The organism is Cupriavidus taiwanensis (assembly GCF_900249755.1).
Taxonomy (GTDB): domain Bacteria; phylum Pseudomonadota; class Gammaproteobacteria; order Burkholderiales; family Burkholderiaceae; genus Cupriavidus; species Cupriavidus taiwanensis_D.
Genome location: NZ_LT976854.1, coordinates 820,664 through 936,006, shown reverse-complemented (window position 1 = coordinate 936,006; position 115,343 = coordinate 820,664). Strand labels below are relative to the sequence as shown.

At 65.1% G+C, this 115,343-nt stretch carries 95 protein-coding genes and 3 pseudogenes (1 of these 98 cut by a window edge); 47 read left to right on the top strand and 51 right to left on the bottom strand.

What is annotated here, in order from left to right:
- Nucleotides 1–35 precede the first annotated feature (35 nt).
- The 3 genes from CBM2594_RS20000 to CBM2594_RS19990 are packed head-to-tail and all read right to left on the bottom strand — an operon-like array spanning nt 36 to nt 4,094.
- Nucleotides 36–1,508: an NAD-dependent succinate-semialdehyde dehydrogenase gene (locus CBM2594_RS20000; protein WP_116358531.1), complete on the bottom strand. Its 1,473-nt coding sequence runs from the start codon at nt 1,506–1,508 to the stop codon at nt 36–38.
- Nucleotides 1,509–1,542: 34 nt separating this feature from the next.
- On the bottom strand, nt 1,543–3,066 hold the full coding sequence (locus CBM2594_RS19995; RefSeq protein WP_116358530.1) for a UxaA family hydrolase: 1,524 nt from the start codon (nt 3,064–3,066) through the stop codon (nt 1,543–1,545).
- A gap of 23 nt (nt 3,067–3,089) precedes the next feature.
- The gene (locus CBM2594_RS19990) at nt 3,090–4,094 is read right to left on the bottom strand and encodes a tripartite tricarboxylate transporter substrate binding protein (RefSeq protein ID WP_116358529.1); all 1,005 of its coding nucleotides are present in this window, start codon (nt 4,092–4,094) and stop codon (nt 3,090–3,092) included.
- A gap of 143 nt (nt 4,095–4,237) precedes the next feature.
- Here CBM2594_RS19990 and CBM2594_RS19985 point away from each other — a divergent pair, with 143 nt between their 5' ends.
- On the top strand, nt 4,238–5,173 hold the full coding sequence (locus tag CBM2594_RS19985) for a LysR substrate-binding domain-containing protein (RefSeq protein ID WP_116358528.1): 936 nt from the start codon (nt 4,238–4,240) through the stop codon (nt 5,171–5,173).
- Here the strand turns inward: CBM2594_RS19985 and CBM2594_RS19980 are convergent.
- The gene (locus CBM2594_RS19980; protein WP_116358527.1) at nt 5,170–5,970 is read right to left on the bottom strand and encodes a sulfite exporter TauE/SafE family protein; all 801 of its coding nucleotides are present in this window, start codon (nt 5,968–5,970) and stop codon (nt 5,170–5,172) included. The genes CBM2594_RS19985 and CBM2594_RS19980 overlap by 4 nt on opposite strands.
- A 360-nt stretch (nt 5,971–6,330) precedes the next feature.
- Between CBM2594_RS19980 and CBM2594_RS19975 the strand changes: the two genes are divergently transcribed.
- The 3 genes from CBM2594_RS19975 to CBM2594_RS19965 are packed head-to-tail and all read left to right on the top strand — an operon-like array spanning nt 6,331 to nt 8,931.
- The gene (locus CBM2594_RS19975; protein ID WP_116358526.1) at nt 6,331–7,764 is read left to right on the top strand and encodes a cytochrome ubiquinol oxidase subunit I; all 1,434 of its coding nucleotides are present in this window, start codon (nt 6,331–6,333) and stop codon (nt 7,762–7,764) included.
- Nucleotides 7,765–7,768: 4 nt separating this feature from the next.
- Entirely contained in the window at nt 7,769–8,776 is a 1,008-nt protein-coding gene (cydB, locus tag CBM2594_RS19970) for a cytochrome d ubiquinol oxidase subunit II (RefSeq protein WP_116358525.1), read from the top strand.
- On the top strand, nt 8,776–8,931 hold the full coding sequence (locus tag CBM2594_RS19965; RefSeq protein WP_116358524.1) for a DUF2474 domain-containing protein: 156 nt from the start codon (nt 8,776–8,778) through the stop codon (nt 8,929–8,931). The genes cydB and CBM2594_RS19965 overlap by 1 nt, the downstream gene beginning before the upstream one ends.
- A gap of 19 nt (nt 8,932–8,950) precedes the next feature.
- On the opposite strand, the gene CBM2594_RS19960 is transcribed toward CBM2594_RS19965, so the two are convergent.
- From CBM2594_RS19960 to CBM2594_RS19940, 5 genes are all read right to left on the bottom strand, one after another.
- A complete protein-coding gene (locus CBM2594_RS19960) occupies nt 8,951–9,715 on the bottom strand; it encodes a fumarylacetoacetate hydrolase family protein (RefSeq protein ID WP_116358523.1) in 765 nt (254 codons plus the stop codon).
- Nucleotides 9,716–9,794: 79 nt separating this feature from the next.
- Nucleotides 9,795–11,243 carry an MFS transporter gene (locus CBM2594_RS19955; RefSeq protein ID WP_116358522.1) on the bottom strand — a complete coding sequence of 483 codons (1,449 nt, stop codon included), beginning with the start codon at nt 11,241–11,243 and terminating at the stop codon, nt 9,795–9,797.
- A 108-nt stretch (nt 11,244–11,351) separates the two neighbouring features.
- Nucleotides 11,352–12,878, bottom strand: coding sequence for an amidase family protein (locus tag CBM2594_RS19950; RefSeq protein ID WP_116358521.1), 1,527 nt, complete (start codon nt 12,876–12,878; stop codon nt 11,352–11,354).
- 89 nt (nt 12,879–12,967) lie between these two features.
- A complete protein-coding gene (locus tag CBM2594_RS19945) occupies nt 12,968–14,272 on the bottom strand; it encodes an MFS transporter (protein WP_116358520.1) in 1,305 nt (434 codons plus the stop codon).
- Nucleotides 14,273–14,385: 113 nt separating this feature from the next.
- Nucleotides 14,386–15,606 carry a pyridoxal-phosphate-dependent aminotransferase family protein gene (locus CBM2594_RS19940; protein ID WP_116358519.1) on the bottom strand — a complete coding sequence of 407 codons (1,221 nt, stop codon included), beginning with the start codon at nt 15,604–15,606 and terminating at the stop codon, nt 14,386–14,388.
- Between the two features lie 192 nt (nt 15,607–15,798).
- On the opposite strand from CBM2594_RS19940, the gene CBM2594_RS19935 reads away from it, so the two are divergent.
- The 7 genes from CBM2594_RS19935 (at nt 15,799) to CBM2594_RS19905 (ending at nt 24,127) form a co-directional block, all read left to right on the top strand.
- Nucleotides 15,799–16,524 (top strand): GntR family transcriptional regulator, encoded by a 726-nt coding sequence (locus CBM2594_RS19935; RefSeq protein ID WP_116358518.1) that lies wholly within the window; start codon nt 15,799–15,801, stop codon nt 16,522–16,524.
- Nucleotides 16,525–16,701: 177 nt separating this feature from the next.
- Nucleotides 16,702–18,750 carry a LamG-like jellyroll fold domain-containing protein gene (locus tag CBM2594_RS19930; protein ID WP_116358517.1) on the top strand — a complete coding sequence of 683 codons (2,049 nt, stop codon included), beginning with the start codon at nt 16,702–16,704 and terminating at the stop codon, nt 18,748–18,750.
- Between the two features lie 43 nt (nt 18,751–18,793).
- Entirely contained in the window at nt 18,794–19,036 is a 243-nt protein-coding gene (locus CBM2594_RS19925) for a hypothetical protein (protein ID WP_116358516.1), read from the top strand.
- A 50-nt stretch (nt 19,037–19,086) separates the two neighbouring features.
- Nucleotides 19,087–21,243 (top strand): phosphocholine-specific phospholipase C, encoded by a 2,157-nt coding sequence (locus CBM2594_RS19920; RefSeq protein WP_116358515.1) that lies wholly within the window; start codon nt 19,087–19,089, stop codon nt 21,241–21,243.
- 156 nt (nt 21,244–21,399) lie between these two features.
- The gene (locus CBM2594_RS19915; RefSeq protein WP_116359700.1) at nt 21,400–22,287 is read left to right on the top strand and encodes a LysR substrate-binding domain-containing protein; all 888 of its coding nucleotides are present in this window, start codon (nt 21,400–21,402) and stop codon (nt 22,285–22,287) included.
- Between the two features lie 71 nt (nt 22,288–22,358).
- Nucleotides 22,359–23,378, top strand: coding sequence for a M14 family zinc carboxypeptidase (locus CBM2594_RS19910; RefSeq protein WP_116358514.1), 1,020 nt, complete (start codon nt 22,359–22,361; stop codon nt 23,376–23,378).
- Complete coding sequence (locus tag CBM2594_RS19905; protein WP_116358513.1) at nt 23,375–24,127, top strand: alpha/beta fold hydrolase; 753 nt, start codon at nt 23,375–23,377, stop codon at nt 24,125–24,127. The genes CBM2594_RS19910 and CBM2594_RS19905 overlap by 4 nt, the downstream gene beginning before the upstream one ends.
- On the opposite strand, the gene CBM2594_RS19900 is transcribed toward CBM2594_RS19905, so the two are convergent.
- From CBM2594_RS19900 to CBM2594_RS19885, 4 genes are all read right to left on the bottom strand, one after another.
- Nucleotides 24,113–24,700, bottom strand: a complete 588-nt coding sequence (locus CBM2594_RS19900) for a TetR/AcrR family transcriptional regulator (RefSeq protein WP_116358512.1) — start codon at nt 24,698–24,700, stop codon at nt 24,113–24,115. The two genes, CBM2594_RS19905 and CBM2594_RS19900, sit on opposite strands and share 15 nt — an antisense overlap.
- Before the next feature lie 208 nt (nt 24,701–24,908).
- Nucleotides 24,909–25,379: a hypothetical protein gene (locus CBM2594_RS19895; protein ID WP_116358511.1), complete on the bottom strand. Its 471-nt coding sequence runs from the start codon at nt 25,377–25,379 to the stop codon at nt 24,909–24,911.
- A 380-nt stretch (nt 25,380–25,759) separates the two neighbouring features.
- Nucleotides 25,760–26,341, bottom strand: coding sequence for a TetR/AcrR family transcriptional regulator (locus tag CBM2594_RS19890; protein WP_116358510.1), 582 nt, complete (start codon nt 26,339–26,341; stop codon nt 25,760–25,762).
- Between the two features lie 270 nt (nt 26,342–26,611).
- Nucleotides 26,612–26,998 (bottom strand): hypothetical protein, encoded by a 387-nt coding sequence (locus CBM2594_RS19885; RefSeq protein ID WP_116358509.1) that lies wholly within the window; start codon nt 26,996–26,998, stop codon nt 26,612–26,614.
- Between the two features lie 358 nt (nt 26,999–27,356).
- Here CBM2594_RS19885 and CBM2594_RS19880 point away from each other — a divergent pair, with 358 nt between their 5' ends.
- The 5 genes from CBM2594_RS19880 (at nt 27,357) to CBM2594_RS19860 (ending at nt 30,320) form a co-directional block, all read left to right on the top strand.
- Complete coding sequence (locus CBM2594_RS19880) at nt 27,357–28,283, top strand: alpha/beta hydrolase (protein ID WP_116358508.1); 927 nt, start codon at nt 27,357–27,359, stop codon at nt 28,281–28,283.
- 150 nt (nt 28,284–28,433) lie between these two features.
- Nucleotides 28,434–28,718 carry a hypothetical protein gene (locus CBM2594_RS19875; protein ID WP_116358507.1) on the top strand — a complete coding sequence of 95 codons (285 nt, stop codon included), beginning with the start codon at nt 28,434–28,436 and terminating at the stop codon, nt 28,716–28,718.
- A 120-nt stretch (nt 28,719–28,838) separates the two neighbouring features.
- Nucleotides 28,839–29,531 (top strand): alpha/beta hydrolase, encoded by a 693-nt coding sequence (locus CBM2594_RS19870; RefSeq protein ID WP_116358506.1) that lies wholly within the window; start codon nt 28,839–28,841, stop codon nt 29,529–29,531.
- 64 nt (nt 29,532–29,595) lie between these two features.
- Nucleotides 29,596–29,964 (top strand): hypothetical protein, encoded by a 369-nt coding sequence (locus CBM2594_RS19865; protein ID WP_116358505.1) that lies wholly within the window; start codon nt 29,596–29,598, stop codon nt 29,962–29,964.
- 86 nt (nt 29,965–30,050) lie between these two features.
- Nucleotides 30,051–30,320 carry a hypothetical protein gene (locus tag CBM2594_RS19860; protein WP_232346689.1) on the top strand — a complete coding sequence of 90 codons (270 nt, stop codon included), beginning with the start codon at nt 30,051–30,053 and terminating at the stop codon, nt 30,318–30,320.
- A 152-nt stretch (nt 30,321–30,472) separates the two neighbouring features.
- Here the strand turns inward: CBM2594_RS19860 and CBM2594_RS19855 are convergent, their stop codons facing one another.
- Nucleotides 30,473–31,600, bottom strand: a complete 1,128-nt coding sequence (locus tag CBM2594_RS19855) for an AGE family epimerase/isomerase (RefSeq protein WP_116358504.1) — start codon at nt 31,598–31,600, stop codon at nt 30,473–30,475.
- Nucleotides 31,601–31,735: 135 nt separating this feature from the next.
- On the opposite strand from CBM2594_RS19855, the gene CBM2594_RS19850 reads away from it, so the two are divergent.
- Both CBM2594_RS19850 and CBM2594_RS19845 read left to right on the top strand, forming a co-directional pair.
- Nucleotides 31,736–31,984 carry a hypothetical protein gene (locus CBM2594_RS19850; RefSeq protein ID WP_116358503.1) on the top strand — a complete coding sequence of 83 codons (249 nt, stop codon included), beginning with the start codon at nt 31,736–31,738 and terminating at the stop codon, nt 31,982–31,984.
- Between the two features lie 240 nt (nt 31,985–32,224).
- A complete protein-coding gene (locus CBM2594_RS19845) occupies nt 32,225–32,503 on the top strand; it encodes a hypothetical protein (RefSeq protein WP_116358502.1) in 279 nt (92 codons plus the stop codon).
- Between the two features lie 34 nt (nt 32,504–32,537).
- Here CBM2594_RS19845 and CBM2594_RS19840 read toward each other — a convergent pair whose 3' ends face one another.
- The gene (locus tag CBM2594_RS19840) at nt 32,538–34,172 is read right to left on the bottom strand and encodes an acyl-CoA synthetase (RefSeq protein ID WP_116358501.1); all 1,635 of its coding nucleotides are present in this window, start codon (nt 34,170–34,172) and stop codon (nt 32,538–32,540) included.
- A 209-nt stretch (nt 34,173–34,381) separates the two neighbouring features.
- Here CBM2594_RS19840 and CBM2594_RS19835 point away from each other — a divergent pair, with 209 nt between their 5' ends.
- From CBM2594_RS19835 to CBM2594_RS19815, 5 genes are all read left to right on the top strand, one after another.
- Complete coding sequence (locus CBM2594_RS19835; protein ID WP_116359698.1) at nt 34,382–35,098, top strand: Crp/Fnr family transcriptional regulator; 717 nt, start codon at nt 34,382–34,384, stop codon at nt 35,096–35,098.
- 118 nt (nt 35,099–35,216) lie between these two features.
- Complete coding sequence (locus CBM2594_RS19830) at nt 35,217–35,861, top strand: AraC family transcriptional regulator (protein ID WP_116358500.1); 645 nt, start codon at nt 35,217–35,219, stop codon at nt 35,859–35,861.
- Between the two features lie 206 nt (nt 35,862–36,067).
- Entirely contained in the window at nt 36,068–37,675 is a 1,608-nt protein-coding gene (locus CBM2594_RS19825) for a hypothetical protein (RefSeq protein WP_116358499.1), read from the top strand.
- Between the two features lie 293 nt (nt 37,676–37,968).
- Nucleotides 37,969–38,601 (top strand): response regulator, encoded by a 633-nt coding sequence (locus CBM2594_RS19820; RefSeq protein ID WP_116358498.1) that lies wholly within the window; start codon nt 37,969–37,971, stop codon nt 38,599–38,601.
- A gap of 10 nt (nt 38,602–38,611) precedes the next feature.
- Nucleotides 38,612–40,453, top strand: coding sequence for an ATP-binding response regulator (locus CBM2594_RS19815; protein WP_116358497.1), 1,842 nt, complete (start codon nt 38,612–38,614; stop codon nt 40,451–40,453).
- Between the two features lie 32 nt (nt 40,454–40,485).
- Here the strand turns inward: CBM2594_RS19815 and CBM2594_RS19810 are convergent, their stop codons facing one another.
- From CBM2594_RS19810 to CBM2594_RS19785, 6 genes are all read right to left on the bottom strand, one after another.
- The gene (locus CBM2594_RS19810; protein WP_010812488.1) at nt 40,486–40,653 is read right to left on the bottom strand and encodes a hypothetical protein; all 168 of its coding nucleotides are present in this window, start codon (nt 40,651–40,653) and stop codon (nt 40,486–40,488) included.
- 207 nt (nt 40,654–40,860) lie between these two features.
- A complete protein-coding gene (locus CBM2594_RS19805; protein WP_116358496.1) occupies nt 40,861–41,283 on the bottom strand; it encodes a VOC family protein in 423 nt (140 codons plus the stop codon).
- Between the two features lie 27 nt (nt 41,284–41,310).
- Nucleotides 41,311–42,426: an NADH:flavin oxidoreductase/NADH oxidase gene (locus tag CBM2594_RS19800; protein WP_116358495.1), complete on the bottom strand. Its 1,116-nt coding sequence runs from the start codon at nt 42,424–42,426 to the stop codon at nt 41,311–41,313.
- A gap of 340 nt (nt 42,427–42,766) precedes the next feature.
- Complete coding sequence (locus CBM2594_RS26880) at nt 42,767–43,603, bottom strand: DUF3304 domain-containing protein (RefSeq protein ID WP_232346688.1); 837 nt, start codon at nt 43,601–43,603, stop codon at nt 42,767–42,769.
- An 83-nt stretch (nt 43,604–43,686) separates the two neighbouring features.
- Nucleotides 43,687–44,253, bottom strand: a complete 567-nt coding sequence (locus tag CBM2594_RS19790) for a DUF3304 domain-containing protein (RefSeq protein ID WP_116358494.1) — start codon at nt 44,251–44,253, stop codon at nt 43,687–43,689.
- A 35-nt stretch (nt 44,254–44,288) separates the two neighbouring features.
- Nucleotides 44,289–45,638, bottom strand: coding sequence for a T6SS immunity protein Tli4 family protein (locus tag CBM2594_RS19785; protein WP_232346687.1), 1,350 nt, complete (start codon nt 45,636–45,638; stop codon nt 44,289–44,291).
- Nucleotides 45,639–46,185: 547 nt separating this feature from the next.
- Here CBM2594_RS19785 and CBM2594_RS19780 point away from each other — a divergent pair.
- Nucleotides 46,186–46,368, top strand: a complete 183-nt coding sequence (locus CBM2594_RS19780) for a hypothetical protein (RefSeq protein ID WP_198048176.1) — start codon at nt 46,186–46,188, stop codon at nt 46,366–46,368.
- A 383-nt stretch (nt 46,369–46,751) separates the two neighbouring features.
- On the opposite strand, the gene CBM2594_RS19775 is transcribed toward CBM2594_RS19780, so the two are convergent.
- The 4 genes from CBM2594_RS19775 to CBM2594_RS19760 form a co-directional block, all read right to left on the bottom strand.
- Nucleotides 46,752–47,915: a T6SS immunity protein Tli4 family protein gene (locus CBM2594_RS19775; RefSeq protein WP_232346686.1), complete on the bottom strand. Its 1,164-nt coding sequence runs from the start codon at nt 47,913–47,915 to the stop codon at nt 46,752–46,754.
- Nucleotides 47,916–48,174: 259 nt separating this feature from the next.
- Nucleotides 48,175–51,168, bottom strand: coding sequence for a phospholipase D-like domain-containing protein (locus CBM2594_RS19770; protein WP_116358491.1), 2,994 nt, complete (start codon nt 51,166–51,168; stop codon nt 48,175–48,177).
- Nucleotides 51,169–51,178: 10 nt separating this feature from the next.
- Nucleotides 51,179–54,475, bottom strand: a complete 3,297-nt coding sequence (locus CBM2594_RS19765) for a type VI secretion system Vgr family protein (protein ID WP_116358490.1) — start codon at nt 54,473–54,475, stop codon at nt 51,179–51,181.
- A gap of 153 nt (nt 54,476–54,628) precedes the next feature.
- Nucleotides 54,629–55,468, bottom strand: coding sequence for a hypothetical protein (locus CBM2594_RS19760; protein WP_116358489.1), 840 nt, complete (start codon nt 55,466–55,468; stop codon nt 54,629–54,631).
- 277 nt (nt 55,469–55,745) lie between these two features.
- Here CBM2594_RS19760 and CBM2594_RS19755 point away from each other — a divergent pair, with 277 nt between their 5' ends.
- The 6 genes from CBM2594_RS19755 to CBM2594_RS19730 all read left to right on the top strand — a co-directional run bounded on the left by CBM2594_RS19755 (nt 55,746) and on the right by CBM2594_RS19730 (nt 64,418).
- Complete coding sequence (locus CBM2594_RS19755; protein ID WP_116359696.1) at nt 55,746–56,603, top strand: M15 family metallopeptidase; 858 nt, start codon at nt 55,746–55,748, stop codon at nt 56,601–56,603.
- An 87-nt stretch (nt 56,604–56,690) separates the two neighbouring features.
- Complete coding sequence (locus CBM2594_RS19750) at nt 56,691–56,960, top strand: PAAR domain-containing protein (RefSeq protein WP_116325407.1); 270 nt, start codon at nt 56,691–56,693, stop codon at nt 56,958–56,960.
- Between the two features lie 58 nt (nt 56,961–57,018).
- Nucleotides 57,019–58,512: a hypothetical protein gene (locus tag CBM2594_RS19745; protein ID WP_116358488.1), complete on the top strand. Its 1,494-nt coding sequence runs from the start codon at nt 57,019–57,021 to the stop codon at nt 58,510–58,512.
- Between the two features lie 79 nt (nt 58,513–58,591).
- Nucleotides 58,592–62,551, top strand: a complete 3,960-nt coding sequence (gene tssM / locus CBM2594_RS19740; RefSeq protein ID WP_116358487.1) for a type VI secretion system membrane subunit TssM — start codon at nt 58,592–58,594, stop codon at nt 62,549–62,551.
- Entirely contained in the window at nt 62,548–63,537 is a 990-nt protein-coding gene (gene tagF / locus CBM2594_RS19735) for a type VI secretion system-associated protein TagF (protein WP_116358486.1), read from the top strand. The genes tssM and tagF overlap by 4 nt, the downstream gene beginning before the upstream one ends.
- Entirely contained in the window at nt 63,534–64,418 is an 885-nt protein-coding gene (locus CBM2594_RS19730) for an OmpA family protein (RefSeq protein ID WP_373457601.1), read from the top strand. Before tagF ends, CBM2594_RS19730 begins: the two co-directional genes overlap by 4 nt.
- A 57-nt stretch (nt 64,419–64,475) precedes the next feature.
- Here CBM2594_RS19730 and tssA read toward each other — a convergent pair whose 3' ends face one another.
- Nucleotides 64,476–65,567, bottom strand: a complete 1,092-nt coding sequence (gene tssA, locus CBM2594_RS19725) for a type VI secretion system protein TssA (protein ID WP_116358484.1) — start codon at nt 65,565–65,567, stop codon at nt 64,476–64,478.
- A 299-nt stretch (nt 65,568–65,866) separates the two neighbouring features.
- On the opposite strand from tssA, the gene CBM2594_RS19720 reads away from it, so the two are divergent.
- Nucleotides 65,867–66,223 (top strand): hypothetical protein, encoded by a 357-nt coding sequence (locus CBM2594_RS19720; protein WP_116358483.1) that lies wholly within the window; start codon nt 65,867–65,869, stop codon nt 66,221–66,223.
- Nucleotides 66,224–66,255: 32 nt separating this feature from the next.
- Here the strand turns inward: CBM2594_RS19720 and CBM2594_RS19715 are convergent, their stop codons facing one another.
- The 17 genes and pseudogenes from CBM2594_RS19715 to CBM2594_RS19640 all read right to left on the bottom strand — a co-directional run bounded on the left by CBM2594_RS19715 (nt 66,256) and on the right by CBM2594_RS19640 (nt 87,698).
- Nucleotides 66,256–66,744: a DUF6708 domain-containing protein gene (locus CBM2594_RS19715; protein WP_116358482.1), complete on the bottom strand. Its 489-nt coding sequence runs from the start codon at nt 66,742–66,744 to the stop codon at nt 66,256–66,258.
- A 179-nt stretch (nt 66,745–66,923) separates the two neighbouring features.
- Nucleotides 66,924–67,067: pseudogene (locus tag CBM2594_RS27165) on the bottom strand (hypothetical protein); the annotation flags it as partial.
- A 322-nt stretch (nt 67,068–67,389) separates the two neighbouring features.
- Nucleotides 67,390–68,526 carry a DUF6708 domain-containing protein gene (locus CBM2594_RS19710; protein WP_116358481.1) on the bottom strand — a complete coding sequence of 379 codons (1,137 nt, stop codon included), beginning with the start codon at nt 68,524–68,526 and terminating at the stop codon, nt 67,390–67,392.
- A 237-nt stretch (nt 68,527–68,763) separates the two neighbouring features.
- Nucleotides 68,764–69,801 carry a hypothetical protein gene (locus tag CBM2594_RS19705; protein ID WP_232346685.1) on the bottom strand — a complete coding sequence of 346 codons (1,038 nt, stop codon included), beginning with the start codon at nt 69,799–69,801 and terminating at the stop codon, nt 68,764–68,766.
- Nucleotides 69,802–69,960: 159 nt separating this feature from the next.
- Nucleotides 69,961–70,173 (bottom strand): hypothetical protein, encoded by a 213-nt coding sequence (locus CBM2594_RS19700; RefSeq protein WP_147310435.1) that lies wholly within the window; start codon nt 70,171–70,173, stop codon nt 69,961–69,963.
- A gap of 255 nt (nt 70,174–70,428) precedes the next feature.
- Nucleotides 70,429–71,499 (bottom strand): DUF6708 domain-containing protein, encoded by a 1,071-nt coding sequence (locus CBM2594_RS19695; RefSeq protein ID WP_147310434.1) that lies wholly within the window; start codon nt 71,497–71,499, stop codon nt 70,429–70,431.
- A 13-nt stretch (nt 71,500–71,512) separates the two neighbouring features.
- Nucleotides 71,513–74,257 (bottom strand): T6SS effector BTH_I2691 family protein, encoded by a 2,745-nt coding sequence (locus CBM2594_RS19690; protein ID WP_147310433.1) that lies wholly within the window; start codon nt 74,255–74,257, stop codon nt 71,513–71,515.
- A 7-nt stretch (nt 74,258–74,264) separates the two neighbouring features.
- Complete coding sequence (locus CBM2594_RS19685; protein WP_116358478.1) at nt 74,265–75,203, bottom strand: DUF4123 domain-containing protein; 939 nt, start codon at nt 75,201–75,203, stop codon at nt 74,265–74,267.
- 10 nt (nt 75,204–75,213) lie between these two features.
- On the bottom strand, nt 75,214–78,015 hold the full coding sequence (locus CBM2594_RS19680; protein ID WP_116358477.1) for a type VI secretion system Vgr family protein: 2,802 nt from the start codon (nt 78,013–78,015) through the stop codon (nt 75,214–75,216).
- 40 nt (nt 78,016–78,055) lie between these two features.
- Nucleotides 78,056–80,791, bottom strand: a complete 2,736-nt coding sequence (gene tssH, locus CBM2594_RS19675) for a type VI secretion system ATPase TssH (RefSeq protein WP_116358476.1) — start codon at nt 80,789–80,791, stop codon at nt 78,056–78,058.
- 89 nt (nt 80,792–80,880) lie between these two features.
- The gene (tssG, locus tag CBM2594_RS19670) at nt 80,881–81,972 is read right to left on the bottom strand and encodes a type VI secretion system baseplate subunit TssG (protein WP_116358475.1); all 1,092 of its coding nucleotides are present in this window, start codon (nt 81,970–81,972) and stop codon (nt 80,881–80,883) included.
- Nucleotides 81,936–83,783 carry a type VI secretion system baseplate subunit TssF gene (gene tssF, locus CBM2594_RS19665; RefSeq protein ID WP_116358474.1) on the bottom strand — a complete coding sequence of 616 codons (1,848 nt, stop codon included), beginning with the start codon at nt 83,781–83,783 and terminating at the stop codon, nt 81,936–81,938. Before tssF ends, tssG begins: the two co-directional genes overlap by 37 nt.
- A gap of 103 nt (nt 83,784–83,886) precedes the next feature.
- A complete protein-coding gene (tssE, locus tag CBM2594_RS19660) occupies nt 83,887–84,360 on the bottom strand; it encodes a type VI secretion system baseplate subunit TssE (RefSeq protein ID WP_012355845.1) in 474 nt (157 codons plus the stop codon).
- A gap of 60 nt (nt 84,361–84,420) precedes the next feature.
- Complete coding sequence (locus CBM2594_RS19655; protein WP_012355844.1) at nt 84,421–84,924, bottom strand: Hcp family type VI secretion system effector; 504 nt, start codon at nt 84,922–84,924, stop codon at nt 84,421–84,423.
- 94 nt (nt 84,925–85,018) lie between these two features.
- Nucleotides 85,019–86,509 (bottom strand): type VI secretion system contractile sheath large subunit, encoded by a 1,491-nt coding sequence (gene tssC, locus CBM2594_RS19650; RefSeq protein WP_116358473.1) that lies wholly within the window; start codon nt 86,507–86,509, stop codon nt 85,019–85,021.
- Nucleotides 86,502–87,017, bottom strand: a complete 516-nt coding sequence (tssB, locus tag CBM2594_RS19645) for a type VI secretion system contractile sheath small subunit (protein WP_012355842.1) — start codon at nt 87,015–87,017, stop codon at nt 86,502–86,504. Before tssB ends, tssC begins: the two co-directional genes overlap by 8 nt.
- 36 nt (nt 87,018–87,053) lie before the next feature.
- On the bottom strand, nt 87,054–87,698 hold the full coding sequence (locus CBM2594_RS19640; RefSeq protein WP_373457600.1) for a tetratricopeptide repeat protein: 645 nt from the start codon (nt 87,696–87,698) through the stop codon (nt 87,054–87,056).
- Between the two features lie 255 nt (nt 87,699–87,953).
- Between CBM2594_RS19640 and tssJ the strand changes: the two genes are divergently transcribed.
- The 13 genes and pseudogenes from tssJ (at nt 87,954) to CBM2594_RS19580 (ending at nt 102,031) form a co-directional block, all read left to right on the top strand.
- A complete protein-coding gene (gene tssJ, locus CBM2594_RS19635) occupies nt 87,954–88,646 on the top strand; it encodes a type VI secretion system lipoprotein TssJ (RefSeq protein WP_232346684.1) in 693 nt (230 codons plus the stop codon).
- A 40-nt stretch (nt 88,647–88,686) separates the two neighbouring features.
- Nucleotides 88,687–90,033: a type VI secretion system baseplate subunit TssK gene (gene tssK / locus CBM2594_RS19630; protein ID WP_018007532.1), complete on the top strand. Its 1,347-nt coding sequence runs from the start codon at nt 88,687–88,689 to the stop codon at nt 90,031–90,033.
- Entirely contained in the window at nt 90,030–90,824 is a 795-nt protein-coding gene (gene icmH / locus CBM2594_RS19625; protein WP_116358472.1) for a type IVB secretion system protein IcmH/DotU, read from the top strand. Before tssK ends, icmH begins: the two co-directional genes overlap by 4 nt.
- Before the next feature lie 89 nt (nt 90,825–90,913).
- Nucleotides 90,914–93,634 (top strand): type VI secretion system Vgr family protein, encoded by a 2,721-nt coding sequence (locus tag CBM2594_RS19620; RefSeq protein WP_198048175.1) that lies wholly within the window; start codon nt 90,914–90,916, stop codon nt 93,632–93,634.
- A 170-nt stretch (nt 93,635–93,804) separates the two neighbouring features.
- Nucleotides 93,805–94,329 (top strand): hypothetical protein, encoded by a 525-nt coding sequence (locus CBM2594_RS19615; RefSeq protein ID WP_232346683.1) that lies wholly within the window; start codon nt 93,805–93,807, stop codon nt 94,327–94,329.
- Complete coding sequence (locus tag CBM2594_RS19610; protein WP_116358469.1) at nt 94,326–94,763, top strand: hypothetical protein; 438 nt, start codon at nt 94,326–94,328, stop codon at nt 94,761–94,763. Before CBM2594_RS19615 ends, CBM2594_RS19610 begins: the two co-directional genes overlap by 4 nt.
- 135 nt (nt 94,764–94,898) lie before the next feature.
- A pseudogene (locus CBM2594_RS26875) lies at nt 94,899–95,291 on the top strand (Imm71 family immunity protein); the annotation flags it as partial.
- A gap of 149 nt (nt 95,292–95,440) precedes the next feature.
- Nucleotides 95,441–95,980 carry an Imm72 family immunity protein gene (locus tag CBM2594_RS26870; RefSeq protein ID WP_232346682.1) on the top strand — a complete coding sequence of 180 codons (540 nt, stop codon included), beginning with the start codon at nt 95,441–95,443 and terminating at the stop codon, nt 95,978–95,980.
- A gap of 14 nt (nt 95,981–95,994) precedes the next feature.
- Nucleotides 95,995–97,170: pseudogene (locus CBM2594_RS19600) on the top strand (type VI secretion system Vgr family protein); the annotation flags it as partial.
- 55 nt (nt 97,171–97,225) lie between these two features.
- A complete protein-coding gene (locus CBM2594_RS19595; protein WP_116358468.1) occupies nt 97,226–98,317 on the top strand; it encodes an Imm71 family immunity protein in 1,092 nt (363 codons plus the stop codon).
- Between the two features lie 86 nt (nt 98,318–98,403).
- Nucleotides 98,404–98,568, top strand: a complete 165-nt coding sequence (locus tag CBM2594_RS27160; protein WP_116359693.1) for an Imm71 family immunity protein — start codon at nt 98,404–98,406, stop codon at nt 98,566–98,568.
- Nucleotides 98,569–98,702: 134 nt separating this feature from the next.
- The gene (locus CBM2594_RS19585) at nt 98,703–99,569 is read left to right on the top strand and encodes a hypothetical protein (RefSeq protein ID WP_116358467.1); all 867 of its coding nucleotides are present in this window, start codon (nt 98,703–98,705) and stop codon (nt 99,567–99,569) included.
- Nucleotides 99,570–100,192: 623 nt separating this feature from the next.
- A complete protein-coding gene (locus CBM2594_RS19580) occupies nt 100,193–102,031 on the top strand; it encodes a bifunctional metallophosphatase/5'-nucleotidase (RefSeq protein ID WP_232346681.1) in 1,839 nt (612 codons plus the stop codon).
- A 23-nt stretch (nt 102,032–102,054) separates the two neighbouring features.
- On the opposite strand, the gene CBM2594_RS19575 is transcribed toward CBM2594_RS19580, so the two are convergent.
- Nucleotides 102,055–103,395: an MFS transporter gene (locus tag CBM2594_RS19575; RefSeq protein ID WP_116358466.1), complete on the bottom strand. Its 1,341-nt coding sequence runs from the start codon at nt 103,393–103,395 to the stop codon at nt 102,055–102,057.
- A 277-nt stretch (nt 103,396–103,672) separates the two neighbouring features.
- Between CBM2594_RS19575 and CBM2594_RS27220 the strand changes: the two genes are divergently transcribed.
- Nucleotides 103,673–104,266, top strand: coding sequence for a TetR/AcrR family transcriptional regulator (locus tag CBM2594_RS27220; RefSeq protein ID WP_116358465.1), 594 nt, complete (start codon nt 103,673–103,675; stop codon nt 104,264–104,266).
- A gap of 108 nt (nt 104,267–104,374) precedes the next feature.
- Nucleotides 104,375–105,679: an MFS transporter gene (locus CBM2594_RS19565; RefSeq protein WP_116358464.1), complete on the top strand. Its 1,305-nt coding sequence runs from the start codon at nt 104,375–104,377 to the stop codon at nt 105,677–105,679.
- 80 nt (nt 105,680–105,759) lie between these two features.
- Here CBM2594_RS19565 and CBM2594_RS19560 read toward each other — a convergent pair whose 3' ends face one another.
- Both CBM2594_RS19560 and CBM2594_RS19555 read right to left on the bottom strand, forming a co-directional pair.
- Nucleotides 105,760–106,398, bottom strand: a complete 639-nt coding sequence (locus tag CBM2594_RS19560) for a CDP-alcohol phosphatidyltransferase family protein (protein ID WP_116358463.1) — start codon at nt 106,396–106,398, stop codon at nt 105,760–105,762.
- A gap of 9 nt (nt 106,399–106,407) precedes the next feature.
- The gene (locus tag CBM2594_RS19555) at nt 106,408–106,698 is read right to left on the bottom strand and encodes an antibiotic biosynthesis monooxygenase family protein (RefSeq protein ID WP_116310641.1); all 291 of its coding nucleotides are present in this window, start codon (nt 106,696–106,698) and stop codon (nt 106,408–106,410) included.
- Nucleotides 106,699–106,853: 155 nt separating this feature from the next.
- Between CBM2594_RS19555 and CBM2594_RS19550 the strand changes: the two genes are divergently transcribed.
- Nucleotides 106,854–108,686 (top strand): ExeM/NucH family extracellular endonuclease, encoded by a 1,833-nt coding sequence (locus CBM2594_RS19550; protein WP_116358462.1) that lies wholly within the window; start codon nt 106,854–106,856, stop codon nt 108,684–108,686.
- On the opposite strand, the gene CBM2594_RS19545 is transcribed toward CBM2594_RS19550, so the two are convergent.
- From CBM2594_RS19545 to CBM2594_RS19525, 5 genes are all read right to left on the bottom strand, one after another.
- The gene (locus tag CBM2594_RS19545) at nt 108,638–109,105 is read right to left on the bottom strand and encodes a DUF2127 domain-containing protein (protein ID WP_116358461.1); all 468 of its coding nucleotides are present in this window, start codon (nt 109,103–109,105) and stop codon (nt 108,638–108,640) included. The genes CBM2594_RS19550 and CBM2594_RS19545 overlap by 49 nt on opposite strands.
- 84 nt (nt 109,106–109,189) lie before the next feature.
- Nucleotides 109,190–109,756, bottom strand: coding sequence for an SRPBCC family protein (locus CBM2594_RS19540; RefSeq protein ID WP_116358460.1), 567 nt, complete (start codon nt 109,754–109,756; stop codon nt 109,190–109,192).
- 106 nt (nt 109,757–109,862) lie between these two features.
- Nucleotides 109,863–111,386 carry an efflux transporter outer membrane subunit gene (locus tag CBM2594_RS19535; protein ID WP_116358459.1) on the bottom strand — a complete coding sequence of 508 codons (1,524 nt, stop codon included), beginning with the start codon at nt 111,384–111,386 and terminating at the stop codon, nt 109,863–109,865.
- A 94-nt stretch (nt 111,387–111,480) separates the two neighbouring features.
- On the bottom strand, nt 111,481–114,666 hold the full coding sequence (locus CBM2594_RS19530; protein ID WP_116358458.1) for an efflux RND transporter permease subunit: 3,186 nt from the start codon (nt 114,664–114,666) through the stop codon (nt 111,481–111,483).
- A gap of 322 nt (nt 114,667–114,988) precedes the next feature.
- On the bottom strand, nt 114,989–115,343 hold the final stretch of the coding sequence (locus CBM2594_RS19525) for an efflux RND transporter periplasmic adaptor subunit (RefSeq protein ID WP_116358457.1). Its footprint extends 887 nt past the window's final position; only the last 355 of its 1,242 coding nucleotides appear in the window; its start codon lies beyond the right edge, outside the window; the stop codon is at nt 114,989–114,991.

Here is a 115,343-nt window from a genome sequence, read left to right as displayed (position 1 = left end):
GGAATTCCTGGTCCGAAGAAGAGGCGCCTGGCGCTTCAGCCAAGCTGGCCCTGGCAAAGGTACTTGGTATGCATGTAGTCGTCCAGCCCGTGGCGCGAGCCCTCGCGCCCGTAGCCGGATTCCTTGACGCCGCCGAACGGCGCCGCCTCGGCCGCGATCGCGCCTTCGTTGATGCCGACCATGCCGGTTTCCAGCGCCTGCGCCACGCGCCAGATGCGGCGGACGTCGTTGGAGTAGAAGTACGCGGCCAGGCCGAATGGCGTGTCGTTGGCATCGCGGATCACCTCGGCCTCGTCGCGGAAGCGGAAGATCGGCGCAACCGGGCCGAAGGTCTCTTCGCACGACAGCCCCATCGCAGGGGTGGCGTCGACCAGCACCGTCGGCGCGTAGTAGTGCGGGCCATCTTCCGTGCGCACGCGCTTGCCGCCGGTGACCACGCGCGCGCCGCGGGCGACCGCGTCTTCGACATGGCGCGCGATCTTGTCGACGGCGCGGGCATTGATCATGGGGCCGGTCTGCGCGGCGTCGTCGGTTGCCGGGCCGACATGGAGCGCGCTGACGCGCTGTGCCAGGCGCTCGACGAATGCGTCGTGCACGGCGTCATGCACGTAGACCCGGTTCGGGCACACGCAGGTCTGCCCGCCGTTGCGGAACTTGGAAGCCATCAGGCCATCGACTGCGGCATCCAGGTCGGCGTCTTCAAAGACGATGAATGGCGCGTTGCCGCCCAGTTCCAGCGACAGCTTCTTCAGCGTCGCCGCGGACTCGCGCGCCAGGTGCTTGCCGACCGGTGTCGAACCCGTGAACGTGACCTTGCGCACGCGGCTGTCGGCCAGCCAGGCATCGACCACACCCGGCGTGCGCTCGCGCGAGGCCGTGACAAGGTTGATGACACCCGCTGGCATGCCGGCCTGCTGCGCCAGCCATGCCAGCGCCAGCGCGGTCAGCGGGGTGTCCTCGGCGGGCTTGGCCACCACGGTGCAGCCGGCAGCCAGCGCCGGTGCAATCTTGCGGGCGATCATCGCCAGCGGGAAGTTCCATGGCGTGATCGCCGCGACCACGCCCACCGGTTCCTTCAGTACCAGCAGCTTGCGGCCCGGCACCGCTTCTGCGACGATGTCGCCGCAAATGCGCGTGGCTTCCTCGGCAAACCACTCCACGTACGAGGCGCCGTACTGCACCTCGCCGCGCGCTTCCTTCAATGGCTTGCCCTGTTCGGTCGAGATGATGCGCGCCAGGTCTTCCTGGTGGGTAAGGATCAGCGCATGCCAGCGCTTGAGCAACTGGGCGCGTTCGCGCGCGGGCCGGCGGCTCCATGCCGGAAACGCCGCGGCGGCGGCGTCGACGGCAAGGCGCGCATCGCCGGCATCGCTGTCGGCCACGCTGGCGAAGGCCTCCGCGGTGGCCGGGTCGGTAACGGGAAAGCGCGCAGCCAGGCCGGCATCGCGCCACTGGCCGTCTATCAGGTTCTGGCTGCGCAGCAGCGTTGGCTCGGAAAGCGTCGGCATCGATGTGTGAGGAAAAAGATTGGTGGAGCGCGGCTCAGCTGACGATGCCGAGGTGCCAGGGCACGAACTCGTTGTCGCCCAGGCCGAGCAATTCGCTCTTGGTCGGCTCGCCCGAGGCCGCGCGCAGGATATGTTCGAAAATCCGCTGGCCCATCTGCGGCACGCTCAGTTCGCCGTCGAGCACCAGTCCGCAATTGATGTCCATGTCTTCTTCCAACCGCTGGTACATCGCCGAGTTGGAGGCGAGCTTGATCGTCGGCGCCGGCTTGGAGCCGAACATCGAGCCGCGCCCGGTGGTAAAGCAGATCAGGTTGGCGCCGCTGGCGATCTGGCCGGTAACGGCCACCGGGTCATAGCCGGGCGAATCCATGAACACAAAGCCGGCCTGGTTGATCGGCTCGGCATACTCATACACCGCCTGCAGCGGCGTGGTGCCGCCCTTCATGGCCGAGCCCAGCGACTTCTCGAAGATATTGGCCAGGCCGCCCTGCTGGTTGCCGTGGCCGACCACGCCGTTGAACTGCGCGTTGTGGCCGGCGGTGTAGCGCTCCCACCAGGCGAGGCGATCCAGCAGCTTCTGGCCAACTTCCGGCGTGACCGCGCGGCGGGTCAGCATGAATTCCACGCCGTGGATCTCCGGCGTTTCGGACAGGATCGCGGTGCCGCCATGGCGCACCAGGATATCCATCGCCGCGCCCAGTGCGGGGTTGGCGCTGATCCCGGAAAAACCGTCCGAACCGCCGCACTCCAGCCCGATCTTCAGGTGGCTGGCGGGCACCGGCTGGCGCACCGCGGCGTTGGCCGCCGGCAGCATCGATTCGATCGCGCGAATCCCCGCAGCGATGGTGGCGCGCGTGCCGCCGGTATCCTGCATCACCAGCGTATGCACCGCGGGCCCCGGTTCCAGCCCTTGCGAGTCCACCAGCGCCGCCACCTGGTTACGCTCGCAGCCCAGCCCAACGATCAGCACGCCCGCCAGGTTGGGATGGCGCGCATAGCCGGCCAGCGTGCGGCGCAGCACGTCGAAATGCTCGCTCGGCGACGACATGCCGCAGCCGCTGGTCTGCGCAAACGCGACCACGCCATCGACATTCGGATAGCCGGCCAGCCGCTGCGGCGTGAAATGCGCCGCGATCTGGCGGATCACGGTGGACGAGCAATTGACCGAAGACAGGATGCCGATAAAGTTGCGCGTGCCCACGCGGCCGTCCGCACGCACGAAGCCGTTGAAGGTGGCGCGCTGCGCCTGCGGCACGTATTCCACCGGCCGCACATCCTGGCAGAAGCCCGGGTCGCGGTAGAAGTCGACCAGCGTCAGGTTGTGCGAATGGACGTGGTCGCCCTGCGAGATATCGCGCGCGGCCACGCCGATGACGGTGTCGAACTTGCGCACCGGGGTGCCGGCCGCGATAGCGCACGCCGCGATCTTGTGGCCGGCCGGCACCTGCGCACGCACGCGCACGGCGGGATCGGCCAGTTGCTGGCCCAGCGCGAGGTCGCTGCGGGCGACCAGCACGTTGTCGTTGGGATGCAGCCGGATAACGGGATTGGGATTCACTGGGTCTTGGCCTTCGCGTGCCGTCAGTTTTGCTGCAGCAGTTCTTTCAGCTTCAGGCGCTGGATCAGCTGGGTTTCCTGCTCATAGACGCTGGCGACGTACTTCTTGTACTCGGGCCCGTCCAGGTACATCACGGGCGCGTCCAGGCGCGCCGCCACCTGCCTGAACTCGTTGCTGGCCACCGCGGCGCGGAAGGCGTCGCGCAACTTCCTTTCCACGGCGGCCGGCAGGCCCTTGGGCGCGCCGATGCCGTTGGGGGCTTCGACCACCACGTTGTAGCCCAGATCCTTGAGCGTGGGCGTGTCCTTGAAGCGGGTCGCGCGCTGTTCGCCCCACGTCGCCAGCAGGCGCAACTTGCCGGCTTCGACGTGCGGCGCCCATGAACTGGAATCGGCCAGCAACTCCACCTGCCCGGCCAGCACATCCTGCAGCGCCGCAGCACCGCCCTTGTAGGCAATGGCATTGAACTGGATGCCCGCGGCCAGCGCGAACTGCTCCATGCCGACATGCGTCGCGCCGCCGATGCCGGCGTGCGCATAGGTGATCTTGCCCGGACTGGCCTTGGCGGCGGCCACTACGTCCTGCAGCGTCTTGTAGCGCGAGTTGGCCGGCACCGCGATGCCGAAGGTCTGTCCCGAAGTGCGGGCCAGGTAGGTCAGCTCGGTGCGCGGGTCCAGTTGCAGCATGCCGAGCTGCGCGAAGCGCGTGACCGAGATCGGGATCTGGCCGATGGTGTAGCCGTCGGGATTGGCGCGCGCCAGGGCCTTGGTGCCGATCATGCCCGAGGCGCCGGCGCGGTTCTCCACCACGATCGACTGCTTGAGAATGCCGCCGGCCACCTGGCACAGCGCGCGCATCGACTGGTCCGCGGTGCCGCCGACCGGCCACGGGCAAATAAACGTGATGGGACGCTCGGGATAGTCGGCGGCCAGTGCCCGCGCGGCCGGCAACAGCACGCCGGCGGCACCCGCGGCGGCTCCGATGAGCAGGCGTCGGCGCTTGGCATCGACAGGGAATCGTTGGGTCATTTGCGGGTGTCTCCGATGTTTTGATTATCGGCGGGACCGGCGCTGCCAGCCTCGTCATGCCCGCATTCTGTCGGCGCAATCCATAACAATCCAATCGTAAATTGGCATTGCTTCATAACCTTCAGGTTAGATAGACTGCGGGCATGGTACAGATCGACCGCGCGCTGCGCTCCAATATCAAGCTGCGCCACCTGCAACTGCTGGTGGCGCTCGACGAGTTCCGCCATCTCGGGCGCACCGCGGAATTCCTGTCGGTAAGCCAGCCGGCGGTGTCCAAGGTGCTGACCGAAGTCGAGAAAATGCTGGGGCTGGTACTGTTCACGCGCTCGACCCGCGGCACCGAGCCCACGCCAGCGGGCGAATCGCTGGTGCGCTTTGCGCGCTCGGTGCTGGCGCAGTACGAGCAGACCCGCGACGAGATTGCCGCGGTGCAAAGCGGCGCGTCCGGGCGCATCCGCGTAGGTTCGATGGGCGCGGCGCTGCCGGTATTGCTGGCGCAGGCCGTGACCGCGCTCAAGCAGCGCCACGCGCACGCCACCGTGCTGGTGGAGGAAGGCGACCTGACCCACCTGCTGCCCAAGCTGCGCCTGCGTGAGCTGGACCTGATCGTGGGCAGGCTGGAGCCGGGCTATGCCGCGCCGGACCTGCTGACCGAAGCGCTTTATGCAGAGCCCATGGTGGTCGTGGTGCGGCGCGGCCACAAGCTGGCGCGAAAGACGCGGCCCGGCTGGGCCGACCTCGCCGCGATGCCGTGCGTGCTGCCGCCGCCGTGGGCCTCTCTGCGGGTGAAGATCGAACAGGCCTTCTTCCGCCACGGCCTGCACCCGCCGCAGGACGTGATCGAGACCTCGTCATACCTGGCCCAGGCCACCTTCATCGACCAGCGCGGGGCGGCCGCCTTCATGGCCGAGTCGGTCGCCAGGGCCATGCAGCAGGAAGGCCGGCTGCAAGTGCTGAAGATGGCAGTGCCGGTCGACCTGCCACCGGTGGGCATCATCACGCTGCGCGAACGCGCGCCGTCGATCGGCACCGACCAGCTGGTGGCGTGCCTGCGGCAGGCGGCCGCGGCGAAAGGCTAGCCCGCGCCGCGCGCCACCAGCACCGGCACCGAAGTCGCCAGCAGCGCGACGCCGGACAAGGTCAGCAGCGTCAGCACGATCTTGCGGAAGGTAGCCTCGCTGATGCCCAGGTAAAGCCGCGTGCCCAGCAGCGTCGGCACCAGCATCGCCGGCGCCACCACCAGGAACATCGGCAGCATCTCGCGCGTGACGATGCCCTTGCCGACATAGGCGGCCATGGTCATGGCCAGCGTGGCGAGGTTGAAGTTCTGGATCACGGCGCGCTGCTCGTCCTTGTCGAATCCGCGCAGCGTGCACCACAGCGTGGGAATCACGCCGGTAAAGCCGCCGATGCCGCCCATCACGCCTCCGGCGGCGCCGGCCACGCCGTCAGCCACGCGCCCGCCCACGCCGATATGCGGCAGCCGCCGCGCCATCAGCATCACCGGGCACCATAGCGTCAGGAAGGCGCCGAGTATCGCCTTGAACCATTGCGCATCGAGCAGCGGCAGCACCGCCACGCCCAGCGGGATGCCGGCCACGCCGCCGGCGACGAACGGCCACAGACGCCGCCACGAAAGGCCGCGACGCACCGATGCAGCCGCCAGCAACTGGCCGGTGAGCGCGCCGAACACGGTCATCGCCGCGGCCAGCCGCGGCTCGATGGCCCAGGCCCAGAACGACATCGCCACCATGCCGAAGGCGAAGCCGGACAAGCCCTGGACGAATCCGGCCACGGCGGCGCCGGCGATGACGATCAGCAAGGTGGAATCAAAAGACACAGACGGGGCGCAAGAGGCTGAGGATGCAGGGCGCATAACTATGCACTTTCCTGCAGCTGTTGTCAGCCTTCACGCCTGCTGCAACGCGCCAATCTGATACGGTGTTTTTCCTCGGACTTGATCCTGTTGCGCTGCGTGACGCTCCGCTACGATCTCCTCCATCGGCAATGGCTGTCCGGCGCTACCAGCGCTGCGTACGCTGCAAGGTGCGGCGATTTGTCGCCCGGCCGCCACCGGCTGCGACGCTGCCCTTTGCGGTGCGCGCGGCGTACACTACGCTTACCGCACGCGCCTGCGCCCCCCGCGCCCCCGGCGCGCCCCTGCCCCGCGTGTCATCGCCCAGCGTTTGCAGGGCCGTCCAGGGCATGCGCCAGGCCAGCGCCACGGAGAACACACATGTTTGGTTTGACCGCGCTCGACCTCGCCCGCATCCAGTTTGGCTTCACCATTTCCTTCCACATTGTCTTTCCCGCGATCACCATCGGCCTGGCCGCCTACCTGGCGGTGCTGGAAGCCTGCTGGCTGCGCACGCAACGCCCGCTGTACCGCGACCTCTACCACTTCTGGTCGAAGATCTTCGCCGTCAATTTCGGCATGGGGGTGGTTTCCGGGCTGGTGATGGCCTACCAGTTCGGCACCAACTGGAGCTTTTTCTCCGAGTTTGCGGGCAGCATCACCGGGCCGCTGCTGACCTATGAGGTGCTGACCGCATTCTTCCTGGAAGCGGGCTTCCTGGGCGTGATGCTGTTCGGCTGGAACCGGGTCGGCCCGGGGCTGCATTTCTTTTCCACCGTGATGGTGGCGCTGGGCACGCTGATCTCGGCCACGTGGATCCTGGCGTCGAACAGCTGGATGCAGACGCCGGCGGGTTTCGAGATCATCGATGGCCGCGTGGTGCCCACCGACTGGTTCGCCGTCATCTTCAATCCGTCGTTCCCGTACCGGCTGGTGCATATGAGCGTGGCGGCCTTCCTTGCCACCGCGCTGTTTGTCGGCGCGTCCGCTGCGTGGCACCTGCTGCGCGGGCGCGACAATCCCGCCATCCGCAAGATGCTGTCGATGGCGATGTGGATGCTGCTGATCGTCGCGCCGATCCAGGCGGTGATCGGCGACTTCCACGGCCTGAATACGCTCAAGCACCAGCCCGCCAAGATTGCCGCGCTGGAGGGCCATTGGGAGAACAAGGGCAACGAGGCCTTGCCGCTGCTGCTGTTCGGCTGGCCCGACATGGAGCGCGAGGAAACCCGCTTCGCGGTCGAAGTGCCGCACCTGGGCAGCCTGATCCTGACCCACAGCTGGGACGGGCAGATCCAGGGCCTGAAGGAATTCCCGCCGGAAGACCGGCCCAATGCCACCATCCTGTTCTGGTCGTTCCGCGTGATGGTGGGCCTGGGGCTGCTGATGATCCTGCTGGGCGTGTGGAGCCTGGTGTTGCGGCGCCGCGACCGGATCTACCGCGTCCGTCCGTTCCTGCATATGGCGCTGTGGATGGGACCTTCCGGCGTGATCGCCATCCTGGCAGGCTGGTACACCACCGAGATCGGCCGCCAGCCGTGGGTGGTGTACGGGCTGCAGCGCACCGCGGACGCGGTGTCGCCGCACGGCGTGCCGGAACTGGCGACAACGCTGGCGATCTTCGTGGTCGCGTATTGCTTCGTGTTCGGCGTGGGCATCGCCTACATGATGCGGCTGGTGCGCAAGGGGCCGCTGCTGGAAGAGCCCAAGCCGCATGGCGGCCCGGGCCGCGAGCATACGCCGGCGCGGCCCTTGTCGGCGGTGGACGACGATGAAGTCCTCGCCCCCACCCCCACCGCACGCACCCGGAGCTGACACCATGGGCATCGATCTCTCGCTTCTCTGGATCGTCATCATCTTCTTCGGCGTGATGATGTACGTGGTGATGGACGGCTTCGACCTGGGCATCGGCATGCTGTACCCGTTCGTGCCGGACCGGCATGACCGCGACGTGATGATGAATACCGTCGCGCCGGTGTGGGACGGCAACGAGACCTGGCTGGTGCTGGGCGGCGCCGGGCTGCTGGCGGCTTTCCCGCTGGCGTATTCGGTGGTGCTGAGCGCGCTCTACCTGCCGCTGATGCTGATGCTGCTGGGCCTGATCTTCCGCGGCGTGGCGTTCGAGTTCCGCTTCAAGGCCAATGACCGCGAACGCCCGGTGTGGGACGCCGCCTTCATCCTCGGCTCGGCCACCGCCACCTTCTTCCAGGGCGTGGCGCTGGGCGCGTATATCGACGGCATCAAGCTGGAAGGCCACCGCTTTGCCGGCGGCCCGCTGGACTGGCTGTCGCCGTTCCCGCTGTTCTGCGGCGTGGGGCTGATCGTGGCCTACACCGTGCTGGGAAGCACCTGGCTGATCATGAAGACCGAGGGCGACCTGCAGCAACGCATGATCCGCCTGACCGGCACGCTGGCATGGCTGCTGCTGGCGGTGATCGCCATCATCAGCCTGTGGACGCCGCTGACCCATCCCGAGATTGCCGAGCGCTGGTTCAGCCTGCCCAACCTGTTCTGGTTCTCGCCGGTGCCGATCCTGGTGGCGCTGTGCATGTTCATGCTGATGCGCGCGCTGCGGCGCGAGCCCGATATCTCGCCCTTCCTGTATGCGCTGGGACTGGTGTTCCTGGGCTACAGCGGGCTGGCGATCAGCGTCTGGCCCAATATCATCCCGCCCGGGATCTCGATCTGGGAGGCCGCGGGGCCGCCGCAGAGCCAGGGCTTTGCGCTGGTGGGCGCGCTCTTCATCGTCCCCTTCATCCTGATGTACACGGTGTGGGCCTACTACGTGTTCCGCGGCAAGGTGCGCCACGGCGAGGGCTATCACTGATGGGCGCGCCGCGCACGGAACCCGCCACCCGCACCGGCACGTGGCTGCGCCGCATTGGCTGGCTGGCGCTGATCTGGGCCGCGAGCGTGGCGGCGCTGGGCGTGGCCGCGTGGGTGCTGCGGCTGGTCATGCGGAGCGTGGGCTTCCACAGCTGACGCCCCGCGCCAAACCACCTCACAGCTGTACCGAAGCCTCGCCAATACCGTCGAACGCCACCGTCACCAGGTCGCCCGCCGCCGCATCGAGAATGCCGACCCAGGTGCCGGTGGTGACCACCGTGCCGGCCTCGACGCATGCCCCGTCGCGCGTGGCATGGCGCAGCCAGGCAACCAGTCCATAGGCCGGATCGCCGAGCGCATGGGTGCCGCGCCGCTCGAAGGTCTGCGCGCCGATCTGCGCCACGCAGCGCTGGCTGGCCCAATCGCGTGCGGCATAGTCGCGCCACGCACCCAGTACCAGCGCGCCATGCGCCTGCAGATCCGCCAGCTTCAGCAAGGCGGGTGCCGCCACGTACTGCTGCCAGCGCGAATCGACGATCTCGATGGACACCGCCATCGCCTCGACCAATGCCGCCGCACCCGCGTAGTCGAGGCTGGCGGCTTGCGTTGCGTCCACGCCCTGCCCCAGCCGCAGCGCAATCTCCGCCTCGATGCCGCGCCATGTGAAGGGCCAGCCGCCGGCATGCGCGGGGCTGGTCCAGACGCCGGCCGCCGGCAGCCGCGCATGGGTCAGGGTGGCCTCGCGCGACGGGCCGCCGGATTTCCAGTACGCGGCGCCGGGCTCTTGCCAGCCCAGTGACTGCGCGACGAGGGCTTGCACCGCGTAGGCCTGCCCGGCGTTCTCGAGCGCCGTGGCGAATGGCCCCGCATCGGCGCAGCGGTGCTCTTGCCGCGCGCTGAGCAGCGCCTGGGCGACACGGTCGATATCGGTGGATGTCATGACTTGGATGATTCCTTGTGGGTTCATGGATACTGCCTGGCCAGCCGAGCCCGCACCAGCCGGCGGGCTCGGCCGGGTCTCAGGAAGCGCTGGCGTTTGCCGTCTCGCCGCGGACCTCGCGCTGGCCTTCAGCGTCGTCGTCCGTTTCGCCCATGGCGCGGCCAAAGGTTTCCGGCGCGAACTGCACCGCCACGGCGAAGACGCCATACATTGCCGCCAGCATGCTGAACATGCCGCCGACGCCGTAGGTCTCGAACACGCGGCCGCTCACCAGCGGCGTCAGCGCACCGGCCAGCGTGCCAAGCGCCAGGATCAGCGAGGTGCCGAACGCGCGCACATGGGTAGGATACTGTTCCGGCGCGAAGATCCAGATCGAGGTATTCAGCAACACCACGCAGAACGTGAAGGCCGCGCCGAACAGCAGCACCAGCGCGACGTTATACGTCAGGAAGCCGAAGCACAGCCCCGCCGCGCAGGCCAGGCCCGCGCCGACGGTCAGCACCCGCTTGCGCGGAATGTGATAGCCGCAGTACGACGCCGCCAGCGCGCCGAACAGGCTGCCGCTCTGCATCACCATGGTGAAGAGAAAGCTCTTGGAGATGGTATAGCCCTGCGCCATCAGGATGGTCGGCATCAGCGTCAGCACCGAGATCTGCGCGCCGTAGGTCATCGACACCGCAATGCCCAGCGCGATGGTGCGCCGCCCCAGCCGCCCCTTGAAGATGTCGCTCAGCCGTACTTTGGCGCGCGGCGCTTCATCCTGCATCGCCGCCTTGATATAAGGCGTTGGCTCGCCATCGAGCTTGCCCAGCTTTCCCGATGCCAGCACCGACAGCACGCGGTTGGCTTCGTCCACGCGGCCCTTGGACAGCAGGAAGCGCGGCGTTTCCGGGATAAAGCGCCGGTAGAACACGACGAAGAACGCCGGCAGCACCAGGCAGGCAAAGAGCCAGCGCCAGCTGTCCGGTCCCGGGAACATGGCGAATACCGCCAGGCCGAAGGCCGGCGCCAGCATATTGCCCAGGCCGCCGCTGCCCACGCTGACCAGGCCCACCGCCGTGCCGCGGAAGCGGGTCGAGCACAGTTCCGCCAGCATGGTCACGGCGATCGAGATCTCCCCGCCCAGGCCGATGCCGACGATAAAGCGGCCCGCCGCCAGGACCCAATAGTTCGGCGCGAGCGCGCAGATGATGGCGCCCAGCGTGAACAGCAGCAGGTTGGCGCTCAGCATCGCACGCCGGCCGTAGCGGTCAGCGATATAGCCCGAACCGATGCGCCCCAGCGCGGCGGCGCTGAACGTCAGCGTGTTGAGAAAGCCGATCTCCGCCACCGAAATCCCCCACTGCTCGCGCAACATGGGGCCGATCAGGCCGACGGCGTTCTGCTCGAACACATCGAACATCACGCCCAGCATGATCATGAAGATGATCTTCTTGTGCGAGGCGGTCACCCCGATGCCGTCCATGGCCCGGTCCAGCTCATGCTGCTGGGGGGAATTCGGCGATTGAACTACAGTTTCTGCGCCCATCTTTGTCTCCTCCTCGTCTAGAGGTCGTCGCGGTGTGTCCGCAACCCTGGCGCCGCCGCGAGCGGCGGGCATGGTCGAGCAGCGATAAAACTTCGTTCCGGCGCGCCGCTATTCCAGCGGCGGCGTCGAGTGCGGCGCACGGCGGGCCAGCAACGCTTGCTCGGCCGAGAATGCGAGGCGCAACAGCACGGGTTCGGTGAAAGGCAGGCCGAAGAACTCCAACCCGACCGGGACCCCCTGCGGCGCATTGCGGTCCGGCGCAGAAAACCCGGCCGGAATGACGATGGCGGGGAAGCCGGTGGCCGACGCGAGCACGCCGTTGCGCTCGGCCTGGGTCTCGCCGACGGGAACCACCAGCCGCCGCTGGTGCGGAAACGCCAGCGCGTCAAGCCGATGCCGCGCCATCAGGTCCCGCAGCCATTGGCGCAGGGACTGCTGGCGCTGCATGCGCGCGCGGTATTCGCCTCGCTGGCCGCTCAGCGCGACCGCGCTGGCCAGCGTTCCCTCCACGCTGGGATGCACGCCGCCCGCGGAGATGATGTCCTTCATGGATTTCACCGGTACGCCAGCTGCCAGCCGCGACAGGTAGGCGTCGAGGTCGCGCTCCATCTCGTAGTGGTGCACCAGCGTGGAAGCCAGCAGTTCGTCCGGGCATATCGCATCGTCGATGTCGACCAGCTCGGCGCCCTGTGCGGCGATGATGGCCAGCGCCTGCTGCATTACGGCGTTGACAGGACCGTGCACGTCCTGGCCGCCGAAGAAGTGGCGCAGCACGCCGATGCGCGCGCCCTTGAGTCCGTCGCGGTCCAGGCTGGCGGCATAGCTCGCCGGGATATGGCCGGCACCTTCGTTGGTGACCGGGTCGGCGGGGTCATGGCCGGCGATGACATCGAGCATCAGCGCGGTATCGGCAACGGTGCGGGTGATCGGGCCGACGGTGTCCTGCGTGAGCCCGCACGGGACCAGTCCGGCACGGCTGATCAGCCCCATGGTCGGGCGCAGCCCGACCAGGCTGTTGGCCGACGCAGGAGAGCGGATCGAATTGACCCCGTCGGTGCCGAGGCCAAGCACGCCGAAGCTCACGGCGATGCCGGCGGCGGTGCCCCCGCTGGAGCCGCCGGGCGTGCGCGTCAGGTCATAGGGATTCAGCGTCTGCCCGCCCAGCGTGCTGACGGTCTCGCCGCCGGAGGCAAGCTCGTGCAGGTTGGTCTTGGCCAGGACGATGGCGCCCGCCTCGCGCAGCCGGCGGATGACGAAGGCGTCGTTGGCGCACAGGTTGCCGCGCAGGCATTCGGCGCCCGCGGTGGTGGCCATGCCGGCGCATTCGATGTTGTCCTTGACCAGCACCGGGATGCCTTGCAGCGGTCCCGCCGGCTGCTGGGAATGGCGCGCAGCGATGGCGTCGATACGGTCCGCTTGTTCCAGTGCCTGCGGATGGACCTGCAGGATGCTGCGCAGCGCCGGCCCGCGCTGGTCATAGGCGGCAATGCGGTCCAGGCATCGGCTGGCCAGCTGGCGCGCCGTCAGCGTACCGTCGCGCATCGCGGCATGCGCGCTGGCAACGGTGGCTTCCACCACGCTGAACGGCGCGTGCTGGCCCGGGCCGTGCGGCACCGGTTGGTACGAGATTTTCATGAGGGGTTCCATGCGCCGGCACGGGCGCGCGAAGGGTTGGTGAAGTGCGGCGGGGCCGCGGCCAGGTGGCCGCGCCCCGCCTTGACCGGCTATCGGTTGACCAGCCGGGCAGGAATCGTCCAGATCGCAAAGGCGCCGAGCATCAGCATGCCGGCGATCATGTAGTAGGCGCTGTTGCCGCTCTGGGTCACGTCGCGCAAGTAGCCGATCATGTAGCCGCTGGTGAAGCCGGCCAGGTTGCCGATCGAGTTGCTCATGGCGATGGCCGTGGCCAATGCCGCGCCGCTGAGAAACGCCGTCGGCAGCGACCAGAACAGCGGCGTGCAGGTCAGGATGCCGGCCGCGGCGATCGACAGGAACACCAGCGACAGCGCGGTGTTGTGCATGACCCAGGGCAGCGCCAGGAAGCCGATCGCGCCCATCATGCACGGGATGATCAGGTGCCAGCGGCGCTCGCGGTGCTTGTCGGCGCTACGCCCGAAGCAGTACATCGCGACAATGGCGGCCATGTACGGTATCGCGCTCAGCAGGCCGATATGGAGCGGGTCGCCGACGCCGGTCGACTTGATGAAGGTCGGCAGCCAGAGCGTGATGCCATACTGGCCCGTGACATAGCAGAAGCAGATCAGGCTGATCAGCCAGACGCGCGGATCGGTGAACACCCTGCCGACGCGGGCCTGCGGGTCCGCCGCCTTGGCGTCCTCGGCCTTGGCCTGCTCGAGCACGCGCTTCTCATCGCTGGTGAGCCACTTGGCCTTGGCGATGGAGTTGTCGAGGTAGTAGAAGCAGAAGCAACCCAGCAAGACTGCCGGCACCGCCTCGATGATAAACATCCACTGCCAGCCGCCCCAGCCCGCCACACCCGCCATGCTGCCCATCAGGTAGCCGGACAACGGATTGCCGATGATGCCCGACAGCGGCGAGCCCATGCAGTAGATGGCCATGATCTTGGCGCGCCGGTGCGACGGATACCAGCACGACAGGTAGTACACGATGCCGGGCGTGAAGCCGGCCTCGGCCAGGCCCAGCAGGAAGCGCAGCGTGTAGAACTGGGTTGGCGTCTCCACGAACGCAAAGCACGCGGAGAGTATCCCCCACGTGATCATGATCCGGCCAATCCATACCTTGGCGCCGAACTTGTGCAAGGCCAGGTTGCTCGGCACCTCGAACAGGAAGTAGCCGATAAAGAAAATACCGGCGCCCAGCCCGTAGACGGTCTCGCTGAAGCCCAGTTGCTGCGACATCTGCAGCTTGGCAAAACCTACGTTGACACGATCGAGATAAGCGATCAGGAAGCAGACCATCAGGAATGGCACCAGCCTCCAGCTCACCTTGCGATAGGTCGCTTCCTCGAACGTCCTGATCTTTGTTCCCGCCTGCAGGGTTGTATCCACAGCGTCTCCTCTGTTTTTTGTCAGGTACGGCAGTGCTGCGCTGATCCGTTGCGGTCAGTTTCCGGCCGGGGCGGCGCGTGCGCCCGCCCCGGTGGCGAAGGGAAAGGGCTGCGTCAGGCGGCAGCCTGGAGCGACAGCGGCACGGTATGCGCGGCGAGATAGTCCATGGCGGCAACGGTGCCGCTGGCGGCGACCGGCACGCCCGAGATCTTCAGCCCCATCTCGCAGCCGGCCAGCGTGGCCATCAGCGTGAGGTCGTTGCAGTCGCCCAGATGGCCGATGCGGAACATGCGGCCCTTGACCTTGCCCAGGCCGGCACCCAGCGACATGTTGAAGCGCTCGTAGATATGGCGGCGGACCACGTCCGCGTCGACGCCTTCGGGCATCATCACGCCGGTCAGCACCGGGCTGTAGACCGACGGGTCCGCGCACTGGATCTCCAGGCCCCAGGCCCTGACTGCGCGCCGGCAGGCTTCAGCCAGGCGCTGGTGGCGGGCAAAGACGTTATCCAGCCCTTCCTCCAGGATCATGTCGAGCGCTTCGGCGAGGCCATAGAGCAGGTTGGTGCTGGGGGTATAGGGCCAGTAGCCGGTCCGGTTCATCTCGATGATTTCATTCCACCCCCAAAAACTGCGCGGCAGCCTGGCGCAGCGGGAAGCCTCGATGGCCTTGGGCGAGACCGCGTTGAAGCTGATGCCCGGCGGCAGCATCAGGCCCTTCTGCGAGCCCGACACCGTCACGTCGACACCCCATTCGTCATGGCGGTAGTCGGCAGATGCCAGCCCGGAGATGGTGTCGACCAGCAGCAGCGCCGGGTGTCCGGCCGCATCGATGGCGCGGCGCACCGCGGCGATATCCGAAGTCACGCCGGTCGAGGTCTCGTTGTGCACCACGCACACGGCCTTGATGGCATGCGCGGTATCGGCGCGCAGACGGGCCTCGATCATGTCGGCCTGCACCCCGTGTCGCCAGCCCTCCACGCCCGGCAGGCCGAGGAATTCAGGGCGCACGCCCAAGCTCTCGGCCATCTTCTTCCACAGCGTGGCGAAGTGGCCGGTTTCGAACATCAGCACGGTGTCGCCGGGGCTCAGCGTGTTGGACAACGCCGCCTCCCACGCGCCGGTGCCCGAAGCCGGATAGATCACCACCGGGTGTTCGGTCTTGAAGATCTTCTTGATGCCATCCAGCACCTTCAGGCCCAGCGCGCCGAATTCCGGGCCGCGATGGTCGATGGTCGGATAGCTGATGGCCCGCAGGATGCGATCCGGGACCGGGCTGGGCCCGGGGATTTGCAGGAAGTGGCGGCCGGCGGGGTGAAAGTTGAGATTCAGCATGAAACTCCTCCGTTTGAGTTTTGAATGCAAAATACTCTATCAAACGAGCGGCAAAAAAACAGGGGCTATTTTGGACTTTTTCAGTAGCGTTTACCCGGCAAAGTACTAGCCATATTGCGGGTTTACCAGCGATCTGGCGTTCTTGTTAAGCGGCTGCTAAAATTGAATTCAATCTGTCAACCGACGAATTGAATGCAACTTCAAGCCGATTCCAACCCTGCCCTGCCCCGCGAACTCCCGCCGGTGGAGCGCCAGCGCCTGCACGACACCGTGGTGAACCATCTGCGCACGCTGATCATCGAGGGCGCGCTGGAGCCGGGGCGCAAGCTCAATGAGCGCGAACTGTCCGAGACCCTGGGCATCTCGCGCACGCCGTTGCGCGAAGCGCTGAAGGTACTGGCGGCGGAAGGCCTGATCGAGATCTCGCCGAACCGCGGCGCCAGCGTGGCGCGCCTGTCCGCGACGGAGATCCGCGATACGTTCGAGCTGTTGAGCAACCTGGAAGCGTTCTCCGGCGAACTGGCTTGCGAGCGCATCACCGCCGTCGAGCTGGCCGAACTCAAGGCCCTGCACTACGCCATGCTGGCCTGCCGCGCCCACGAAGACCTGCCCGGCTACTACCGCCTGAACCACCAGATCCATGACCGCATCAACCTGGCGGCTCGCAATGCGGCGCTGCGCCAGACCTACCTGTCGGTGAACCGCCGGCTGCAGGCCCTGCGCTTTCGCTCCAACTACCGCAAGCCGAAATGGGACAGCGCCATCCACGACCATGAAGAAATGCTGGCGGCACTGGAAGCCCGCGACGGCAAGCGCATGGCCGCGATCCTGCGCCAGCACCTGCTGGACAAGCGCGACGCGGTGCTGTTGATGCAGGCGGGCGTGGGCGACGAAGCCGGCGGCACGCCGCAGGTCTAGCCCGCGCCCGACAGGACCGCCACAAGAATCCGAATAGCCCCATCAGCATTCTTTGCCCTGCTGTCACCACGGTGACAACCCCCTTCCTTACTCTGCGAGCGCATTGCGGCACGCGCAATCCGCCGCGCGGCCGTTGCCGCCGGCGCACAACAACGCAGATGAACAGGGGAATGAACCATGGCAGGGAACCTTGCACCGGGCTGGTGGGCGGGGCGCGGGCGTGCGCTGGCCGGCACCGTCGCAGTCATGCTGGCCGCGACGCTGGCAGGCTGCGGCGGCGACGACAGCGCGCCGTCTGGCACGCCCAACGATACCGACACCAGCAAGCCTGCTCCGGAGCCTGACCGCGCCAGCGGCCCGCGCGTGCTGCTGGTCGGCGTCGACGGCGCCACGTATGCGCAGGTGCAAGGCGCGGTATTGCGGCGCGAGCTGCCCAACCTGGCCAGCCTGAACCTGGTGCCGACCGCCACCGGCGGCATGCCCGGCACCATCACCGCCCAGCCCCCGCTCGACGCCCCCAGCTGGGCCACGGTGCTGACCGGCGCGTGGGCCAACCGCCATGGCATCGACGACGACACCGGCGGCACCGCGCTGCGCGCGCCGACCGTGTTCCACTACCTGCGCGCCACCGGCAAACCCGGCGGACAGCAAGGCGCCGCGGTGAGCGCGCCGGTGCTGCCAGCGCTGCTCAAGGCGGATCAGGATGCGGGCGTGCTCGATACGCTGGTCGATTGCGCGGGCGTCGACCGTTGCGTCACGCAGAATGCCGTGCGCCAGGTGCAGTCCGGCTATGGCATGGTGTTCGCGCAGTACAGCGCCCCGGCGCAGGCCGCGCAGGCCAGTGGCTTCGGCAACGGCGCCTATGCCGCCGCGCTCGGCGAGACCGACCGGGCGCTGGGCGAACTGCTGGCCGCGGTGGCCGCGCGCCGCCGGGCGCAACCGGGCGAAGACTGGCTGGTGATGGTCACCACCAGCCACGGCCTGGATGCCACCGGCGCCACCACCACGGTGCCGACCGTGGAGAACCGCACCGCCTTCCTCGCCACCAACAAAGCCCTGAACAGCGCGCTGGCCCGGCCCGGCGCCCCCGCCCCCGACACCCCGGCGGATCTGTCCGCGCTGCCGACCGAGGCCGATATCGTCCCGACCGTGCTGGCCCACGCCGGCATCGCGCTCGACCCCGCCGCGACACGCCTCGACGGCTCCGCGCTGACCACCACAGCCGCCGGCGTGCGCGCCATCGGCGCCAGCATCAGCCAGTACCACGACGCCATCACGCTGACCTGGCAGAACCCGAGCGCCGCATACGGTGTCACGCGCGTGCTGCGCGACGGCGTGCAGATCGCCGCGCTGGGACCGGAGGTGCGGAGCTTCACCGACAACAGCTTCGACATGCCGACGGGCCTGTACCAGTTCAACTACACGCTGGTGCGCAATGACGTGCCGGTGTCGTACCTGGCGCAGATCCACTATGTCAAACCCGTCACGCTGATGCCGTCGCTGCTCGACGGGCTGGCCAGCTACTTCAGCCTCGACAGCAAGCCGTTCGCCGACGCGAAGAACGCAGCCACGCTGGGCCCTTGGGTGGCAAGCCTCGACGGCGGCACGCTCGCTGCCGACAACTTCGGCGGCCAGTCGCTGCAGCTGGACTCGCGCATCGACAGCTACCTGCTGAAGCACAACGCGGCCGATATCGCGCAAAGCCCGCAGTTCACCATCGGCCTGTGGTTACGCACCGACTGCGCCCAGGGCAACGGCACCGGCGAGCCCATCCTGTCGAACAAGAACTACATCTCGGGCGGCAATGCCGGCATTGCCATCGCCCTGTTCGGCAGCTGCGAGATCCGCTTCAACCTGGGCAGCGGCAGCGGCAAGCGCGACGACATCAACGGCATGAAGGTGTCGGCCAACCAGTGGGCCTACCTGGCACTGTCTGTCGACGCGGCGGCGAAGCGTTTCAGCGCCTACGTCATCGACCCGGTGCTCGGGCTGCAGAAGACCGAGAACAAGGCGATCGCCAACACCGACGTGAGCAAACTCGCCGGCCTCGGCGCCGGCTGGGGCGTCAACGACGATGCCACCCACAACTACGTCGGCAACAACCCGGGCGCGCTCAAGGGCGTGATGGGCCTGAACGACCTGGCGATGTGGACGCGCGTGCTGACGCTCGACGAGCTGAAGGCCATCACCGGCGCACGCCAGCCGCTGTCGACGCTGAACCCCTGATCTTCCCTCCCGCCTCCCTATCCCCCTGCAGGAGACTGACACCATGACCTTTCGACCTTCCACCCTGGCCCGTCCCCACTGGCTGGCCGCCGTGCTGCTGAGCGCGGCGCTCGCCGGCTGCGGCGGCGATTCCGGCGATTCCGGCGGGAATGCCGGCGGCGCCCCGACCGCGGCGCCGGCCACGCCCGGCGCTCCCGGCACCGGCGGCAACCCCGGCCAGGGCAACGGCAGCGACCGTCCCGGCGAGACCCCGGCGGTCAAGCCGCAGCTGCGCTGCGCGCCCTGAGCCCGGCCCGGCCTGTCTATCCTTATCGCAACCCTCCGGCACCGAATCCAATGAACCCCCAAAGCAGACGCAACTTCCTCAAGCTCGCCGGCGGCAGCGCCGCTGCCACCGCCGCGCTGGCAGCCTTCCCGCCGTCGATCCGCCGCGCGCTGGCGATCCCGGCCAACAACGCCACCGGCACCATCCGCGATGTCGAGCACGTGGTCATCCTGATGCAGGAGAACCGCTCGTTCGACAATTACTTCGGCACGCTGCGCGGCGTGCGCGGCTTCGGTGACCGCTTCCCGATCCCGCTCGCGGGCGGGCTGAACGTCTGGCAGCAGACCTATACCAACGGCAGCACCACCCGCACCGTGCTGCCCTACCACCTGGACAGCAGCGCCGGCAATGCGCAGCGCGTCAGCGGCACCCCGCACTCGTATCCGGACGCGCAGAACGCCTGGGACCTGGGCCGCATGAACAAGTGGCCGACCTACAAGCAGACCCAGTCGATGGGCTTCTACACCGAGGCCGAGCTGGATTTCCAGGTGGCGCTGGCCAATGCCTTCACGCTGTGCGACGCCTATCACTGCAGCTTCCACGGCGGCACCAACCCCAACCGCCTGTTCCACTGGACCGGCACCAACGATCCCGGCGGCGCCCATGGCGGCCCGGTGATCGACAACAGCGGCGACTCGTTCACCGGCTCGAACACGCCCTACACCTGGAAGACCTATCCGGAGCGCCTGGAAAGCGCCGGCGTGAGCTGGAAGGTCTACCAGAACATGCCGGACAACTTCACCGACAACCCCCTCGCGGGTTTCAAGCAGTACCGCGACGCCAACGCCGCGCGCGGCAACCAGGCCAACGGCAGCCCCTACCCGCCGTACACCAGCGCCGACGACGCGGTCAGCCCGCTGCTCAAGGGCGTGGCCAACACCATGCCCGACGGCGGCTTCCTGCAGGCGCTGCGCGACGACATCGCCGCGGGCAAGCTGCCGCAGGTGTCGTGGATCGTCGCGCCGGCGACGTACTCGGAGCACCCCGGGCCGTCCAGCCCGGTGCAGGGCGCCTGGTACACGCAGCAGGTGCTCGACGCCCTGACCGCCAATCCCGCGGTCTGGAGCAAGACCGTGCTGCTGATCAACTTCGACGAGAACGACGGCTATTTCGACCACCTGCCGCCGCCGTGCGCGCCGGCCTATGACGGCGATACGCTGGCCGGCGCCACCACGCTCGACCCGGAACAGCTCAAGCCGGAATACCACGTCGACAAGCGCCCCTACGGCCCCGGCCCGCGCGTGCCGATGTACGTGGTGTCGCCGTGGAGCCGCGGCGGCTGGGTCAACTCGCAGGTGTTCGACCACACCTCGGTGCTGCGCTTCCTGGAAGCGCGCTTCGGCGTGGCCGAACCCAATATCAGTGGTTTCCGCCGCGCGGTGGCAGGCGACCTGACCTCGGCCTTCAACTTCGTCAGCCCCAACACCAACCCCCTGCCGGAACTGCCCAGCCGCGACAAGGCCAGCGCCGACGCCATCCGCACCGCGCAAGGCGTGCTGCCGCAGGTGCCGCTGCCCCCGGCCGGCAGCCAGCAGATGCCGCAGCAGGACGCCGGCACGCGCCCGTCGCGCGCCCTGCCCTATGAACTGCACGTCAGCGCCCGCGAAGACGCGCGCGACCAGCGCGCGCTGTGGCTGCTGTTCAGCAACACCGGCACGGCGGCAGCGGTGTTCCACGTCTACGACCGGCTGCACCTGGACCGCGTGCCGCGCCGCTATATGGTCGAGCCGGGCAAGGAGCTGCATGGCAGCTGGGACGTTTTTGCCAGCGATGGCGGCAAGTACGACCTGTGGGTGCTGGGCCCGAACGGCTTCCACCGCGCCTTCCGCGGCGACGTGGCGGCGGTGACGGCGGCGGGCGCCAGCGCGCCGGAGATCCGCGTCTGCTATGACATCGCCAACGCCGCGGTGTACGTGGACATGATCAATACCGGCAGCGCCCCCTGCACCTTCACGGTCCAGCCCAACGCCTACCGCGCCGACGGTCCGTGGACCTATGAAGTGCCCGCCGGCATGCAGCTGCAGCAGCACTGGCCGGTGGCGCGCCAGGGCAACTGGTACGACTTCACCGTCACCACCGCGCAGGGCGGCTTTACGCGCCGCTTTGCCGGGCGCATCGAAACCGGCAAGGACGGCGTGTCCGACCCGGCGATGGGCGCGGCCGGCTGACGCAACCGTCGGCCCCGGCGCAACGCCAGTCCCGCCCCTGCCGGTCCCGTGCGGATCCGGCCCGGGCGGGCGTAGCCGTTTTGTCATATTGGGCCGCTAGACTGCGCGGTCGTCCGGGCGGGTCCGGACCCTTCCCCCAACTCCGCGCGGATGACCATGCTAGGCGACCTGCTGATGACCTTTTTCGAAGTGGCGCGCCAGGGCAGCATCACCATGGCGGCCAGGCAGTTGCGCGTCAGCCAGCCCACCGTGACCGGACGCATCCGCCAGCTGGAGGAAAGCTACGGCGTGGAGCTGTTCCACCGTCGCGCCAGCCGCGTCGACCTGAGCGACGTGGGCGTGGCGCTGATGCCGGTGGTCGAGCAACTGATGCAGCAGGAAGGCAATGCCGACTACCTGCTGCGCAACGCCGGCAACCTGCGTTTTGGCAACCTGCGCATCGGCGCCACCGGGCCGTATTACATCCTGCGCGCGGTGGCGGCGTTCCGGCAACGCTACCCGGCGATCGACGTGAGCCTGGATATCGGCAACTCGCAGCAAATGCTCGAAGCGCTGTTCGAATACCGCATCGACGCGGCAGTGTCGTCGCACCCGGAGGACGATGACCGCCTGGCCTGCATCCGGCTGGCGAGCGACCCGATGGTGCTGGTGGTCCATCCCGACCATGCGCTGGCGCGGCTTGCGCAGATCGACCTGCCGCAGTTGCGCGGCTATCACTTGCTGGTGCGCGAGCACGGCTCGATGACGCGCAAGACCACCGAGACCGCGCTGGCCGCATGCGGGCTGGAATTGCCGCCGCACACCGTGATCGGCAGCCGCGAGGCCATCTACGAGGCGATCCGCCAGGGCCTGGGTGCCAGCGTGGTGCCGCTGGGCGAGGTGCCGCGCGATCCGCTGCTGCGCGTGGTGCGGTTTGCGTCGGGCGCACCGGTGTTGCACGAATACCTGTACTGCCTGCAGAGCCGGCGGCAGACGCGGCTGGTCGGTGCCTTCCTGGATTGCGTGGCGCTGGACCAGCCGGCCGCCGCTGCGCAGGCCGCCTGAAGCGCGCATGCCAGTGGAAACGCCCGGGCATGCAGCAATGAAGGCGCCGATGCCGGCATCCGCCTGAGCCCATGCACGCGCGCGCCGGCTTCCCCGAATATGACCAGTTGCTGACCTTGCTGGATGCCGGCGGCCACGTGCTCGATACGCAGGTGGTGTGCGAGACCACCGTGCAGGGCCACCGCTTCGGCGTGCATGTTGCCACGCTCGGCAGCCGCGACCCGGGCGCGCCGGCCATCGGCATCTTCGGCGGCATTCACGGGCTGGAGCGTATCGGCACGCAGCTGGTGCTGGATTACCTGCGCTCGGTGCTGTCCCGGCTGGCCTGGGATGAACTGCTGCACCGCGAGCTGCAGTCGGTGCGGCTGGTGTTCATGCCCATCGTCAATCCCGGCGGCATGTGGGCCGGCACGCGCGCCAACCCCAACGGCGTCGACCTGATGCGCAACGGCCCGCAGGATGCCGACGCGCGCGTGCCCTTTCTGGCCGGCGGTCAGCGTATCGGCGCCTGGCTGCCGTGGTACCGCGGCGCCGCCGACGCACCGATGGAGGCCGAAAGCAGCGCCCTGCTGCGCGTGGTCCGGCAGGAACTGCTGCCGCGCCCGCTCAGCTTTGCGGTGGACTGCCACTCCGGCTATGGCTGGCGCGACAGCATCTGGTTTCCGTACGCGCGCACGCGCCGGCCGATGCCGCACCTGGCCGAGATGTACCTGCTCAAGACCCTGTTCGAGCAGGCCCACCCGCACCATGGCTATACCTTTGAACCGCAGAGCCACCAGTACCTGCTGCACGGCGACCTGTGGGACCATGCCTATGACATGGCCCCGCGCGGCAACCTGTTCCTGCCGATGACGCTGGAGCTGGGCTCGTGGCTGTGGATCAAGAAAAACCCGCGCCAGCTGTTCTCGCGCGAGGGCATCTTCAACCCGATCAAGGCGCACCGCACCGCGCGCGTGCTGCGCCGGCATGTCAGCCTGTTCGACTTTCTGGGCCGCATCGCCTTTGCGTCGGAGCGCTGGCTGCCGCGCGGCGCGCAGCGCGACGAACTGCTGCGACAGGCACGCGCGCACTGGCACACGGAGCCGCCATGAGCCGATGGGTGTTCTTGCGGGGACTGTCGCGCGAATCGCGCCACTGGGGCACGCTGCCGGCGCAATGGGAGGCCGCCGGGCTGGGGCGCCCGCTGTTGCCGGACCTGCCCGGCAATGGCGCACTGTCGGCGCAGCCGGCTCCGTGGAGCGTGCAGGAGATGGTGACGGCGGTGCGGCGCCAGCTGACGGCCGCCGGCGTGACGGGACCGTACCGCGTGCTGGCCATGTCGCTGGGCGCGATGGCCGCGACCGAATGGGCCAGTGCGTATCCGGAAGAAGTTGGCGGCCTGGTGCTGGTCAATACCAGCATGCGGCCCTACTGCACGCCGGCGCAGCGCCTGCGTCCGCGCAACTGGGGCAAGCTGCTGCGCGTGGCGCGGCGCTGGCACGACCGCGCGTACTGCGAGCGGACCATCCACGCCATCACCTGCGCGCGCACCGACACGCTGGCCGGCGACCTTGCGCAATGGCAGGCCATCGCGGCGGACGCACCGGTCAGCCGGCAGGCCGCGCTGGCGCAGTTGCTGGCCGCCGCGCGCTACCGCGCGCCCGCTGAACCACCGCGCTGTCCGGTATTGCTGCTGTGCTCCGCGGCGGACCGCCTGGTGAACCCGGCCTGTTCGGCGCGCATCGCACAGGCCTGGAACGTGCCCTTGCTGACCCACCACTGGGCCGGCCATGACCTGCCGCACGACGACCCGCAGTGGCTGTGCGATGCGGTCGCGCGCGCCGGGTCAGGCTTCGGCTAGCGCTTCCTCCACCGGCATGGCGCTGGCCAGCAGCGCCGCCGCGGCATTGATCCGGTCGCGCGTGCCGAACAGCCGCGCGCTGACCAGGCCGTTCTGCAACGCGCCGAACACCACCTGCGCCAACTGCCGCGGCGGCAGCGGATACGGTGCCGCCCCGCGCGCGGCGGCCTGTTCCAACAGGCGCGCCAGCCACTGTTCATTGAAGCGGGTGAAGTCCTGCATCGCGGCGCGCACGGGCTCCGGCATGGCCAGCACGTCGGCCGACAGCATGCCCACCACGCAGGCCTGGTCGGTGCAGGCGCCCGCGCGCAGCGGCTCCAGGTACTGCCGCGCCTGCTCGGCGCAAGGCAAGCGGGGGTCGATGGCCTGCAGCAGCGCCCGCTTGCGCGCGCTGTATTCGCGCACGGCTTCAAGCACCAGGTCGTCCTTGGACGGGAAGTAGTAATGGATGCTCGAGGTCTTGACGCCGACCAGCTCGGCCAGGTCGCGGTAGCTGAAGCCGTTGAACCCCCTGCGGCGGATCAGCACCAGCGCATGTTCGACCAGTTGCTCGCGTACGGTTGGGGCATTCATGGCATTCACTCCTCGGCTTGCCGCCGGACCAGTCAGGCCGGCAGCGTTTGTGCGATCAGCGTGATGAGGGACCCGCTTGCCAGGCAAAGCCCTACCCATCCGCCCAGGATCAGCGCAGTGTCACGCCAACGCATGGTCAACTCCTGAAGCGGGGCCGCACCGTGGCGGCCCGGTATTGTTCGATGGCCGGCGCCAGGCCGGCCGGCTCTCAGGCGATGGCGCCGTCGGTGTAGGGATCAGCCTTGCCGACGCGCGCGCCATCCGTGTACGGGTCGACGCTGCGGGCCGGCTCGGCCGATACGCCGCTGCGGTCAAGGCCGGCTACGGTGCGGGCGCCGTCGGTGTACGGGTCGGGCTTGCCGACGCGAGCGCCTTCGGTGAACGGGTCGAACTTGCCGCTGCGGTAGTTGTAACCGTAGCTGTCGGCCGGCACCGTGGCGGCGATGGTGCGCGCGCCGTCGGTGTACGGGTCAGCCTTGCCGACGCGCGCGCCTTCGGTGAACGGATCGAACTTGCCGCTGCGGGCCCCGTCGGTAAAGGCATCGGCCTTGCCGACGCGGTAGCTGTAGCCATACTTGTCGCCGGCGTTGTCCTGCACGCTGGCGGCCTGCGCCACACCGCCGGCGAGCGCGGCGGCAAGGGTGGCGGCGGTGATCAGGGTCTTGGCGGTCTTGGTCATGGTGGGCTCCTGGGGTGCGATGATTCGGGATCGCGTCAATTCGGTGTCAGTGGCTGTTGCGGACGTTTTTGATTTCTTATCTATCAGTAGATAGATAGCTGCTCTCAAAAAAATGACCGCTTCCGGTCGTGCAATGGGATCGCCGCATGCCGCCTGGTCTTGCTTGTTGGTGGCGGTGCAGCGCTTCCATGGACTCGATACTATCTACTACTAGGTAGAGAGTCAAGGAAAAACATTTCTATCGGTGCGATAGGTTTCCCCAAAATCGCGCTAAAACCTTGTTTATGAAGCGATTTTTCGGCAATTTGGCGGCCCGCGACGCGGGCATAAAAAAACCGCCATGCGGCTCGCGCCACATGACGGCTTCAGACGCGCCACTGCTATCGCGCGCAAACTTGATCGGATACGGCCGCCATCAGCGTGTCGGCGGCGGCTTCAACGCGGTCCGAGGTGCCGAACAGGCGTGCCGCGATCAGCCCGCTCTGCAGCGAGCCGAACACCACTTGCGCCAGCCGCGCCGGCGGTACCGGGAACGGCGTGCTGCGATGGGGCTGGGCCCGCTTCAGCAGCCCGGCCAGCCATTGCTCGTTCAGCAGGAAGAAGCCTTGCAGCATCTTGTGAACGGATTCGGGCAGGCACAGGGTCTCGGTCGACAGCATGCCGCACAGGCAGATCTGGTCCGAGCCGCAGCTGGCGCGGAACGGCGCCAGGTAGATCGCGGCCTGCTCGGTGACCGGCAGGCTGGTGTCGATGCCATGGATGCGCTCGGCCAGGCGGGCGCTGTATTCCTTTACCGCTTCCTGGACCAGGTCTTCCTTGGTGGGAAAGTAATAGTGGATGCTGGAGGTCTTCACGCCCACCAGCTCCGCCAGGTCGCGGTAGCTGAAGCCGTTGAAGCCGCGCCGGCGGATCAGGATCAGGGTGTGCTCGAGCAATTGCTCGCGTACGGATTGGGGTTTCATGCAAGCAGTTTATCTACGCGAAGATAGACGCTCAAGTTGAAATGCCCCGGGGCTGGGGTAATTCCCTAGCCTCGGGGCACGATGCAATACAGGGCGTTAGCCAGGCAGGACCTGCGCGGCGAAGGTGATCATCGAGCCACTCGTCACGCAAAGTACCAGCCATCCGCCAAGCAACAGGATGCTGTCACGCAAACTCATGATGGACTCCATCGGACGGCGGCCACTGGCCGCCATCGTAAGTGGTGGGCCGCCGGCCAGCGCCGGCAGCAATCAGGCCAGCGCGCCGTCGGTATAGGGGTCAGCCTTGCCGACGCGCGCACCGTCGGTGTACGGATCGAAGCTGCGGGCCGGCTCGGCCGAGACGCCGCTGCGGTCCAGGCCCGCCACGGTGCGGAAGCCGTCGGTGTACGGGTCGGTCTTGCCGACGCGGGCGCCTTCGGTGAACGGATCGAACTTGCCGCTGCGCGCGCCTTCCGTGAACGGATCGAACTTGCCGCTGCGGGCCCCGTCGGTAAAGGCATCGGCCTTGCCGACGCGGTAGCTGTAGCCGTACTTGTCGCCGGCGTTGTCTTGCACGCTGGCGGCCTGCGCCACGCCGCCGGCGAGCGCGGCGGCAAGGGTGGCGGCGGTGAGCAGGGTCTTGGCGGTCTTGGTCATGATGGGCTCCTGGGGTGCGATGCTTCGGATCGCGTCAATTCGGTATCAGTGGCTATTCGGTGGGTCGCTTTCCAGGCTCGCATCTACTAGTAGATAGATTTATCGGCCTGAAAAAATGACCACTCGGGTCATGCCATGGAATCGCCACATTTCCGTACTTTCTTGCTTTCGGTGGCAGTTGCAGCGGTGCCATGGACTGAATGCTATCTACTGGTAGGTAGATAGTCAAGAAAAAAGATTTCTATCGAAGGGATAGCCGCCCGGCGCTCGCCAGGGAAAGGCCAGGCAAATGAACCGTTCTTCACTTGCAGAGCGTGGCCTGCTAGCCTGAAGCAATAGATCTCCGGCGCCCCGCTCCATGAACCCTGATCGTCGCCCTGTTCCCCTGACCGCGCGTCACCGCTGGCTGGCCGCGGCAGCGGGCATGGCCGTGGCCGCTGGCGTTGCGCGGCATCTGCTGTTTCGTGCGCTGGAGCGCAAAGCCTTTGTCACGCCAACGGATGAGACAAGCCAGGCGGACACCCCCGGCAACTCCACCCCTACGGTGCGGAAGGCCACGTTCGCCAGCGGGGACCGCACCCTGCACGCCGCCTTCATGCCGGTGGCAGACCCCGAAGCACCGGCCCTGATGGTGTGCCATGGCGACAACGAATGCCTGCCGGACTGGGAGCCGGTGCAGGCCATGCTGGCCGATGCGGGCATTGCTTCCTACGTGTTCGATTACAGCGGCTATGGGCGCAGCACCGGACGGCCAAGCGTGCGCCGGCTGCGCCAGGATGCACTGGTGGCCTATGGACAGTTCATCGCCGCCACGCCGCAATCGAAACGACGCGTGGTGCTGGGACATTCGCTGGGGTCGGGCATCCTGCTGGACGTCGCGCGGCGTTTCGATCCGCAGCCGGATGGCTATGTGATAGCCGCAGGATTCAGCTCGGCACGGCTGGCGGCGGTGCAGACCGGGCGCATCCCCGCGTGGGCCGCGTGGCTGCTGCCGGATCCGTGGAACAACGCGGCGCGCGCGAGCAAGCTGGAACGGCCGCTGCTGGTGGTGCACAGCCGTGACGACGTGGTCATCGTGCCGCCCCACGCGGAGCGTGTTGCCAGCGCTGCCAGGCATCTGCATGCGCTGGTGATGCACGACGCCATGCCGCACGATGCGGCCATCCTGCCCGAGCATATCGACACGTTCTGGCCGCCGATCCTGCGCTTCATGCACGCGCAGGCAGGCAGTCCGGAAGCACCGTCGCTGCCATCGCGCGATGCCGGCCACGTCATGGCCGATTAATCTAACGTAGAGTCCGGCGAGCGGCAATCATCCTTGTGGGCGAGGCGCCACGGCCAAGTGTCCGAGGGACGCGTTTTCGATTTCTTGTCTATATTGGTCCTCATGGCGAAAGCACGCAAACTCGCTGTTGACAGCACTGGAGGTACTGCCATGCGTTGGCTTGCAAACTTGTTCAGTCCGCCGAGCCCGGAAAAAATTGCCGAAAGGGAACTGCAAGACATGAGGCTGACGCTATTCCAGGCCGAACGGCGCTTGCTCGAGGCACAGATGCAGGTGGCCTACTACCGCGACATGGTGGGGTTCCTGGAGGATGTCGCGGCCAAGGGCGTGGAAGACGTGGTCGACAAGCGCCGCGCCACGCCGCCGGCCATGCCCGAACTGCCGGCGCGCACGCCCGGCCTGACCACGGTGCCGATCGTTCCGTCCGCGGCCTGAAGCGGACCCCATGCCGCGGCGCGTGCCGGGGCATGCGGCAACCCAGGTCCGGACCTGTGCGATACTCGCGCTGCCTGACGCCCGCATGGCGCAGGCAGACTCACCACAGGAACCGGCCCCATGAGCGAACTGCTGCCCGCGATCGAAATTGAAACCGCGCCCAATCCCGGCTGTGCCGTCATCTGGATGCACGGGCTGGGCGCCGACGGCAGTGACTTCGCCCCGGTAGTGCCCGAGTTGCGGCTGCCGGCCGCGCCTGGCGTGCGCTTTATCTTCCCGCATGCCCCGGCGATCCCGGTGACCTGCAATGGCGGCTATGTCATGCCGGCCTGGTATGACATCGTTTCCCTCGACCAGGCTGGCCGCCGCGCCGACGAATCCGGCATCCGTGCTTCCTGCGAGGCCATTCGCGCGCTGATCGCCCGGGAGAATGCGCGCGGCATCCCGACCGCGCGCATCGTGCTGGCAGGCTTCTCGCAAGGCGGCGCCATCGCCTACACCGCCGGACTGACCCACCCCGAGCCGCTGGCCGGCATCGTCGCGCTGTCCACCTACATGCCGGCGCCATCGGCGCTCGCATCCGACGCAGACCCCGCCAACGCCGCCACGCCGGTGTTCGCCGCGCACGGCACGCAGGACGACGTGGTGCCGCTGGCCCTTGGCGTGGCCGCCAGGGACTTCGTGCAGGCGCGGCCGAATCCGGTAACGTGGCACACCTATCCGATGGGCCATGCGGTCTGCCTGGAAGAGATTGCCGATATCGGCGCCTGGCTGGCTTCGCGCTTTGCGCAGGCCGGCACCGCGTCCGCCTGATTCCATTCGACAAGCCGACGGCCGGCCCTGCCGCGCCCGCTTCGTACCGCACCAAGCTGCAAGCATGACCCTCGCCCCACCCCGCCGGATCGATTTCAATACCCGCAAGGCGCTGCTGTTCGCGCTGGCGGCGGAACGCCTGTCGGCCTACTACGAACACCGCGCCTGGATGACCGACGCCCAGGGCGCCACGCTGGCCGGCGAATGGCTGTCGCGCTCGAAGCTGCAGTTGCCGCTGTCCGAACGGCGCCTGCTGTCCGAGCTGAGCGACCAGCTTGCACGGCAACTTGCCGAGACCCTGTCGCGCGAAGCCGGCCTGTATGCCGCGCACGAGATGATGGAAGCGCTGGATCCCAACTACCAGTCCGCGTTCGCCTACGACATGCTCGAGGAATGCGAGCGGCTGCTGCACGAGCACGGCGTCACGGAATAAGGGCGACTGCCGGCAAGCCGCAAGGCGGCAGCGTTTGCAAAGGTTGACAATCGCCCGGCGCACGCGCGCTTAAACTGCGCGCACTGATGACGCCCCACTTGTCCGACACCATGGAACGCAAGCACTGCCTGGCCTGGATTGCGCTGAGCATGATCGCAGCAGCCTTGCTGACGCTGCTGTGCCTGATCCTGAACGACCACGCCGAAACGCAGGCCCAGAAGCGCGTCGAGCAAATGGCTGTCCGCGTCAAGCCGGCAAGCGCTGGCCTGATCCAGGCCAGTACCCCCGCTCCAGTATCGCAACGGGGCCAGCCGGCCCGGCACCCCGAGACGCTGCAGCAGGCCAGCGCCCGCTGAGCCAGGTCAGGCGCGCCCCGGCCCGCAACTTCAGAACGACGACCAGGTAGTTAAGAAGGATTTCGATGCGGGCCGGAGCGCGGGCTTGAGTGTAGACGCGCGCTCTGCCGGCGACTGCAAAGAATTGACAACGGCCAGGTGCGCACGCCGTGTCATGCCGGCTGTGCGGGCCATTGCAGCCCGGCCAGCGCGGCCAGCGCCTGGTATGAAGTGGCCAGGTGATAGGGCGAGGTCGAAGGCATCTCGGCGCGCACCACGTCGCCCGTCGGCGCCAGGCACTCATGCCACCCCTGCTCGGACAGGAAACGGTTGCGGAATTGCCCGGCCCAGTCAGCCAGCGTGGCCAGCGACTGCGCCGAGCCATCCACCGCCAGCGCGCGCGCGAACTCGGTCTGCGCCCAGATGCGCTCGGTGCCGTCGATTCGTGCGCCGGCCGCATCCAGCGCCGCGCAGACACCCAGCGTGCCCGCGGCCACGCCATGCTGCCGCGCGAACGCAAAGGCGCGGCGCAGCGCATCCGCTAGCGGCAAATCGCCAAACAACGCCGGCCTGCCGGCCACCAGCGAGAACCACTCGAACTGGTGCCCGGGCTCGATGCGGTTGTCCGCCCTGCCCTGCGGCAGCTCCGCCACGCAGCCGCTGGCGGGATCGACAAAGCGCTCGTGCACCGCCATCGCGATCTCGCGCAGGCGCTCCGCGTACCACTCGTCGCCGGTGGCATCCAGCGCGGCCAGGTAGGCCTCGGTCAGGTGCATGACCGGGTTCTGCAGCACGCCTGCGCCCCTGGGCCGGAAGTGCTCGGTCAGCGCGGCGTGGTACAAGCCCTGTCCGTCGGCGAAGCGGTCCTCGACGATATCGACGGTTTCATCGAGCACGTCCAGCGCATCCGCGTTGCCGAAGCGCGCGTAATACGCGGCGCAGGCGAAGATCACGAAGGCATGGGTGTAGAGGTCTCGCGTGCTGTCGAGCGGCGCGCCGGCCGGATCGACGCTGTAGATCCACGCGCCCTCGCCGTTGCCGAAGTAGGCCTGCAGCGAGCCGAACAGCGTATCGGCGTGCGCCTGCTCGCCGGCCAGCGAGAACACGTACAACTGGCGCGCACAGGCCATGGCGCGATAGCGCGACGGCGGCAGCGGCGCGGCGCTGCCGCCGTCGAGCGCTTCATATGGCAGCAACAGGTCGGGATTCCAGCCGGAGGCGGTCCACAGCGGCAGCACGACGCCGTCGTAGTGCGCCGTCAGGGCGGCGATCCGTTGGTTCAGCTCGGGCGAAAGAGGCATGGTCTGGCGACAAGATCCGGCGCGGCGACTGCCGCAAAGGCCGTATCTTGCCACGGCGCGCCGGTAAATCCTTCATGGCATTTGCGGCGCACAGTTGCTAGCATCAATGCGCCTACCTGCGAACGGGAGACACCCATGTCGACTCTGCCTCTCACGCTGACCGATGATCACCGCACCCTGGTGCTCCATGTCCTGGAGGACGCACCGGGCCAGTTCACCTGGCGCATCGTCATGGAAGAACGCTGCGGCGCCGCCGACGAAGACTGCACGGTTGCGGCGCCTGGCACCTACCGCTCCTATGCGGAAGCCGAAGCCGCATGCTGGGCCGCCGGCAACGGCATCCTGGACGGCCCGCGCGCCGCAGGCGAACTGCGCATCACCTGAAACCCGCGAAATATCGCGATTGACTTGCACTACGCGCCGCGTGAGCTAGTCTGGAAGCGTGGCAGTGGCAACGCGGGCGATGCTGTTCCCGCGATTTTCCGTTCCGGCCACGTCCCGGGCACGCGATGCTGCCCGGTGCGCTTTTCTGCCACCTGCCTGTCATCTTCCTGGCCTTTACTGACCTGGTCGCCATGCCGCCCCAAGAAATGGGTACGGCGGCCAAGGCCGCAGGAGCATGCAATGGACAAGCCGGTCGTCACGCCCCAGCGCTTCGTTGAACTGATGAACGAACGCCTCACCAAGCACCCGCTGTTCCGCGAGGGCATGCGGGTCTATGCCATTCCGCAGCACAGCGACCATCCGCGCAGCCTGGTCTGCGTGGGCCCGCGCGGCACCGAATGCGTATGCGCCACCATCGAGAGCATCGTGCGCGGCGAATGCGAGGTCTTCCCCGACTTCGGACCGGACTGGCATCAACCGCCCAGAACCGCAACGCCGCCCGAAGTGCGGGCGCGCTGAACGAACGCGGCGCCGGCATGGCGCCGCTTGCATTTCAGACGTCGATCGCCGAATCCGACTTCACCTTGCGGCGCAGCTCGAACTTCTGGATCTTGCCGGTCGAGGTCTTGGGCAAGGGCCCGAAGTAGACCGCCTTGGGCACCTTGAAGCCCGCCAGCAGCGTGCGGCAATGCGCGATCAGTTCTTCCGCGGTGACGCTGGCGCCGTCCTTCAGTTCGACAAAGGCGCACGGCGTCTCGCCCCACTTGGCATCGGGCTGGGCCACCACCGCGGCGGCCAGCACTGCAGGATGGCGGTAGAGCGCGTCTTCGACTTCCACGCTGGAGATGTTCTCGCCGCCGGAAATGATGATGTCCTTGCTGCGGTCCTTGATCTTGATATAGCCGTCCGGCATGCACACGCCCAGGTCGCCGGTATGGAACCAGCCGCCGGCGAAGGCTTCGCGCGTGGCCTTTTCGTTCTTGAGGTAGCCCTTCATGCAGATATTGCCGCGGAACATGATCTCGCCGATGGTCTCGCCATCGGCCGGCACCGGCTGCATGGAATCGGGATCTAGCACCGCTACCTGCGACTGCAGGTGGTAGCGCACGCCCTGGCGCGCCTTCTTGACCGCACGGTCCTGCTCGGACAGCGTGCTCCAGTCGTCCTGCTCGGCGCAGACGGCGGCCGGGCCGTAGACCTCGGTCAGGCCGTAGACATGGGTCAGCTCGAAGCCCATCGCCTCCATCTGCGCCAGCACCGCGGCCGGCGGCGGCGCGCCGGCCACCATGCCGCGCACCGGGCCGCGCACGCCCTCGCGCCATGCAGCGGGGGCGTTGACCAGCGCGGTATGCACGATCGGCGCGGCGCAGTAGTGGGTCACGCCCTCGTCGCGCATCAGGTCGAACACCAGCTTGGGCTCGAACTTGCGCAGGCACACGTTGACGCCCGCGCGCGCCGCCACCGTCCACGGGAAACACCAGCCGTTGCAGTGGAACATCGGCAGCGTCCACAGGTAGACCGGATGCTTGGGCAGGTCCCACTCAAGGATGTTGGACACGGCGTTGATGGCCGCGCCGCGGTGATGGTAGACCACGCCCTTGGGGTCGCCGGTGGTGCCGGAGGTGTAGTTCAGCGCGATCGCGTCCCATTCGTCGGCGGGCATTTTCCAGGCGTACGCCGGGTCGCCGCCGGCGAGGAAGGCTTCGTAATCGGTGTCGCCGAACGGTGCCGCCTGCGGGCCCAGCACGTCGTGCACGGCAATCACCTTCAGCCCCGGCAGTTCCAGCGCCATCTGCCGCGCCAGGTCGGCAAACTCGCTATCGGCCAGCAGCACGCGCGCTTCGCCATGGCGCAGCATGAACAGCAGGTTGGCGGCGTCGAGGCGGATATTCAGCGCATTGAGCACGGCACCGGCCATCGGCACGCCGAAATGCGCTTCGACCATGGCCGGCGTATTGGGCAGCAGCGCGGCCACGGTATCGCCCTTGCCGACGCCGGCGCGTGCCAGCGCGCTGGCCAGGCGCCGCGCGCGCGCATACGTGTCACGCCAGTTCTGGCGCAGCGGGCCATGCACGATGGCCAGGCGCTCGCCATACACCTCGGCGGCGCGGACCAGGAAATCAATGGGAGTAAGCGGCACGAAATTGGCCGCGTTGCGGCCCAGGCCGCTGTCGAAATCGGTTGGCATTGCTAGTGTCTCCGCCTTGTCGGGGTCAACCCGGGTGTTTCGGGCGCTGTCTTTCGGGGCGCCTTGCGGCGCTGTCACTTTTTCCGGCACAAGGCTATCATCGCACACGCCGGCGCACTGTCGTCGAGACGACAAACCTGCCGCAAACCCGCGCCAGGCAAGGCTTACCCGATTCTTACAGGATGCGGCGCGACGCGCCCGTCCCTGCCATGAGCGAACCCGCAGACCCCACTTCCCTCCCCGCCCCGGCCCCCGCCGCGATCCTGGCCGGCCATGCCTGGTTCGGCGAACTCGCCCCCGCGCACCAGGCCCTTGCCGCGCGCGAAACCCTGCTGCAGTCGTTTGCCGCGGGCAGCTTCATCGCCCGGCGCGGCGAGCCATCGCGCCACTGGATCGGCGTGGACAGCGGCCTGATCAAGCTGGCGGTGTACACGCCCGATGGCCGCGGCTGCACCTTCTCCGGCGTGCCGGCCGGCGGCTGGTGCGGCGAAGGCAGCGTGATCAAGCGCGAAGACCGCCGCTATGACGTGATCGCGATCCGCGACTCGCAGGTGCTGCTGGTGCCCGAGCCGGTCTTCAACACACTGCTGGCGCAGAGCCTGCCGTTCGCCAGCTTTGTCGTGCGCCAGCTCAACGAGCGCATGGGCCAGTTCATCGCCACCGTGCAGAACGACCGCCTACTGGGGGCCGATGCGCGCGTGGCGCAAGCGATTGCCCAGCTGTTCCATCCGGACCTGTATCCGCGCACCAGCCCGGTACTGGAGTTGTCGCAGGAAGAAATCGGCCTGCTGACCGGGCTCTCGCGCCAGCGCGTCAACCAGGCGCTGCGCCGGCTGGCCGACGCGGGCATGGTGCATTTGTCGTACCAAAGCATCCGCGTGACCGACCTGCCACGGCTGCGCCACTTCGGGATGTCGGAGCTGTAACGCCTGTCACGCTGCCCCGGCACCGCCTGCCAACGAAAAAGCAGCGGCCTTGCGCCGCCCGCCGAATCCTGCGACAGTTACCCGCCGCACCGCCGCCAGCTTCCGGGTCGTCTTCCGCATGCCGCTTGTCAGCCGTCACCACGTCCGCTTTGCCCGCCTGCGCTTTCCGTTTGCCGTCCATGTGCAAGCGCTGCACGGCACGGCCAGCCTGCGCGACGCCAACGCGCGGCGCGAAGTGCGGCCCGGCGACCCGTTCGTGGTGCACGCCTTCGCCCACTTCGACTGCGACCTGCCCGGTACCTGGCAGCAACCCTGCGCCATCGTCCTGACCGCCGTGCCGGACAGCGACTGCCCGCGCCTGGCCGGCAAGCCCGCCGAGCGCCCGTGGTCGCGCCAGTTCGCCGGCCTGGTCTTTTCCCGCCCCGAGACCGACTGGAACGCCGAGCGCCTGGCAGCGCAATGGCAAGTGCCGGCGCGCCTGGTCCGCGCGCGACTCTTTGCCGAAGGCGAGGCGCTGCATCCGCTGCTGCGCGAACAACGCGCCGCGCATGCGCTGCATGCGCTGGCCAGCGCCGGCGGCGTGGTGCCCGCGCTGGACCAGCTGGCAGCGCATGCGGGCCTGCGTTCGGCCAGCGCACTGGCGCGCGGCTGGCACAATTGGTTCGGCATCGATGCCGCGCAGTTGCTCGACGATTGCCGGGCCGGGGGCCGGACCCTTGCGCCGCCGGCAACGTGGCCGGTGCTGGCGCGGGCGGCTGCCTGATTCCCCTGTCTGCGGCGGCAAACCCCAAGGCACGCAGCACGCGCTTTGTCAATCACCTCAACGCGGGTTGGGCACGCTGAACCATGTCATGCAGAATCGCGCCCGCAGGGCGGGTCAGCCTCCCTGTGGGCGGGGTCCTGCACGAGCCAGTGTTCCACCATGCAGCGCCCTGCCATCACATAAAAACCACAGAAAACAATCCAGGGATGAAAACAAAACATCTGTTTTTGACGGGTCTGGCGGCAGCCGTACTGACGGCGTGCGGAGGCGGCGGCGGAGACTCCACGTCCACGGCACCTGCCGCTACCAAGATCACCGGCACCGCGGCCGTGGGCGCGGCATTGGGCAATGCCACCGTGCAGGCCAAATGCGCAACGGGCACCGGCACTGCCACTACCGCCGCGGACGGCACCTTCACGCTCAGCATCGACGGCGCCACGCGCCCGTGCGTGCTCAGCGTCAAGACGCCTGACGGCACCACGCTGCATTCGGTGGTGGAAGCGGGCACCGGCGCCAGCGCCGTGGCAAATATCACGCCGCTGACCGAGCTGGTGACGGCATCGCTGGCGCAGGGCAGCACCACCGCGTTCTTCGACCAGTTCGACGCCAGCGCACAGGCCAAGCTCACTGCCAGCAGCCTGACCAGCGCCACCGAGGCGGTTCGCCTGGTGCTCACCGGCGTGGTCGACCTGGGCAGCGTCGACCCGCTCAAGGACCCGCTGGTGGCCGCCAACGGCGCCAATGCCGGCAACGCGCAGGACAAGCTGCTGGACCAGTTGGGCGATCGCCTGGAAGCGTCGAAGACGACGCTGGGTGAGCTGTCTTCGGCCGTGGCTTCCAATGCCGGTGCGGCGGCGGTCCAGACCGCGCTGCAGCCGGCAGCGGCCACCTGCGCCGGGCTGAAGACGGGCAAATACCATGTGATCGGACTGGGCTCCGCAGCGGCGGATGCCGGCGACCTCGACGCGGCCGCGCTGAAGCTGCAGGTCGGCAACGAAAGCGTTCCCTTCACCGCCGTCGCCAACGATGCCTGCCGCTTCACCGTGCCCGGCACAAACGGGGCCACCAACACCGTGATGGTCGCCAAGTCCGGCATCGCGCTGGCAGTGCCCCCGGCGGGCCCGATGAGCGATCTGCCCACCCTGCTGGTGCCCGCACAGGCCGTTGCCCTGGCCGACCTGGCTGGCGACTGGAACGGTCTCGGCATGGAACGCGACAACAGCGGAACCCCCTACGCATCGCGCCGCGTGACCTTCAGCATCGATGCTGCAGGCAAGCTGACCAAGGGTGCGGACTGCTCCGGCGTGGACAACTGCGAGGCATGGCTGCCTGACGAACTGCCGACGCTCAGCGCCAATGCCGACGGCAGCTTCAAGATCACCGACAGCCTCGGCTCGCAGCTTGCCTATGCATTCAAGGGCACCGATGGCCAGGTGACGGTCGTGATCACCCACGACGACGGCTTCATGATCGCCGCCAAGCAGGTGGTGCGCCCCCTGCCGGTGGTGGGCACGACCAACTCGTACTGGGACTCGGTCTTGTATAGCGGCCTGGAGCCCAGGCTGGAAGATGCCGGCACGTGGTCGACGGTGGTGACTTCGGTGGATGCGCAGACCGGCATCTATACCCGCAAACGCGTGGAAGACAACCGCCTGGACAGCTGGAAGATGAACAACCCGGCTAATGGCCTGCGCTACCGCACTCCCGCCAGCAATGTCTCCGAGATGATCTCGCTGGTCCCGGGCAATACCGGCCTGAGCCTGGGCATTTCCGTGACCGGATTGTTCTACGATATCTCGGTCAACCGTCCGTAACCGCGGCACAAGACGCCGGTCCGGGTGCTTTGCACCGGACCGGACCAGGCCGGCGCCGCCATGCGGTGCCGGCCTTTTTCTTTCTCGCCGGCAAAAAAATACCCACAGCCGGGTGGTAGTGGGTAGCAAAAGTGGTGCGGGCACGTCGCGGAACTGCCCACGGCTCGCATCTTTGCATCGCCTTTGCACGGCGCCAATAATCTTTCCGGACTAGTTGCGCCCCCACACCGGTTGCATGGACAAGCGCCAGCGATTCTTGTCCAATGGATCGCCCCTCGCACCCGCTCTCTTCAATGCCCCACGCCCGCCTGCTGCTGATCGACGACCATACCCTGTTCCGCACCGGCCTGCGCCTGGTGCTGGCCGACAGCCCGAGCGTGGCCCATATCATCGAGGCCGGCTCGGTCATGCAGGCGGTGCAGGACCACAGCGGCGCGGCGGTCGACATCGTGCTGCTCGACATCCAGATGCCCGGCCTGAACGGCATCGAGGGCGTCAAGGTCTTGCGCCGGCATTTCCCGGCGGCGCGCATCCTGATCGTGTCGGGCACGTCGGGACTGGAAATCATCCCGGCCGAGGTGCGGCGCGAGATTGCCGGCTTCCTGCCGAAGTCTGCGGACGCGCACGAGATCGAGGAAGCCATAGCGTGCTGCCTGGCCGGCGGCACGCATTTTTCCGGCGAGGCCAATGCCGGGGCAGCGCCCCAGGCGTCCTACGCTGCCAGCACGCTCACACCGCGCCAGCTGGAGGTGCTGCATCAACTGACGCTGGGCCGCTCGAACAAGGTCATTGCCTGGCATCTGGGCCTGTCGGAAAACACCGTGCGGGTCCATGTCGCGGCCATCCTCGATCATCTTGGCGTGGTCAGCCGCGTCGAAGCCATCCTGGAAGCGCAGCGGCGCGGGCTGGTGCAGGCGGTGCGATGAAAGCGATGCGATGACGGAGGAGACAACCACCCCGGCCGCCCCTGCTCGCAAGCCGCTGCGCTGGCTGCCCCGCTACGATGCCCCGCGCATCCTGGCGGCGCAGATGAGCCTGATCGACCAGAGCTTCGGCTGCGCAATGGCGGGCTGTTCGCTGGCAGCGATCATCCTGGCAGCGGGCCTGAGCCTGAACGGAGACCGCCCCGGTGCCCTGCCCTGGGCCGGCGCGATGGTCCTGGTTTGCGCCGTCGCGTATTTCGGGCGGCTGCGGCTACCCGCGCGGCTGAGCGAGGCCGGCGCGGCGCGCTATGCGCGTGGCATGACCGCGATGCTCGCGCTGATCGGCGCGCTGTGGGGACTGGTGGCGTGGCTGTACCTGGACGTGCGCATGCCGGCGGTGGTGATCTGCATCCTGTCGCTGATCGCGGGCATGAGTGCGGCCGCGCTCGCGGTGTTCTCGGCATGCCTGCCGGTAGCCATCGGTTTCTTCGTGCCGGCGATCGTGCCGGTCTGGATCGCGTTCATGGCCACCGGCGATATCGAATACCTGCCGATGTTCCTTGCCACGCCGCTGTACCTGGGCGTGCTGCTGGTCTTCGCGCGCAACTATGCGCACGTGGCGCGGCAATCGATCGCGCTGCGCTTCGAGAACGTGGAACTGATCGCGCAGCTGCGCGAACAGACTGCGCGCGCCGAGGCCGCGCAGCATGCGGCGGAAGAAGCCAGCCGCGCCAAATCGGTGTTCCTGGCCTCTGCCAGCCATGACCTGCGCCAGCCGCTGCACGCGATGGGGCTGTTCCTGGTATCGCTGGGCCGCACCTGGCTGGACGATCGCCAGCGCCAGCTGCTGGCGCATATCGAAGCGTCTTCCGGCGCCGCGCGCGAGATGCTGAACTCGCTGCTGGATTTCTCCAAGCTCGAGGCCGGCGTGATCACGCCCCGCGCCCGTGCGTTCCGGCTGCAGCCGCTGCTGCACAAGCTGGAAAACGAGTTCGCGCCGCAGGCCGAGGCGCGCGGGCTGGTGTACCGCACGCGCGATACCACCGTCACCATCCATGGCGATCCCACGCTGGTCGAACTGGTGCTGCGCAACCTGATTGCCAATGCCATCCGCTATACGCAGCGAGGCGGCGTGCTGGTGGCCTGCCGCAGGCGCGGCGCGCGCGCGGCGATCGAAGTCTGGGACACCGGCATCGGCATCCCCGCCGCCCAGCACCGCGACATCTTTCGGGAATTCCACCAGCTGGGCAATCCCGAGCGCGACCAGCGCAAGGGGCTTGGGTTGGGACTGGCCATTGTCGAGGGCCTGGCGCGGACGATGCAGACGCGCGTCACGCTTGCTTCCCGCCCCGGGCGGGGATCGGTGTTTCGCTTCAGCATGCCGCAGACATGCGAGGCCCCGGAAGACCTTGCGCGCCCGCCGTCAGCGCGCGCACTCGATGGGCTGCAGGTGCTGGTAATCGACGATGACGAGGCCATCCGCAGCGCGATGTCCGAACTGCTGTCGGCATGGCGCTGCGAGTGCCGCGCCGTCGAATCCGAAGAACAGGCACTGGCGGCGCTGGCCGCGTTCACGCCGGGGCTGGTGCTGGCGGATTACCGCCTGCGCGGACACCGCACCGGACAGCAGGCGCTGGACGCGATCCGGCAGCGGCTGGGGCGCCATGTGCCGGCCATCATCATCACTGGGGATACCGCTGCGGACCGCCTGCGCACTGCGCACGCGACCGGCACCGCACTGCTGCACAAGCCAGTGGTGCCGCAGGAACTGCAGACGGCCATCGACACCCTGATGCGGGGCTTCCCGCAGCAGGTCGAACGCGCTGAAGACCGCGAGGCGGCGGTAGCGAAGTGAACCACGCCCCGGTCACGCCGGGGCCGCAGCCTTCAACCGCCCGAATGCAGCGGCGACAGCGAATAGGCCAGCACCAGTCCCGCCACGATCGCCGGAGATCCCAGCCGGATCGCCGTGCTGCGGGACAGTACGCCCAGATACACGTACAAACACACCAGCACCATCGCAGTCACATACAGCAGGCTGTCATAGACTTGCATGGACGTCTCCCTTGCCATTGTTCTTATTGCTCTACTTCGGTGGGCTGCCGACGGGGCAAGATGCGTGGGGTATTGCGGAACTGCGTGGGGGCGCTCCGTCGACAGCGTGCTATGGCTGTCTGTTGCAAGGATAGTCCGCACTTCGGCGGCGCGTGGCAATTATGGAAATCCCTTTGCGGCGCCGCACCAGCGGCGGTGCAGGCCGGCTCAATCGGCCGGCACCATCTCGGGATTCCATGCGATTTCCCACAGATGCCCGTCAGGATCATGGAAATAGCCGGCATATCCGCCCCAGAAGGTATCCTGTGCCGGCTTGACCACGCTGGCACCCGCAGCCAGTGCCTGCGCCATCACCGCATCGACTTCGGCCTTGTCCGCGACGTTATGGGCCAGCGAGAAATCGGTCAGCGCGCGCGACGTTACCTGCAGTCCGGCGTCATGCGCCAGGCTGGCGCGCGGCCATAGCGCCAGCTTGAGCCCGGCCTGCAGGTCAAAGAACGCCACCGCGCCGTGCTCGAATTGCTCGCCGACAATACCCGCGGTAGGCAAACCAAGTCCGTCGCGATAGAAGCGCACCGCACGCTGCAGATCATCGACACCCAGCGTGATCAGCGTAATCCTTGGTTTCATGGCTGCCCCTTATGTATTGATCGTCGCCTAGCGCTGCCCAAACGCCGCGCCGGCGAACAGGTCCTTCAGCTCGCGCGGCTGCGAGCGCCAGTATTGCTTCGGCGCCTGCACGCTCGCACCGAGGCGCGCCGCCGCATGCCAGGGCCAGCGGGGGTCATACAGCATGGCACGCGCCAGCGATACCGCGTCGGCCTCCTGATTGGCGATGATGGCTTCGGCCTGTTCCGGCTCGGTGATGAGGCCCACAGCAATCGTCGGCAGGCCCACCTCCGCTTTCACCCGCTGCGCGTAGGGCACCTGGTAGCCGGGCCCGAGCTTGATCGCCTGCTGCGGCGAGACCCCGCCGGTGGTCACGTGGATCGCCGCGCAACCGCGCGCCTTCAGCGCCTTCGACAAGGCGACTGTGCCTTCGATATCCCATCCGCCCGGCACCCAATCCGTCGCCGAGATACGCATCCACACTGGCCGCTCCGACGGGAACGCCTCGCGCACCGCGTCGAAGACTTCAATCGGGAAGCGCATGCGGTTCTCCAGGCTGCCGCCGTATTCGTCGTCCCGATGGTTGGCCAGCGGCGACAGGAACTGGTGCAGCAGATAGCCATGCGCGGCGTGGATCTCGATCCCATCCAGCCCCAGCCGCGCCGCGCGCCTTGCCGCGGCGACAAAGTCATCGCGCACCTTGTCCATGCCGGCACGGTCCAGCGCAACGGGCGCGACTTCCTCGGCGCCGTGCGGCACCGCTGAAGGTGCCACCGTATGCCAGCCACCGGCCGCATCGGGGGCAATCTGCTGACCGCCATCCCACGGCGCCTGGCTCGATGCCTTGCGGCCTGCGTGTCCCAGCTGGATCGCGAGCGCAATCGGCGAATGCGCGCGCATGGCGTGAATCACCCGACCCAGCGCCGCTTCGTTGTCGTCCGAATACAAGCCCAGGTCATGCGGCGTGATCCGCGCTTCCGCCGACACCGCCGTGGCCTCGACGATCAGCATGCCCGCGCCCGACAGCGCCAGCGAGCCCAGGTGGATCATGTGCCAGTCGCCCGCATTGCCGTCGTGCGCGGAGTACTGGCACATTGGCGCGATGGTGATGCGATTGGCAAGGGTCAGGCCGCCGATGGCGAGCGGCTCGAACAGGTGGCTCATGCGTGGTACTCCTTTGGGGGGAATCTGGCTGTCCTGGCTGACAAGAATCCTGATTCTAGGCCGATGCCGGCGTGGCTGCAGGCGATGCTCACCGTGCCCCCAGCCCTAGAGCATTGATCGCTTAGTGGGCAGGTTTTGCATCGTCCGCGTATGGAACGGTATTGAGCAGTCGATACAAAAGGCGAGGGCGTGCGGGGAACGGCCCAACTTACAGGGTCTCAAGAGCCCAATGTTGGAGCCCTGGCCGCTACTTCCTTGCCAAAGAACCTGGAGATCGGAGCGGAGCTCCAACCGTTGCTCTTGAAAAAGGCGCCAACTTCACTCTGATGTGAGACTCTGCTCAGTTCGAAATGCCCTTTGTCTGGCCAAAAGGCCCGGTTGGCTCTCGGCCAGGCGCGAGTTGTACGTCCGGTCCTCTCAAAGGATAGTCCGGGTGCCACAGTGCATACATGGTGACGAACACCTTAACTTCCCCGTTCCTGAGGAAGTGGACGGCAACGTCTCCAATATCGTCATAGCGCGGTACGGGCACAACGCGTTCTTGATAATTTTCGTCGTATTCATCCGTCCAACCCACTGTCGCGGTTAATCCTGGTTTCCATGGCTGGGGGACAGGCACACAGCAGGCGAATTTCCCACCGCCCTCATGGGCTGCAATAAATCCGCCCCCACGGCCGTTCACGCTGAAGTGACCAATATCCCGCGCAGTATGGTTGTATCCCACAACATTGACACCGACCTCATGCGAGCCACAGGCGGCAAGCATTGACATCGTCAGGACCAGGCCTAGGGTGCGCCATTTGAGTATGAACAGATCAGTTGAAAACCTCGCCGCGCGCCATCGGTCCGTGTATGCGTCTTTGGATAGCAGAGCAGCCATCCGAAACCTCTTTGTCAGCATATCTCCCACCACGTAGTTATTGGATGCCATCAAAGAACAGTCCCACCAGTCTGTGGTCGTTGCCGAGGCGAGCCGGCGGAAGCTCGGTGACCAGACCGCGGGCCTGCCGGGCCCATCCAGTCCCGACGAATCGAGCCACAACGGCGTCTGGTGACCGCTGCTCTCGACAGACCACTCAGCCGTCAACGCGGTCGCGGTCTTGGAATATCCACAGCGAACATCACGCGTAGCGGCATTAAAGCTGAGTCCATACCAGCCGGGCTGAAACGCACTCATTGTCGCTCCTTCGGGTACAAGGGCAGTTGTTCTGGCGGAAGTAATGGAGGGTCATCGGGATTTTCCTGGAGCACACGGTGCGCCTAGCGCGAACGAGCACGGGCTTCGGCCTCGCTTGCAGCCCCGCGCCACGGCTCGAAATGGAAGTCCGGGGGCTTAACTGGGTAGTCGGGACCGGGATAGTCGGGATGGCCCGCGCCCTTACTCGAGATGATTAGCCTCACGTTTCCATTCGGTAGAAAATGGACGTTAACGTTCCCCGGCTTGTCGTATTTCTCGATTGGCACAATAGCCTCGTGCCACGTCTCCTCAGCCTCCGCGCCCGTCGCATTCGGATCCGAACTTGAGATGGTCCACCGGACCTTGACAGACAAGCCTTGATGCCACTTCCTTGGGTAGGTAACGCAACAAACAAAACCTCCCCCTCCGCCATATGCGAAGGAATTGCCTCCCCACGCATCGTCGATATAGAACTGATGAATATAGTCAGGCGTATGATTGTAGGCAGTTATGCTGGACGCAGCCATGTCATCCTCCAATCCCTCGCTCTTGCTGCAGGCGCCAACCAGCATGCTTAATGCTGCCAGGGCAATCGCCATTATTATTATCGGAGGACCATGCCTGGAATGCTCCCGTGCAGATGTCAGCATCAATGACTCCACAAAAAAACGCCCTGACCACGACACTACTGGATGCCGGCCAACTCCGGCATCGGCGGAGTTGTCGGCCGCAAGCGGATGCTCTTGAGCAAGGCGTCCAGCCGCGGGCGGGACTGGTCGTAGGGTGGCGCGTCCTTAGTCAGTTTGGGGTACGAGGCGCGGGATGCCGACTCCATCACCACCTCAATGGTCGGCAAGATCTGCGAGCCAGCCCATCCGGCGTATCCGGTGTACACGTGATAGCCTTCGCGCGGTGGCTGGCCGGGACGTTTGACTTCCACCACGATGCCGCCCTGCTCTGAAGTCAGTGCGCCGATCTTGGCGGGACGAGGGCCTAGACGCTGCTTCACCGTTGTGTCTTCGGGCAAATGGCTGAGCAGCCCAGTGGCCGAGCGGCCGGCCGCATTCAGTATCGTCGTTTCCGATGCCTCACCGCCTGGAATTACGGCTACGCTGAGGGTGTAGATGACTGCAGGACTATCGGCCAACCGGAAGGAGGTGGAGATCTTGTTGCCATAAGTGCCGTCGTCGCGCAAGAACGCATAGGGCAGGCAGAAGCCTCGGTCCTTTGGAATTTCGTAAAGGTCTCGGGGTTGAAGTTGACCGACTAGTTTGCGAAGGGCATTCTCGGCGACTTGCCATTGAGCTTCTGTGGGCTCTTCGAACTGCGGGATGTTCCCTTTCAACATCGACTCAAAGGCGATCAAATGCTTACCCAGTACTAGGGCACCGCGCAGATAAGAAGCCCCTCCTCGACGCTGATCGTGACGCAGCGCCACGCTGTTCGCTCTTCCAAGGTCGATCGCTTTCTGGTAGCGGTCAGCTTTGATTTCCGCAATGTCTTTCTCAAGCCTTGCTCTCTCCTCTGCAACATGCTCCCTTATACCTGGACCAAGAAGTTCCGGCCGCTCTTTGTACATGTCCTCGGTCTTCTTTTGTTGCTCGAGTGCGCTCAACAATCCACTCAACGACGCCGCATTCATGCGCGCCCTATAGTCTAGAAATTTCTCGCGCAACTCACGTGTTACCGGGCCGTAGACAGAAAATGTGGTGAGCAATTCTTTAGTCTCAATTTCGATACGCCCCTTTCCTGTTCCATTTTCAAAGTACTGAACCAGGTTATCGAAAGTATCTTGATGACTTGCCTTATAAGGAATTGCCCACTCAAATCGCACACTACCCGGCACATCGAACATCAGTCGCCCAAAGCACTCCACTCGGCTATTTTCAGGGCTCACGTATCCCGGCGCTTTTGCTGCCAGCTTATCCTCATTGCTGGGGCTGGGAATCTCCACACGACTGCCAGAGCGATTTGCACTAAACGTGGTTTTCGTTTCTTGCGCTTGCCCCTGCTGCCCGCAGGCGCTTAATGCCATCGCAGCACTGAAAGCGGCTATACAATGTGATCTATGCATTAGAATTCTGTTTTTCACCGGTGTCCCTCGTGCTTATACGCTGACTCTTTCTGAGCCTGACGAAGGTAGCGCTGCTGTTTGCTGCGCCTTGCCACCTTCCGCTTGTGGGTCAGCATTAGCCAGTGTAGTCAAATTCATCTTGGAGTCGTTGTTCTCCCCTAACGTCCACAAGATGGGGAACGCAGCAATGAAACCGAAAATACCGATTGGAGTTTTCTCAGCTAGCAGCTTGTTGGCATCCCAAGTAAAACTTTCGTCGCGCGGTTGCGGCCTACGCCAAAAACGCTCATTAAAATCGGCGCCGCCTCCCCTGACGTCCCGCTGGACGTCGTCGATCTGGCTTCATTTGAGGGGACTTATAGATCTGTGTAGGTGGCACTCCCAGGATGCCAAGTTGCGCGGCATATTTCTGGTACCCCGGCGAGCCTTTGAGGTCCATCAATGCATGCATCGGTCCCGAAACAGGGGCACCGCCGTCCGCCTCCTCGTTCCCGATCATCGTACTCCCATGAGCGGACTGAAAAAACTGGCCCTCAATATAGATGAAATGCGACGCGCCTTCGATATTCTTCAGCATTGCGCTCAGGCAACTGCTTTCCGCAACGCTCGGCGTAGTCTTTTCCGCCTCTCCGGCAGCTTCGGCGACCCGCATTTTCTTCGGGGCGCTTCGGAGGACCTGGACCCAGCATGACCCCGGCTGAGTCTTGGATCGGACAGGCCGGTGTGCAGCTCCGATGCGGGGTGCCTTGAGGCGGGCCGTGATGCCGAGTTGCCTAAGCAGCGCGTCGACCGTTCTGCCATCGCTGCGCTAGTACTGCAGGGCCACGCCATTCCAGCGCCGTACGAAATTGCGGCTCAGGTCATAGAACGCATGAGCGAACGTCGAGTACAGGAAAGGGACCGATGGTCACGAGCTCGGATTTTGTGTAGCCGTTTGCACAGCGCCATCCGTTCCGGACGGCGGTGCGCGGGCACGTCCAGAGCGTCTTCTTGCCGGTAAGCACAACGTCGAAGTTAACTGGGACCAAAGGGTAGAACCATTTAAAGATCAGGAAAGCGCTTTTGATCACCCAACTACTGGATGCCGACCAACTCCGGCATCGGCGGAGTAGTCGGCCGCAGACGGATGCTCTTGAGCAAGGCATCCAGCCGTGGGCGCGCCTGCTCATAGGGTGGTGCGTCCATCGTCAGCTTCGGGTACGAAGCGCGGGCTGCCGACTCCATCACCACCTCGATGGTCGGCAAGATCTGCGAGCCGGCCCATCCTGCGTATCCTGTGTAGACGTGATAGCCTTCGCGCGGCGGCTGGCCCAGACGCTTAGCTTCCACCACAATTCCTCCCTGCTCTGAGGTCAATGCCCCGATCTTGGCCGGACGAGGACCGATACGCTGTTTCACCGTAGTGTTTTCGGGCAATTGGCTGAGCAACCCGGTGGCCGAGCGACCAGTGGCGTTTAGAAGCGTGGTTTCAGATGCACCACCTCCAGGGATGGCGGCGACACTAAGCGTGTAGATGACTGCTGGGCTATCTGCCAGGCGGAAGGATGTGGAAATTTTATTGCCATAGGTACCGTCGTCGCGCAGGAACACATAGGGCAGACAGAAGCCTGGTTCCTTCGGGATCTCGTAGAGGTCGCGCGGTTGGAGTTGGCTAATCAGCTCGCGCAGGGCATTCTCGGCGATTTGCCATTGATCTTCTGTGGGCTCAACATAGTTTTCAAAACCTCTCAACATCGACTGGAAGGCAACAATGTGATTGCCCAACACAATTGCGCCGCGAAAATATGGCTTGGCGGCTTTAAGGTTGGCTCGAAACGCTGCACTATTGGGGCGGCGTAGGTCGATCACCTTTCGATGTTGACCAGACTTGATATCTGCAAGCTCTTTTTCGAGCCTTGCTCTTTCCTCAGCCACATGCTCCTTGATCCCGGGTTCGAGGAGCTCAGGTCTCCGCTTATACATGTCTTCTGTTTCCTTCTGCAGCTCCAGGGCACGTCGCAGCCCGCTGAGCGCAGCGGTATTCATTTCCTCCCTATAATTCAAAAACTCTTCACGTAACTTTGGGCTCAAGGGGCCATATACCGCGAATACAGTATTCAATTGCTTGGATTCTATTTGAATCCTCCCCTTACCAGTGCCATTATCAAAATGCTGAAAAATCCCCTCGAAAGATCCGTTTTTACTGGTCTCAGACGAGATAGCCCATTCCAATGACATCTTCTTGGAGGTGTCAAACATCAATCTACCTAGGCATTCCGACCTATGACCTGCCGGCTTGACATACGTGGGCGCCAAGGCTGTTAGTCGGTCTTCACGGCTGGGATTCGGTATCTCCACACGCTTGCCAAAGCGGTCTATACCTGATGTAATCTTCGGCTCGCCAGCCTGACCGCTTTGACTGCATACTGGCAATGCCATAACAGCACAAAGGCAAGCTATTCTGCTCAAGATCTGCTTTGGTGTTCTTCTGTCCATCAATAAATTTCCTAACTCTAACTTACGTGCTGGCATTATCCGATTTGGGAAGAGCTACCGCCGCGGTCTGCCGGACGCGATCCGTCTTTTTTTCCAAGTCCACATTCGCCAATGTAGTTAAATTCATCTTGGAATCGTTGTTTTCGCCAAGCGTCCATAGGACTGGCAAGGCAACAATAAATCCTCGAATCCCCGTCGGCCTTTGCTCCGGCAAACGCTGCTTGGCATCCCAAGTGAAGCTCTCATCGCGCGGTTGTTCCGGGCGCCAAAACCGCTCATTAAATGGCATGTAGCCTTTAAGTATGCCTTCGTCACTATCCCACGTGGCCCATATTGAACTGCGGCTTCGAGGTTTGGGGAGATACGAAAAGGCCTTTGCGTATGCCTCAGCATTTGCGGTGGACAAGGTTTTGATCGCTTGCCAAGTGTCTCGGTTAGCAGGCGCTTCAAGTATGGCTGGTGTGTCGAGTTTTCCGGCTGGCGCAGCACCACCCATCAATCCGAAGTGCTTCCTCCATAATGCCTTACGCAACTCTCTCGCGAGCGTTCCGACCGCTTGCGTATGTTGGCCGTCTAGCTGCGCAGATGCTGGTTTGTCATCATGAATAATGACAGCCAATTCCGAGTCTCGGTCTCCAAGCTGGCTTCGGTCATTGATATTTGCACTGCCAAGAACCACTACGCGATCATCAGCGATTAATAACTTGCTGTGGACGTATATCTGTTCGGTCACAGGCCTATTGTTCAATACGTCCCAATTACGCAAGTTGAGCAGTGTCAGGTACTGCTCCCATTCGATCTGCCGAATCTGTTCATCGAGCACGGTAGGCTTTACCTCATTTGCCAACTCTCTTGCCCTCTTCAGCTCCATCTTCCGCTCACGCACATACTTCATCGCCAACAACGCCCGCCGAACCCGGTTCACCAGACTATGGCTTCCAAACACCAGCGACTGCATCGTCAGATGCTGTTGCGTCATGATGTTGATCGTGTCCAGTGTCCCTTCCGGATGCACAGGGAGCACCATGTAGACATGGAACGGCTTGCCATCGTAGATCGCACGTGTAATACGATCACCCAACGCCTTGCAAATCGGGTTCTTCAGGGACTTCTGGGAAGGCCCCAGAGCACTAAATCCGGCAATCTGCGCTTGCGTGGCCATGACCCGCTTCAGGTCATTGACAAAATCGGCGCCGCCTCCCCTGACGTCCCGCTGGACGTCGTCGATCTGGCTCCATTTGAGGGACTTATAGATCTGTGCAGGTGGCACTCCCAGGATGCCAAGTTGCGCGGCATATTTCTGGTACCCCGGCGAGCCTTTGACGTCCAACAACGCATGCATCGGCCCTGAAACAGGAGCACCACCGCCCGCCTCTTCCTCTCCGATCACCGTGCTCCCATAATCGGACTGAAAGAACTGCCCCTCGATATAGATGAAATGCGACGCGCCTTCGATGTTCTTCAGCATTGCGCTCAGGCAGCTGCTTTCCGCAACGCTCGGCGTAGTCTTTTCCGCCTCTCCGGCAGCTTCGGCGACGCGCATTTTCTTCGGGGCGCTTCGGAGGACCTGGACCCAGCATGACCCCGGCTGAGTCTTGGATCGGACAGGCCGGTGTGCAGCTCCGATGCGGGGCGCCTTGAGGCGGGCCGTGATGCCGAGTTGCCTAAGCAGCGCGTCGACTGTCCTGCCATCGCTGCGCTCGTACTGCAGGGCCACGCCGTTCCAGCGCCGTACGAAATTGCGGCTCAGGTCATAGACCGATGGTCCTTCGATACGGCAATGCACGTCATGCCATGGCATGCGGGGCTGTACGCTGCTGTCAGGACACTTTCCGCCGGCCGGCAAGAGTTTGCCGAGCTTCTCCAGGTTCGCATAGCACTGCTTGCGCTGGCTGCCTTCCGCCTGCAGGGCCAGCACCAGGCGCATGACAAAGGCCTGGATCGTATCGGCTGTATTCTGCAGCAGGCTCGGCGGCAAGCTATCAAGGGTAGCGCCATTCAGCCATGCCATCAGTGCGGTGGTTGCATCCGCCAGTTGCGCGCCGCCGTATTCGCGCAATTTCTCCACCTTGGTCTGCAGCGTTGCGCCCAGTTGCTGATAGGCCCACTGGCTTGCATTGGCTGCGGTTTCCTGGGCTGCGTCGATGACCTTGTCCTGGGCTTTGCGCACGAATTCCGGTACGACGTCGCTAGTTACCCACCAGTCGGAGAACTGCTTGTTGGCGTCCTTGACCTTGTCGCTTACCGCGGAATACGCATCCATCGCACCTGCCAGCGGCTTCATTGGTGCGGAAAGCAGGAATTGCGCGGCGCGACCGGCCTTGTTGTCGAAGCAAGCCGCCACCAGTTCGGCGCGTGTCAGGTATGCGGTTTGTTCTACGCTGCTGAGGCTATGAATCGGAGGCACGCAACTGTTATAGAACTCGCTGCCCTGCCGTCCCTCGGCCTTGAGCGAATATTTGCCATCGTCGCGCCTGCCATAGGCAAGATCGATGCCGCCCACAAACGCAACTTTGTTGTCAATAACCACCAGCTTCTGGTGATGCGAGAAGGCAATGCCCAAGGCGCCAGGCTGATCACACTGCGACACTGCCGGCAAGACGAAGGCCCGGGGTGTCGGCAGCCCGGCGTTGAGTTGAATCACAGTTAACGCGGTTTCGAGGTCTCCCGTGTCGACACCAACCTTGGGAGACATCCAGGGCATTACGTAGACGCTGGCCCCATTCCGGACGGCGGTGCGCAGGCAGGTCCAGAGCGTCTTCTTGCCGGTAAGCACAACGTCGAAGTTCACTTGCCAGCCGGTGATGAACACGCTGGACTGTGCGCCTTCTATCGCCTTGGCAACGTTGTCGAAGTACTCTGTGCCCGTGACAAAGAACTGCACCGCGTTGCCCTTCAAGGGCTCGGAGAAGACGTCCTTGCCGTGCACGAAGCAGCCGGGCGCAGAGGTCGCGGTCTTTGCGGCCTTCTGGTCTTCACCAAGGATCTGATACACCTGCTTGTCTGGCGCACCCATAGCTTCTAATTTACTGAGTTTTCTTGTAGATCTGATTGGACGATCCCGCGGCGAGCGCATCGCGGGCATAGCGTAGCCGTTGCTGCGTATTGTCGTCCGACATAGATTGCGGTAGTCCACCACTGAAGTCACCGGCATTGAGAGCGTGGCGTGCTGCCTCCGCATCCGTCCAAGTCGGATCCTGCTCGGCAACGTGAACACGTACGGTCTGGCCGGGATACACCAGCCAGGTGTTGGCTGGACTGGCGCAATAGGCGCGCGCCAGGGCTTCCTGCTGGGCCTGGCTGAGTACCACGTTACCATCCACATCGGTAACGCCATGCGCCACCAGTTCGTCGTCAGCCACCATGCCGAGTCCCAGTGGCGCTTCGCCAACGGCGATCTTCCAGGGCGCGTGAGCCAGCGCGTGCCCGCCTTCGCCCGGGGTATTTGCCAGGCGCATGCGGAATTCCATGGGCTTGTACGGCATCGGCGCTTGCGGAAACTCGGGGAGCGGGTAGGCACTATTCACCGGCCCTTCAAACTTCCTCTGCGCCGCCTTATAAGTAATCGCCCCCGGACACTCCACCGTAATATTCCCGCCCTCGATCAATATCGATGCCCCGCCCGCCGTCGCAATCCGAATCCGCTTCGCCGCGGCAAAATCCACATTCATATTGGCCGACACCACGGTCAAATCATCCCGTGCCGCCAGCTTCAGCAGATCATGCTGCGCCTGGATATCGATATCATCCTGCCCCGCCGTCAGCTGCAGTCCGATGTTGTTCTCCCCCGCTCCTGAAAGGCCCGCCGCCACGCCGATCGCCTGCCCGGCGTGCACGCGCGCCTGGCCGGCAACCGCGACGTTGCTGTCCTGGCCGCTGGCCAGGACCACGCTTTCGCCGTTGGCAATCTGCAGGTCCTGGCCTGCAACCATCGTCAGCCCGGCGCGGCCGTTCAGGTGGACCATGGCCGCGGCCTGGTGCGGTACCTTGCCGGTGGTCGTGGTGTTGCCGCTGGACGCATCGGCTTTCGCCGCTTCCAGCGCTTGACCGTCAACCATGCCGGAGGCAGCCTTGGTTTGCTTCGGCAACGGCGCTTCGTCATCCTTGCCGGTCGACAGCGCCTGGGTCTGGTGCGTGGCCGCGCCCTGGCTCAGGGTCTTGACGAGGTCGCCGGCCTGGCGCAGCAGCGCGATGCCGGCGGCGTTGTCGCCGGTGGGCAGTGCGCGGCCGGTGGCGGCGTCACGGTAGGTGGTCAGCAACAGGCCGGCCTGGCCCCGTACGGCGGCGTGGCCGTCGGTGCGCAGTTCGAAGCCCTGGCCGCGGAAGTTGCCGCGGCGGTTGTCCTGCTGGTGGATCAGGTGGCCAAGATTGAGCTGGGTCGATTGCAGCGTGGTGGCCAGTTGCGTGCGCAGCTGGCTGTCGCTGTCGTCCAGCACAAGTTGGTTATAGCCCTTGCCACCATGTTCCTGGCTTTTGAAACCCGTCAGCGCGGCCGGATTGCGGTGGCCGTCGGGCTGCGCGCCCAGGCCGTGCCAGGCGGGGCTGTTACCGCCGGCGAGGTTGCCTTGCGCGCTGGGTGCGCTGTCGGTGCCCTGCGCGTACAGGGACTGATTGTCGCTGCCCGCCGCCGCGCTCTTGCCGCCCGGCGTGGGCGCGTGGCCCGCTTCGCCCTGGCCGTTGTACAGCGCGCCGATGACGAATGGCTGGTCGATGTCGTCGTCGGCGAACTTGACCAGCACTTCCTGGCCGATGCGCGGCAGCCACTGCCAGCCCATGCCGGCGCCGGCCTGGCGCTGTGCGACCCGGATCCAGCGGCTGCTGCGGTCGTCGGCGCGATCGCCGCGTTGCCAGTGGAAGCGCACGCGAATCTCGCCGGCGGGGCTGGCGTGGTGTTCGGCGTTGCCCTCGGCCTGGGACTGGCCATCGGGGCCGACGACGATGGCGCTATGCACGCCCAGCGGGGTGGGCCGGCTGTAAAGACGCGGGCAATCGACGTCAAGCGCGCAGGCGCGCCATGGACGGCGTGCGTCGATGGCACGGAAGATGGCGGCGTAGCCTTGTTCGCGTGCCGCTGCCTGCAGCGCTTGCGTCGGGGCCAGCCGCACTGGCTCCAGATCTGGCAGCACGCCCAGCAGCCCGGGCGTTGCCACCGGGGCGTCCGGCGCTGGCGGCGGGGCGTCGAAGCACAAGGCCGCCTCGAGCGGCCCCATGCGATCGGCCAGCGCGGCGCGCGTGTCGGCAGCCAGGTTGTTGATGCCGCAGTGTTCCGCCGCATCGAGCAGCAGCGGATATCCTGCCGCATCGTCTTCCTGCAGCGGCAGGTGCGGGCAGCCGGTCACGGTCAGCCGGGTGCCGCTGCGCAGCGTGCGCACGGACGCACGCCCGGTGAACAGCAGCGCGCGGGCTTCGACGGCTTCGATCACCTGCTCGGCGACGCGCTGCGCGCTCGCCGCGTCCGGCGCCAACGACAGGCTGACGGACAGGTACGGGTCCGGGCTGACCGCCCGGCCGGCGTTGCCGACGTAGCGTGCCGGCGCGTGGCCGCGGATGGCCCGCTTGGCCTCCGGGTCCCATGCCGTCACGGCCACGCCGCCAACGGTGGAGCGGGTCTCGCACGCCAGCTGTTGGATGGCATCGGCCGATTCCTGGCTGTGCGCGCGATGGAAGCGGATACCGCCGCCCGCCGCGGATTCCTCGTCTTCCGGCAATTGCGCGCTGTCGGCAAAAATCACCACGGCATGCCCGCTGGGCGCTTCCTCGTCCTCCACGACGGTATAGCCCAGGCCGGCCTCGGCCAGCAGGCGCGACAGGAAGTGGTAGTCAGTCTCGCGGAACTGCGCGACATGGGAGCGCTCGCCGATGGCGGCGATGCGCGCCTCGGCGCCGGCCGCGTAGCGCCATTGCGCGTGCGGCGCATACGGCTGCAGCACGGTCTCGATGATGCTGTCGAGCTTGCGGTTCTGGAACACCTGGCTGTTGCGCTGCTGCGTCGTCAGCCACAGCCACGGCACCACGGTCAGGCGATAGCGCGCCAGGCTGCCGTCGGCGCCCAGCTTCTCGGCCTGCCGGACCAGGCCGCTGCGGCGCGACTGGCCGCCGCCGGCGAGCGTGGTCAGCAGCGTCACGCGCTGGCCAAGCAGGCTGTCCAGCGCGATATCGGCGTTAGCGCTGACCGCCACGATGCGCGACTCGGCCAGCGCGGAGACGCCTTCGCGCCCGATCCAGGCTTCGACGGCGAGCTCGCCCAGCGCGCCTTCACCTTCCAGCGCGTACAGGCGGTGAGCCGCGCTGAAAAGATGTTGGTAAAGAGTGGTTACATCCATTCGCTGTCCGTTGGTGCAGCCGCAACTGCTTCAGGGGCCCGACATGCTCACCGGGCTACCGTTGCCGGCGCCGGCCTTGGCTTGCAAGCACGGTGTGGCGCATGCCGGCCCGCCACGCCGATGATCAGAACTGGGATTAAACCGTCGCCTGGTTCAGTTGCGCGCCTTGGCGGTAGACCGCGTGCTGGGCGCTGCAGTGCTGATCGGCTTGCCCTCAGGCTGCGACAGCAGTGCCGCCAGGACTTCGGCATCCGGGTCGGCCGCCGTGGAAGGCGACTTGCGACGCGTTGTTTTCGACTTTGCCGGGGTACTGGTCTTGGCGACGGCCTTTTTGTCCTTGCTGTTCGCTGCCGTACTCGTGGCGCTCCTTTCCACGGTCGTGGCCGTCTTCGACGTTGCTGTCTTTTTGGTATTTTTGCTGACTTCAGCAGTCTTCGGCCTGGCCGCGGCTGGCTGGCTACCGAGAGAGGTCAGCGCGGCCAGCGTGGTCGCGCCCGCGACAGCGCCTGCCGCACCTGCGGCTGCCGCGCCGTCGACCTTGCCGAGCCGATCCAGGGCGGGATCGCTGCTATCGGCATCGACGATGGTTGCCGCCTGCGGCTGGGCATCCCCGGCAACCAATTGGGCCGACTCCTGGGACGCGGCGGCAGCGGCCGGCGCCGATGCCTGCCCGTTGCCGGCCAGCGTCGTGCCGCCAGACGCTGTATCAGCACCCGGCTGTGCGGGGGCTGCCGGATTGCCTGCCCGAATCGATGCGGGCGGGTCGGCGCCCGGATCCAGCCACAGCCAACCGGCCACGGCCGCCACGGCAACAGCAACCAGGCCCGCACCCAGGTAACGACCAGCCGGCTTGCGCGCCGGGGCCTTGGCGGCCATCGGCACCCGCCCTTCCAGGCTGGCCAGGATGCGGGTCTGCCCGGCTGCGCCGGCGTCAGGCTCGCTGCCGAACAGCGTTGGCGGCCCTGACGGCTTCACATCGTCGCTATTGCTCATCTGTCATCAAGAAAATTGAAATAAAATGCGCGGCGGACGCTACCGGCCGGATTTACAATTACCGGCCCGTTGTGTCATATATGGCAGATTCGATCATTTTGGCCTTAGACTTCCGGATTCTACGGCTGGCCTCGTCGAAAGACAAACCCGATACGCGGGACGTCACCCCGGATTGAGATCTCATCGAATACAGATGTAAAAAATACTGAATATGCTCGGCACCCTTGCGGAGGCTTCGCCGCACGGGGCGCAGCCCAGCCCGGTCACGCAGGTAAGCATGGTCTTTGTCGCACTGGTCCTCTATTTCGTGTTGATGGTTGCCGCTGCTGCCGTGCTGCTGCTTCCGGCAGTACGGCAGCGCTGCTTTGCCGTGGCGCGCTCGCATTGGCGCCGCCTGAGCACCAGTGCGGCGTCGGCGGGTTCGCAATCGGCCAGCTCGATCCGCCACTCGGTCGGCAACGCGACCACCACGCTCGCTTCCGCCAGGGACTTCCTGGCCAAGCGTCGTGCCTTGGTGCTGGCCGCCGCGGGCGTGGTGACGCTGCCGCCGGTACTGGCGCTGGCGCTGCGTCACCGGCAGGTCTTCCAGTTCGAGGACGATGACGGCGTACGCGAGCCGGACCCGCAGATCGCCGCGCTGCTCAACGGCGAGCGGCTGGTGCCGCCGCCACCGCTGCCACCGGAGGTCTTCACCACGCGCGAAGTGGAGTTGATCCGCCCGGCGATCCGCGAGGCCAGCCGGGATTGGGAACAACTGGATGCCGATTTCAGGCAGCGGCTGCTGCTGGTCTACAAGATCATGCGCGACGAGCACGGTTACGAAATGGCGCTGCTGGAGGGCTACCGCAGCCCGGAACGGCAGGCCAGGCTGGCCGCGATGGGCAGCCATGTGACGCAGGCCGGCGCGTACCACAGCTACCACCAGTTCGGGCTGGCCGCGGACAGCGCCTTCTACCGCGACGGCAAGCTGGTGATCAGCGAGAAAGACCCCTGGGCCATGCGCGGCTACGAGCTGTATGGCCGTGCCGCCGAGTCGGCAGGGCTGGTCTGGGGCGGGCGCTGGAAGATGATGGACCTGGGGCACGTCGAACTGCGTCGCCCGGGTGTGCTGGGCAAGCGCCCGGCACAGCAATAAGGGCACGATCGCCCCGCGTGGCGGGGCTGGCAGGTACACGGATACAGGACCGGCAGCGGCTAGCCGGCGCAATACGGGGAGAGCGTAGTGGCACGTCCTTTCATTCTGCTGGGCGACAAGACCGACCACGGCGGCGTGGTGATCACCGCATCGGGCAACACCAGCACCAACGGCAAGGGCATTGCCTGCGTGGGCGATCGTGTCACCTGCCCTCGCTCCGGCCATGGCGGCACCACCGTCATTGTCACCGGCGACCCCAACGTGATCATCGATGGCCGCGCCGCGGCGCGGCACGGCGACAAGACCGCTTGCGGCGCGACCTTGCTGTCCAGCCAGGGCGTGACCGGCAGCGAATGAAGTCCCGGCAGCGAACGGCCGTTTCAAACGCGCTGCTGCCGCTACTCGATACGAAACCATGCTTCCAAGACTGATCAAGTCCACGCTGATCCTGTTCGCGGTGTTCGCCGTGGTGTGGGTCGCGACCATTGCCTGGTGGCAGTCCATCAACCGGATGCCGACCACCACGGACATCGTCACGCACCTGGTGCTGATGCCGGCCGGCATGGTGGCCGCCTACCTGGTCATCAAGCGCGCCCTGGACGGGATCCGCACCAATGTTGCGGCCGCCAGCCAGGCGCCCCCGACCCCGGCATCCGGGGCCGCCAGCGATGCTGCGGACGGCGCGCACCCCGAGTCCGGCGATCCGACCCGTACCTGGCGCGCGGCGTTGCTTGCCACCGCCGTGCGCGCGCCTGCCGGCAATGCGCCCGACACGCTGGCGGAAGCCGCCAAGGCAGGCAACCGGCCGGGCCTGGTTGCGCTGGATGGCTTGCCTGCGCCGGTCTTTGCTGCCCAGGTCGAGTCGCTCGATATCGACAGCCTGCGCACCGAATTCGCGGCCCGCACGCCGGATCTTGCCTGGGATGACGAGGCGCTGCGCGCGCTGGCGCTGGCGGGCGAGGTAACCGACGAGCTCGCCATGCAGGCAGCGATTTACGCGCCGGCCGGCTTCGACATGGCCGTGCCGGAAAGCGCCGCGCCGCTGGTGGCCACCATGCTGCTGCCGCGCGGCTGGCCGGAAAGCCGCCAGGCCGCCGCTGGCGACTGGCTGCGCGAGCGCTTGTCCCAATACTGGCCAGCCGCGCGGCTCACGCTCGAAGCCACGGCCGCACGCGGCGACGGCGACGCGTTGCTGCTGCTGGACCGCGCCACCCAGGCCGTGAATCGCCCGGTCGACGGCGTGCCGGCGCTGCGCATGCTGGTAGCCGCCGATTCGCTGATCGGGGCCAATACCGTCGAGGCGCTGGAACAGGAAGACCAGTTGTTCAGTGCGCGCTGCCCGCATGGCCGGACACCGGGCGAGGCTGCCGCCGGCGTGCTGCTGGGCGCGCACCAAGGTGCGACGGGCACCGCGGAAACAGGCACTGACGGGACTGCGGACGCGGCGGCCGATAGCGCCCCGATCCTGATTACGCGCACAGCGATGGCCCGCCTGGACGCGCCCACGGCAGACCGCGGCCTGCCGCAGCTGGAAGCGCTGGCGCAGGCTGTCAGCCAGGCCATCGAGACCATTGCCGGCAAGGCCGAACCCGCGCCGGAAGGCGAAGCCGCCACCGCGGGGCAAGCCGACGCGGCCCCCGCCGCAGTGGCCACCATCGTCACGGACACCGGCGTTCATCCCGTGCGCACCGTCGAGGTCGCCCAGGTGGTCAGCACCCGTTTCCCGTCGCTGGACCCTGTAGCCGACCTGCTGGCGCTGGGCTTGCCGTGCGGCTATGCCGGCGCTGCCGGCGCGCTGCTGCCGGTGGTGGTGGCCCATCACCTGGCGCTCGATGGCGGCCGCCCCGTGCTGGCGCTGAGCGCCGGCGACGCGCAGCAGCGCGGCGCCGTCGCAATCCTGCCGGCCTGATCCCGCCAGACCTGTCCTGACCAGCCCCTGACCCGAACCACGCCCCCAAATCCCGTATTGCTCCCGAGCCAAAGGCAACATGCATCGCATCCTTAACTTCCTGACCCACACACGCACGCTGTCGGTATTCGGCGTGGTCGTGCTGACCGTCTTCCTGTTGCTGATGGCGCAGACCTTCGAAATCGGGCTGGCCTGGGTCGCCATCGTCCTGGGCATGTTGTTGCTGGCGTGGCTGGCCACCTACCTGTGGAAGCGCTGGCGCGCGCGCCGGGCCAGCGGCAAGCTCGAGGGCATCCTCGAGCAGCAGGCCGACATGGCCGCCAAGGCGGCGCCGCCCGACAAGCGCGACGAGGTCGAGGCGCTGCGCACGCGCCTGGCCAGCGCGGTAAAAACCATCAAGACCTCGAAGCTGGGCCAGATGTCGGGCAGCGAGGCGCTCTACGAGCTGCCGTGGTACATCGTGATCGGCAACCCCGCGGCCGGCAAGAGCACCGCCGTGCTGAACTCGGGCCTGCAATTCCCGTTCGCCGACAAGAACAGCGCCGTGATCCACGGCATCGGCGGCACCCGCAACTGCGACTGGTTCTTCACCACCGAAGGCATCCTGCTCGATACCGCGGGCCGCTACGCCGTGCATGAGGAAGACCGGCGCGAATGGCTGGGCTTTCTGGACCTGCTCAAGCGCTACCGGCCCAAGGCGCCGATCAACGGCATCGTGGTTACGGTCAGCATTCCGGAACTGACGCAGAACCGCCCCGAGTTCGCCATCAACCTCGCCAAGAATCTGCGCCAGCGCGTGCAGGAGCTGACCGAGCGGCTGGAAGTGTTCGCGCCGGTCTACGTGATGTTCACCAAGGCGGATTTGATCACCGGCTTTACCGAATTCTTCGGCGACAACGAGAAGCAGGAGCGCGACCGCGTCTGGGGCGCCACCCTGCCCTTCGCCCCCGAAGAGCGTCGCGACGTGGCGGCCGTGTTCGACCAGCGCTTCGACGAACTGTGCGACGGCCTGAAGGAGATCAGCGTGGCGCAGATCGCGCAGCACCGCAACGGCAAGCTGTCGCCGGGGCTGCTGAGCTTTCCGCTGGAGTTCGCCTCGGTCAAGCCGACGCTGCGCGCCTTCCTGGTCACGCTGTTCGACGAGAACCCGTTCCAGTACAAGCCGGTGTTCCGCGGCTTCTACTTCACCAGCGCGGTACAGGAAGCCAGCACCACCAGTGTGTCGGCCGAGCGCATCGCGCGCCGTTTCGGGCTCAAGCTGGAAGGCGTGGCAGGCAATCGAGAGGTGTTCTCGAAGAACGGCTTCTTCCTGCGCGACCTGTTTTCCAAGGTGATCTTTGCCGACCGCCGCACCGTGCGCCAGTTTGCCAGCCCCGCCAAGACGCGGCTACGCTTTGCCACGTTCTTCGGGCTGGTGCTGGTGCTGGGCCTGCTGCTGGGCGGCTGGACCTGGTCGTTCCTGGGCAACCGGCAGCTGACCGCCAATGTGCAGGCGGACCTGGACAAGATCGTAAAGATGCAGCAGAACCGCGTTGACCTGCAGGCGCGGCTGGAAGCGCTGGACATCCTGCAGGACCGTATCGAACAGCTGGAACGCTTCCGCGCCGACCATCCGCTGGCGCTGTCGCTGGGCCTCTACCAGGGCGATACGCTGCAGCACAAGCTGCTGGACGAGTACTACAACGGCCTGCGCCAGGTGATGCTGAAACCGGTCGGTGGCGCCATCGAGACCTTCCTGGCAGAAGTCAACGCGCACCCCGAACAGCTTGCGCCAATGGTGCGGCCCCCGGAAACCGGCGCCGTGGCCGCGACATCGCTGGCGTCGTCAGCCCCTGCCCCGGCCTCCGCCGCCATGGCTGCTCCGGTAGCCACCGCCACGCCCGCCGCAGGCAAGCGCTACACCGACGCCTCGCCCACCAACGTGGAAGACGCGTACAACGCGCTCAAGACCTACCTGATGCTGGCAGACAAGCGCCACGTCGAGGTCGCGCACCTGACTGACCAGATGACCCGCTTCTGGCGCGGCTGGCTCGAAGACAACCGCGGCAACATGCCGCGCGAGCAACTGATCCGCTCGGCCGAGCGCAACCTGTCGTTCTTCCTGGCCCGCGTCAACGACGACAACCGGCCGCTGCTGGAAGGCAATCTGTCGCTGATCGACCAGACCCGCGAGAACCTGCGCCGCGTGGTGCGCGGCATGCCCGCGCGCGAGCGCGCCTATGCCGAGATCAAGGCGCGCGCCTCGACCCGCTTTGCTCCGATGACCGTAGCCCGCATCGTGGGCGACACCGGCGCCTCGGTGGTCGCCGGCAGCTACGCCGTGCCCGGCACCTTCACCCGCGAAGCGTGGCTCGGCTACGTGCAGCCCGCCATCCGCGAAGCCGCCAGCAAGGAGCTGCAGAGCAAGGACTGGGTGCTCAACGTCGCCGCGCGCGACGACCTGACCCTGGAAGGCAGCCCCGAGCAGATCCAGAAGACGCTGGTCACGATGTACAAGACCGAGTACGCGCGTGAATGGCAGCGCTTCATGCAGGGCGTGACCATCCAGGATTTCGGCAGCTTCGAGCAGGCCGTGGCCAGCATGAACCTGCTGGGAGACCCGGCCAACTCGCCGATCCGCAAGGTGCTGGACACTGCGTATGAGCAGACCTCTTGGGACAACCCGTCGCTGCTCAATGCCGGCCTGAAGCAGGCCAAGTCAGGCATGCTCGATTGGTTCAAGCGGCTGATCTCGCGCGGCACGCCCTCGCAGATGAGCGTCAATGTCGATGTGAGCGGCGCCAGCACCGCGGCCGGAACGATCCCGATGGGCCCGGTCGGCAAGGAATTTTCGGGCCTGGCACGCATCGTCGTGATGCATGACAACAACTCGATGCTGCGCGGGTATATGGAGTCGTTGTCAAAGGTGCGCACGCGCTTCAACCAGCTCAAGAACCAGGGCGATCCGGGCCCCGGCGCGCGCCAGCTGATGCAGCAGACGCTGGACGGCAATGGCTCGGAGCTGTCGGATGCGCTCAAGTATGTCGATGAGCAGATGATGACCGGGCTCACCGACAGCCAGCGCCAGGCGCTGCGGCCGCTGCTGGTGCGGCCGCTGCTGCAGTCTTACGCCGTGGTGATCCGCCCGGCCAGCGTCGAGATCAACAAGGTCTGGAACGCGCAGGTGTACCAGCCCTTCAGCCAGACCCTGGCGACCAAGTATCCGTTTGCCTCGGATGCCAAGATCGAAGCCAGCGCGGCCGAGATCGGCCAGATCTTCGGGCCGGAGGGCGCCATCGCCAAATTCACGACCGCCACCATCGGGCCGCTGTCGGTGCGCCGCGGCGACATGCTGGCCGCACGCACCTGGGGCGACCTGGGCCTGACGCTGGCACCCGAGTTCACCACCAACTTTACGCGCTGGGTGGCGCCGTTGACCGGCGGCGCTGCGGGTGGCAGCGGCGGCGCCACGGCCGCAGCGGCCCAGCAGACCGTGTTCCAGATCCTGCCGACGCCCGCGACCGGGACCACCGAGTACACCATCGAAATCGACGGCCAGCAGCTGCGCTATCGCAATACGCCGGCGCAATGGGCCAACTTTGTCTGGCCCAACCCGCAGGGATCGCCGGGGGCCAGGATTACGGCGACGACGTTCGACGGCCGTTCCGTCGAACTGCTCAACGAACCGGGCCGCTTCGGCCTGGAGCGCCTGATCGCCACGGCCGCGCGCAAGCGCCGCCCGGATGGGGCCTTCGACCTGACCTGGAGCCGCGACAACATCGCAGTCAGCGTGGCGCTGCGCATCATCAGCAGCCCGCAGACCGCAGGCAACGCCAGCGCTTCCGACTCGCCACAGAGCCAGGGCCTGCGCGGCCTGCGCCTGCCGACCGCGATCGCCGACGCCAACGCACCGCTCAATACCGCGACGCCGCCGGCCCCTTCGCCGTCAACTTCGCCCGCGGCGCCGCCGTCCGCCCCACCTGCCCCGAACCCGCAGGCCAGCACGCCGGGCAGCGCGCAGGCCTCGGCCCAAGTCAACCAAGGAGGTACGGCGCAATGAGCCAGCCGACCCAACTGCAGCTGTCCTATTTCGGCAAGCTCCCGTCCCGGGGCGACTTCGTCAAGAGCGCCAACAACACCCAACTGCTCGATACGCTGGACCGGTGGCTCGCGCAGGGCATGGAACTGCTGGCGGAAGATCCCGCCTGGAAGGCTTGCTATGACGCCTGGAAGCCGATGCACTTCGCCTTCCTGGGCTCGCAAAGCAAGCTCGCCATCGCCGGCGCGCTGATGGCCAGCAGCGACCTGTCGTCGCGCCGCTTCCCGTTCCTGACGGCAGCGGCGATGGAGGTGGAGCGCCCCCTGCAATTCATCGCCCGCAGCCCGCTGGCCCTGGCCCGCCTGTGGACGCGTGCCGGGCAGCAGATGCATGCGCTGGCACAGGCGTCCGATGCGACCGAAGGCCTGCAGCAGCTGAGCCAGGCCCAGCTGGGCGTGGAAACCGGTGCCGGCGCCCAAACGCACGACGCAAGCTTTGCCGATTTCATCGACTTCCAGACCGTGGCCGGCCTGGAACACATGCTGGCCGGCCAGGGCCAGCATGTACGCTTGCGCCGCACGCTGCTGGCGCTCGGCATCCTGCTGCAGCCGCTGATGTCGTCCGGCTCCTCGCACCTGGAAAAAGGCCTGACCCTGCCGCTGCCCGCCGACCCGCTCTACCGCAGCCTGGTTGCAAGCTTCTGGCTGGAACTGGTGTCGCGCTTCCTGCACCGGGCCGATTTCGAGCTGTCGATCTTCCTCGGGCAGATCGGCGGCAACGAGCGGCTGGTGATCGGCTTCAACGGCGCTTCGTCGCGCACGCTGCACGGCGTGATCTCGCCGCTGGCGTATGCCGAGCAGAACATCAATATCGATGACCCGGAGTGGGTCGAGCAACACGTCAACGGAGACTACGGCATGGCCAAGTTCGTCAGCTACATGGACCAGCCGCAGCTGTCGCTGCGCCTGGCGCTCGACACCTTCCGTGAAGTCTTTGCCGGGGAATGAGCATGGGTGTCAAAGCAGTACGCAACCGGATCGCCCGCCTCAGGGCTGCGTCCGCCGCCGTTGGGACGCGTACGCCGGCACTGGCCGCGGGATTGCTGGCCGCGCTGGCAATGCTGCCCGGCCATGCCGCGCCGGGCGATCCCGGTGCCAGCGGCATCGCTGCGCCTGCCGCGCCTTCAGCGGCCTCTTCGGGCCGCGTCGTTGCCGGCGGGGCCGTCCCTGACGAAGCGACCAAGGCCAGCGTGCTGGCGCGCCTGCGCGAGCTGTATGGCAGCGCCAACGTGGTCGACCAGATCGAAGTCGGCAACGTCGTCTCGCCCCCGAACTGGTCGGCCAATGTGCAGAAGATCCTCTCGCCGCAAATCAAGCAGGTCAGCCGCGGGCAGCTCAGCATCGACGGCACGCAGGTCTCCGTGCACGGTGACGTGCGCAACGAAGCTCAGCGCCAGCAGATCGCCAGCGACATGGCCACCGGCCTGGGGCAGGCCTATACGGTGAAGAACGGCCTGCGCGTGCCCGCCTCCGAACAGAACCTGCTGGACCAGACCCTGGCCAACCGGATCGTCGAATTCGAGACCGGCGCCGCCACGCTGACGCCCAAGGGCCGCGCCATCCTCGATGAAATGGCCGCGGTGCTGCCGCGCCTGAGCGGCCGCAAGATCGAAATCGTCGGCCACACCGATAATTCCGGCAGCCGCGCGCTGAACCTGACGCTAAGCCAGGCGCGCGCCGAGACGGTGAAGAACTACCTGATCGGCAAAGGCGGCGAGCCCGGCATGCTGACGGCAGTGGGCGTGGGGCCGGACCAGCCGGTGGCGCCGAATGACAAGGAGGAAGGCCGCGCGAAGAACCGGAGGATCGAGTTCCGGGCGGGGCAGTAGTCCAACATTGCGAGAGGATTCACGCCGGCGCATCGATACTGCCGGCGTGGCCACGGATCATGCGTCGTTGTCGGCGGAAGGATCCGTGGTAACGCCCAGCAACTCCTCGATCTGCGACAACGTGGCATCGTCCTTGACCACCGTACGCAGCCACGCGTGCAGCGGCATGTCCCCCCACTTGGCCGCACGCGCCGCCAGGTAAGCCACCGGGCTGTGCGGTTCCGTGCGTCGGAAAAAATCCGCGACCTCGCGCAATTGGGCCAGCGCCTGCGCTCGCGTGCGGATCGGGCCGGAGTGCATGGCATCGGCAGCGCCAGCCGGCACGCTTGCATGTCCATTCTGCACTGTCGCGGACGACGTCTGGCCCGACTCAGAGCTGGCGGGCCGTTCCACCGGTTTGCCGATAAAGCGCTCCACAAGCGTACGCACAGCCTCCAGCGCCTCACGCGCCTGGCGGAAGCTCGGTGCATGCTCGCCGGCACGCTCGTCCAGCACATCGCCCAGGTGCTTCAACGCCGCCTCACAGGACACCAGGTCGGCATGCAGCGCCACATAGAATGCCGCCGGCGTTTTTTTACGCGCCGCTTCGAACTGCTCCTGGCTGACCTTGCCCTGTGCCAGTTCGTCCGCCTGCTCCGGATCGCGGCGAATCGCTTCCGCGAGATGCGTCGCCACCTCCCAATCGACGTAGGTATATCCACCCGCTGTTTCATCGACCAGTGGAATCTCCCGAATCAACTGGCTCGAGCGCCCCGCCAGCCACGTGACGCTGCCGGTACGGTAATCGACATCGTCCGCTTCCATCACCGGGTGCAGGTGATCCCAGTATTGACCGCAAAGCTCGGCCGTCAACTGGTATCCGTCGCGCAGCCCGGCAAAACCCCTCTCCTTGGAGAGCGCCTCGGTCAACCAGACCGCCAGGCGAAGGTCCTTGGTGCGATCCTGCAGCAGCGAGGTGGCAATGCCGATCACCTCGCGCCAGTCCGCCTCTTTGATATCCGTGACCCAATCGCCCTGGTCCAGCGACGGATCGTCAGCGCGGCGCGCCTCCTGGATGCGGTCGAATTCGGCGGAGAAGAGCAGGTCTTCGCCGCAGGGTTGGTCGCCGGGAAGCGGAGCGAGCAGGCGGTCGAATTGGAGGGGTGCCATGGTGGTCAGTCAGCCTTGGGAATGAGCGGTAAGTGTACCGTTGGAGGTGCGGTAAGGCCATGGGCGGGGGGCCAGGGCGATGACTTGCGACCTACCCTCTGCTAAATGTTCCATGTTTGCCGTTGCCATGTTCCGCATGGCAGGCCAGATCCGCAAAATCACCATTGCTGATTGTCTGTGCCCTCCTGCCAATGAAAAGTCTGCTTAGATCCCTGTCGCTACATGCGACGCTTGTCGTGCTTGTTTTACTGGTTCCCTTGGCAGTGTATGAACTAGTCTCGCAGTCCAGGTTTCGGAATGTGGAACTGTTGGCATTCAGCGGCGCCCTTGCCTATCCCGCGTACATTGGACTGTGGATCCGAAAGATGCGAAGTGACCGGGCAAGATTCATTCTCTATCATCTTCTGCTGGTACTGGTGACCGCATTCCTCGCGCTGATCGCCGGCGGAAATCAGCCTTCACTCACCAGGATTGTGATTCCCGCGCTCGTGGGTGCCGCAACACTGCCCGTTGCAGCGATTGCCGCGCTGCGCGGCAACCGGTGGCTCGCCGTTACGAGCCTGGGCAGTGCCGCCTTTTCGCTGCCTGTCGGCGCCACCCTGTCATGGGCCATATTTGTTGGTGCGGCGCTATCGGGTATGCGCGGGGGTATGTAGCAGCTTTCCCACCGAGCCTTACCCCGATCGACTCAAGCCGCGGTACCGTCTGGCCCAAACCGCTTCCTGCGCTGGGCATCGTATTCAAGGGCCATTTTCACAGCCTGTTCGCGGTATGCCAGCAACCGCTCGTCTCCTTCTGGGCCGCCGGTCTTCGCGTTGCCGGCATAGCTGGGCTCCTCAAGAATGAAGGGATCCTGTGGGTCGATTGCACAGGCACCCTCCACATCCTTGGGCCAGACGGGACGCTTGCAGGTCTTCATGGCAAGGTAGCGAAAAAGCGCCCATGGCAAAGTGATGGGCAGCATCAGGATGCTAAGAAAGCCCGAAAACTGCCCGCTAACCTGCGTTATCACCATGTTGCGCAGCGTTGTTTCTGTCGAAACGGTGAGCGCCAGGGGTGGGAACGGCAGGCTCTGCGGCCCTTCCTCCATGTAGCGGCGCACCATCTCCCAATGTTCCAGTACCGCCCCGCGGCTGGTGCTGCCATCCATGCCGACAGCGAAGGTATCGCGCACCATGCGCTGATCGTCCAGGACGTTGCAACGCAGGTCGAAGGTGTAGTGGCCCTGGCTCCCAGCAGCCGGACTCGAACGGCCGATGTAGAAGTAGGCCTTGTCCAGGGTACCGTCAGCACACCGCCTGGGCCGTTGTGTCGGAAGACATAGACCATTCTGTTCTTGCGGTTGAAGCGGATTGGGTAGTGGGTGTAGCAGAAGAAGTCTTTGAGCCAGATGAATTTGATCACGCAGAGCGTAAACAATAGCCATGCGGTGATAAATATCCAATCGGTAGTGATGAAGGCTGCGTCCCGCGCAGTACCATCCTCCTGAAGGCTGTGCATCGTTGATGCGATATGGCCAGAAAATGCCAGACCCATGGCAACGAATGGTGTTGCGCCCATGGCCGCCCAACCACGCTGTAGGAAGTGTCTGTCCACGTACTCAACGAAAGTGGAATTCATGGCCAATACGCCATGGTCGTTGGGTGGAGAGTGTTGAAGCTGGCTGCCCGGTACCCAGATATTCGGCTATTTCGTACTCACGTAACGGCCGGTTCACCGTATAGCGAGTCAACCAACCTGCGTATTCCCCTTCTTTCACGTATTACCCCTCAACGACTTCGCACAGCTCGGTCAATAGCTTCGTGCCAATCCAGATGAGTTATCACTTCATCGCCTCGTTAAGGCCTGCCGCCGTACCCCAGCGCCTCATGAATTCCACCTCATCGGTCTTAGTCAGCTTGCCTTCCACGCGATACACCATTGCAGTCATCACAGCGCCAGCCTGCACGGGCCGTTCCTCCGGCTCTCCGATGCCAGAATCGCTCTTCCAGGCTTTTGGGAAGCACGGCCATGAACATGTGGACTGCGCCAGAAGCATGTACAGGGGGAGATAGAATGACACTTCCATTTCTAACCTGCATTGTGCATAGCTCGGCATGCCGCAATAGGTGCTGTAGGCGGGTGGCAGATAGCGCGGCACCTGTTTGAACGACGCCGGGGCATTGGGTGGAATCACATCAATCGAAGGGCCTTCCTCCATATACTGGCGAATGTACTCCCACAGGCCTGCAATTCCCTCCGGGTAGTACGCATTTGTCGCCGATTCGATAAAAATGACGTCCTCGCCTTCGGCTGCAGCATCGTCCGCATTGAATGGCGGGTGGTAAAGAACCAGTGGCTGGGCCTGCAAGTATCGGACTACCTTGGGCTCCAAGCGTGCGGGAAAGGGCTTCAGCACAGCCTCTAGTCGATCCCATGCGAATACCTTGTCGCCACCGCAATAGCCGGGTCGCAACACGTAGACTTGGCGTGTCTTGCGGTTGAACCGGACACGCCCGCGCAACGGGCAGAAGAATGCTGTGCGCGCACCCAAGCCAACGAACATCATGTAGACGAAAAAGACGCTGCCGGCCACGAAGAACAACATGACCGTCCATCCACCGATCACAAGCGGGAGCATCGCCGATTCATAGGGTTCGTTCCAACTAAGAAAAAACGCCCTACCAAACAGCAGCGGGTGAAGGGCCAGGCCATACCAGATCCAAACCATAAACAAGCAACTAAGTAGTGCCAGCAACGCCAAGGACGTCACCATGCTCTGCACGCCAAAACCGGGGTTGGCCAGTTCCAGGTAGGCGTCGTTTTGCGCGTAGATGCAACGGCCCGGGATAAACACTCCCTCCGCAGCGCCGTTTTCATTCACGCGCCAACGACGCTGTCCGTCGATGTTCAATAGTTCACGGCCCTTGGCGACAGATCGACGTCTAGCTCGTACGTACTCGTATTCACGACCGAACATGATCTCCTCAGGAGTCCAACTACGGGGGCTTACCCTCACGGCGACACAGTGCAAGAAGCTGCCACGCTACAGCGCGCCATTACGGCGCCGACCACACTACTACGTGCAGCGAGAATTGCTGCTTGCCATGTATAGATCAATACTGTACCGGCAGTGCGGAACAAGCGCGGGCGTGAAGATGAACGAAGGCAGTTGATCGGAATCGAACGATTCGCTGCCAGCGCTCTGATCCTTGGCCTAGCGAGCTAGCACTTCCTCTAGGCCGTCCGCTGTACCCCAATGCCTCATAAGTTCGGCCGAGTCCTCTTTGGACAACTTGCCTTCCGCCCGATACACGAGTGCTGTCATAACAGCGCCAGTCTGTACAGGTTTGAATTCCGGCTCTCCGAGTCCAGAATTGCTTCGCCATTCATCGGGAAAGGAGGGCCAAGTGCATGTGGACTGCACTAACCAGCGATAAAGTGGAAGATAAAATACCGCACCCATTTCCCGCAAGCATTGACGATAACTTGGCATGCCACAGTAGGTACTATAGTCAGGCGGAAGATATCTAGGAATCCTTGAATATGTGGGTGGCGCATCGTCAGCAATATAATCGACCGACGGACCTTCCTCCATAAACCGCCTAATATACTCCCATCGACCCGCAACATACTCCGGAGCACCGGAAAGAGATGTCGGGCCAACAAAAATTACATCCTCGCCTTCCGCCAAGAGATCATCATGTTTAAAAGGTGGGTGATATAGCGCGAGCGGGAAGCCGCGCCTGTCGGCCACACGCTCGAGCCTGGCTGGGTACGGTTTAAGGAGGGCTACCAACCTATCCCATTCGAAAGCTGCATTCCCCCCACAATAATGCGGGCGGAGTACGTACACCATTCGAGTCGCTCTATTGAAGCGGATACGCCCACGAATCGGACTAAAAAAAGCCGTCCTGACCCCGGCCCGCACAAACAATAAATAAATAAGAAATGCACTCCCAATAGCGAGCAACAGGAACAGTGTCCAGCCGAACCATATCATCAGCTGATCGCCACGCCCCGTATACTCACGCGTCACAAAAAAGAAGATAAATTTATTAAAAAGTAGCGGATGAACCGAAACACCATACCAAAACCATATGATCAAAGCAGAAAAAAATGCACTCACCACCCCAGCCATCACCATTCCTTGCTGTTCCCAGCCAGGATTGCATAGCTCCAAATATCTGTCATTCTGCGCGAAAACACTTCTGCCTTGCAGAAGAACGCCAGGAGCAGCACCGACCTCCTTCACTCCCCACTGCTTTGCCCTTCAAGATTTAAATGCGCACAAGCCTCATCCAGTGACCGCCTCCGGATCCTTGAAAACTCATATTCCCATGTGAACATTTAAATCCCCCACGCCGAACTGACTCGCTTGGAAGGGGCCACAGCGTAGTCCGGCTGCGCTGGGTCAGCAGGTCCCAGCAAGCTTTTCGCTTCGACCGGCGTTATCCGATACCACCGTCAGTTCGATGCGGAACCCACCGCCATCCAACTGTTCTGCCGCCCGCAACTGCTCCGGCATCAGCGCGTATTGCCGAAGGAGCGTCTGTAGGCGCAGCAAGCGGTTGGCTTGCGAAAAAGCGGCGCCGAGCAGTTTGGCCAGGTCAGTCGCTGAAACCATGGCCCTTTCGGCGGTCTCCGCCTGGGCATCGCTGCCCCTGCTCCCATGCAGCACGCAGCGCCTGTGTGCGCGCTGCACAGTTCTCGCTCCTGCGCCGACCGGGAATTGGCAGCGGCCACACGTTGCTCCGGGTCGATCCGCTGCGCTTCCAGCGCCGCCAGCCGCTCCGCGGGCGCGGAACCGGCGCGTTGTTCGCTCTGCAGCGCGGCCAGTCAACCCGCCGCAAGCGTCAAGGGGATACACAACTCGATCAATTTAAGCAGTTGTCCCATCCGGACCGAGACGATTTCTCCGCTCAGCATCGTACTCAAGGGCCATCTTCAACGCCCGCTCTCGGTATGCCAAAAACTGCTCGTCACCCGCAGGACCACCGGTCTTGGCATCGCCTGCATACCGTGGCTCCTCGAGGACAAAGGGATCCTCCGGATCGATAGCGCAGGCTGCCTCTACCTCTGCCGGCCATACAGGACGTTTGCAGGTTTTCATGGCCAGATAGCGGAATAGCGCCCACGGCAGCGTAATGAATAGCATCAGGACTCGCCAGACGCCGGAAAACTGCCCACTCACCTGCGTAATTACTGCATTTCGAAAAGTCGGATCGGTGCTGACCGTCAGTGCCAACGGTGGAAACGGCAGCGATTGCGGCCCATCCTCCATGTATCTCCGAACCATTTCCCAATGTTCCAAGACCGCACCGCGACTGTTACTGCCGTCCATTCCAACCGCGAACGTATCGCGGACCATTCTTTGATCGTCGAGGATGTGACAACGCAAATCGAACGTGAAATAAGTCTGTCCGCCCATAGCTGGCCCGGAACGCCCGACGAAGAAATAGGCGTCGTCCCAAGGCACAGTCAGCACGCCTCCCGGACCGTTGTGTCGAAAAACATAGACAACTCTGTTCTTGCGATTGAAACGAATCGGGTAGTGTGTATAGCGAAAAAAATCTTTCAGCCAAATTACCTTGACAACGAATATTGCACACGAGACGCATATTATAGTGACGATCCAACTAAATGCAACCATTGCATCGCTGGGGTCGGATCCATCGTCACGCGGTGAATATATGGTAGTCCCAAACAATCCAGCAAAAACCAAGGCTAAAAGAATGAATGGGGCTCCGCCCATTGCAGCCCACCCGCGGTGTAAAAAGAACCTATCCATGTATTCGCAAAAAGTCGAATTCAGGCGAAGCAGTCCGTGATCATTTGGAGGCAATTCCGCAGCGGGAGCCCCTGGAGCTAAATGTTCCTCCTCCTCATATTGATACATCCGCCTATTCAATTTATACCGTGTAATCCAACCGGCATACTCACCATCTCTCATTCATCTACTCCAATCAGGCCTTCAGCATCGCCTCATAGGCGGATTCCTGTTCCTTCAAGTGCTTGAATCGTCCATGCTCATGACGACCAAATGGTGACTTATCAAGCCAAATCTCAACTTTGTTGTCACGTATCACATTGATAAGCCATTCACCCAACATGGAAAGCAGTGCGAGAGCAAGCAAGAGCAAGAATCCGAAGCCTGCACTTAGTAGCCCAAAAAGCATGAGACCAGCGATGATGCCCCCAGCGAGCGCCGAGCTGACATAAAGCACCGCCATGGGAACGTCTCCGCGCATCACCGCCTGCCAAGCCTTCCAAGCATCCAGCGCAGCGCCGAGGAAGCTGCCGACTGTGCCAATACATTTTCCGAAAAAAGCGACCAACGCTCCGCGATTTGGAACCTGTGTCAGAAATACCTGAAACGGACGAACAAGTGCAGTCTTTCCCCATGCTGTTCGTTCCAGCGCTTTTCCAAATAGTTCCACCCCACTTCCCGCCAAGCTGGTCAACGCACCGACGAGTTGAAGCTGTCTTTGCCCCATCGTTCCCTTCTTGGCATCGGGCATATCGGCGAACGCCTGCCAGACGTTCCAACCGTCCAGAATCATCCCAGCCGCACCCAGGCCGATATCCAATTTGATCCCGCTTGCCGTCCGGCTTCGCAGCACCGATCTTAGCTGATCCTCCCTCAATAGCACGTTCTCCAGCTGATCCAATCTGGTGCCGTTGAACAAGCGCTTAGTCTCGTCATCCCAGAAGACTGTCCAGTAGAACACGCGCCTACCCCTAGCATTCCTCGCATCGGGGGCACGAGCTCGAGCGCCGGATCGCTCGGACAGCTCCGTCCTGACGTGATGGTCCACTCGCCTCCTCAATGCCTCACGATCAACATTTGGACTAACCCGCGCCAATTCATCGACAATGATGTGTGCAAGCTCTGCCTCCGATGCCCGAATTTTTAGTCGGTTTAGCGGTTTATTGGCGAGCAAACCGAGCAACGCCATCTGGCGATAGCGGACTGCAAGACTTACCGCTGCGTCTCCAGCTTTTCCAGCAACTGCGCGACCGGATCGGCCAAGCAAGGTGACGATCGGCCCTGACACGCTGTAAACCAAGCGCGCGACGCTTGTGAATGCCCCCGCCAACTCATTCGCATGCCCCTTCTCCAGTACGTGGGCAAAGGCCTTGAATACATTGCTCCAGGCTCCAGGATTTCCGACTTCTAACTCCGCAGTCGCTGCCTTCTCCAATTTCTTAGCCGCTTCAGAGTTGTCAAGCACAAGGGCCCGCAGCACCGTGTTCTTGCGCTCCGTAAAGGAACCCTGCAACTCCTCGAGAAGGATGTCGGAGACCGGCTCGATTCCAACAATGTCATACAGGCAAGCCATGACGAGGCTGGTCATGGCTTCGCCGCTCTTGATATCGGTGTCATCGTGGTTGCAGGCCATCGCCTCACGATATGGTGTGCCTCCGTACCATTTCACAAAGCTCTGCGCCAGGGGCGCCAAGGTATTCTTGGCGTACGCGTTCATATCGCGCTCAAGCTCTTTATCGAAGGCCTCTCGGTTAGGCTCGCTGTAGTCGTTCAGATACTCCTTCCAAGCATTTCTGCGCGCGCGCTTCTCTTCATCCGGCGTCAGTGTCTTCAGCCCATTCTGCTCCCATACCTTTTCCTCCAAGTCTGGGTCATAGGGCGTCGCAACCGGCATTCCATCGGCATAGGTGTAGACGGCAACGCCAGAAGTGTTTCGTTTGACTTGGAGGGCTTCCTGCACCGCCTGCTCTTCAATGGCATGGCGCATGCCCACAATGGTCGTCGATGTGGCGTGTTTCCAGTCCCGGCCCTTGTCGCGTTCGAAAATTTCGACTCGCAAGCGCAGCAACTGCGCGGCTTCCAAAGCCAATCCAACTGGGTCGTCAACTGCCAACATTGGGGCAGTCATGCCCATGCGCTTTGCTTGCAAATTTGCCCAATTAACAAGACCAGGCAGCTGTTCGCTCAAGCCGTAGAACGCCTGTGGCGAGTGGGAGAATGCAGATGGTTGTCCCGCCATTTCGCTTGGATATGTGCCGCGCTTGCCTGTTTCGGGGCGGGTCTCCTTGATCATATAACCCGCCTCGGACAAATGGCTGCCTAGTTTCTCCAACGAATCGGCGTGTCTGTGGCCTCCTCCTTTCCAAAGATCCAGGCGCAGCTCGCGCATATGGCGCGCTCGCTCCTTGGCATTGGTATGCGCCTTCCATACACGCTTCGTCCACGGCGTATCCGAGAATCCGAGCCAGATTCTCTCTGCAGAACTCGCGTCTGGAATCATGATGCAACGGGCCAGATAGGGATGGTCGGGTTCGCGCTGGCAACTAAATTCGATGGAATCCTTGGGCGGCTGCAGCAAGGCGTCAATGGTCTGCACCTTGTTGGTGTCCATCTTCTCTAGGACACTGTGTTTGATCTCGGTCGCAAAGGGGTACAGGTATCCTTTTTCGGTGACCACGTAAGCATCCCAGCTGCCGCGCTTCTCATTGCACACATAGAGGTAGCCAGGCCGCATGAGACGCAATGTATAGTGCTGTCCTGCGGGTAGGCCATTCTCTTGGACGCCGTGGCCAAAAGGACCACCAAGCCGTGGCGCCGGTTTGCCCTTGCCTATGTCGTCGCGGGCGATCGCATACCGGACAGGCAAGATCGGAAGACCTGTCTTTTGGCAGAATGGGCAACCGGCTTTGTTGTTCTTCGGAGTCGTACCAGATTGGGTCATGGTTGTCTCATTGCGCTGTCGGCACTCGGCTGTTCAGTTCATCCGCCATACTGAGCCAAGCAAAGTCGTCAAGGTCCGCACATGCTGCAGCATAGCTTCCCCTCTTGGTAGCGGCTTGTCCAAGACGTTCCAGTAGCTGAGGATGATGGTGGATCTGCGGATGAAAGCGGACGGATTGGATGGCGCAAAACAGCCAATCCTCGCTATCCGTCAACGCAAGTTCTGTACTTGCCTGGATCAGTGCCGCATCCAGCCGCTGAAACAGCGCGTCGTTCTGCGGTAGATCGGGCTGCAGAATCTCAAGTTCCGTCAATGCCCGGTTAATTAGGGCCATGCGCTCTAGCGTCGCCCACTGGTCGGGATGCAGGGCCAATCGTTGGCCGGGACTGTATTGCTGGGGACGGCGACCGGTAATCCAGCCGCAAGATGCTGGCCACGACCAGACGCTGATAGGCCCGAAAAATTCCCCATGCTGCTTGTCAGTCAATAACCAACGCAAGTGCCGCATGACACGCGGGTCGTAATAGCGAAGCAGGTAATGCTGTCCATTGTCCTGTCGCGCCAACACCAGAAGGCGGCTAAGATGCGCACACAGCATTGATTTCTCGACGTCGCTGTTGAGCAGGGCGCAGAGATATGAGTCCCCCTGCCGCTCCCTCGCCTCTATACGATCCAGCAGGATAGCGCGTTGCGGCACGGTCAAACCATTGAAACTCAACAGTAACGGCATGAACTCCGCCTGCCCTTTCAGTGCTGGAGGTACCAGCCTGGTAACCGGAAGGTCTTCCCACTCTTCACGTTCAAGGCACAACGGGTTCAGCAGCGCGTGGGCGAAATCTGATAGCCACCGGTGAGAAAAGGCGGAATGGCCAGCAGGTGTCTCGGCGCCGCCCTGCCCTTTTCCGGACTCAGCGGGATTTATCAGATGGCGATCTTGCATGGACATGGCTACCGAATCAGAGTTGAATCGGAACGATGCCGGCACCGGTAGATTCCGCGCCCAGCGTCTGATACTCGCACAAGGGTAGCTCTCCCTTGGGCAGGCTCGTATTTGCCCCCCTCCCCCCCGGCCCCACAAACAAATGCTGCGCCCCCTTAAACGTAGTCATCCCCGGCGCATGCAGCTCAATCGTGTTCCCCATCACCCGGACCTGCGCCCCGGCCGCATTCAACAACACATGCTCCTTCGCTTGCACATTGACCGCGCCCTGAGACGAGGACACCGTCACCAGCTTCTCCGCCGCAATGCGTCCCTGTCCCTGCAAGCTGGCAACCCCGACCTTCCCACTCGCCGCATGCATCGCAATCCCCACACCGGCCTCCCCCCCAGCCTTCCCATGGGTAAACAAACTCAGCCCCTCACCCACCGCCACCGACAGATTCCCGCCCGCCGCCACATTGGTATCCTTCTGCGCCGCCACCGTCAGCTGCGTACCGGCGACCAGCACCGCATCCGCAGGCGTAATCGCGGCGATGCCCTCGGGTGCGGAGACCTGCAGGTGAGGCTCGTTGTAGGCAGTGGCATTGGCCTTGCCATCCGCTGCGGCTTCCGTATGGCGCAGCACTTCGGTGGTGTGCTTCAGCTGGGCGATGGCCGGCAGTTCGGCGGGAGCCGGCTCGTCCGGCAAGTCCGCCTTCTGCTTGCGCGCGACATCGGCCAGCGAGGTCAGCAGTTCGGTGCTGGCTTCCACCTGCGTTGCAGCCCCCTCGCTGTCGAGCAAGGGCACGCTGGTGCCAGCGCCGTGCGCGGTCAGCAGCATGCCTGAGCCGCCGCGGAGAGCGCCGCTGTCCGCCGTTTCCAGCGCGGCGCCGTGGCCGAGGGCTGCCTGGCGGGCGTTGTCGCGCTGTTCCAAGTGGTGGCCGAGCGTCAGCGCCGAGGCCGCTTGCGTGGTGGATAGCAGCGTGCGGCTTTGTCCCGAGGTATCGTCGAAGACAAGCTGGTTATAGCCGCCGGTACCGTCCTGGCTGTTGCCCAGTGCCTGGGTCTTGATGCCGGACAGCACCGCATTGTGGGCGTGGCCTTGCTGGCCGTTGGGCTGGGCACCGCCGTCCTGCTTGCCCTCGGCAGCATCATTGCTGCCGGCAAACCACGCCGGTGCGTTGCCGGTGGCGTTGGCTGCGCCGGTCTGGTTCTGGTTGTATTGGGCGCTGGCCTGGCCGCGGCCGTTGTAGGCGGCGCCGATCACCACCGGGCGGTCGATGTCGCCGTGCTGGAATTCGACGACTACTTCCTGGCCGACGCGCGGCAATGCCACGCCGCCCCAGTTGGCGCCGGCTACCGGAGTCGCTACGCGCACCCAGGTGCCCAAACCGGCTTCGGCGCGCGCGTTGTCGTCGCCGGCGGGATGCGACAGCCGGCTGGTCGAACGAGCGCCGCGCTGCCAGTGGAACTGGACCTTTACCCGATGATCGCGGTCGGTATGCACGGGACCGTCCGTGCCGATGACGATGGCGGTCTGTGCGCCGGTGACGGTGGGCCGCGGGTGTAGCTGCCGGCCTTGCCCGTCAAGTTGCTGCGGGCGGTATGGGACCTTTGCCGGCACTACCGTAAATTGGTTGCGGTAGAACGGCACGTCCGCGGCGACCGTAGTGGCGTCGGCTGGCGCCGCGGTAGCCAGGTCTGTCCCGAGCAATTGATCGATCACGCTCCGGAAGCGCTCGTTCAGGTTGTTACGGGCCGCGTGCGCCACTGCCAGGACGACAAAGCGGCGTTCGTCGTCTCCCTGCACGCGCTCATAGTCATAATGGCCGGTCAGCACGAAGCGGCTGGCGGGTGCCAGCGTGCGCACGCTGCCCTCGCCTGAAAACGACAGGCGCCGGACTTCCAGCGCCTCCATCAGTTGCCGGGCATGGCGCTGCGCCTGGTCGCCGTCCTCGAACCAGTATTGGCCGGGGTAATCGGTGTCCTGCAAGGCCGGGGCGGCTGAATTGCCTTCGGCTGGCGCACCGGCCTCGGCGCTGCGCACCGCCTTGGCGCGATAGTCCCAGCTGGCCACGGCCACGGCATTGGTCTGCAGCCTGCGTACGCCTTGCCAGCGGTCGATCACGTCTTCGGCGGCGGTGGCATCGGCGCGGCCGAAGCGGATGCTGGCCTGTTCGTTGTCCTGGAAGACATCGTTGGCATCGGCGATCACCATGCGGTGCACGCCCAGTGTCTCGCCGTCGGTGGCTTCATGTTCGAAGTAGTAGAACAAGCCCTCTTCGGCGAGCAGGCGCGTGACGAAATCGAAGTCGCTCTCTTCGTACTGCGTGACGATGCTGCGGCGTGGATACGCCGAGGCGTCGCGCAGCGCCCAGCGCCACGCCGGCACGAGCTTGCCCTGTCCGCCATAGTCGCCGAACACGCTTTCCACCACGTCGACGACCGACATGTCCTGGAACAGGAAGCTGTCGCGCCGGTGGCGCAGGAACGCCAGCCATGGCTCGATCACCATCCGGTAGCGGGCCAGCCCGCCGTTGGCGCCCACGCGCTCAAAGCGTGTGACGTGGCCGTGGAAGGGCCGCAGCGTGGTGCGGCTGCGCTGGGTCAGCAGGTCCACACGCACAGCCTGGCCCAGCAGGCTTTGCGCTTCGATGCCGGCGTTGTCCGATACCGCCGTCAGTTCGATGCGGAACCCGCCGCCGTCCAGCTGCTCTGCCGCCCGCAGCTGCTCCGGCATCAGCGCGGCTTGCCCAAGGGGCGTCTGCAGGCGCAGCAAGCGGTTGGCTTGCGAGAAGGCGGCGCCAAACAGTTTGGCCAGGTCGGTCGCTGAAACCATGAATTACTCCCGCGATGTCACGAGTCTGCGCATGCCGATATCAGCTGATGCGGTACTTGAACTCACCGTTCTTGCCCGTGGTGACCTTGATCTTGCCGACGCCGCCGCCCTCGGCCATGCGCACCAGCACGGTCTGCGCGATTTCCGGAAGCAGCGTGCCGTTCAGGATATGGTCGACGGCGCGCGCGCCGGCATCCACTTCAGTGCAGCGTGCCAGCACCGCCTCGACCAGCGCGTTGTCCCACTGGAATTCCGCCTGGTGGTTGGCCGCCACGCGGTCGCGGATACGGCCCAGCTTGAGCGTGATGATCTCGACCAGCACGTCGTCCGGGATCGGGTAGTACGGCACTACCTTGGTACGCCCCAGGAAGGCCGGCTTGAAGGCCTTGTACAGCGTCGGCCTCAGCATCTCGGCCAGGGCATCGGCGTCAGGCAGTTCCTCTGCGGGCTTGTTCAGGCAAGCCTGCATGATGGCCGACGAGCCGACGTTCGACGTGAGGATGATGATGGTGTTGCGAAAGTCGATGGGCCGCCCTTCGGCATCGTCCATCTCGCCCTTGTCGAAGACCTGGAAGAACATCTCCAGCACGTCCGGATGTGCTTTCTCGATTTCGTCCAGCAATACCACGCTATAGGGATTGCGACGCACGGCCTCGGTCAGCACGCCGCCCTCGCCGTAGCCGACATAGCCGGGCGGCGAGCCCTTCAAGCCGGACACGCTGTGCGCTTCCTGGTACTCGCTCATGTTGATGGTGATGAGCTTGCGCTCGCCACCGTAGAGGATGTCGGCCAGCGCCAGCGCGGTTTCGGTCTTGCCGACGCCCGACGGGCCGGCGAACAGGAACACGCCGCGGGGCTTGTTGGGATCTTCCAGGTTGGCGGTGGCGGTGCGCACGCGCTGGGCGATGGCATCCAGCGCATGGTCCTGTCCGATCACGCGGGCGGCCAGTAAGGGCTTCAGGTTCAGCACCGTGCGCAGTTCGTCCTTGACCATGCGGCCGAGCGGAATACCGGTCCATGCCGATACGATCTCTGAGACCACGTGCCCATCCACCTGCAATGGCACCATCGGCGCTTCACCCTGGAGCGCACGTAGTTCCGCCAGTAGCCGGTCAAGTTCATCGGGCTCAGCCGCTGCCGCCGCAGCGGCCGCCTTGCGGCTGCCCTTGCGGGGCATCGCCACCACATCGCTGTTCGCGGCCATGGCCGGCTCAACGGCGTCCACCTCGGCATCGGCGCCCTGTTCCCGTGCGGTGCGCAGTGCCTGGATGCGCGCCACCAATTCGCGCTCCTGCGCCAGCCGGGCATCGGCAGCGGCCACACGTTGTTCCAGTTCGGCCCGCTGCGTTTCCAGCGCTGCCAGGCGCTCAGCGTGCGCGGCACCCGCGCGTTGCTCGCGCTGCAGCGCCGCCAGCTCAACACCTAGGCGTTCCAGCGCCTTGCGATCGTCCTCGATCGCGCCCGGCGTGGCGTTCTGCCCCAGCGCCACCTTGGCGCAAGCGGTATCGAGCACGCTCACCGCCTTGTCCGGCAGCTGGCGCCCGCTGATGTAGCGGTGCGACAGGCGCACCGCCTCGGTAATGGCCTCGTCCAGCACGCGCACGCCGAAATGGCGTTCCATCAGCGGCACCATGCCGCGCAGCATGGCTGCGGCCAGGGTCTCGCTGGGCTCGTCGACCTTGACCACCTGGAAGCGCCGCGCCAAGGCGGCGTCCTTCTCGAAGTACTTCTTGTACTCGCTCCAGGTGGTCGCGGCGATGGTGCGCAGTTCGCCGCGCGCCAGCGCCGGCTTGAGCAGGTTGGCGGCATCGTTCTGCCCGGCCTGGCCGCCCGCGCCGATGATGGTATGGGCTTCGTCGATAAACAGGATGATGGGCTGCGGGCTCTTGCGGACTTCCTCGATCACGTTTTTCAGGCGGTTCTCGAATTCGCCCTTGACGCTGGCACCGGCTTGCAGCAGGCCCATGTCGAGCGTACGCACGGTCACGCCCTGCAGCGGCGGCGGCACGTCGCCCACGGCGATGCGCTGGGCAAGGCCTTCCACCACCGCGGTCTTGCCGACACCGGCCTCGCCGGTCAGGATGGGGTTGTTCTGGCGGCGCCGCATCAGGATGTCGATGACCTGGCGAATTTCCGCGTTGCGCCCGATCACCGGGTCGATGCGGCCATCGCGGGCCGATTGGGTCAGGTCGACGGTGAACTGGTCGAGCGCCGGCGTCGCGGTCAGCGCGGGCGCCGCTGCGGCACCGCTGGCGCTTGCCGTGGCCGCACCGCCATCGGCAATGTCCACCGCCTGCTCGCGCTCTTCAGAGCCGGCGGTCATCTTGTCGAAATCATGCTTGAGGCGGTCCGCATCGAACTCGGCAAAGCGATGCGAGCCGCGCACCGCCAGCGGTGCCAGCGCCGGCTCGGTCAGCAAGGCCAGCAGCAGATGGCCGGAACGGATGCGGGTGGTCTGCGAGTCGAGCGACGCGATCAGCCACGCATGTTCGAACAGCTTGGGCAGATAGGGCGAAAAGGCCGGCGTGCGCGTATTGCCATCCTTGAAGCGCGCAATCTCGGCTTCCAGGTCGCGCTGCAGCGCCGAGGCATCGATGCCGCTGGCGCGAACCGCCACCGCGAAATCGCTGCGACCGTTCTCCAGCAGTGCCAGAAACAGGTGCTCCAGGTCGACCTCATAGTTGCCGCGCGCCATGCACAGCGACGCGGCGCGCTCCGCAGCCTGCCGGCAGCTTGCATTCAGTTTGGCGATCAACGTCTTGAGGGGAATGGCCATGGCGGCTTGGGCTCCGGTAGGTGTGAATCGCGTTGGTGGCGCGCGTTAGTGGCGAATAGTGGCGAATCAGGACGAAATCAAATCTGCGCTCAGTGCACGGGCGCAAGCGTGTAGCGGGCATCGCTGCGGTCCTGGCGGGCCGGCCTGGTGCTGAGGAAGGTATCCCAGCCGAGCCTGCCGCTGCCTTGCGCACCAAGCTCGCAGCCGGATACATCGCTTGCGCGCAAGATCAGGCCCACTTCGTACTCCAGCGTCGCGCCGCACAGCACGGTCACCATCTTGCGCAGGGCCAGCGCGCCTTCGGCACCAGGCAGGAAATTGCGATACTGCTCGCGCCCCAGCGGCCCCATCCAGATGCGCACGCGCAGGTCCCGTTGCCAGACGCGGGCCCCGGCCAGAGCTGTGGCGCCCAGCAGGTTGTTGGTGCCGCCGAGCCGCGAATACTGCGACGGCGGCACCTGGTACCAACCGCCGACGAACTGCTCCACGCGCACCTCGGCCTGGAAGTAGTCGGACAGCACCTGCTGCAGATACGCCGCCGATACCGGCCGGTGGCGCGCGGCGGTGGCATACCCGGCCAGCGCTTCGTCATGCACGACGCCGGCCGTGCCTGACAAGCTGCGCCGCATGGACTTGTCCGCCATCCCGGCCAGCGACAGCAGCAGTGGCAGGTAATGCCGGTTGCGGTCGACCTCATGCTGGAACGGCAGCCGGTACTTCTTCCACGCCTGGTAGAACAACGCCGTGGCGCGATTGGAGAAGATGTCGAAGAAGGCGCGTGCCGCGCGGTCGCGGCGCAGGGTTTCGCGCTCCGCCACGATCTCGGTGTAGTGCAGCGGCAACGCGCCCTGCGCGCCGAGCATGCCGAAGAAGGTAGGCGTGATCGACACGTGGTCGAGCGCACCGTCGGCCAGCGCCTGCGCGAACGCTTCTTCGCTTTCAAGCGCCCCGTTCAGCGCGGTGGCGGGCTCGATGGATTGCAGTTCGCTCGGCGGGAACGACAGCGACAAGGTATTGCGGAAGGCGACGCGCGTGGCCAGCACCTGTTCCGGTGTGCCGGCACCTTCGCGCGCATAGTGGAGCTCGAGCAGCCGCACCGCCTGGAAGAACTCATAGCGGTAGGGTTGCCGCAGCAGCGTGCGGATTACACCAGGATCGATTCGCCGCTGCGGGGTGCGCATCTTGCCAGTTCCTTGCCGCCGCGGCGCGATACCGCGACCAGCTGCACAAAGCTGTTCATGTGGACATACAGGCCAAAGAAATGGTCCATGACCCGGACAAAGCGATGCAGGCCGGTGCCGACGAAGGCATCCTCGTCCAGCGTCAGCTGGATCTCGAGCCCGCGCACAAAGGTGGCAAAGGGCTTGCCGGCCAGCCATTGCGTGGCCGGCTTGTAGTCCAGGCCGACGATGCCTTCGATCTGCCGCGCCGAAATCGCGCTGCGCGGCAGGTCATGCAGGCGCAGCATCTCCTTGAGCGTCGCCAGGCCGTTCTGCACGAGGGACAGGTGGTTCAGCGCCAGCAGCGAAACCAGCCGCCATTGCGACGAGCGCCCGCTGCTCAGCCGCATCGACGGCGTGGGCTTGCGCAGGAAGCTGATGCGCCGCGCGATCGAACTGCCCTCCATGGCCAGGTCGCCATCCGGCTGGCCAAACGCCAGCAGCGCGGGCAGGTCGCGGTTGGTGCAGGTCACACTGAGGCTCAGTGTTTCGGTGCGTGGGCTGGCGGGGTCGAAGTCGGAATCGACGATCGAAATCTCGGTCTCGAAGCCCGGGCTGCGTTCCGCTACCAGGGCGTTGCGGCGGGCAATCCAGTAATGGCCGGCGCGGCCCGGATCTTCGCCGTGGTGCAGCGAATAGAACGGCCGGAATTCCACCACGTCCTGGCTGGCGGCGGTTTCACGCACCAGTTGCACCTGGTCGATCGAATAGATCTCGAAGCCATGAGCGCGCCGGCTGTCGGCCACCACGGGGTATGCGGTGGCGGTATGCTCGATGCGGATCGGGTCGGCCTTCTGCCGGAACAGGTTGACCACCGGCGTGCAGTGCAGGCGCAGGTGCGCCGCGCCAAGCCCTTCGAGCAGGCGCGCGGTGTTGCTGTCGCTGCGCACATCGGTCAGCACCAGGTGCAGGGTCACGCGGCGCGTGGCGGCGCCGGGCAACAGCGCCCGCTGAACCGGGTCGAGGTCGATATCGAAGAAATTGAATTTCTCGGCGAAGCCGAAGTGCTCGCTCAGCAGGCGGTATGCAGGATGCGAACGTGCCGGGGTGTCGATCAGCGCCTCGTCCGCGCCAAAGCCGACTTCCTGCAGCGGCACGCGCTGCAGGCGCTTCCACACACCCGGGCGCTCTTCCACATACGCAGCGGCCACGTGCAGGAACAGCGCGTCGCCCAGCGCTGCCACAAACGACGGCTCGCCATCCAGGTACACGCGCACCGCCTGGCGGCCGAGCGCATCGAAGCCGCCCTGCTCGCCCAGGTACTCCAGCTCGATCGAGATCGCGCCGGTGGCGCCTTTCGGCAGGTTGACCGTCGACGGCGCAGACACGGCCCGTTCAAAGCCGGCCGCAGCCACCCGCAACGGCAGGAAGGTCACGTCATAGGCGGTGCGGAAACGGCATTCCACCTTGCGCACCGGTCGTGTCGTCAGCAACGTGCCGCGCGGCACCTTGACCGGCGCACTCAGTTGCGCGGCCATGCCGGCCACGTCGAAATGTGCGATCGAGCAGGACGGGAACGGGCTCAGGTAGTGCGGGTACAGCACCTCCAGCAGCGCTTCGGTAAATTCGGGGTATTCGTCGTCGAGCTTCTTGCTGATGCGGGCAGACAGGAAGGCGAACGATTCGATCATCCGCTCGACGTGCGGGTCGTCGCAGCCATCGGCCGACATTGCCAGGCGCGCCGCGATCTTGGGATAGCGCTCGGCAAAGTCGCGCGAATACCGGCGCAGAAAGGCCAGTTCGCGTTCGTAATATGGCAGCAAGTCTTCCATTCTGTGTGGCCGGTGGTGACACTGGTGACGCGGGTGGCGCGCTTTGGAAGTCTGGCGGTCTTCGGCGGCGGCTTTTGGCCGTCATCCGAACCGTCGCCGCGCTTCAGCCACGCCCTCGCGTAACCGAATACTGCAGCGTCGATGGCTGCAGCATGGCATCGAAGCTGACCGGCTCGCGCGCGGGCCCCACCAGCAGTACCGCGCTGATGCCAAAGCACAGCACGCTGGTGGCCCGCTCGTTGACCGACAGCGCGACGTTGACGTTCTGCAACCGCGGCTCATGGCGCTCGATCGCATTGCGCAGCGACTGGCAGATGTACTGTCGATCATCGAAGCTGGCCAGGCTCAGCCCCGCGAAGTCATTCAGCCCATAGGTCAGCAGCGAGCGGCGGCATTCGGGCAAGCCGTTGAAATCGGCATCCTCATGGACGATGCGCGTGTTCAGCAGCGACTCGATGTCGCGGGCGACCGTCGCCTTCAGCTCCTCCAGCGACAATTGCCGCAGCGCGCTGGGCAGCGGCGCGTGCGGCTCGTCGTCGAAGAGCTTGTCGAGCAGGCTGGGCTCAAAGCCTTTCATGGGAGCGAACAAGCAAATGCCGCGGCAACGCTGCCGCGGCAAGGCTTGACTGCTGGAACGTCAGACCGAGTAGGTCTTGTCGTTCTTGGTCAGGCTCCACGCGCCCTGCGAATTGCCGCCCTGGTTGCCGCCGATCTTCTGCTGCGTGTACTTCCACTGCACGGCAGCGTACTTCAGCGTGAAGCTGTCGCTGGGGATGCCTTCGGCAACGACGTTGGCCGACACCGCGCCCAGGATGGCGTTCTTCAGCTTGATTTCCAGGTACTTGACGCGCTTGCCTTCACCGTCGGCACGCAGGAAGTCGATGGTGACTTCGTCGAACGTGGTACCGCCCGAGACGTGCTGGTACAGCAGCGGGCTGACCACGTCCAGATCCTTGGTGAACACCATCTCGCCGTGCTCGCAGCGCTCGGCGGTGTGGCCGCCCGCGGTCGACGCGGTTGCCGAACGCGGCTGCGTGATGCTGTGCTTCCAGGTGTTGACCTCGATCCAGTCCTTGTGGTCCTTGTCTTGCGATTCGCCCTTGATTGCCGGGCTGCCGAACTTGACGTAGATATCCTTCATGGAAAGACCCTCGATGAAAATCGCTATTTAGGCTTCTTGCCAGTTTCCCGGCATTGCTAGGTACTGCGCCCGCTTTCCCCCGCAGGGATCGCGGTCAGGCGTTTGCCGCTTTCGGCAAATCCGCAACCAGCCGCAGCGAGATCGAAAGTTCGTCAAGCTGGAAGTGCGGGCGCAGGAAGGCGACGGAGCGGTAGGTGCCCGGCTTGCCGGGTACCTCCGACACCTGGATCGAGGCTTCCCGCAAGGGGAACTGTGCCTTCTGCTCCTGGCTGGCATTGTCGTCCAGCAGAACGTATTGCGAGATCCAGCGGTTCAGGAAGCTCTCCACGTTCTGCGCTGAAGCAAAGCTGCCGATCTTGTCGCGCATCATGGCCTTGAGGTAATGCGCCACGCGCGACACCGAGAAGATGTACTGCAGCTGCGCCGACAGCACGGCATTGGCATTGGCGCTGTCGGTGTTGTACTTCTTGGGCTTCTGCACCGACTGGGCGGCGAAGAACGCGGCGTAGTCCGAGTTCTTGCAGTGCACCAGCGGGATGAAGCCAAGATCGCTCAGCTCCTTCTCGCGGCGGTCGGTGATGGCGATCTCGGTCGGGCACTTGAGCGCGATCTCGCCGTCGTCGGTCTTGAAGGTATGCGTCGGCAGGTCCTCGACCAGGCCGCCGCCTTCGACGCCGCGGATGGCTGCGCACCAGCCGAAGTCTTCAAACGCTGCGGTCAGCCGCGCGCCGAAGGCCCAGGCGGCGTTGCACCACAGGTACTTGCCATGGTCGGTGCCGTCCACATCCTCGACGAAGTTGAAGCCCTCGACCGTGGTGCCATCCTTCGGGTTGTACGGCAGGCGCCCCAGGAAGCGCGGCATGGTCAGGCCGACGTAGCGCGAATCCTCGGATTCGCGGAATGACTTCCACTTGGCATATTCGACGGTATCGAACACCTTTGCCAGATCGCGCGGCTTGCCGAGATCGGCGAAGGTTTCCAGGCCCAGCAGCTCGGGCGACGCCGACGCGATAAAGGGTGCGTGCGAGGCCGAAGCCACGTGCGACATCTGCTCGATGAAATAGACATCTTCCGGCTGGCGCGTGATTTCATAGTCGCCGATCAGCGCGCCGAACGGTGCCCCGCCAAAGGTGCCGAACTCTTCCTCGTAGACCTTCTTGAACAGCGCGCTCTGGTCGAAGTCGATCGCGGTCTTGAAGTCGCGCACCAGGTCGCGCTTGGTGGCGTTCAGCGCCTTGATCTTGATCATCGTGCCGGTCTGCGTTTCCTTGACCAGGTACGACAGGCCGCGCCACGTGCTTTCCAGCTTCTGGAACTCAGGCGCGTGCATCACGGCGCTGAGCTGGGCCGAGATCAGGCGGTCCAGTTCGGCCACGCGCGCATCCAGCGTCGCCGACAGGTTGTCGGAGACCACCACGGTGCCGTCCAGCACCTGGCTGACCAGTTCGCCGATGATGTCCTTGGCGCGGGCATGCTCGGAATCCGACTTGGCAACCTTGCTTTGCTCGACGATCTCATCGAGCAGGTTCAACGTGCCGACAGCCGCGCCGGGCTGGGCAACTGCAGCGGACTGGTTATCAAGCATCGTCGCCACCGTTCCTGGCATTGGCACCGAGCTTCTGCAGCGACTCGGTATTGGTCAGCACTTCCGAGAGCAGGTCTTCCAGCTTGTCGTTGCCTGCCAGCTTGTTGCGCAGGTCGGCCAGCTTGGAACGGGCCTCGAGCAGCTTGCGCAGCGGCTCGATCTGCTCGACCACGGCTTCCGGGTTGAAGTCTTCGAGGGAATGGAATTTCAGGTCCACGCCAAACTTGCCGCCTTCTTCAGACAGCGTGTTCGGCACCTGGAACGCCGCGCGCGGCTCGATGCCGGCCATCACGTCGTCGAAGTTGTCGCGGTCGATATTGACGAACTTGCGGTCGCGCAGCTTCGGCTGCGCCACTTCGGACTGGCCCGACAGGTCAGCCACCACGCCCACGACAAAAGGCAACTCCTTCTGCTCGATGGCATCGCCCTTCTCGACGTCGTACGTCAGCTGCACGCGCGGGGGGCGCACCTTCTGCAGGCGCTTCTGGACACTTTCTTTCTTGGCCATCACTACTCTCCGATCTGGCGGAATCCGGTATGAGGATCAGCGCAGGGCGCCGAAGGGGTCTGCGCCGCCGCCGCCCGAAGCTGCGGGCTGTGCCGGCTGTGCCGGCTGTGCCGCGGTTGCCGCGGCGGCCGCAGGCTTGGCCGCGGCCGCACGGCGGCGCGGCGCAGGCTTGGCCGGTGGTGCGGCATGCTTTTCGCGGGGGAACAGCACTTGCTCGCCCAGCGTGTCGCGCAGCATCTGCGCCAGCAACTGGGCGTCGGAACGCACATCGCCTGCCAGGGCGCTGTCCGCGCGCAGTTCCTGCAGCGAGCGGCGCGCCACGCGCAGGCCGCTCACCGCCAGCACGCTCTTGGCCTTGCGATCGGTGGCGTCGCGCTGCAGCGCCTCTTCGGCCGCGACGATCGCCTGCGGATAGTGTTCGGCACCGAACTCGATCTGTGCCATGCGCGACCACGGTTCTTCACGGGTCGGGTTGTTCTTCGCGATCTGCTCGAACAGGCTGATGGCCTGCTCGCGCTGGCCGCTGCTCAGTGCCGCTTCGGCCTCGGACATGCTTTGCTTGAACGACTCATCGCTCTGCGGCCCCGGGCTGGAGGTTGCGCAGCCGGCAAGCAGCACGGCGGTGCTGGCCAGCATCACCAGGGTGCGTTGGATTCCTGACTTGGGCTTGTAGTCGTTCACGGCGAGTCTCTGTGAAGGTTCAAGATTGCGGCGGGGCGATTCGGGCCAGGCTTTGGCGAGATCCGCTCGGGAAAAGCGCCAAATGCCAATAATGTCAGAACTGTGTTGAACCCGAATTGGCCGGAATAGTACACTCTGCCGCTTACGGCTGACAACAGATCGGTGGATATTGTCAGCATTAGTACTTTTTGGTAGTTCTGTACCGTTTTGTCGGAAACGCCCCAACTGCTGAATTAGATGTTTCTAACTTCTGTCATGCGACAAATTGAATTCAGTCAGAGGCCGGACAGGGAGCCGACCGGACACGCCCCGCGCCGCGCGGCGGCGGCCTGGCGGGCCAGGCTGGGTGCGGGCCTAGCCGCCGCTGTCTGCGTTGCGGCGCTGACCGGGTGCGCGGTCGGCGGCACGCTGCTGGCGGGGGCAGCCAGCGGCGCGCTGGAAGCCGTTGGCCTGAAGCCGTCCAACGTGCCGGAATCCCAGAAACCGCCGCGGGAAGTCCCGCTCAAGCTGTATGCCGGCACCAACCTGAATGCTGCGGCCGATAATCGGCCGGCCGCCATCGTGGTCCGGCTCTACAAACTGAAGGATCCCACCAGCTTCCTGCAGGCGCCGTTCGACACCTTCATCGACCCGCAACGAGAACAGAAGACACTGGGCGCTGACCTCGTGCAAGTTAGAGAGATGACTCTAATTCCGGGCCAGCGCTATGAAATCGTGGAAAAGATCACGCGCGAGGCAGGTACTTTCGGCGTGGTGGCGCTGTTTCGCAGCCCTGCCCCACAGCGCTGGAAGTTTGCATTCGACAGCGCCAGGAGCGAGAAATCGGGAGTAACCATTGGCCTGCACGCCTGCGCCATGACGCTGACCGTGGGCGATGCCATCACCCCGGCCGGGGCTGCGGCCAGCAGCAACCTGAACCTCGTCTCCGCAGCCAGCTGCCGCACCTGACGCAGCCAAACCGGCACCAACAAGGACAACAAAGGCAAACGTGAGTTATTCCGCCAAGATTCTGTGGGGCGAAGGCCTGTTTCTGCGGCCCCAGCATTTCCAGCGGCAGGACGCGTACCATGAGTCGCGCCTGCACGCCACCGCGCAAGTGATCCAGCCCTACGGCTGGGGCGTGCGCAATGCCAGCTTTGACACGGATGCGCTCGCGAGCGGGGTGCTGCGCGTGACCGAGCTGTCGCTGTTCTTTCCCGATGGCGAGCTCTATTCCGCGCCCCAGGCCGACGAACTGCCGCCGCCCGTGGTGCTGGATGCAATCCCCGCCGGCACTTCGGAGCTGACGTTCTACCTGGCCCTGCAGCCGCTGCACGATGCCGGCGGCAACTACCGCGACGACGCCGAAGGATCGCTGTCGTCCCGCTATGTCGGCCTGCAGACCGAAACCTCGGACCTGTTCACCGAAGCGGAACCGGCGGCCATCACCTACCTGAAGAAGGCCGTGCGGCTGGTGGCCGAGACCGAGCCGCGCGACCAGTTCATCTCGCTGCCGGTGGTGCGCATCCGGCGTACCGCAACCGGCGGCTTTGAACTGGACGAGACCTTTGTCGCACCGAGCCTGTCGATCAACGCCTCGGCGGTGCTGTACCTGCGCCTGCGCCGGCTGATCGATGCGCTGCAGGCCAAGGTCAATGCGCTGTACGGCTTCCATCGCGAACCCACCAAGAACATCATCGAGTTTCGCTCGGGCGATATCGCGTCGTTCTGGCTGCTGCACACCGCCAATGCCTCGTTCGCCGCGCTGGCGCACCTGTTCCACCATCCCGAACTGCATCCCGAACGCCTGTTCCAGGAAATGCTGCGCCTGGCCGGCGCGCTGATGACCTTTTCCAAGAGCCACACGCTGGCCGACCTGCCGGTCTATGACCACGACAGCCCGGGCCCGGTCTTCGCGCGGCTGGACAGCATCATCCGCGACCTGCTCGATACCGTCATCTCCACGCGCTACTTTTCGATCGCACTGGACGAGACCCGTCCCTCGTTCCATCTGGGACGCCTGGACTCCGGCAAGATCGACGACAAGACCAGCTTCTATCTGTCGGTCAGCGCGGACATGCCCGTGGCCGAGCTGGTCGAGGCCATCCCCAGCCGCTTCAAGGTCGGCGCCCCGGACGATGTCGACAAGCTGGTGCTGTCCTCGATGCCGGGCGTGCCGCTGACCTACACCCCGCAGGTACCGCCCGCGATCCCGGTGCGCCCGGGCGCGTGCTATTTCGCGATCGAGGCGCGCGGCGCGCTCTATGACCGCATGCTGCAGGCCCAGACCATCACCATCTACACCCCGGCCGGCATCCGGGAACTCAAACTTGAACTGATTGCGGTGACCTCATGAGCGCTACCTCAACGCCTTCGCTGTTCGGCGGCTCGCCGGCCGGCCAGCCCTCCCCTGCCGCCGCGGGCTCCGCCGACGGCGCCATGCACGCGCGCACGCTGCTCGACCTGCTCTACGATGGCTTCTTCATGCTCTTCCTGCTGCGCAACGGCCAGCAGCCGGGCAGCGCCGAAGAGTTCCTGCAGAAGGTGCGCGACTTTCTCGATGATTTCGAGCGCGGCGCCAAGCGGCTGAATGTGGCGGCCGAAGACATCTTCGATGCCAAGTACGCCTTCTGCGCTGCCATCGACGAGACCATCCTCGCGTCGAACTTCAGCATCCGCAGCACGTGGGAACGGCGTCCGCTGCAACTGGTGCTGTTCGGCGAGCAACTGGCCGGCGAAGGCTTCTTCACCAAGCTGGAAGAACTGCGCGCCCACGGCGCGCCCCGCCTGCAGGCGCTGGAAGTCTTCCACATGTGCCTGCTGCTGGGGTTCCGCGGCAAGTACATCCTGGAAGGCCCGGAAAAACTGGCCTACCTGACCGCGCGGCTGGGCGACGAGATCTCGGCGATCAAGGGCAAGCGCGCCGCGTTTGCCCCGCAATGGCCGATTCCGGACAAGATCTCGCACGCGCTCAAGCGCGAAACCCCGCTGTGGATCTTCGGCGCGGTCTTTGCACTGATCGCACTGCTGGCCTTCCTGGGGCTGTCGACCACGCTGCGCTCGCAGACCAACGACACGCTGCAAGGCTACTCCCAAGTGATCAAGCTGGGGCCGCGTTATTCGCACCTGACCATCTCGCTGCCCTGATGCCGCGTTGATGCCGCCTTGATGCCATCGAAGGCGGTCCTGCCGCATCCAGGCCCGCATGCCGAACCCTCTAGCGCGACCCTGCTCCGATGAAGCCCTTGTCCTCTTACCCGTCATCCGCGATGGCCGCCCTGTCCGGGCTGCTGGGCCAGCGCACGCGCCAGATCACGCTGGAGACGGCGCTTACCGCCGACGACCTGGTAGTGGAGCGCTTTGTCGCGCACGAGGGCGTCTGCGCGCCCTTCCAGCTGCAGATCGATTGCCTCAGCCCGTCCGCGCATCTGGACACTGCGCGCCTGGCCGCCGAGGAAATCACGCTGCGGCTGATGCTTGCCGACGGCACGCGCCGCGCCTGGCACGGCTACGTGCAGAGCTGCGCAGCCATCGGCGGCGACGGCGGCCTGGCTCGCTATCGCCTCACGGTGGGGACCTGGTTCGATCGCCTGCGCGCGCGCACCGATTGCTATGTCTATCAGGACAAGACCGCGCTGGAGATCGTCGAAGACGTGCTGGCTGACTATCCGCATGCGCACTTCCGCATGGCAGTGAGCCAGCCGCTGCGCAAGCGCTCGGTCTGCTGCCAGTATCGCGAGACCGATCTTGCCTTTGTCACGCGGCTGCTGGCCGAAGAAGGCCTGTCCTACCGCTTCGAGCATCAACAGGACGACGCCGAGGCCTCCGGCCAGGACGACAAGACCCAGTCCCGCCATTGCCTGGTGATCTTCGACAACCAGGCCGAACGCCCCGCCTGCGCGCAACCCAACATCCGCTTCCACCGCAGCGACGCCACCGAGCGCGAAGACGCGATCGACCATTGGTCGCCGCAGGCAGCCGCGGGCACCAATGCCGTCACCGTCGCCTCATGGGACTACAAGTCCCTGGCCGCCACCGCCGCCGACGCCGGCAGCGAGAGCCTGGGCGAATGGCCAACGCTGGAATCCTTCGAAACGCGCGGCACCTACCGCTACCCGGACGCCGATGCCGCCCGCCGCGCCGCGCAGTTGCGCGCGCAAGCGCATGAAGGCCGCTACCTGCGCTACGAGGGCGAAGGCAGCGTGCGTGCCCTGGGCGCCGGCGAACGCTTCACGCTGACCGGGCACTTCGACACCGCAGCGAACGAGTTCGTCACGCTGGCCGTGCGCCATGAGGCCGCCAACAACCTGGGCGCCGAAGTCGCGCTGCTGCTGGGCCTGTCCGACATCGAGGCCGGCAGCTACCGCAACCGCTTCGAAGCCGTGCGCGCCGACGCCCCGATCGTGCCGGCGTACACGCCCAAGCCCACCGCACCGGAAGGCCAGCCCGCCATCGTCATCGCCGAAGGCGGCGCCCCACTGAGCACCGAGCGCGACCACCGCGTGCGCGTGCGCCTGCCCTGGCTGCGCGCGCCGATGGCCGACCCCAGCGCCGACACCGCTGCGGACCCGGCCCAGGACGACCTGACCCAGGTCACCGCCTGGGTGCGCGTGGCCACCGCCGCAGCCGGCCCCAACTGGGGCGCGCATCACCTGCCCCGCGCCGGCACCGAGGTCATGCTGACCTACCTCGACGGCGACATCGACCGCCCGATGGTGGTCGCGCAACTGCACAACGAACAGGACGCCCTGCCCTGGCCCGCCACCGAGGCTCCGCTGAACACCGCGCTGTCCGGCTGGCATTCGCACAACTTCAGCGACGGCGGCTACAACCAGTGGGTGGTCGACGACAACACCGGCCAGCTGCGCATGCGCCTGGCCAGCTCGGCCGCCGAAACCCAGCTCAACCTTGGCTACGTGATCGCCCAGGCCCCCAACAGCGGGGAACGCGGCACCTGGCGCGGCACCGGCGCCGAACTGCGCACCGACGCCTGGGCCATCGTCCGCGCTGGCAACGGCCTGCTGCTGTCCACCACGGTACAGGCCCGGGCCGCCGGCACCATGTTCGACATCCGCGAAGCCCGCGGGCAGATCACCGCCGCGGAACGTACCGCCCAGCGCCTGTCCGATGCCGCCACGTCGCAGCAGGCGTTGCCGCTGGGCGCCGTCGCCGCCTTCGAACCGCTTGCCAAGGCCATCGATCCGCAGCAGGACGGCAGCTATCCGGACCGCGTCAATGAGCAGGACGCCAAGCGGCCAGATACCGGCACCCCCGTCGAGCGCTTCGGACAACCATGGCTCGTCGCGGAATCGCCCAGCTCGATTGCGCTGGCCACGCAGGCCACCACCAGCATCTTCGCCGGACGGCACTTGCTGGGCCTCGCCCAGGCCGACTGGCACGTCGGCGCGGCCAATACCTTCGCCGCGGCAGCAGCCAAGGGCGTGAGCCTGTTCAGCCAACGCCAGGGAATTCGCGCGATTGCGTCCGGCGGACCGGTTTCCATCCAGGCGCATACGGATGCGCTGGCAGTGATGGCGGACAAGGCTGTGACGGTGACCTCATCGGCCGACGGCATCGAGGTGCTGGCGCAGAAGAAGGTGGTGCTGCACGGGGGCTCGTCGCGGATTGTGCTGGATGGGAATGCGATTATGTTTGAGACGCCGGGGGTGTTGTCGGTGAAGGGGGCTGGGCATCCGTTGGTGGGGGGTGGGGGGAAGGCTTTTATGCTGGACCGCTTGCCCGATACACGACTGAAACTTTACGATCAACAAGTTCGAGCCGTCAATGAATTAAATGGTGAACCGATTCCCGGCCTTCCTTATAAACTGACGACTGAAACAGGCGAAGTATATTTCGGCGAGACGGACTCCGACGGGTTGACCCTGAGGGTAAAGACGATTGCCAGTGAGAATATCGAAGTGCTTTGGGGTGCCCTACCCCCTGCCCAGAAACCATAATGGCAAGTCCTTTTAATAGCCAGACAGTGGAATCAAGGAATTCCATCGTCAAAGATCAGCTTAAGCCGAACGCCGAAATACACATGCTTATAGGTGGCCCGTATACATCTGGTGGAGAAGAGCATCGTTATGGACATACGGCGCTCCGGGTCAAGAGGGCAGGATCAGACTTGACTTACGACTTCGGGAGATACGGACGAATAACGGGTGATCTTGGCGCAGAAGGTGAAGGCATTCTTCGCGTATGGAAGAGCTTTGACAAGTACATATCAGGCGAAAACGCATTAGGACGATCTACTATCGACTATACTTATTTAGTATTCGAGCACCAGGCAAGAGCTGTGGAAATGTACTTCAATACCATTATTGATAAAGCGAAGCCACGGTCAGATCTTCAACGGGGCCGCCCAGATATAGTAGTTTATCAGCTTCCAACAAGTTATCACGCCCTTAAATACAACTGCACCACAATAAGCCTAGACGCTATACGCGCGGGGATTGCAAACTATGAGAGAGGCTCCACAACCTTCATCGCTCCCGAAGACGTATTAACAATGACGGAGCGTGTGGCGATGAACACCATAGGAGGCGGTACCCCGACACGAATATTTCTACCGGCCAATTTGAAGAAATTTCTCGACACCAAGCCAGCGATTGCAGCCAATCAAGTCCGCTTACACGGAAAAAGCAGATGAAACGATCACTTTTCGCATTAGCGACACTGATCCTTGGAATCATCATCGGGGCTTCTTTTATATATAAATTAAAGGAACATAAAATGCCAAAAGTCCACAAACTAGAGTTCCCCTTAATGCTAAGCGGCGGAACTGCGAACTCCCCTGCCACGATTTTACCTAAAGGAACTTCGCTATATTATGATCAAGCCTTCCCAGAAGGCTTCGTCAGATATATGGTTTATATAAATGTCGAGGGCGTCAAATTGGAACCACGCGAATCTACCGAGAAATTCTGGCTTGATCCTTTGACTGCAATTCCGTTTGATAAGGACAGCCTTCGAAAGTTGCTCGCAACCTACCCTCTATCGAAGGACGATCTATCTGCAATCCTTGGCTCCGGTCAAATTTCCAAAGAAGAAATACGGGATTTGCTTAGGGAATATAGCGAATGACCCAAATCACACGTTGTGCAGTCCTGCGCGGCCATCAGCGATGACGACGTCCTAACCCTTTCCAGATTACAGCAGGGTTCTGCGTCGAACGATAGGTCAACAGCTCTAATTTTGCATGGCTCTCACTGGGGCACCATGAGACCGGTCCAGCGCAGCAGCATCCCTCTTCCGAACGCCAACGAGCGGCGAACGCTCTTCCATTGGCTCAAGCGAATCAGTTCGTACACAGCATGGAAACGCATTCTTGAATACTACGAGAACTGGACGCTCGCTATCGAAAATTGCAGGCAACTGGCCAGCAAATTAAATATAGAGCATTCCTCTCAAATCAGAGAATCTCACTATATCGACGCGCTGCAAGGGCTCGCACATTTCGAGGATGCAATACTTCGACTTAAACGCGGTGACAAGCGAGTTTTCAAATATGACGTAAACGGCCTGTTTTCAATGGCAGATCGGCCCCGCTCATATTGGGAGAATTACCTGGTTCGTATAGAGTGGAGAGAACATCCAGCAGTCGAAGAAGCTAGTACTCCTCTGGAGCAATCAGATTTCTCGATGCCTTTAATGATCTCTCTCAGGTTTGGGGAGAATGTTCCGACATACTTGAAAGCGAGTGGCTTGATGACGCCGCCCCGTTTGGCTTTGGCGACTGGCTGCAAGATCAACTCGCTAGTATGCATTTCCCAAGCATTCTGTCCGATGTACCCGACCCCGAAGTCGCGACGCTCGTCTCAACTGGGCACACCATTCCTTACTTCGGCATATGGGAACCTGTCGAGGCTAAGAAATCAGGCATGCTTTCGCTATTTAAGAAAAAAGAAGAGCCAAAAGGGCCATTCCTGATCGTCGGATGCATGAACTACTTGCACGCAGGATCCCCAGCACCAGCGGTTAGGTATGAAGATGAGAATGAGAGTTTTTCGAAACCCGTGACGTGGCGCCTACTATGGGAGGATACGCGATATGAAGATGGTTCCATCCCTGCGGAGGAAGACGAGTATGTCTTCCAGAAGCCAAATGGAGCTACAGACGCTCCTTCCGCAATAAACGGAACGGATAGCACTATGATTTGGTTCGAAACGGGCCAACCCGCCCCAAAAGCAGGACGTTGGCTTCCAGAAGATGACCTCTCCGCTAGCATCGCCGTGCAAGCCGGCGAAAAGCTGCCTACGCATCGAGGCCAATCGACCCGTTGGGTTTTTGCCTCTGATTAGACGCTTCATTGATTCAGGACGACAAGGCCCAGTCCCGCCATTGCCTGGTGATCTTCGACAACCAGGTCGAACGCCCCGCCTGCGCGCAGCCCAACATCCGCTTCCACCGCAGCGACGCCACCGAGCGCGAAGACGCCATCGACCATTGGTGGCTGCAGGCAGCCGCGGGCACCAACGCCGTCACCGTCGCCTCATGGGACTACAAGTCCCTGGCCGCCACCGGCGCCGACGCCGGCAGCGAGAGCCTGGGCGAATGGCCAACGCTGGAATCCTTCGAAACGCGCGGCACCTACCGCTACCCGGACGCCGACGCCGCCCGCCGCGCCGCGCAGTTGCGCGCGCAAGCGCATGAAGGCCGCTATCTGCGCTACGAGGGCGAAGGCAGCGTGCGCGCCCTGGGAGCCGGCGAACGCTTCACGCTGACCGGGCACTTCGACACCGCAGCGAACGAGTTCGTCACGCTGGCCGTGTGCCACGAAGCGGCCAACAACCTGGGCGCCGAAGTCGCGCTGCTGCTGGGCCTGCCCGACATCGAGGCCGGCAGCTACCGCAACCGCTTCGAAGCCGTGCGCGCCAACGCCCCGATCGTGCCGGCGTACACGCCCAAGCCCACCGCACCGGAAGGCCAGCCCGCCATCGTCATCGCCGAAGGCGGCGCCCCGCTGAGCACCGAGCGCGACCACCGCGTACGCGTGCGCCTGCCCTGGCTGCGCGCGCCGATGGCCGACCCCAGCGCCGACACCGCTGCGGACCCGGCCCAAGACGACCTGACCCAGGTCACCGCCTGGGTGCGCGTGGCCACCGCCGCAGCCGGCCCCAACTGGGGCGCGCATCACCTGCCCCGCGCCGGCACCGAGGTCATGCTGACCTACCTCGACGGCGACATCGACCGCCCGATGGTGGTGGCGCAACTGCACAACGAACAGGACGCCCTGCCCTGGCCCGCCACCGAGGCTCCGCTGAACACCGCGCTGTCCGGCTGGCATTCGCACAACTTCAGCGACGGCGGCTACAACCAGTGGGTGGTCGACGACAACACCGGCCAGCCGCGCATGCGCCTGGCCAGCTCGGCCGCCGACACCCAGCTCAACCTTGGCTACGTGATCGCCCAGGCCCCCAACAGCGGCGAACGCGGCGCCTGGCGCGGCACCGGCGCCGAACTGCGCACCGACGCCTGGGCCATCGTCCGCGACTGGGAGCACGTGAGCGGGCAACGAAGGAAAATCGAGAAATCGCGATAAGCCAATGAGTAGCTACAACAATCTTAATGCATCGGTGATGCTGCCTTCGGACCATGAGCGCAGGCAAATATTCTATTGGCTCAAGCAGGCCAGTTCCTATACTGCATGGAATCGGATTTACTCCTTTTACCGTGCCTGGTGTAATGCAGCGGAGAACTGCCGGCGCTTAGCTAGCAAGGTGGGAGTGGAAAATTCCACAAGAGTATCCGAATCACACTACCTGCGGATTCTCCACGGCTTTGCTCACTGCGAAGAGGCCATATTGCGACTAAAGCGCGGCGAAAAGCGAGTTTTCAAATACGATGCCAATGGCGAATTCGCAATGGCCAACCAACCTCTCTCACATTGGGTGAATTACCTGATGCGCATCGATTGGGGTGAACATCCACCTATTGACGAGGGTAATACGCCGGGATGGACGGTGTTTCACAATACCCTAACCGAACTTACCGATGCATGGGGAGAATGTGCCCCGGATGTTCTCGAAAGCCCCAATCTCGATGACGCTGCATATACTGTGTACGGTATCTGGCTACAGCAAAATCTACCGACAAGGCATTTTCCAAGATTTTTACCTGAAATTCCGGATCCAAAGGAACCAATTTCGGTGGCAACTGGTAAGCCGGTGCCACATTCGGGAATCTGGGAGCCAGTCGAAGCACGGAAACCTCAATTGCTGAGCCTTTTTCGTAGGAGCGAAACCGTTAACGGGCCTCTCGCAATCACGGGGTGCATGAACTATCTGCACGGCGACTCTATTGCTCCTAAGGCAACGCTGGAAACGAAAGACGACAATCCAGAAGTGAATACGATTTGGCGCCTGCTCTGGCGTGACAACCGCTATGAAGATGGTACTGTGCCCAATGAAGAGAAAAACTATATATTTCTTAAGCCAGATACCCCTACATGGCTCGATCAAAAAAAGGCCATCGACATATCCGATCCTCTTATCTGGGCCGAAACAGGGCAGCCGGCACCAAAATCCGGCAAATGGCTGGCTGAGCATGATTTGCGAATTAGCATTATGATGGAAGCGGGAGCGCCGCTACCAATGCACGAAGGAAGACCTACACGCTGGCTATTCGCAAAGGCGTAATTGTGTCAGATTGAGGTCGAATCAAGGGAACATTGTATGCGGACTGAAACCAGGTAACCTGACCCAGCAGCCAGGTATAAAATACTATTCGTGAATATAAGGCCAAGCCATACCAAAAAACTTCTCGTCCTAACGACGCGGAACGGAGAAGAATTTTTTATTGGTTCAAGCGAATCAGTTCGCACACAGCATGGAAACAAATTCTTGGATACTACGAGAACTGGACGTTCGCTGTCGAAAACTGCAGGTAATTGGCCAGTAAACTCGGCTTCAATCAAGGGACGAACGATGCAATTCGTGCAGGCAAGTGGACCCGCCCGCTGGTGCTAGTCACCCTTAGCGAAGACGGCATTTCACAGGCCTCTCCCGTGACGGCACACATTCGATGCAAAAAACAAAGCTGAAACCTTACGACGTTGCCCGCAACCTTGATCAAGATGCCTGGTTCCTATACCAGACAACGTCAGTTTCTTACTACGTTCAGTGCGCCCGCCTATGTGAAGAATTCGCGGACCTGTATAACGCGTTCCTCACTGGACACGGAATCCACGGGCAGGCGCGCCTCGATTACTGGGTATCTCGCTACCTGACACATGCGCACAACATCCGTCGCGGCATCGAGTTCATCAAGCACAGCGGTGACTACATGCCTATGATCGACTTCCTCAATACGCCCTGGACAGACTATCGCGGACTCGTCGAGCAGCCCCTTGGCTGGATGAGGGATGAGCAGCGCCAACAGTGGGATCGGGCATTTCAACGGTTGAGCTATGCCTGCGACTCCGCCCAGACAACGCTGAAGAACAACGAGACCAAAGGCGGACATTGGCTAAGTCGTGCGTCAATTGGCAACGATCGCATATATCTGGAACGAGATGACAGCCATGCTGGCGACATGGCCGATGCCATCAGGTTCGCCAGGGAATACCACATCGTCTCTCCACCGTCGGCATATCCGCGGCATACCATCGATGCCGACCTTTGCGCTCTGCCGGGCAAGCCCTGTCCGCGTACGGGTGTCTGGGTGCCGGTTCAATGGCTTGAAGGTGCCAATGACTTCAGCCTGGCTTTCTGCATTCAAGGCCGGCCCATGCAGCCCGCCTATCGGATTGTGGGACTTGAATTATCGAATCCTTTTGACGGATTTGACGACGAGATGGCTGCGGAGTACGAGGCCATCGCAAAGGGCTCGCCGGTGACAGAGTCGGTCGATACTACTTGGTCCTTTGTGCAAGCATCGCCAGAGGTGTAACCGCTAGAAGCATCCAGGTTTTCTTGAGTCTCAGTTCAAAGCTCCTGCTTCCCTACGGGCCCGGTTCCTTGTCCGTATCTCCGCTTCAACCTGCTTAATGGTCCCCACCCGCTGCCCACAATCCCCCTCCACCGCCGTGCACAGCGTCTCATCCCCCACCCCCAGCTTCCGCTGCCAAGCCCGAAACTCCCCGAGATAAACCCCAGCCACCGCCTCAGCCCCCGGCAACGACAGCCGCGCCGCACTATTGGCCCCAACCCACGCATAGTAGTAATGCCCAAGCAACCGCGCCGCCGTGTCCTTGCGCCCCCGCGGAATCTCCCGTGCCACGGCGTCGATGCAAGAGCGGTATTCATCGGCATCGTCATGCATGAATTCCTGGCAAGCCACCATGGCATGCCGGCTAGCCTGCGCGACGGCAGGCGGTAGTTCGGTGGTGGCCGCCAGGGCCATGCTCGCGCAACCGGCCAGCGCGCAGGCGATTAGATTAGGATGCATTGGCATTCGGTGCATGGATTGTTGGCGCTCTAGGCTAGCGCCATGACATGACACCCCCGCGTCATGAAGCAGTCACGATGCGCCCATAGAGTGGGCGCCTGCCGCCGCTTCCCAAGGATGTCCACATGACAAGCAAACGGTATGTCGTCGCGAGCCTGGGTGCGCTCGCTCTTGCCGGGATCGTTGCCGCTTGCGGCTCGGGGAATGACGGTGGCGATTCGGCGCCGGGCAGCCCGGCGCCCGCCGCGGACGCGCCGGTTTCGGTCAAGATCATCGGCCTCAATGATTTCCACGGCAATCTTGAAGCGCCGGGCGGCAGCGTGGTGGTGCAGGATGCCGCCAACCCGGCTGGCACCCGGGTTTCGGCGGGGGGTGCCGCGTACCTGGCCTCGTTGATCCAGACGCTGAAGGCGAAGAATCCGAATAACGTGGTGGTGGCGGCCGGCGACATGGTCGGTGCTTCGCCGCTGGTTTCCGGGGCGTTCCATGAAGAGCCGGCCATCGATGTGCTGGGCCAGATGGGCCTGGAGCTTTCGTCGGTGGGCAACCATGAGTTCGACAAGGGTCGCGATGAGTTGCTGCGGCTGCAGCATGGCGGCTGCTTTCCCCGCTCTGCCGACGGCCGGCGCGGCGTTGTCGGCGTGGACACGTGCATGAGCAACGGCGCGTATGCCGGGGCGAAGTTCCAGTACCTGGCGGCCAATGTCATCGACCAGGCGACCGGCAAGCCGCTGTTGCCGGCGTACCGGATCAAGACCTTTGACTGGGCCAAGGTCGCCTTTATCGGCATGACGCTGAAGGACACGCCGTCGGTGGTCACGCCCGCGGGTACGGCCGGCCTGAGCTTCGAGGCCGAGGCCGACACGGTCAACAGGCTGATTCCGGAACTGAGGCAGCAGAACGTCAATGCGATCGTGGTGCTGCTCCATGAAGGCGGTTCGACCACGGCCAGCACCGTGAACGACAAGAGCTGCCCGGGGCTGAACGGCGCCATTGTGTCTGTCGTCGACAAGCTGGACCCCGCCGTGGATATCGTGATCAGCGGCCACACCCACCAGGAATACGTTTGCACCCGGCCGGACGGCAAGCTGCTGACGCAGTCGGGCTTCTACGGGCGACTGGCTTCGGAAATCGATATCACCATCGATCCGGCGACACGCAAGGTCTCGTCCAAGGTGGCGAACAACCGCGTCGCGGTCAATGATCTGGTGATCAAGGACGGCAACGGCAATCCGATTGCGCTGCCTGCGGGCTATACGGCACTGGCGAAGGATAGCGCGGTCGACGCGATGGTCAGCCGCTACGTGGAACTGACCGCGCCGATCAAGAACGCAGTGGTCGGCGCCATCACCGCCAGCATCGATCGCACCCAGACTGCCGCCGGTGAATCTGCGCTCGGCGACCTTGTCGCGGATGCCTACCTGGCCGGCACGTCGGATGCTTCGTTCGGACCGGCGGTGATCGCCTTCACCAATCCCGGCGGGCTGCGCCAGAACCTGGCGTACGACGCCGCCACCAATGGCCAGACCACGTTCGGGCAGCTCTATGGCGTGATGCCGTTCGGCAACAGCATGGTGACGATGAACCTGACCGGCGCGCAGATCCTGCGCCTGCTGGAACAGCAATGGGAGGCGCCGCAACCTGCGGGCGGGCGTGTGCTGCAGGTCTCCAGCGGCTTCGCCTATACCTGGGATGCCAGCAAGCCGGCAGGCGCCGCCGCGGGACAGGGCAATCGCGTCGACCCGGCATCGCTCAGGCTCAACGGCGTCGCGATCGATCCGGCCAAGAGTTACCGCGTCACGGTGAACAACTTCATGGCCTCCGGCGGCGATAACTTCACGGTGCTGAAGCAGGGCACGAACCAGCAGGCGGGGCCGGTCGATATTGATGTCTTCGAAAACTATTTCAGGGCGAAATCCCCGCTCAGTCCGGGCGCGGCAAACCGGATCACGCGCCTGAACTGAGAGAGCGGGCAGCGCCCGGATTGCTACGGCCTGGGCGCCGCGGTGGCCAGCCGCATCCAGCTGGCCACGGCACCGGCGCCGGCAAATGCCGCGCCCAGCGCCAGCGCCAGACCCGGTCCGTGGTCGCCGGCGATGCCGAAGCACAACGCCACCAGCGCCGCTCCCGTGGCCTGCCCCAGCAGCCGGGCCGTGGCCACCACGCCGCTGGCGCCGCCGCTGCGCTCGCGCGGCGCGCTGGTCATCAGGGCCTTGAGATTGGGCGACTGGAAGAAGCCGAACCCCGCCCCGCACAGGCACATGCGGATGCCGATATCAAACGTACTGGGATTGGCCGGCAGCAGCGCCAGCGACAGCATGCCGGCACTGAGCACGGCCAGCCCCACGCCGCCGAGCACGGCCGGCGGGTAGCGGTCAGACAGGCGCCCGGCCAGCGGCCCGATCAGCGCCACCACCACCGACCATGGCGTCAGCAGGAAGCCGGTTTCCACCTGCCCTCGCCCCAGCACGTGCTGGAAGTAGAACGGCAGCGACACGAAGGCCAGGCCCTGCGCCGCGAACGAGCACACCGCGGTCAGCGTCGACAACGCGAACATCGGCCGCCGGAACAGGTCCACCGGCAGCATCGGCGCCGGATGGCCGCGCTCGCGCCACAGCAGCAGCCCGAACGCCACCACGAAGATAGCGGCCGCGGCCAGCGACAAGTGCAGCGGCGCGCGCTGTGCGCCCTCGCCCAGCGCAAGGATCAGCGCGGCGAAGGCAACCACGCTGAGCAGCGCGGCAACACGATCGAAACCGTGCGTGCTGCGCGCCGTGTCCGGCAGGGCACCGCGCCCGATCGCCAGCGCCAGCAGGCCGATCGGCAGGTTGACGGCAAACAGCCACGGCCACGTGCCGAAGGACAGGATCACCGACGCTACCGTCGGCCCGACCGCGAACGACACGCCGACCACCAGCGCATTCAGCCCCAGCCCGCGCCCGAGCCGGTGCGTGGGAAAGATGGCGCTGATCAGCGCCGTATTGACGCTCATGATGGCCGCCGCGCCGATGCCCTGCAGCACCCGCGCCGCCGCCAGCGTCGGCAGCGACCACGCCAGCGCGCACACCACCGACGCGGCCGTGAACAGCAGCACGCCGCCCAGGTAGATGCGGCGGTGGCCCACCACGCCGCCCAGCGCCGCGAACGGCAGCAGGGTCGCCACCATGGCCAGCTGGTAGGCGTTGATGACCCACACCGACGCCGCCGGGGTGGCGCGCAGGTCCGCCGCGATCGACGGCAACGCCGTATTGGCAATGGCGGTGTCAAGGGTCGCCAGGGCGACGGCAATGAGGATGGCTGCCATGCCGCGGCGCTCGCGCGAGGTCATGGCGTCCGCCGTGGCGGCGGTCTGGAGAGGGGCTGTGCTGGACACTGTCTTTACCGGTTGCCGCCCTGGCCGGGTTCCACGGTGCAAGGGGCGCACGCGGGCCGGGGCGATCATCAGGCAAGACGATACGGGAAAACCCTTCACCTTGCTGAAGATGCATTCATATGTATGCACATTAACCCTGCGGGAGACAGATTAGATGATGCTCAACATCTATTGAATAAATGATGCGCATCATCTAAGCTTTGCGAAAGCCCAACCCAAGCGAGGTCTACAGATGGCACGTGCATCACGCGAGCAAACCGACAAGAACCGCGAGGCGATCGAACAAGCGGCGTCGCGGCTGTTCCGCGAGCGTGGCCTCAACGGGGTCAGCGTGGCGGAGCTGATGGCCGGCGCCGGCCTGACCCATGGCGGCTTCTACGGCCATTTTGCTTCGAAGGACGCGCTGGCGGCGCAGGCTTGCAAGCGCGCGTTCGAGGAGTCGACCGCGCGCTGGGAGCGCCGTCTCGCGCGTGCCGGCGACGACCGCAGCGCCATGCTCGCCAACCTGGTCGAGCCCTACCTGACCGCCGCGCATTGCGCCAACCCCGGCGTCGGCTGCGCGGCCGCCGCGCTGGCCGTGGACGTCGCCCGCGAGCCCGCTGGCAAACCGGTGCGCCAGGCGTATGCGGACGGCCTGCGAACGATGATCGATGACATGGCGCGGACCGTGGCGTCCGACGATCCGCAGCAACGCCACCAGCAGGCGCTGGTGCGCATGGCCACGCTGGTCGGCGCCCTCACGCTGGCGCGCGCCACGGAAGGCGATCCGCTCTCCGACGAAATACTGGATGCGGCACGCGCCCACCTGCTGGGCAGCACCGGCTAGTCCCGAGCTTTTCCCCGAAGCCTGATCGACATCCCGCCGCCGCGCGCGGCCGGGTTGTCCATCCTTTGCCCATTTCCCCCGCACACGCATCCAGACCTCGAGAGCCCCATGTTCGCGCAAGCCCTTTCCAGCCGGCTCGACCGGCGCGGCATCCACTACGCCTGGCTGATCGCCGCCCTGACCTTCCTGGTGATGCTCACCACCTCGGCAGCGCTGGGCCTGCCCGGCGCCTTCCTGAAGCCGCTGACCACGGAGATGGGCTGGAACACCGACCAGATCTCATCGATCCTGGCATTCCGCTTTGCCCTGTTCGGGCTGATGGCACCGTTCTCGGCGCTGCTGATGGATCGCTTCGGCGTGCGCAACGTGGTCTGCGCGGCGCTGGCGCTCATTGCGGGCGGCATGGCGCTGGCCACCGTGTCGACCGAGTTGTGGCAACTCTTTGTGGCCTGGGGTCTGATGCTGGGCGTCGGCTCGGGGCTGACGGCGCTGGTGCTGGCTGCCGTGGTCGCCAACCGCTGGTTCAGCGCACGGCGCGGCCTGGTGATCGGCATCCTGACGGCAAGCGCCGCTACCGGGCAGCTGGCGTTCCTGCCGGTGGCGGCCTGGCTGATCGAGCAGATGGGCTGGCGCGTGGCCGTGCTGCCGGTGCTGGCGGCGTGCGCGGTGCTGGCATTGCTGGTGTTCGGGCTGATGCGCAGCCGCCCCGCCGATGTCGGCCTGGCCGCGTTCGGCGAAGTGCCGGCGACCGGGGCCGTGCCACCCGCACCGCAGGCTGCTACGCCGTTCACGCTGAGCGGCCCGTTCCGTGTACTGCGCGACGCGGCCCGTACCCAAACCTTCTGGGTGCTGGCCGGCACCTTCTTCATCTGCGGCCTGAGCACCAACGGCCTGATCCAGACCCACTTCATCGCACTGTGCGGGGACTTCGGCATGGGCCCCGTGCCCGCGGCCTCGGCGCTGGCCATGATGGGCGCGTTCGATTTTGTCGGCACCATCCTGTCGGGCTGGCTGTCCGACCGCTATGACAGCCGCAAGCTGCTGTTCTGGTACTACGCGCTGCGCGGCCTGTCGCTGTTCTGGCTGCCGCATTCCACCTTCACGCTGTACGGGTTGTCGATCTTTGCGATGTTCTACGGCCTCGACTGGATCGCCACCGTGCCGCCGACGGTCAAGCTGGCGGCCACGGCTTTCGGACGCGAGCGCGCGCCGATGGTATTCGGCTGGATCTTCGCGGCGCACCAGATCGGCGCGGCGGTGGCGGCGTTCGGCGCGGGGCTGAGCCGTACGCTGCTGCTGACCTATACGCCGGCGCTCTACGCGGCGGGCGCGGCCTGCCTGGTGGCGGCGCTGATGGCGCTGATGGTCAGCCGCCAGCCTGCAGGGGCGGCTACCGGGGCCGCACGCGCATAAGCTGCACGTGGGGTTGATTGCGCCGGAGCTGGAGAGAGGGCGAGACAGAGGAAGCGCCCGGCGCCATGCGCGCCGCACGCTCAGAATTTGGGGATGCGCAGCGTCTTGCTGACCATCAGCGTGCCGGACAGCGCGAACAGCAGCACCAGCGGATGCAGCACCGCGAGGCCAAGCACCCATGCACCACCGGGCAGTTCGCCACCCAGCCGGCCCTGCCAGGCGCACCACGCCAGCACGGCGGTCAGCAGCACGCTGGTGGGAATGGGCGTGCCTTCGAAGTAGGCCACCTTGCCGCTGTCGCTGCCGGCCGCCAGCGATTCGGCGGTGACGTTGAAGCGCGCCAGCCGGCTGACGCCGCAGCAGACAAAGTAGATCAGCACCGCCAGGTCCCAGCCGCCGCGCATGCCGGCGGCGAAGGCCAGCGTGGCGGGGCCGACGCCGAACGAGATCACGTCGGCCAGCGAGTCCAGCTCGCGCCCCAGCGCGGAATGCGCGTGGCGCCAGCGCGCGATGCGGCCGTCGAGCACGTCGAAGATAAAGGCCAGCGGCGCCAGCGCCGCGGCGGTATAGAAATGCGACAGCTCCTGGTCGGCGACGAAAAACATCGCGAAGAACACCGAGCCCATGCCGCAGGCCGCGTTGCCGAGCGTGAAGACATCGGCCAGCTGCAGTTCACGCAGCATCGAGAAATGGCGGGGGCGTTCGGGCCGGGTGTTCATGGCGCGGGCTTACAGGACCTTGGACACGTGGTGCACGCTGGGCGGCGCGGCAAAGGTCTCGGCAACCAGGCCGCGCCATTGCTGGAACTCGGGCGACTCGCGGAACAGGACCATGTGGTCGTCCACGGTTTCCCAGTCCACCACCAGCGTGTACTGGTCCGGCTGCTCGATCGAGCGGAACAACTGCACCCCGTGGCAGCCGTGCGAGCGCAGGAACAGCGGCGTGGCCTGGCTCACGCCATGCTCGAACTGCTTGTCCATGCCGGGCTTGATGGTGATTTGCGCGATTTCCTTGATCATGTCGGTGTAGGCGATGAAGTGGATGCCGGCGCCGGTCGGGTACCGGCGGGTCTCTACTACCTTAGCACGATCGCGGCGTCACATGCCCGCGGCAAGCATTCCGTTACACGCGGGGGTTAGCATCGTCCACCTTGCCACCACCTGCCGAAACCGCCATGCGCCTGACCCTGCCTGATCGCAGCCATGTCCTGAATGCGCTGCTGGTCCTGCCTCTAGCCTTGCCCCTGGCCTGCCTGCTGGCCCTGGCGCGCGGCGCGCATGCTGCGACGCAGCCATGCGGCAGCCCGGCGACCGCGCTTGCCGATGTCCGCGCCCCCGGCCAGGCCTCGCCGCTGGCGGGGCGCATGGTTGAAGTGCAGGCCATCGTCACGGCGGATTTCGGCGGTGACGGCGGCCTGCGCGGGTTCTTCCTGCAAACCGCGGACGCGCAGCGCGTGCATCGGCCGGGTCTGTCGGAAGGACTCTTTGTCTATGCGCCGCGCGCCCGCGCCAGGGCCGGCGACATGGTGCGCGTGTCCGGAAAGATCGAGGAAAAATTCGGACAAACGCAGCTGGTGCTGTCCGGCGCGCCGGTCGTCTGTGCGCAGGGGCAGTCCGTCACGCCGCAGGCGCTGACGCTGCCGCTTGCCAGCGAGGCGGACCTGGCAGCGATCGAAGGCATGCTGGTGCGCCTGCCGCAAACGCTGACCGTCACCGATACGCATGAGCTTGGCCGCTATGGCACGGTGGTGTTGAGCCACGGGCGCCCCATCGCGCCCACGCAGCAGGCCCTGCCCGGGCCGGCCGCGCGGCAAGCCGCTGCGGCCAATGCCCGCAACCGCTTGCTGCTCGACGATGGCTCGACGCGCCAGTTTCCCGCCATGGTGCCCTACCCGCCCCCGCGCCTGTCAGCGGACCATCCGCTGCGCGCCGGCGATACCGTCACCGGCCTGCAGGGCGTGCTGGAGCAACGCCACGGACAGTGGCGGCTGCAGCCGGTGCGCGATGCGGGCGAACCGGTCTATCAGCACGCCAACCCGCGTCCCGCGGCGCCGCCGCGGCATCCCGACACCGCGCTGCGGGTCGCGGCCTTCAACCTGCAGAACTATTTCAACGGCGACGGCCAGGGCGGCGGCCTCGATGTGCCCGGCAACCGCGGCGCGCAGGACGCGGCGGCGCTGGCACGGCAGCAGGCCAAGCTGATCGCCGCGCTGCGCGGCCTGGACGCCGACGTGATCGGTGTGATGGAGGTCCAGAACAACGGCTACGGCCCCACCGGCGCGATCCGCCAACTGGCCACGGCACTGGGGCGGGACTGGCGCGTGGCCGATCCCGGCACGCCCGCGCTCGGCGCCGATGCCATCGCGGTCGGGCTGCTGTACAACGCGCGCACCGCGCTGCCGGTTGGGCGGGTGGCCACCACCTGGCTGGGCGAGCGCAGCCGCCAGCCGCTCGCCGCCACCTTCCGTGCCACGGCTGGCGGCGCGCCGGTGACGGTGGTGGTCAACCATTTCAAGTCGAAGAACTGCGTCGAGGCCGCCGGCGCGCAGGCCGACCAGCGCGACGGCCAGGGCTGCTGGAATACCGCGCGCGTGCAGGCCGCCGACACCCTCGCCCGCTGGCTCGGCACCGCGCCCACCGGCGTCGCCGACGCGGGCGTGCTGGTGACCGGCGACCTGAACAGCTACGCGATGGAGGACCCGATACGCCTGCTGGCGCGGCGCGGCTACGCCGACCAGGTCGCGCGTTTTGCCGGCCCGCACGCCTACAGCTACGTCTATGCGGCACAGGCGGGTTATCTGGACCACGTGCTGGCCGACGCCACCGCCGCGGCCCACGTGGTTGCGGTGCATGCCTGGCATATCAACGCCGACGAGCCCGCGGCCTTCGCCTATGCCCCGGCTCCAGGGTCCGGCGCGGCGCCGGCGTTCCATGCGCCCGGCCCCTACCGCTCCTCCGATCACGACCCCTTGGTGGTCGACTTCGCCAGCAGCCCGCGCGCCAGGTAGAGCACCACCAGCAGGTTGGCCGCGGCCAGCGCGCCATGCAGCCAGCTGGGGTGGACCAGCGCTTCGTACAGTTCCAGCGGGATATAGATGCCGCCCGACCACACCCCGATCCAGTTGCCCCAGGCCAGCCCGCGCCACAGCCCGTAGGCCTCGGCAAAGCGCATCAGCGCATAGACCGCGGCGGATGCGCCAATAGCCCACAGCCGCGCATTGTCGGGATGCTCGAGCAGCGACAGGAAAATGGTGGGATAGCGGCTGGCCGGATTCACATGCAGCCGCTGGATGATGGCTTCGGCCAATGCCTGGGCATCGCGATGCAGCAGTGCGGCCAGCCCGAGGCCGGCGACGATCACCAGCACGCCCTTGGCGGCCTCGAACAGCGCAATGCCCCTGAGGCCCAGTGCGCCCTGCTTTGCCATGCGGTTTCCTCCGGTCGATGCACGCCATGCAAAGCCGGTATTGTGCAATATCGGGACTGGGATCGGGACCGGATGGGGATGGCGCTATGGCGCAGGCTGCGCCTCCAGCAGCGACTTGAGCCGGCGCACGGCTTCGGTGGACTCGGTCTGCAGCTGGTCGCGCAGCGTCAGCCAGTTGATCAGCGCGAACAGCAGCGTCGGCGAGCGGTAGCGGAACTCCCGCTCGAAGCGCGTGCGTTCGGCCGACGGCGTCAGCGACGGCGACATCGCGGGCGTCAGCCGGTAGGTGATGGTGCCGACGCGGTGGCCCGCGGCCACGCCCTCGATCGACCACGTGCGCGGCGGCTGGCTTTCGATCACGGTCCAGACCACCACGCCGCCGCGCCGGGCCAGCATGAAGGTTTCGGCAACGCGCTCGCCGCGCTCCAGCGGATGGTCGGTCGCGCCCGCCACCGCGAGCGACGCCGGATGCCACGCGGGCCAGTGGCGCGGCGTGGCCACGAAGTCGAACACCTGTGCCGGCGGGCGCGCGATCACCACCTCGTCATGGATGGCGGTGCGGTCCAGCCCCGGCAGCGGCGCCAGCAGCGCGCCCACGGTGAGCGCGGCGAAGAGGAATCCCCAGAGCAGTTTCCTGTATCGGACAAGCATGGCGGCGGGACAGGACGCAACCGGGGCGCACCCGTGCATCCCATACGCGTGGCGCGATGCTTACAGTGTAGTGATTGCGAAGCATCGCGCCAGTCCCGTGCGTGGCTTAGCGCGCCACCGGCGCGGCGGCGCCATCGGCCGCTGGCGCCGGCCCCGTGGCCACGGTGGCCGGCAGCGGGCCCCAGCCCCCGCCCAGCCGGCGCACCAGCGATACCGTTGCGGCCGCGCGCAGGCCGGCCACCTGGTTGGCCTCGCGCTGCGACTGCAGCACGGTGCGGTCGGCGTCGATCACCGTCAGGTAGTCGACCGCGCCCGCGTCGTAGCGGCTGCGCGAGATGCGCGCCGCACGCCTGGCGCCGCCGAGTGCGCTGTCCAGCGCGCCGGCCTGCTGGCTGAGCCAGCGCACATCCGCCAGGCTGTCTTCCACCTCGCGGAAGGCCACCAGCACGGTCTGCCGGTAGCTCGCCACGGTTTCCTCGTGCGCGGCGCGCGCGCCGGCCAGGTTGGCGCTGTTGCGGCCGCCGTCGAACACGGTCTGCGCGATGCTGGACCCGATCAGCGGCCCCAGCATCCAGGTGCGCGAGGACCACTTGAACAGGTTCGACAGCTCCGCCGATTCAAAGCCGAACAACCCGGTCAGCGTGATGCGCGGGAAGAACGCCGCCTTGGCCACGCCGATGCGCGCGTTGGCCGCCGCCATCTGGCGCTCCGCCGCGGCGATGTCAGGGCGCCGCTCCAGCAGTTCGGACGGCAGCCCCGCGGGCACGGCGATCGGCGCGGCATCGAACGGCCGCGCCGGCAGCGAGAACGCCGCCGGCGGCACGCCGGTCAGCACCGCCAGCGCATGCTCCTGGTTGGCGCGCCGGCGCTCGATGCCGGCCAGGTCCGCGCGCGCGGTGCCGAGTTCGGCCTCGGCGCGGGCGGGATCGAGGTCGGTGGTCTCGCCGGCGTCATAGCGCTTCTTCAGCAGCGACAGCGCGTCCTCGCGCAGCTTGATGGTGGCGTTGAGCAGGTCGCGCTCGCTGTCGAGCGTGCGCAGCGCGAAATACGCCTGCGCCACGTCGGCCTGCAGCGCCAGTTGCACCGAGCGGTACAGGTCTTCCGCGGCCTCGCCTTCGGCGCGGGCGGCGTTGACGCTGGACGCGACGCGGCCGAACAGGTCCAGCTCATAGCTGGCGAAGGCGCGCGCCTTCAGCACCGTCTGCGGCGGCACGCGGGTGCCGTCAGGCAGGCCCTGCGAGGCCGCCGACGGCTGCGAGCGGGTCGGGTCCAGCCCCACGCTCAGTTGCGGGTAGAGATCCGCCTCGGTTGCGCCGGTGAAGGCGCGCGCCTGCTTCAGCCGAGCCGCGGCGATGGCGAGATCCTGGTTGGATTCCCCGGCCGCCGCGATCAGGCGGTCCAGCTCGGCGTCGCCGAAGATCTTCCACCACTCGCCGCGATGCTGGCCCTCGGCCGGCGTCGCGGTCTTCCATTGCGCGCCTTCGGCCCGGGCGGCCTCGGCTTCCTTGAAGGCCGGCACGGTGGCGGTCTCGGGCACCTTGTAGGTCGGCGCGAGCGAGCAGCCGGCGAGGATCAGTGCAGCGGCAAGCGTGGCGATTCGTGGAAACTGCCTTGTCATCTGGGCAATCATTTGTGCATTCCTTGACTGTTCTGTGCTCCGACGGTGTTAAGCCCGCCGAGGTAGCTCCCCTCTCCCGCCTGCGGGAGAGGGGAGCAAACATGCGTTACTCGGCCGATGCCACGGCCTGGTGCTCAACCTGCGCCGGCTGCGCCCGGCGCTGCCCGCGCGTCGCCAGCAGCCGCAGCGCTACATAAAACACCGGCGTCAGGAACAGCCCGAAGAAGGTCACGCCAAGCATGCCCGCGAACACCGCCACGCCCATCGCATGGCGCATCTCGGCGCCGGCGCCGGTGGAAATCACCAGCGGCACCACGCCCATGATGAACGCGAACGACGTCATCAGGATCGGGCGCAGGCGCAGCCGGCTGGCTTCGATCGCGGCCTGCACCACGGTGCGGCCGTGATGCTCCAGCTCGCGCGCGAACTCAACGATCAGGATCGCGTTCTTCGCTGACAAACCCACCAGCACGATGAAACCGATCTGCGTGAAGATGTTGTTGTCGCCCTGCGTCAGCCACACCCCGGTCATTGCCGCGAGCAGGCTCATCGGCACGATCAGGATCACCGCCAGCGGCAGCGTCAGGCTTTCGTACTGGGCAGCCAGCACCAGGAACACCAGCAGTACACACAGCGGGAAGATCCAGATCCCGGCGTTGCCGGCCAGGATGTCCTGGTAAGTCAGCTCGGTCCATTCGAACTTGATGCCCTTGGGCAGCGTTTCCGCGGCGATGCGCTCGGCGGCGGCCTGCGCCTGCCCCGACGAGAACCCGGGCGCGGGCCCGCCGTTCATGTCGGCGGCGGTGAAGCCGTTGTAGCGCACCACGCTGTCCGGGCCAAAGCCCTGCTTGACCTGCACCAGCGACGACAACGGCACCATGTCGCCGGCGGCGTTGCGCGTCTTCAGCTGCAGGATGTCCTCGGCATGGGCGCGGAACGGCGCGTCTGCCTGCACCTTGACCTGGTAGGTCCGGCCGAACTTGTTGAAGTCGTTGACATAGGCCGAGCCCAGGTAGGTCTGCAGCGTGTCGAACACGTCCGTCACCGGCACGCCCAGCTGCTTGGCCTTGACGCGGTCCAGCTTGACGTCGAGCTGCGGCACGTTGACCTGGTAGTTGCTGAAGATGCCGGTCAGCTCGGGCGTGGCGCGCGCCTTGTTGGCGAACGCGTTGGTGGCCTCGAACAGCGCGTCATAGCCCAGCGCGGCACGGTCCTCGATCATCAGCTTGAAGCCGCCGATGGTGCCCAGGCCCTGCACGGGCGGCGGCGGGAACACCGCGATGAAGGCATCCTGGATCGCCGCGTACTTCTGGTTCAGCTCGGCCGCGATCGCCGCGCCGCCCAGCTCGGCGCTCTTGCGCTCCTCGAACGGCTTGAGCGTGGCGAACACGATGCCGGCGCTCGGGCTGTTGGTGAAGCCGTTGATCGACAGGCCCGGGAAGGCCACCGCCGACTCCACGCCCGGATGCTTGAGCGCGATGTCGCTCATCTTGCGGATCACGTCCTCGGTGCGGTCCAGCGTGGCGCCGTCGGGCAGCTTGGCAAAGCCCACCAGGTACTGCTTGTCCTGCGCCGGCACGAAGCCCTTGGGCACCAGCTGGAACACGCCCCAGGTCAGCACCAGCATCACCGCGTAGACGCCGAACACCGAGCCCTTGCGGCGGATCACACCCTTCACGCCGCGGCCATAGCTCTCGGCGCTGCGGCCGAAGAACTTGTTGAAGCGCTTGAAGAAGCCGCCGAAGACGCGGTCCATCCAGCGCGACAGCCAGTCCTTGGGCGCGTCGTGGCTCTTGAGCAGCAGCGCCGACAGCGCCGGCGACAACGTCAGCGAGTTGAACGCCGAGATGATGGTCGAGATAGAAATGGTCAGCGCGAACTGCTTGTAGAACTGCCCGGTCAGGCCGGTCATGAAGGCCAGCGGCACGAACACGGCGATCAGCGTCAGCGCGATGGCGATGATGGGGCCGCTGACCTCGCGCATGGCCTTGTAGGTGGCCTCCTTCGGCGTCAGCCCCTCTTCGATATTGCGCTCGACGTTCTCCACCACCACGATCGCATCATCGACCACGATGCCGATCGCCAGCACCAGCCCGAACAGCGACAGCGCATTGATCGAGAAGCCGAACAGGTGCATCAGCCCGAAAGTCCCGACGATCGACACCGGCACCGCCAGCAGCGGGATGATCGACGCGCGCCAGGTCTGCAGGAACAGGATCACCACCAGCACCACCAGCGCAATCGCCTCGAACAGCGTGTGCGTCACCGCCTCGATCGAGTGGCGCACGAACTGCGTGGGGTCATAGACGATGCTGTAGTCGATGCCGTCGGGGAAGTTCTCCTTCAGCTCTTCCATGGTCTTGCGCACGTCATCCGAGATCTGGATGGCGTTCGAGCCCGGCGCCTGGAAGATGGGGATGGCCACCGCGGGCTTGTTGTCCAGCAGCGAGCGCAGCGCGTATTCCGACGCGCCCAGCTCGATGCGGGCGACGTCCTTCAGGTAGGTCACGGCGCCGTCGGCGGAAGTGCGCACGACGATATCGCCGAACTCTTCCACCGTGCTCAGGCGGCCCTGCGCATTGACCGACAACTGCAGGTCCGCCCCCGGCAGCGACGGCGACTGGCCGATCACGCCGGCCGCCACCTGCACGTTCTGCTCGCGGATGGCCTTGATCACGTCGCCGGTGGCCAGCTGGCGCTCTGCCATCTTTTCCGGGTTGAGCCACACGCGCATGGCGTAGTCGCCCGAGCCGAACAGCTGCACCTGGCCCACGCCCTGCAGGCGCGCCAGCCGGTCCTTGACGTTGATCACCGCGTAGTTGCGCAGGTAGGTCATGTCATAGCGGTCGTTGGGCGAGACCAGGTGGACCACCATGGTCAGGTCCGGCGAGCTCTTGACCGTGGTGATGCCAAGCCGGCGCACGTCTTCCGGCAGCCGCGGCTCGGCCTGCGAGACGCGGTTCTGCACCAGCTGCTGCGCCTTGTCGGGGTCGGTGCCCAGCTTGAAGGTCACGGTCAGCGTGAGCAGGCCGTCGCTGTTGGACTGCGACGACATGTACAGCATGTCTTCGACGCCGTTGATCTGCTCTTCCAGCGGCGAGGCCACGGTTTCGGCGATCACCTTGGGGTTGGCGCCCGGATACTGCGCGCGCACCACCACCGACGGCGGCACCACTTCCGGATACTCCGAGATCGGCAGCTTGAACATCGAGATGGCGCCGATCAGGAAGATCAGCACCGACAGCACCCCGGCGAAGATGGGGCGGTCGATAAAGAATTTTGAGAGATTCATGTTGGTCTCTGCTAAAGCGCTCCCCTGGCGGCCCGCTTGTGACGGGCACCATCTGCTGCTGGGGGAGCAATACAAACCAGGGCGCTGGCAAGGCCGACGGTTTTGGATGCGCCAAAGCCGCCCGAACTAGCCTGAGCAAGGTGTTCTCCCTCTCCCCTCATGGGGAGAGGGCCGGGGTGAGGGGTGGTCTAACAAGGAACCACAACAAGCGAAGCCAACGGTTTTAACCCACAGGCTTCAGTCGTTGACGCTCCTGCCCTCCCCCCCGGCCCCTCTCCCGCATGCGGGAGAGGGGAGCAAACCGCCGCAAGCTCTGCCGCGCTCAGCTCACGGGCTTGACCTCGGCCTCGCCCTTCTCGGTCGCCGCCTGCTTCCGGTCCGGTGCATTGCCGCGCGGCTCCAGTTCGCTGCGGTAAGCCATCGCCACGGTCTTCGGCTGCACCGTGTCGCCCGGCCGCACGCGCTGCAGGCCGTTGACGACGATGTTCTCGCCCGGCTTCAGGCCCTTGCGGATCACGCGCAGGCCGTCGTGGTTGGGCCCCAGCTCGACTTCGCGGTAGACCAGCTTGTTGGCTTTGTCGACCACCAGCACGAACTTCTTGCCCTGGTCGGTGCCGACCGCACGGTCGTTGACCAGCACCGCCGCATGCGGCGCGCCGCCGCCCATCTTGACCTTG

Bases quoted from the DNA above. Each gene is read 5' to 3' on its own strand.
- CBM2594_RS20000 (WP_116358531.1), bottom strand. From the start codon at position 1,508: ATGCCGACGCTTTCCGAGCCAACGCTGCTGCGCAGCCAGAACCTGATA.
- CBM2594_RS19990 (WP_116358529.1), bottom strand. From the start codon at position 4,094: ATGACCCAACGATTCCCTGTCGATGCCAAGCGCCGACGCCTGCTCATC.
- CBM2594_RS19985 (WP_116358528.1), top strand. From the start codon at position 4,238: ATGGTACAGATCGACCGCGCGCTGCGCTCCAATATCAAGCTGCGCCAC.
- CBM2594_RS19980 (WP_116358527.1), bottom strand. From the start codon at position 5,970: ATGCGCCCTGCATCCTCAGCCTCTTGCGCCCCGTCTGTGTCTTTTGAT.
- CBM2594_RS19975 (WP_116358526.1), top strand. From the start codon at position 6,331: ATGTTTGGTTTGACCGCGCTCGACCTCGCCCGCATCCAGTTTGGCTTC.
- cydB (WP_116358525.1), top strand. From the start codon at position 7,769: ATGGGCATCGATCTCTCGCTTCTCTGGATCGTCATCATCTTCTTCGGC.
- CBM2594_RS19965 (WP_116358524.1), top strand. From the start codon at position 8,776: ATGGGCGCGCCGCGCACGGAACCCGCCACCCGCACCGGCACGTGGCTG.
- CBM2594_RS19960 (WP_116358523.1), bottom strand. From the start codon at position 9,715: ATGACATCCACCGATATCGACCGTGTCGCCCAGGCGCTGCTCAGCGCG.
- CBM2594_RS19955 (WP_116358522.1), bottom strand. From the start codon at position 11,243: ATGGGCGCAGAAACTGTAGTTCAATCGCCGAATTCCCCCCAGCAGCAT.
- CBM2594_RS19950 (WP_116358521.1), bottom strand. From the start codon at position 12,878: ATGAAAATCTCGTACCAACCGGTGCCGCACGGCCCGGGCCAGCACGCG.
- CBM2594_RS19940 (WP_116358519.1), bottom strand. From the start codon at position 15,606: ATGCTGAATCTCAACTTTCACCCCGCCGGCCGCCACTTCCTGCAAATC.
- CBM2594_RS19935 (WP_116358518.1), top strand. From the start codon at position 15,799: ATGCAACTTCAAGCCGATTCCAACCCTGCCCTGCCCCGCGAACTCCCG.
- CBM2594_RS19930 (WP_116358517.1), top strand. From the start codon at position 16,702: ATGGCAGGGAACCTTGCACCGGGCTGGTGGGCGGGGCGCGGGCGTGCG.
- CBM2594_RS19925 (WP_116358516.1), top strand. From the start codon at position 18,794: ATGACCTTTCGACCTTCCACCCTGGCCCGTCCCCACTGGCTGGCCGCC.
- CBM2594_RS19920 (WP_116358515.1), top strand. From the start codon at position 19,087: ATGAACCCCCAAAGCAGACGCAACTTCCTCAAGCTCGCCGGCGGCAGC.
- CBM2594_RS19915 (WP_116359700.1), top strand. From the start codon at position 21,400: ATGCTAGGCGACCTGCTGATGACCTTTTTCGAAGTGGCGCGCCAGGGC.
- CBM2594_RS19910 (WP_116358514.1), top strand. From the start codon at position 22,359: ATGCACGCGCGCGCCGGCTTCCCCGAATATGACCAGTTGCTGACCTTG.
- CBM2594_RS19905 (WP_116358513.1), top strand. From the start codon at position 23,375: ATGAGCCGATGGGTGTTCTTGCGGGGACTGTCGCGCGAATCGCGCCAC.
- CBM2594_RS19900 (WP_116358512.1), bottom strand. From the start codon at position 24,700: ATGAATGCCCCAACCGTACGCGAGCAACTGGTCGAACATGCGCTGGTG.
- CBM2594_RS19895 (WP_116358511.1), bottom strand. From the start codon at position 25,379: ATGACCAAGACCGCCAAGACCCTGATCACCGCCGCCACCCTTGCCGCC.
- CBM2594_RS19890 (WP_116358510.1), bottom strand. From the start codon at position 26,341: ATGAAACCCCAATCCGTACGCGAGCAATTGCTCGAGCACACCCTGATC.
- CBM2594_RS19885 (WP_116358509.1), bottom strand. From the start codon at position 26,998: ATGACCAAGACCGCCAAGACCCTGCTCACCGCCGCCACCCTTGCCGCC.
- CBM2594_RS19880 (WP_116358508.1), top strand. From the start codon at position 27,357: ATGAACCCTGATCGTCGCCCTGTTCCCCTGACCGCGCGTCACCGCTGG.
- CBM2594_RS19875 (WP_116358507.1), top strand. From the start codon at position 28,434: ATGCGTTGGCTTGCAAACTTGTTCAGTCCGCCGAGCCCGGAAAAAATT.
- CBM2594_RS19870 (WP_116358506.1), top strand. From the start codon at position 28,839: ATGAGCGAACTGCTGCCCGCGATCGAAATTGAAACCGCGCCCAATCCC.
- CBM2594_RS19865 (WP_116358505.1), top strand. From the start codon at position 29,596: ATGACCCTCGCCCCACCCCGCCGGATCGATTTCAATACCCGCAAGGCG.
- CBM2594_RS19860 (WP_232346689.1), top strand. From the start codon at position 30,051: ATGACGCCCCACTTGTCCGACACCATGGAACGCAAGCACTGCCTGGCC.
- CBM2594_RS19855 (WP_116358504.1), bottom strand. From the start codon at position 31,600: ATGCCTCTTTCGCCCGAGCTGAACCAACGGATCGCCGCCCTGACGGCG.
- CBM2594_RS19850 (WP_116358503.1), top strand. From the start codon at position 31,736: ATGTCGACTCTGCCTCTCACGCTGACCGATGATCACCGCACCCTGGTG.
- CBM2594_RS19845 (WP_116358502.1), top strand. From the start codon at position 32,225: ATGGACAAGCCGGTCGTCACGCCCCAGCGCTTCGTTGAACTGATGAAC.
- CBM2594_RS19840 (WP_116358501.1), bottom strand. From the start codon at position 34,172: ATGCCAACCGATTTCGACAGCGGCCTGGGCCGCAACGCGGCCAATTTC.
- CBM2594_RS19835 (WP_116359698.1), top strand. From the start codon at position 34,382: ATGAGCGAACCCGCAGACCCCACTTCCCTCCCCGCCCCGGCCCCCGCC.
- CBM2594_RS19830 (WP_116358500.1), top strand. From the start codon at position 35,217: ATGCCGCTTGTCAGCCGTCACCACGTCCGCTTTGCCCGCCTGCGCTTT.
- CBM2594_RS19825 (WP_116358499.1), top strand. From the start codon at position 36,068: ATGAAAACAAAACATCTGTTTTTGACGGGTCTGGCGGCAGCCGTACTG.
- CBM2594_RS19820 (WP_116358498.1), top strand. From the start codon at position 37,969: ATGCCCCACGCCCGCCTGCTGCTGATCGACGACCATACCCTGTTCCGC.
- CBM2594_RS19815 (WP_116358497.1), top strand. From the start codon at position 38,612: ATGACGGAGGAGACAACCACCCCGGCCGCCCCTGCTCGCAAGCCGCTG.
- CBM2594_RS19810 (WP_010812488.1), bottom strand. From the start codon at position 40,653: ATGCAAGTCTATGACAGCCTGCTGTATGTGACTGCGATGGTGCTGGTG.
- CBM2594_RS19805 (WP_116358496.1), bottom strand. From the start codon at position 41,283: ATGAAACCAAGGATTACGCTGATCACGCTGGGTGTCGATGATCTGCAG.
- CBM2594_RS19800 (WP_116358495.1), bottom strand. From the start codon at position 42,426: ATGAGCCACCTGTTCGAGCCGCTCGCCATCGGCGGCCTGACCCTTGCC.
- CBM2594_RS26880 (WP_232346688.1), bottom strand. From the start codon at position 43,603: ATGAGTGCGTTTCAGCCCGGCTGGTATGGACTCAGCTTTAATGCCGCT.
- CBM2594_RS19790 (WP_116358494.1), bottom strand. From the start codon at position 44,253: ATGCTGACATCTGCACGGGAGCATTCCAGGCATGGTCCTCCGATAATA.
- CBM2594_RS19785 (WP_232346687.1), bottom strand. From the start codon at position 45,638: ATGGCATTAAGCGCCTGCGGGCAGCAGGGGCAAGCGCAAGAAACGAAA.
- CBM2594_RS19780 (WP_198048176.1), top strand. From the start codon at position 46,186: ATGAGCGGACTGAAAAAACTGGCCCTCAATATAGATGAAATGCGACGC.
- CBM2594_RS19775 (WP_232346686.1), bottom strand. From the start codon at position 47,915: ATGTTTGACACCTCCAAGAAGATGTCATTGGAATGGGCTATCTCGTCT.
- CBM2594_RS19770 (WP_116358491.1), bottom strand. From the start codon at position 51,168: ATGGGTGCGCCAGACAAGCAGGTGTATCAGATCCTTGGTGAAGACCAG.
- CBM2594_RS19765 (WP_116358490.1), bottom strand. From the start codon at position 54,475: ATGGATGTAACCACTCTTTACCAACATCTTTTCAGCGCGGCTCACCGC.
- CBM2594_RS19760 (WP_116358489.1), bottom strand. From the start codon at position 55,468: ATGAGCAATAGCGACGATGTGAAGCCGTCAGGGCCGCCAACGCTGTTC.
- CBM2594_RS19755 (WP_116359696.1), top strand. From the start codon at position 55,746: ATGGTCTTTGTCGCACTGGTCCTCTATTTCGTGTTGATGGTTGCCGCT.
- CBM2594_RS19745 (WP_116358488.1), top strand. From the start codon at position 57,019: ATGCTTCCAAGACTGATCAAGTCCACGCTGATCCTGTTCGCGGTGTTC.
- tssM (WP_116358487.1), top strand. From the start codon at position 58,592: ATGCATCGCATCCTTAACTTCCTGACCCACACACGCACGCTGTCGGTA.
- tagF (WP_116358486.1), top strand. From the start codon at position 62,548: ATGAGCCAGCCGACCCAACTGCAGCTGTCCTATTTCGGCAAGCTCCCG.
- CBM2594_RS19730 (WP_373457601.1), top strand. From the start codon at position 63,534: ATGAGCATGGGTGTCAAAGCAGTACGCAACCGGATCGCCCGCCTCAGG.
- tssA (WP_116358484.1), bottom strand. From the start codon at position 65,567: ATGGCACCCCTCCAATTCGACCGCCTGCTCGCTCCGCTTCCCGGCGAC.
- CBM2594_RS19715 (WP_116358482.1), bottom strand. From the start codon at position 66,744: ATGGTGCGCGATACCTTCGCTGTCGGCATGGATGGCAGCACCAGCCGC.
- CBM2594_RS19710 (WP_116358481.1), bottom strand. From the start codon at position 68,526: ATGTTCGGTCGTGAATACGAGTACGTACGAGCTAGACGTCGATCTGTC.
- CBM2594_RS19700 (WP_147310435.1), bottom strand. From the start codon at position 70,173: ATGGTTTCAGCGACTGACCTGGCCAAACTGCTCGGCGCCGCTTTTTCG.
- CBM2594_RS19695 (WP_147310434.1), bottom strand. From the start codon at position 71,499: ATGAGAGATGGTGAGTATGCCGGTTGGATTACACGGTATAAATTGAAT.
- CBM2594_RS19690 (WP_147310433.1), bottom strand. From the start codon at position 74,257: ATGACCCAATCTGGTACGACTCCGAAGAACAACAAAGCCGGTTGCCCA.
- CBM2594_RS19685 (WP_116358478.1), bottom strand. From the start codon at position 75,203: ATGTCCATGCAAGATCGCCATCTGATAAATCCCGCTGAGTCCGGAAAA.
- CBM2594_RS19680 (WP_116358477.1), bottom strand. From the start codon at position 78,015: ATGGTTTCAGCGACCGACCTGGCCAAACTGTTTGGCGCCGCCTTCTCG.
- tssH (WP_116358476.1), bottom strand. From the start codon at position 80,791: ATGGCCATTCCCCTCAAGACGTTGATCGCCAAACTGAATGCAAGCTGC.
- tssG (WP_116358475.1), bottom strand. From the start codon at position 81,972: ATGCGCACCCCGCAGCGGCGAATCGATCCTGGTGTAATCCGCACGCTG.
- tssF (WP_116358474.1), bottom strand. From the start codon at position 83,783: ATGGAAGACTTGCTGCCATATTACGAACGCGAACTGGCCTTTCTGCGC.
- tssE (WP_012355845.1), bottom strand. From the start codon at position 84,360: ATGAAAGGCTTTGAGCCCAGCCTGCTCGACAAGCTCTTCGACGACGAG.
- CBM2594_RS19655 (WP_012355844.1), bottom strand. From the start codon at position 84,924: ATGAAGGATATCTACGTCAAGTTCGGCAGCCCGGCAATCAAGGGCGAA.
- tssC (WP_116358473.1), bottom strand. From the start codon at position 86,509: ATGCTTGATAACCAGTCCGCTGCAGTTGCCCAGCCCGGCGCGGCTGTC.
- tssB (WP_012355842.1), bottom strand. From the start codon at position 87,017: ATGGCCAAGAAAGAAAGTGTCCAGAAGCGCCTGCAGAAGGTGCGCCCC.
- tssJ (WP_232346684.1), top strand. From the start codon at position 87,954: ATGCGACAAATTGAATTCAGTCAGAGGCCGGACAGGGAGCCGACCGGA.
- icmH (WP_116358472.1), top strand. From the start codon at position 90,030: ATGAGCGCTACCTCAACGCCTTCGCTGTTCGGCGGCTCGCCGGCCGGC.
- CBM2594_RS19620 (WP_198048175.1), top strand. From the start codon at position 90,914: ATGAAGCCCTTGTCCTCTTACCCGTCATCCGCGATGGCCGCCCTGTCC.
- CBM2594_RS19610 (WP_116358469.1), top strand. From the start codon at position 94,326: ATGAAACGATCACTTTTCGCATTAGCGACACTGATCCTTGGAATCATC.
- CBM2594_RS26870 (WP_232346682.1), top strand. From the start codon at position 95,441: ATGCATTTCCCAAGCATTCTGTCCGATGTACCCGACCCCGAAGTCGCG.
- CBM2594_RS19595 (WP_116358468.1), top strand. From the start codon at position 97,226: ATGAGTAGCTACAACAATCTTAATGCATCGGTGATGCTGCCTTCGGAC.
- CBM2594_RS19585 (WP_116358467.1), top strand. From the start codon at position 98,703: ATGCAAAAAACAAAGCTGAAACCTTACGACGTTGCCCGCAACCTTGAT.
- CBM2594_RS19580 (WP_232346681.1), top strand. From the start codon at position 100,193: ATGACAAGCAAACGGTATGTCGTCGCGAGCCTGGGTGCGCTCGCTCTT.
- CBM2594_RS19575 (WP_116358466.1), bottom strand. From the start codon at position 103,395: ATGACCTCGCGCGAGCGCCGCGGCATGGCAGCCATCCTCATTGCCGTC.
- CBM2594_RS27220 (WP_116358465.1), top strand. From the start codon at position 103,673: ATGGCACGTGCATCACGCGAGCAAACCGACAAGAACCGCGAGGCGATC.
- CBM2594_RS19565 (WP_116358464.1), top strand. From the start codon at position 104,375: ATGTTCGCGCAAGCCCTTTCCAGCCGGCTCGACCGGCGCGGCATCCAC.
- CBM2594_RS19560 (WP_116358463.1), bottom strand. From the start codon at position 106,398: ATGAACACCCGGCCCGAACGCCCCCGCCATTTCTCGATGCTGCGTGAA.
- CBM2594_RS19555 (WP_116310641.1), bottom strand. From the start codon at position 106,698: ATGATCAAGGAAATCGCGCAAATCACCATCAAGCCCGGCATGGACAAG.
- CBM2594_RS19550 (WP_116358462.1), top strand. From the start codon at position 106,854: ATGCGCCTGACCCTGCCTGATCGCAGCCATGTCCTGAATGCGCTGCTG.
- CBM2594_RS19545 (WP_116358461.1), bottom strand. From the start codon at position 109,105: ATGGCAAAGCAGGGCGCACTGGGCCTCAGGGGCATTGCGCTGTTCGAG.
- CBM2594_RS19540 (WP_116358460.1), bottom strand. From the start codon at position 109,756: ATGCTTGTCCGATACAGGAAACTGCTCTGGGGATTCCTCTTCGCCGCG.
- CBM2594_RS19535 (WP_116358459.1), bottom strand. From the start codon at position 111,386: ATGATTGCCCAGATGACAAGGCAGTTTCCACGAATCGCCACGCTTGCC.
- CBM2594_RS19530 (WP_116358458.1), bottom strand. From the start codon at position 114,666: ATGAATCTCTCAAAATTCTTTATCGACCGCCCCATCTTCGCCGGGGTG.